Below are 108,123 nucleotides of genomic sequence, written 5' to 3' on the forward strand. Positions count from 1 at the left end.
CCGCTGTAAAAATTTATAACTCATCAAGCGATGATAAAGATTTTAAAAAGCTAAAAGAGATATTTTTACTAGCTTGCGAAAATGATATAAAAGAGGGTTGTTACAGCGCTGCGCTCATCTATCTAAATGGCTACAACGACGTTGATAGCGAGCTTAATCAAACTATCATATTAAATAGATATGCCAGATTTTTAAACTATGCGCTTTTAGATAATGGCAAAAAAGAGGACAAAACGACTGCCAAAAGCTACTTTCAAAGATCATGCGAGCTAGGCTTTAAAAAGGGCTGTGATATGAGAAATTTATTAGATAAGCTTGGGTATTAAATTTGATATTTACTATAAATTTAAACCTTTTTATCTAAACTTATTTAAATTTTTAAAAAGGCAGGCAATGAAAAAGACTTTCTTATTTTTGACTTCTGCGGTGCTTTTGTGGGGCGCAAATTTAGAACATAAAGAGCTTGAGTCTAGGTGCGAAAACAAAGAGGCTAAAAGCTGCTTTGAGCTTGGAGGTAAATTTCAAGAGAGCAAAAACTACCAAAAAGCGGGCGAATTTTATAAAAAAGCTTGCGAGCTAAAACACGCAGGCGCTTGCAGTAGCGTAGGCGTGCTCTACGACATGGACTACATAAAAGATGTAAATAACAAAAATGCAGCCAAATTTTACCAAAAGGGCTGCGAGCTAGACGACGGCTTTGGCTGCGCAAGGCTTGGCTTTGTCTATACGCTAGATAAAAACTATCAAAAGTCAAAAGAGCTCTTTTTAAGAGCTTGCGGGCTAAAAGATGGCGACGGATACTACGGACTTGGGCTTTTATACTATGACGGAAATGGTGTAAAACAAGACGCCAAAAAGGCAAAAGAGCTCTTTGAAAAGAGTTGCGACCTAGGCCATGCTGCTGGCTGCAATAGCCTTGGCATGATGCTTCATAGCGAAAAATACGTAGAAAAAGATCAAAAAAGAGCTAGCAAACTCTTCACAAAAGCTTGCGAAATGGACTTTGGCGATGGTTGTCACAACCTTGGGGTTATCTATTTTGAAGCAAAAGGCGATAAAAATTTAGCCAAAAAGTACTTTGGCAAGTCCTGCGAGCTAGGTAACGACGAAGACTGCCAAATTTACAATGGCCTATAAATTTAATGCACCTGCCCTTTTGGACCCTTGCCCTTTGGGGTCTTATGTGAAAAGTAAAAAACATCAAGCGTAAAAGCAACGAGTATAAGTCCAACAATAGCCAAAGTCGCGTCCATATCACCTACCTTTTAAGTCCATTTACTATCTCTAACATCGAATCACTCGTAGTTATCGCCTTTGAGTTCGCCTCGTATGCGCGCTGACCAGTGATGAGATCAGTCATCTCTTCAACAAGCTGCACGTTACTCATCTCGACAAAGCCTTGTCTAATGGTGCCAAGTCCGTCAAGGCCTGCTACACCTACCACCACGTCGCCGCTAGCGCTTGTTTGAAGGTAGTTGTTATCGCCCATCGAGTGAAGACCGGCTGGGTTTATGAAATTTGCTAGCTCGATCTGACCTATCTGAGCCATGTCGGTTTCGCCAGCTTGAAGCACTGAGACGGTACCGTCTGTGCCTATTGAAATTTGCGTCGCATTTGCAGGGACAGTGATCTGAGGGATGAGCTGGTAGCCGTCGCTATTTACGATCGTGCCGTTTGCGTCAAGCTTAAATGCACCATTTCTAGTGTAAGCTGTCGTGCCATCAGGGAGTTGAATTTGAAAAAAACCGTTGCCAGCTATTACCATATCTAGGTTGTTGCTAGTCTCTTTAAAATAGCCCTGAGAGAAAATTTTATTTATCGCTGTTGGGCGCACACCAAGGCCTACTTCGATGCCTGTCGGGCTTGTGGTAGTTTGGCTAGTAGCCGTGCCTGCGTACTCCATGACTTGATACATAAGGTCAGCAAATTCAGCTCTATTTTTCTTATATCCATAGGTATTTACGTTTGCGATGTTGTGTGAGGTTACGTCTATCTGCGTCTGCTCGGCGATCATGCCAGTGGCCGCAGTGTAAAGTGATCTCATCATAGTTTTATCCTTTTATTAAGCTTTTAGGGCTAGTTTTTGAACAGCATCTTGGTTAAGGTCAGTCATGTGGCTTGTCATAACCTTTTGATACATATCAACTAAGCGCTGGGTTTCTATTAGACCCACCATTTCTAAGACTGGATTTACATTTGACATCTGAGCGTAGCCTTGCATCACGCTGTCAGCCTCGTCAAGCTCGGTTATGTCGTCAAAATTTCTACTCTCAAAGAGATTGTCGCCGACCTTTTTTAGATCCCTTATCTCTCTTGGCTGAGCGATGTAAAATTTAGAAAATTGATTGTTATTTGAGTATAAATTTCCATTTTTATCAACAGTTAGCACCTCGCCTTGTGGCACTTGGATGCCTCTTTGACCTGGATTTTGCGCTTCATAGCCACTTGGCAGCACCCTGTAACCCTCTTTTGTGACGATGTAGCCATCGCCATCAAGGCTAAAAGAGCCATTTTTGCTTAGTTTTACACCATTTGGAGTATCGACTAAGAAAAAAGCATCCTCTCTTTTTATCGCAAAGTCAAGCGTGTTTGAGCTGTATTTAAAGCCACCAGCGCTAAAGTCGGTGTATTCTTCACTCACTTGTGGCACACGATCAAGCGTTCTATTTAGAAATTTAGCTCCGTCTTTTGTGTGATTTTTAAGCGGAAGCTCATCTTGCGTCTCTTTAAAAATTCTCGCAAAGTCGCCGATAACTACGTCGTTTCGCTTGTAGCCGATCGTATTTACATTTGCAAGATTGTTTGAGATGACATTTAGTCTGTTAAACTGCGTTACCATGCCAGCAGTGGCTTGATAATAACCATTTTGCATAAATTTTCCTAATCAAAATTTGATTTTTTAGAATTACTAAGCAATCATCGTTCCAACTTTCTTTTTATACACTTTTAAAAAATTTTGGGTATAATCCACTTTCTTTTAACCAACACTTAAATCACAATGATACGATTTGAAAGGAAATTTATGAGCGCCGCAAAAGACTCTTTTTCTCAGATAGAAGAGCTTTTTGTTGAAAATGCAAAAGGCTTTTTGACATACGAAAAATTAGTAAAATTATTAGACAAAGCTCCGACGGCTACGGTAGTAAAAAAGATAGAACAACTAGCAAAAACAAACAAAGTCCAGCTCATCACATCTGCTGAGGCTGCAAAGCTTAGAAATTTAGCCGATGCTAAAAAACGTCAAGAAAACGCTCAAAAAAGCGACCAAGATATCGACGAAGACCTCGATCTTTCAGGCGAGAGCGACCTTTTAGAGTGGTCAAGATCAGATAGTCCAGTAAGGATGTATCTACGAGAGATGGGTCAGATCGCGCTTCTTACAAAAGAAGAAGAGGTGGAGATTAGCAAGAGGATCGAACTTGGCGAAGATATCATCATCGACGCATTTTGCTCGGTGCCGTTTTTGATCGATTTTATACTTGATTACAAAGAGCCGCTTATTAATAGAGAGCGCCGTGTAAAAGAGCTTTTTAAGAGCTTTGAGGACGAGAGCGAAAATGAAAATGAAGATGGCGAAGAAGATATAGACGAAGATGATGAGGAGAACGAAGAGAACGAAACTCCTAAAAAATCAGCCAAAAACGACAAGCGTGCAGAAAAAGTCATAGAAAGCTTCAAAGCCCTTGAAAAGGCTAAAAAAGAGTGGCTAAAGACTGCAAACAAGCAAGATAAAGTTGAAAGCGACGACACAGCTTCAAAAATGACGCTTGCGTTTAAAAAGAAAATTTTAAAAGAGAAGCTGATGGACCTTGGTCCAACAAGCAAGCTAATCAGCGAGATCGTAAAATCAATGGAGACAGCTCTTAAAAGCGACGATGAATTTGATAGAGAGCTAAAACGCTTGGAGTATCGCTTGCCGATGTTTAGTGACGAGCTAAAGAAAAATCACAAAAGCATCTTAAAAGATATCATCAAACTTAGCAAAGAAGAGATCGCTGCTCGCGTGCCAGAGGCTACGATGGTCTCAACCTACGTCGAGATCAAAAAGCTTTTTACGACAAAAGAGGCTAGCAAACAGGGCTTTGACCTTGAGCCAGCAAGACTAAAAGAGATTTTAGAGCAGATCAAACGTGGAAAGAAAATTTCAGATGAAGCAAAAGCTAGAATGGCCAAGTCAAACCTCCGTCTGGTCGTAAGTATCGCAAAACGCTATACAAACAGGGGCTTGCCATTTCTTGACCTCATCCAAGAGGGCAACATCGGTCTTATGAAGGCGGTTGATAAATTTGAATATAGAAAAGGCTATAAATTTTCAACCTACGCCACATGGTGGATCCGTCAGGCTATCTCGCGCGCGATTGCTGATCAGGCAAGGACGATTAGGATACCTATCCATATGATAGAGACGATCAATCGTATCAACAAAATCAACCGCAAATACCTCCAAGAAGAGGGAAAAGAGCCTGACGTAAGCGTCATCGCAAAAGAGGTTGGACTAAGCGTCGATAAAGTAAAACAGGTGATCAAGATCACAAAAGAGCCTATCAGCCTTGAAGCTCCTATCGCAAACGAAGAAGACGGCAAATTTGGAGATTTTGTTGAAGACAAAACCTCACTATCACCGATAGATCAAATTTTAAAAAGCGACCTTAGAGAGCAGATCGACGATGTGCTTTCACAGCTAAATGAGCGCGAAAAGGCGGTTATTTCGATGAGATTTGGTCTGCTTGAAGATGAGAGCGACCGCACGCTTGAAGAGATCGGAAAGGCGCTAAACGTCACTCGTGAACGCGTCCGCCAGATAGAAAGCTCAGCTATCAAGAAACTAAAACACCCAAAAGTTGGTAGAAAACTCAAAAACTACATCGAGGGCTAACAAGCCCTGCCCTTTTGGGTATCTGCACCTAAACTCTTTAAATTTATATCCTAGTCTATAATTAAATTATTCTTGCGACCAAAGCACCAAAAGAGATAAGTAAAAATTTAATGTTTTTGTATAGCTTTTTGCTCTACTTTGGTGTATATACTACTCTTGTTTAGACAGCTTTTCTTTTGGTAAATTATTAGCGTCTATACCCTTTAAAGGGCTTTCTCTTTGAAAAATTTACAGCATCTATACCCAAAAATTGTTTTAAACATTACATATGCCTCTTATCTTAAAGAATAATTAATCTAACCTTCGTTTTGAGGGCACACTTGCTATAAAAAAAGGTACATATGCTACAAAATTTCAACGAGAAATATCAAATTTTTGATTTAAACATATATTCTAAAATCAAAAAGTAAAGCATAAAAAATAAAAAGAGAGTTTTACCGGCACAAGACCGGTAAAAATTTATTCGCCTAGAAGTTTATCTAGTTTTGCAGCTAAACTCGTAGTGTCGTGAGCTTTAGCCAAAGAGGCAGCATGTAGCTTTAAATTTGCTTGTAAATTTTCTTCCAAGCTTTTTGCTATATCGCTACTATCAAGATTTTCTACGCTATTAGCGTTTGCTACGCTTCTAGCAGCTAGAGCATTCATGCCCTTAAATACAGCATTTTGTGTCGAGCCGATCTCTGAGCGAAGTGAATTTATGTTTTTCAAGATATCGCTAGAATTTGAGCCATCCTCTTTAACATTTAAAAGAGCATTTGTGCTTAAATTTATATTTTTTGTGCCCTCACCTGTGAAAAAGCCAAGCTCGGCGTCAAAAACGTTTTTACCGTTAAATTTAGCCTCTTTTACGCTGTCGCTCATCGCATTTTTAAGCGCATTTATCTCGCCTTTTATTCCCTTTTGCTCGTTCGCTGAAAGAGCTGGGTTTGAAAGCTTGCTTGATAGCTCGCCGATCTTGTCCGCACTCTCGCTTAAATTTAAAAGCGTTGAGTCGGCGATCTGAAGCATACCGATCATATCGTTTGCATTTGCCATGCCCTCATTTAGGACATTTGTTTGCGAAAGTAAGCTCTCTGCGATTTGCAAATTTGCACCTGATGCTTTGATCTCGCTATTTGCAGAGATGGCGTTTAGCGCCTTTTTCTCGCTATTTTTAGCTTGATCTAAATAATAGTTTCCTGAAGCCTGGTTTGCAGTATAAGTTCCTAACTTCATATCAACTCCTTTTTTAGTAGTTTCGTGATGGATTTTACTATAAATTTCATAAAAAGTTGCAAAAATATTTCTTAAAGCAAAAAATATTTTTAAAAAGATTTTAGAAAATTTTAAATTTTCTAAAATCAAATTTCGTTTTTAATCCTCTAACCTCACGGCGATTGATCTTTTATGAGCCGTTAGTCCTTCGGCTTCGGCTAGCTGCATGCATGGTTTGCCAAGGTGCATGATGCCTTTTCTGCTAACTGAGATAATAGAGCTTCGCTTCATGAAATTTTCAACTCCAAGCGGTGAGTAAAATCTCGCACTTCCGCCAGTTGGCAGGGTGTGATTTGGTCCAGCTAAATAATCGCCCATCGCTTCAGGCGTGAAGTGTCCAAAAAATATCGCTCCAGCGTGTTTCACCTCGTCCATATAGCTCAAAGCGTCGTTTATAGCGATCTCTAGGTGCTCCACAGCAAGCTCATTTATCAGTTTAAAGCACTCCTGCAAGTCTTTTGCTACGATGATAGCGGCTTTATTTCTCATGCTAGCACTAGCAATAGGTTCGCGTTTTAGAGTTTTTAGCTCGTCCTCCACGTGTCTTTGCACTGCCCTTGCAAAGGCCTCCACTGGCGTTATCAAAAAGGCACTTGCGATCTCGTCATGCTCGGCTTGTGAGAGTAGATCGATCGCTATGTGGCGAGGGTCTGCACTATCATCAGCTATCACGCCTATCTCGCTTGGACCTGCGATCATATCGATATTTACGTCACCATAAACTAGCTTTTTAGCAGTCGCTACGTAGATGTTGCCAGGTCCTGTGATGACATCGACCTTTGGCACGGTTGCTGTGCCGTACGCCATCGCTGCGATCGCGCTTGCACCGCCTATTTTAAAGGCTGTTTTGATGCCACATAGATGCATAGCTGCAAGAAGCAGAGGATTTACCTTTCCACCTGGTGCTGGGGTGCAAACTACGATCTCTTTTACGCCAGCCACAATTGCTGGGATAGCATTCATGAGAAGCGAGCTAGGATATGCAGCCTTGCCGCCTGGGATATAAAGGCCAGCGCGATCAACTGGGGTGTATTTTGCGCCAAGCAAGATGTCGTGTTCGTCCTTATAGGTCCAGTCGCTTGGTTTTGTGCGCTCATGATAGCTTTTTATCCTATCATGGGCTAAATTTAGAGCCACTCTTAGGGCGTTATCTAGCGAGTTGTATGCCGCTTCCATCTCTTTTACGTCGATTATTATGTCGTTTTTGCTTGTGACACTAAATTTATCAAATTTACTTATCTGGGCAAAAAGCGCGCTATCACCATCTTTTCTTATCTCGTCTATGATGCCTGTAACCACTGGCATCACGGCACTCATGTCATTGTCACTTCGCCTAACAAGCTGTGAAAATTTACTCTCAAAGTCAGCGTCGCTGCTGTGTAAAAACTTCATTTATGATCCTTTATTTTTAGTTTTCTCTCATATCTTTGCTTTTGTGTAATGTTACCTAAAATTCCGCCCTGGTGGATATATAAAATTTCGCTCCCAAGCTTGTCTAAATTTGCAAAAAGTGTCATAAAGCCCACTGGGTCGTAAATCAACTCAAACTCCACGCCACTTTTGCAAACCTCAAGCCAAATTTCATAAAGCTCAGGGTATAAATTTCCAAAATGATACTTCTTTGGCGGATTTAAAATTTGCACTTTGCTATCTTTATCTAGCTCGTAAATTTGCTTTTTTAGATAGTCACCATCCCCTACGCAAGGGGCTGTAAAGACCCTCAGATCGGTGTGCTTTGCTAGGTAGCATGCGCTTGTGCCAGTGCCTGAGGGCAAGAATATATCAGGCCTTATGCCACTTTTTTTACTCCACTCATTTATCTCGCGTGCCTGCGTTATAAAGCCAAGCTCGGCCTCACTTTGCGCCACGCCCTCGTTTATAAATAGCGCGTTTTGGCTCTTTGCTAGCTCTTTAGCAAATTTCTCACGCTCCTCTTTTACAAAAATTTCCATGCCATTTTCAAGTGCAAATTTGAAATTTCCAACCGGATCTTGCTCTAAATTTGAGCTAAGATGAGAGACGACGTAGTAAAATTTAAGCCCTTTTAGCTTGGCAAAAAGACTTAGGCTATACATAGCATTTGACTGGCTTGAGCCGTGAGATACGATGGCTTTGATACCGCTAAGATCGGCCTTTAGAAAATACTCTAGCTTTCTTGCTTTGTTGCCGTTAAACTCACCAAGCAGATCGTCCCTTAAAAGCCAAAACTCTCGCCCCCTAAGAACAACCTGCTCAATCACCCTTAAACTCCAAAAATTTCTCTATCTCGTTGATAGCCTCTTTGTTTGAGAGTGAAAATTTGATCTCTATACGCCTTGAAGCGTCCTTATCCTCGGCTCCATCTTTAAAAACTAGCTCGTTGTAGCTTCTGCCACTTGCGACAAGCAGCTTTCTAAGGCGTGCATCGTCGCTAAATGAGTTTATAAACTCCATCACCGCGTAGGCTCTTTTTTGCGAAAGCTCTAGGTTATAAATGTAGCTTCCATCGCTATCCGTAAAGCCCTCTATGACGATCTGATCGATGTTTGAGGCGATCTCTTTATCATTTAAAAGCACGTCAAAATACTTACTAAGCGTGGCCTTTAGCTCCTCTTTGACCTCTTCTTTTAAGACCGCGCTGCCCTTGTCAAAAAGCACTGATGAGCTAAGCTTTAGCGCGCCTGAGTTTGGGTCGATCTCGATGCTTGATCCTAGCCTATCTTTTAGGGCGCTGATCACTTTTACCCTTATGCCAGTTAGGTTTTTGACCCTGTCACGAGTGACGTTTAGATCCCTTAAAAGCTCGTCATATCTAGCCTCTTTTTTGCTTACTTGCTCGAGCAAAAAGGCGATCTTGGCTAAATTTTTCTCGCTACTTGCATTTGCGTCGCTAAGCGCTCTATCTTTTGATGAAATTTCATCATTTAGCACGATCATCTTTTGGTTTAGATCAAAAATGCTGGCATTTAGCTCTTTTATGCTCGCATTTGCGTCCTTGTTTTCTTCTATGAGCTGGGCTAGCTTTTCTTTTAGAGCGTCTATTTGGATGACAAAAATTTCATTTGATTTTTTTAAATTTATGTTTTCGTCGCTTATCTTTGAAAGCTCGCTTTTTAGGGCATCATTTAGCTCTTCGAGGGTAAAATTCTTGCCCTGAGCGTCTTTTAAATTTGCTAGTGCTGCGATGATAGCTTGCTCTTTATTTTCAAGGGTGTTTTGAGTTAGGACGTATTTTACGACGACAGCACCGATTAGCAGCATAAAAACAAAGAGCAGACCCGCCATCAAGTCCGCGTACGAAACCCAAAAGCTCGATTGATCTTCGTTATTTTTGTCTATTTTCATTGCACTAGATTTTCGATTTTTTCTATTACAGAATTTGCTTCTTTATCGATCTCGTCTATGTTCTTCTTAAGCTCAGCAATGAGGCTCTCGCGCTCTTTTTCGCGCTCCAAGCTCCTGCCCTCTTGCTCATACGCTGCCTTAAATATCGTAGCACTCTCCACGAGTGAAGCTCTAAATGCCTTTAATGCTTCGTTTTGCTCTTTCATCAAAGAGAGAGAAAATTCTTTTAAAATGGCATCAAAACTCTTAATAGTCTGCTCAAATTTAAGCTGGCTCTCTTTTGTGGCGTTTAAATTTCTACTAAAAATTTCGCCAAGCTTTGCATGCTCGGTTAAAATTTTAACCTCCATATCTTTAAAGGCATTAGAAAACGCGCCAACTGCCTTTAATATATCGGAGTGGATTTTTACAAATTCATCTTGTTTTAACCCAGATTCATTTAGCATTTTTAAACTTGCGCTAAGCTCGGCTTTGCTTTGATTGATGATATTTTTCTCAACCTCGCAAAGCTCTTTTAGGCTGTTAAATTTCTCATTTACTTGCTCGTTTAAATTTCTTACAAATTTATCGTCAAGCACCATTTTAAAGGCGTCGTGACTATCTTTAAAGTAGCCTACACTTGCTTTCATGAAATTTGCATTTAGCTCATTTTCCTGCCAAAAAAACTCACGGCTTAGCTCTTTTTGCTCGCTATAAAATTTCTCAAATTTACTAATGCCGATCTTTTCAAAAAACATCCACCAAAGTGCTAAAAATATGCCGTAAATCGATACATAAAACGCTGTAGCTACGCCATTTAGCAGTATAGCGATCTCTTTTTCAAGTCCGTTTGCGGTGCTTGAGCTAAAGCTTGGCATAGAGATAGCGATACTGATAAATGTGCCCAAAATTCCAAGCATAGGAAAGACTGCTTGGCCGATGTTTGCTAGGTTGTCATTTCTAAAATTTCTTGTATAGCTCTCGAAAAAATCTTCAAATTTAGCGTTTGCCTTTTTGACGCCTGAAATTTCAAAAAGATGAGCAATGATAAATTCTTTTAGCCTTATCTTGTAGTCTTTGGCATTTGCTAAGAAATTTGAGTAAGCCACTAAGGCGCTGTGGCGTGAAAATATAAAAGCGACAAAGAGTATAATGCCCATCATCACGATGGTGTGAAGCTTCATCTGAAAATTTATAACGCCAAGATAGGCTAGTATCGCCAAGATATAGATAGCTAAAGGGATAAAGATAACTTTAAAAAAGACAAAGAAAGAGTGAGCTTGGCGCTCTTTTGGCACGCTTAGCTCACTAAAATCATTTTGATTTTGCATAGGATTAGTTCCTATTTAGGCAGTTTAAGTCGCTAAAAGCAATCTGAAGACGCTTAACCATGCTCTCCTCGCCACTTCTTAGCCATTTCCTTGGATCGTAGTATTTTTTATTTGGCTTATCATCGCCCTCTGGGTTGCCGATCTGCCCTTGCAAGTATGCTCTATTTTTGGCCTCATACTCACGCACGCCGTCCCAGAAAGCCCACTGCGTATCGGTGTCAATGTTCATCTTGATAACGCCGTAGCTCACAGCATTTTTGATATCTTTTAGCTCGCTGCCACTTCCGCCGTGAAATACAAAATTTACAGGCTTATCGCTTTTTGTGTTAAATTTCTTAGCAACATAGGCTTGTGAGTTTTTAAGAATTTCTGGTCTTAGCACGACATTACCCGGTTTATAAACGCCGTGAACGTTGCCAAAACTAGCTGCGATGCTAAATTTATCACTTATCTTGCTTAGTCTTTCATAAGCAAGCGCGACGTCCTCTGGCTGAGTGTAAAGAAGTGCGTTATCAACGCTTGTGTTATCTACGCCATCTTCTTCGCCACCAGTGACGCCTAGCTCGATCTCTAGGCTGATGCCAAGCTCGCTAAGCTCTTTTAGATACTTCTCGCACGTGCTTAAATTTTCGTTGATATTCTCTTCGCTAAGATCAAGCATGTGAGAGCTAAAAAGTGGCACGCCGTGAGTTTTTTTATACTCATGACTTGCTTTTACTAGCTCATCTATCCAAGGCAAAAGCTTTCTAGCGGCGTGGTCAGTGTGTAAAATGACTGGCACGCCATAAGCCTTGGCAAGCAGATGAACATGTTTTGCTCCAGCGATCGCACCAAGAACGGCTGCATTTTCGCAGGCTTTACCAGCGTAAAAACCTGCACCGCCATTACTAAACTGAACGATAACAGGCGAGTTAGCAACCTTTGCCGCTTCTAAAACAGCATTTACCGAGTCGCTGCCTACGACATTTACAGCAGGTATTGCAAAACCTTGCTCTTTGGCATAAGCATAAAGTTTTGTTACATCATCTCCGCTTAAAACACCAGGTTTTACGATATCTAAAACGCCCATTTTATCCTCCAAATTTTATTTGTATTCTATCTTTGCTTTTTGGCGTAGAGCTTCACTTTTTTGTCTAACAGCAGCTTGGAATTTCTCCATTTTTACAGCTTGCTCGATCTCTGGTTTTGCTTGTTCAAAGCTTACAGTGCCAGCAGCTTTGCCATCTTCTTTTAAGATAACATGGTAGCCAAACTGAGTTTTAACTGGCTTAGTTGAAACTGTGCCATTAGCCATTGAAAATGCTGCGTCTGCAAAAGGTTTTACCATTTGGCTTTGACCAAACCAGCCAAGCTCGCCACCGTGTGCTGCTGAGCCTTTGTCGATTGATTTTTGGCTTGCTAGCTCTGCAAATTTCTTAGTTAGAGCCTCGCCTTTTAAATTTTTAAGTTGAGCGATGATGTCATTTGCTGTTTTTTCATCTTCAACTAAGATATGTCTTGCTCTTGCTTGAGCTGGTTGGTTCATGCTAGCTTTGTTTTTGTTGTAAAAATCTCTTAAATCACTATCGCTTACTTTTATACCGTCAAATAATTTTCTCATATAAAGCTCAACTGCGATGCCTTCTTGTGCAGCTTTTACAGCCTTGATGTAATCAACATCTTTTTCAATGCCTGTCGCTTTTGCGTCTTTTAAAAGAAGTTTTCTGTTGATTAGATCGTCGATTATACGTTTTTTCTCATTTGGTTGAAGCTTGCTAGCGTCAAAACCTGGCATAGCTGCTGATAAAAGAGCTGAGATATCGCTATCGTTTATAGCATCGCCATCAACTGTTGCAACTACTGCTGCGTTTAGAGTGACAGCTGCAGCTAAACTTAAAACTGCTGGAAACAAAAATTTTTTCATATAAATCCTTTAAAAAATTGATTTTATGGGCAAAATTATATCAAATAATGCGGTAACTTTTCGTTTAACTTGTAATTTTAGGTAAAATAGCCAAATGAGAACAAAAAAAGATATTTTAGATATAAAAAAAAGGCTTTTAGAAGAGTTTAAAGACGCCAAAAGCGAGCTTAAATTTAGAAATTTATATGAACTTCTTGTCTGTGTCATGCTCTCAGCTCAATGCACCGACAAAAGGGTAAATTTGATCACGCCTGCCCTATTTGAGGCATATAAAGATGTTTTTGAGCTAGCTAGTGCAAATTTAGCCAGTCTAAAGCTCATGATAAACTCATGCAGCTTTTTTAACAATAAGGCCCTGAATTTGATCAAGATGGCAAACAGCGTGGTTGAGCTTTATAACGGAGAAATTCCGCTTGATGAAGAGAAGCTAAAAGCCCTTGCTGGAGTTGGGCAAAAGACCGCTCACGTCGTGCTTTTAGAGGCGACAAATGCAAACGTAATGGCTGTTGATACGCATGTTTTTAGAGTATCGCATAGACTTGGCTTAAGCAGCGCAAAGACGCCAGAAGCGACCGAAGAGGATCTAACTCTTGCCTTTAAAACTGAGCTTGGCAAGCTTCATCAAGCTATGGTGCTTTTTGGACGCTACACCTGCCAAGCTAAAAAGCCGCTTTGTTTTGAGTGTATCTTAAGTGATCTTTGTAAGAGCAAAGATAAGGTGATATAGATAAAATTTGCTAGAAATTTCTAGCAAATTTTAGTTTTTTATGAGTTATATTTTTTAACGATACCGCGAACTACTTTTTCTATAAAAAGAGTAGAAGCTACTTCGCAGTGCTCTCTTGTAGAGTGAGGTGAGTAGATATTTGGTCCAATAGAACATGCACTAAGACCTGCTTTTTTCTCCAAAAGCACTCCACACTCAAGTCCAGCATGCACAGCTGTTATCCTTGCATTTGGCTTATAAATTTTAAGCTCTTCTAAGATATCGTTTGCAAATTTATCATTTATTGGTTTCCAAGCTGGATTTCTATCTTTTGAAATGACGTTAAAGCCAACCGCTTTTGCAAGCTCTGAAATTTCAAATTCCATTCTATTTAGGCCGTCTTTGCTCATTGACCTTGCGAAAAACTCCACTTCAAGCGTGCCGTCGTCTTTGATCTTTGCAAGTGAGAGATTGACGCTATCTTGTGGTATGCCTAGCTCGCAGTTATAGGCTCTTACGCCTTGTGAAAATGAGTTAATTAAAGCTAAAATTTTCTCGCCGTTTTCTAAAATTTCATCCCCCGTGCCAAGCTTTTTCACGCTTAAATTCTCACACTCACTCTTTAGCTCTTTATCGCTTAAAACCAGTGCAGTTGCGCCGCTTGGGATAGAGTTGCTTCGCTCCCCACCTTCAAATTTAACAAGCTTACAGCCATTTTTAGTAACAAATGCCGCTAAAACCTTGATCGCATTTGGGATATTTTTATGTATCTCGTTGCCAGAGTGTCCGCCAGGAAGTCCGCTCACTTTTACCTCATAAAGCGTGCTCTCTTTTGTTTTTTTGCTATTAAGCGCTATAGTGGCAAATAAATTTATACCGCCAGCGCAGCCGATAGTTACGCGGTCGTCCTCTTCGCTGTCTAAATTTAAAAGCTTATCGGCTTTTAGATCGCCGCTAAAGCCAGCAGCTCCGACCATGCCGACCTCTTCGTTGTTTGTAAAGAGGCACTCAATGTCGTCAAATTCGCTTATCATCTGCATCATGATAGCCACGCCTATGCCGTTATCGGCACCTAAAGATGAGTTTTTAGCCCTCATGTAGCCATCATCGCCATAAACTATCTCGATCTTTGGCGCGTCACCCATGCAGACCATATCGTAGTGGCTTTGCAAACAAATTTTTGGCTTGCCTTTAAATGCATGAACGTTGCCAAAACTATCGACCACGACCTCACAGCCCTTATCTTTTGCATAGCTAGCCAGAAAATCACGCATCTTATCAGTCTCGTAACTGCAGTGCGGTATCGACGCAAGTGTCTCAAATTTCGTTAAAACTTCGCTCTTTGACATATTTGCCTCCTTTAAATTTATTTTATCTCGCCCTTATAGCCAGTCGCATCGACCGCCTTTAAAAGCTCCTTTTCATCGACCTTATCATCTGCTATGACGACAGCTTTTCGCTCTTTTAGCGATACATCTGCCTTTTTTACGCCCTCAACGCTAAGTGCAGCCTTTCTAACAATCGCGGTACAAAGCGGACAGTGCATGCTAGGCACTGAAATTTCTATCTTTTTATCAGCGTAGCTTGCAGCCACCAAAAGGGCTAAAACTAAAATTTTACGCATAAATTTCTCCTAAAAGCTCTGGGTATGTAAGGAGTAAAAGCAAAATCACTCCAAAAAGTATATATATAAGTATCCATTTTTTCTTTTTGTAGGCTAGGTTGCAGCTTTTTGGCTTGTAAAATAAAGCAATGCCAGAGATCACAAAGCAAATGACTGCCACGACGCTTAAAGGGACGCGGTACTCGTATAAATTTTGTGTCCAAGATAGAAATGAAAAAGATGTGCCAAAAAGCAGAAAAAGAAGTGCCGGCAAGCAGCACAAGGTAGCGCCGATAGCACTACCTATGGATGTTAGTATCAGCCAAAAGGCTCTCATTTTAGCTCTGTTGAGACGTAGTCGTAGCTAAATTCTTTTGGCGAATAGTAGTTTTGCGTGTTGCCATCGACTTCGGCGTATGGATAGCCAAAGTTGTTTAGCGGTGTTTGCTCTGGGGTTGGCTTTAAGATAAAGTCACGTCCGTAGTTAAAGCCTATCCAGCACATCTCCCAGTTGCCAAAGCAATAGTCTCTAACAGCTACGATCTTAGCGTCGTCGTTTGTAAGCTTTTCACCAAGTCTTACCTTTGTAACATCAGCTGGATCAACCGGTATCCAACCATAGCCTTTTAAGTAAAACTCAGCCCTGCAGTGCTGTCCGCCTGAAATTTTAGCCACGCCGTCTTTTGCGCTGCCCATTTGATCTGAAAATCTAGACTGACCAACCCTGATACCAAAAATTTCTCTTGCTGGGATGCCAACTGATCTGCAAAGTCCCACGAAAACTGAGTTTATATCGGTGCATTTGCCAACTAGTTTGCCACTTTCTAGTATGGCTTTAACGTCGCCTGTGCCACATCCAAGGATGCTGTTATCACGCTGCATAGTGTTTGCAACCCACGTATATATCGCTTTTGCGCGCTCCAAGTCGCCTTTAGTATTGCCGATAATCTCTAGCGCTTTTGCTCTTACGACGCCGTCAGTTGGGATGTGTGAAGTTGGTTTTAAAAACTCCAAAATCGCAGGATCGACCTTCTCATTTGGATCGTAATTTACCTTGCTAAAGTCGGTATTGCGCTCTGTTGTTTGAATTTTAAACTGGATATTTAAAATAGGTCTTTGCTCGTTTTCTTCAAATTCGCCATACATTGTTGGTATTAGCGTGTCTGAGATATAGACGTTTTTAGCTGTTGTGTTTATGACGTAGTCTTGGGTTAGTTGCTGATAAGTGGTGCTTAGTGGGAGCGGCAACCAAATTCTTGAGCTTTTGCCCTTTTCAAGAAGCTGGTGTTTAAAATTTACGTCGAAATTTCTAACCACTGGGTTTGCTGGCTCGTCGCTAGCTAGAGTGACACTTGGAAGCAGACTTGCTGCACCTAAAAAACTACTGAATTTAAAAAAATCTCTTCTTTGCATAAAATGCCTTTTTGCTTAATCTTAGCCAAACTTGGCTCTAAAACTGCCTGCTATTCTAGCATAAAATTTTTATTTATGATAAAATCCGCCACATGAAAAAGATTATATTTTTAGGCTTTATAGCGCTATTTTGCAATGGTTGTCTTTATATGAATGAGCGCGGAGTTTCGACGCAATATTATAATGATTGTAAAGAGTATTATGACGCGACTGGCACCTACCAAAAAGAGTGTCCGCACAACATCGTCGACTGGAAATAGCGTGGATCTTAGCAAATTTAACGAGCAGCAAAAGCAAATTTATAATAGGATAGAAAATTTAGCAAATTTTGATTGCGAATTTAGCCTTAGTGAGAGCGTAAATGTCAAATTTAAAGAGCTGAGCGCTGCAAGCAAAGATGAAATTTACAAACTCGCCCTTAGCCTAAAGCCTTGGCGAAAAGGGCCATTTTTACTTGATGATATATATATAGATAGCGAGTGGCAAAGTTTTATTAAATTTAATATCCTTGCTCCACATCTAAATTTGGCTGGCAAGTGCGTGGCTGACGTGGGCTGTAATAATGGATATTATATGTTTAAGATGCTTGAGTACGCCCCAAAAAGCATAACTGGCTTTGACCCTAGCGTGCATACATTTTTACAGTTTAAGTTTTTAAATAAATTTATCCGCTCAAATATCGCTTACGAGCTTCTTGGAGTAGAGAGCTTGCCAGAGTTTGGAGCGAAATTTGACACCATTTTTTGCCTTGGCGTGATATATCACAGAAGCGATCCTATAAAGATGCTAAAAGAGCTAAAAACCGCGCTAAATCCTGGTGGCGAGCTATTTTTAGACACGATGTATATAGATATGGATGGCGACTTTGCGCTAAGCCCAAAGGATAGGTACTCAAAAATTCCAAATATCTACTTTGTGCCAACGCTTAGCGCACTTTGCAACTGGTGCGAGAGGGCTAAATTTAAGGATTTTAGCTTGCTTGATACAAAGGCGACTGATCTAAACGAACAGCGAAAAACGCAGTGGATAGATGGCGAAAGTCTTTCAAATTTCTTAGACCCAGCCGATAATACAAAGACCATCGAGGGCTACCCAGCTCCAAAAAGAGCCTACGTGAGAGTTAAAATTTAAGGATAAATATGGCAGATGAAAATATTTTTGAAGCAAAAGACGAATCACAAATAATCCTCCCAGAGGACGAAAATCCGCTAAGAAACGAGATAAAAACAGCACCTCTAACAAAGCTAAATTTTAGTGGAACGGCATTTTTGCTTGAGAAAAATCACGCAAAAACTAGATTTTTTACCACGGCTGACATGGTGAGCGACGCAGAAGGGCTCATACATAGCGGTTTTGTCTTCATGGGGGCAAACTACGCAGCGCTTTTAGCTATAAATGAAGAATTTTGCGTCAGTATCGGAGCTAGGATAAATTTCTTTGGACCGCTCAAACTTGGCGATGTGGTCGAATTTGACGCACAAGCAAGGTTTGAAGAGAGTAGAAAAAGAGAGGTAAAAGTGATAGGCTATGTAAAAGAGATCAAGATCTTTGAGGGCGTCTTTCAGCTAGTCACTCTTGAAGAGCATATCTTTGTCACTCAGCAAAAAAATATCCAAAAAGAAGCCGCTATAAGACAAAAGAAAGAGCGCGAAGAGGCACAGGCTAAAAACAACGGCTAAATTTAACTGATGAGATATAAATTTCTCATCTTTTAGCTTCAAACAAACTCAAATTTTTAAAGACAAATCTTATCTCATTATCTTATTTTGGTAAACGATCGGTAATAATTTTTGAAATTTTTAACGAAATTTAAGCTACAAAATTAATTTTCTATGATAATATCCTTTCAAAACATTTTTATCAAAAGGAGATTTAGATGAAACTTACAAAAGTTAGCTTAGCTGCTTTGGTTGCTTTAGGTGCATTTTCAAGCGTTGCAAGTGCAACTCCACTTGAAGAAGCTATAAAAAACGTAGATCTTTCAGGATATGCTAGATATCGTTATACAAATGATCATTACAAAGTAAATCCGGACACAAAAGATAAGACAAATGATGTTGCTGGTTACGCATTTAGAATGCAAACATCATTTAAGGCTGCTATCGACGATAACTTCTTTGGTGTTTTAACTTTAAGATATGATCAAACAGATGATTCTGGTAACAAAAACCTAAAAGGTACAGATAAAACAAGCACAACCGACACTTTTGGCGTTTATGAGATGTACTTAGGCTACAAGGTAGCTAATACTACTATTACAGCTGGCAAGCAACTTATCAAAACTTTCTATGATGATGGTGATATAGCAGGTACTGGTCTAAAAGTAGTAAGTACTGATGTACCTGGTCTTACTTTAACAGCTGCAGCTTATGATGCACTACAAAGCGACGGTACTGAAATAGATGGTCCATTGCTTAATAGAATAGTAAATGGTACTGAAAATGATAAATTTAATGGTTCTGCTGGCAATCTTTACTATTTAGGTGCAGCTGGCAGTTATGATCCAGTATCTTTTAAAGCAGCTATTGCAAATCTTCAAGAGATAGCAACACTTTATGGTGCTGAAGCTGGTGTTAGCTTTAATGTAACCGATGATGTAAATCTAAACCTAAAAGGTCAATTTGTCCATAACGACTCAGATCACAAAGATGTAGCTGATGCTAACTTCTGGGCAGTTCAAGCTGGCACAAAACTATTTGGTGCTAAGCTTAACGCTGGCTATTTAGACTTTGATGCTAAAAATAAAGATAATAATAAGTGGTCATTTACTTCAATTGACGCAAGCGGACAGTTAATCAACCCAACTAAACTACTAAATAGTGTAATGGGTGGCGGCGGAAAACAATATTACAACAATATCAAAGGCAACAACGACTACTGGTTTATTAATGCTGGATATGACATAGATAAATTTGGCTTTGGTGCTGGATATACTCAAGGTAAAGGCTATAGCTATACACTTAATAAAGAGAGAGCAAAAAGAAGTGAGTGGTATACAGAAGCTAGTTACAAATACAGCAAAAAGCTTACATTCTTAACATGGTATGCAGCCGCTAAAGACAAAAAAGATGGTGCAAGCTTTAAACAAGATCGTATAAGATTTGAAGCAAAATATAGCTTCTAAAAACATTTATCCGAGCGAGCTTTCGCTCGGATCTTCTCAACTTCTCAATACTTAATCAAAATCAGCAAATATAACTAATAAAATTTATATAATGCCAAACAAAAAAGGCAAAAAATGTATCTTTTCTCTCTCATTACGCATTTAGTTTGTGCCATTATCTTTATAGGATATGTATTTTTTGATGTTTGCATATATCCATTTGCCAAAAAAACGATAAATCCCCAAACTCTTGAAGCTGTCAAAAAAGCCTATACAAAAGGCAGTGCAAAGGTTTTTGGCACGGCATTTTTACTACTTTTGATAAGTGGGGCATATATGGCAAAGGACTATCTTGGAGGCGAGCATGGCTGGTGGCAAAGCAACTTTCAAAAGCTTTTGCTAGCAAAGATCGCAGTTTTACTTCTAATGTGTCTTATCACTTTCATCTCTGTTTTTAATGTCACTATCTTAAAAAAGCCAGATCCATTTGGTAAATTTTCACATCTCATAGCTCTTGTGCTTTGTCTGATAATGGTCGTTTTAGCAAAACTTATGTGGTGGCTTTAGCAAAACTTGGCCATAAATTTAAAGCACAAAATTTACAGCCAAGCCCAAATAAATTTAGTCTATACTCTTTAGCTTATCCTTATTTAGCCCCTCTTCTATGCGCTTGATCTCCTCGCTTCCATCTCTTACGACGCTTTTGTCGTATTTTAAGTACTCATCTATCTTTTTTGGATACTCGACATGAGTTAGGATAAATTTAAAGACATTTAGCCTCGCCTCTTTTTTATTGTCACTTGAGACGATCACCCATGGCGAGATGCTGTTGTGAGAGGCAAGTAGCATCGAGTATTTGGCGATGGAGTACTGATCCCAAAGCTCTTGTGCTTTTTGATCTACTGGAGAAATTTTAAACTGCTTTAGTGGGTCATTTAGACGCTCTTTGAAGCGCTTTTTTTGCTCCTCTTTTGTGATCGAGAGGTAAATTTTAAAGAAAATGATGCCTGAGTTTATGATCATCTCTTCAAATTTTGGCACCTCACGCAAGAACTCTTTATGCTCAGCCTGCGTGCAAAAGCCCATCACTGGCTCTACACCAGCCCTATTGTACCAGCTTCTATCAAAGATCACTATCTCGCCAGCGCTTGGCAGATGTGTCACATATCTTTGAAAGTACCACTGCGTCTTCTCGACATCACTTGGTTTTGTAAGCGCCACGATACGGCAACCACGCGGATTTAGATGCTCTGTTAGGCGCTTTATCGTGCCACCCTTGCCAGCTGCGTCTCGCCCCTCCATTAGCATAAGCACCCTAAGACCCTTGTCTTTGACATGATTTTGGAATTTTAAAAGTTCTATCTGAAGTAGCCTTAGCTCTTCTTCATAGCCAAGTTTATCGCTCTTTTGGTGCTTTTTATCTTTTGACATCATCGCTCCTTTTAAAAATTTCACGCTTTTTCACGATTTTACTATAAAATAGAATAAATTTAAGAATTTAGACTAAAATCATCTCTTTTAATTTAGCAAGGATTAGCATGTTTTTTAAATTTATTTTTTCTCTCATTTTATTTGCAGGCTCGCTTTTTGCCGAGGTTTTAGACGTTAGTAAGGCATTTGTTTTAAGCCCAAGTATCGATGAACAAGGCGCGGAGATCAAGTTTAAATTTGGCGAAAATATCTATCTTTACAAAGATAGCTTTGAGGTTAAGCTTGGCGAAGAGAAGATCAACAGTCTCCTAAATATGCCAAAGAGCGAAAATACCGGCGAATATGAAATTTACCCAAAAGATTTTTCACTGTTTATCCCGCTAAATTTAGTAAAAGAGCATCTTAAAAACGGCAGTGCTAGGCTAAATTTAAGCTATCAAGGTTGTGCTAAAAATGGCATCTGTTACCGCCCACAAACTAAAATTTATGACATATTTGAGAAATTTGGCAAATTTAGCATCATAGCCTTTGAAAAAGAGCAAAAAGACGAAATAAATCCTGAATTTACCGAGCTTTCAGAAGATCAAAGCATCGCAAATGAACTAAGTAGCAAAAACTTTTTCATCTCGCTTGCGACATTTTTTGGCTACGGCCTCTTGCTCTCGCTCACACCTTGCGTCTTTCCGATGATACCGATCTTATCAAGCATCATCGTCTCAAAGGGCAGCAGCCTAAATGCCAAAAAAGGTTTCTTGCTCTCACTGGTCTATGTCGTTGCGATGAGCCTTGCCTACGCGCTTGCTGGCGTTGGGGCAAGCCTGCTTGGCTTTGGCATCGCAGGGGCTCTGCAAAACATCTACGTGCTCGGCGCGTTTGCGGCCATTTTTGTTATCTTAAGCTTTAGTATGTTTGGCTTTTACGACATCAAACTACCCTCTAAATTTGAAAACTTAATAAGCAAAAAGTCACAAAACAGCTCGGGCCTTGTCGGTGTTTTCATCATGGGCTTTGCCTCAGCGCTCATCGTCTCGCCTTGCGTGGCAGCACCGCTAGCAGGCGCACTTCTTTACATCGCGCAAAGCGGAGACGCCATTTATGGGGGCATCATGCTCTTTGTCATGGGGCTAGGCATGGGCGCACCGCTTCTTGTGATAGGGCTAAGCTCAGGCAAGCTCCTGCCAAGACCTGGCGGCTGGATGGATGAAATTAAAAAACTCTTTGGCTTTTTGATGCTCATCATGGCTGTCTGGATCCTAGCACGCGTGCTTGGAGCGTTTTTTGAGCTACTTGGTTATGGCGTCATAGGCGTCTTTGCGGCCATTTATCTTGGGGCGTTTGAGGCAGCAAATAACGGCTGGGCCAAATTTAAAAAAGCACTTTGCGTGCTAGTTTTTATCTACTCACTCATGCTAATTATCGGCGCATTTTTGGGCTCAAAAGATGCCTTTTCGCCACTTTCTGGGCTAAATTTAGCCAAAAACGAGAGCGAGCTAAATTTCAAACAAGCTAAAAATTTAAACGAGCTAAATGAGATGATAAAAAGCTCAAGCAAGCCAGTGCTAGTGGATTTTTATGCCGACTGGTGCGCGAGCTGCAAAGAGATAGAGCACATCACTTTTAAGGACGCTGGCGTGAAAAATGCTTTGGCAAATTTTACGCTTATTCGCATTGACGTGACAAGTGGCGGGGCACAAAACGATGAGATGTTAAGAAATTTTGGTCTCATCGATCCGCCTGCACTCCTGCTTTTTAAAGACGGCGAGGAGCAAAAAGCACTTAGAACGATCGGCTTTATAAATGCTAAAAATTTCATAGCAAAGCTTGAGAAAATTTAGATTACAAAGGCAAATTTGGCTGGAATTTTAAATTTATTAGCCAAATTTATCTAGGCTTTGCAGACCTTGTAACTGGCTAGAAATATAGCAAAGAAGTAAATTTAGACTATCAAATTTATATCATGCAGTGACGTGAGTAAAATCACAAAGCCAAAACTTGCAATAATCTTAAATTTATCAAATTTTAGAATATGCCAACAAATAAAAATATAAGCCAAATTTAGCTTAGCACCAAGGCAGCAACGTAATTAAAACTTAATCATTTTTTGCCAAACAACGTGCGGATAAGACCACGATGCAAAAACAAAACTCAGTAAAATTTGCGATTGTCTTAGTTTTAAAATATCTCAGCAAATAGGCAAGATTATTCAAATAGATTTAAAAATATAAAACTCGCAGTAAATTTAAACCAATAAACATGGCTAAATTGAGCAAGAGCACAAAATCAAAGGTAAAAAAAATCAGCCAAACCATTAGCCAAATTTATAAAAATTTAGAACTTGCTCTGCCGTAGCAAAGACGCCAAAGCAGAGCAAATTTAGGCTCATTTGCCAAATTTAGCAAGCGCTCTTTGGTAGTCCTCTTCGCTATCGATGCCGATACTTTGACTTTCAACCTCTAACATCGCTATCTTTTTGCCATTTTCTAGGGCGCGCAGCTGCTCGAGTTTCTCGGTGTTTTCAAGGCTTGAAGGCAAGAGGCCGCAAAACTCTTTTAGGCTCTTTACGCTGTATCCGTAGATGCCAAGGTGCGCCTTGTAGCTTTTGCACTCGCTTCTGTTAAATGGTATCCTCGATCTTGAAAAATAAAGCGCGTAGCCTTCAAAATCAGTCACCACTTTGACTAAATTTTTATCATCTGCAAACTCATCGTCCATCTTTTTATAGCAAGAAAACATAAAGGCATTTTGCCTGTTTTGCTCGCAAAATGCCCTAAATTTAGCGATATTTTCAGGCTCGATAAATGGCTCATCAGCCTGAACATTTATGATGATCTCGCTCTCACTTAGCCCCAAAATTTGTGCCGCTTCATTTATCCTGTCGGTGCCACTTTGATGATCTTTACTAGTTAGCACCGCTTTTATGCCGTGAGCCTTGGCGATATCAAGCACGCTTGGCTCGTCCACCGCAACCGCCACATCGTCCACGCCGCTTACTCTAAGAGCCGTCGCCACAAACATCGGCACGCCATTTATCTCTTTTAAAATTTTATTACTAAACCTTGTTGAAGCAAGGCGGGCTGGGATGATTATCATCGCTCGATCCATTCTAGGACGCACTTCTCGATCTCGTCCTCTTTTATGATATTTTTATGCAAAATTTTTGCGCTAAATAGCGAGTTTATCGAGCTTGGCACGCTGTCATTTAAGATTTTAGCAGTCTTTGCGAGCGCATCTTTTTCATCTTTTGTATCTTTGATCTGGCACGCTTTGATCATGCTTGGCGTAAATTTCACCCAGTGCGCAGTCGATGTGATGACATTTATGCGGCCAGCATCCACCATTTTAAAGCAAGTAGCCGTATGCGGATCGATCGCGTAGCCGCCCTTTGCGAGCTTTGCGATGTATGCCTCGCACTCTTTATCGTCGCACCAGCTAGCCTCAAAGTCCTCTTTTAGCGCTTCAAGCTCTTGTTTGCTAAGCTTATAAAATTTATTTTTAGCTAGGCTTTGCATGAGTTCATTGCTTCTTTCGCTGCCAAATTTATCAAACAGCAAGCGCTCGACGTTTGAGCTTATTAAAATGTCCATGGCTGGGCTTATCGTCTTAACCAGCTTTTTATCTCTTAGGTCGTAAACGCCGGTGGTAAAAAACTGCGTCAAGATATTGTTTGCGTTTGAGGCGATCTTGATCTTGCCGATCTTTGCGCCCATTTTTTTAGCGTAATACGCCCCAAGTGCGTTGCCGAAATTTCCACTTGGCACGATGATGTCAAAGCTCTCGTTTGCCTTAAGTGCCTTTTGTTTTAACAAATTTGCATAGGCGTAGGCGTGGTAGATGATTTGAAAGAGAATTCTGCCAAAATTTACCGAGTTTGCCGCGCTTAGCTTAAGGCGCTTTTTCTTAAGCTCGGCCTTAAATTTATCATTTACAAGCAGCGTTTTTAGTGCTCTTTGAGCGTCATCAAAGTCGCCTTTTATGCCAAAAACTTTTAAATTTTCACCCTGCATGGTCTGCATTTGTAGTTTTTGTACCTCGCTCGTGCCGCCATCTGGATAGAGGCAAACGACCTTTATATTTTCGTCATTTGCAAAGGTTTGAAGTGTCGCAGGACCAGTGTCACCGCTAGTTGCGCACATGATAAGGTATCTTTCGCCCCTTTCCTTTGCTAGCTGGCTAAGCAGCGAGCCAAAAGGCTGAAGCGCCATATCCTTAAATGCCCTTGTTGGACCGTGATAGAGCTCATTTACGTATAAATTTTTATCTATTTTTTTAAAAATGACTGGGTGCTTTGGATCATCAAAGCTTGCATATCTCTTGACCGCCTTTTTGAAAAACGCCTCTGGCACGTCAAATTTAAATAGCGAGATGATGTGAAGTGCGAGCTTTTCGTAGCTTAGGCTTGAGAGCTCTTGCCACTTTGCCTTTGTGATCTTTGGTAGCTTCTTTGGCGCGTAAAGTCCGCCGTGAGCGGAGCTTGGGCTAAGCATAGCTGTGCTTAAATTTACATTTTTTACCTTTTCATCTTTTACGCTTCTAGTTGGTGTTAGTCTCATTTTTTGCCTTTTTTGGTTGATTTTTTATCCAATTTTCATATTTTTTAAATATCTCTTTTGGCTTAAGTGCCAAAATTTCTGGGGTTTCGTAGCTGTGGTGCTTTCTTATAAATTTAGCTACTTTTTTAAATTTCACGTCCGTTTTTATGAGTAAAATTTGCTCTTTTTCATCACAAAGCTTCTCTTGCCAAAGATAAATGCTCTTTGCGCTAAAGCTACTCACACAAGCTGCAAATCCCTTTTTCACGAGCTTTTTGCTTAGTTTTTTTGCCTCTTTTTTCTTTGCGACTGAGGTGATTAAAATTCTCATTTTGATCTAAATTTTCCTTTTAAAAAGTGGCTCATTATAACAAAATGGGCTTAAATTTGCTTCGCCAAAACCTTTTTAAATTCCTCGCTTAGCGTAACTTCAAGCGTGATAAGCGATACTCTCAGCCCAAAATCCTTTGCCTTTACATAGTCCTTTTGTGTCATCAAAAGCGAGGTCGCGCCGTAACTTTGCAAAATTTCGCTTAGCTCTTCTTTTGAAAAGTCGTAGTGATCAGGAAAAAAGACCTGTCCCACGCACTCGCTAAAAAATGCCTCAAGGCGCGCTGGGTTTGCTATGGCGGTGACTAGCACCATTTTTTCGCTTTTATTTAAAATTTCACTCTTTCTAAAGTGAGTTTGCCCCTCACGTGCTATGAAATCACCAAATTTATAAAAGCTAAACGGATATCTATAAGCCCCGCTTGGCAGGCAAAGCTTTAGCTTTGGCTCTGGGTTTGGACGCACCAAGATGTCAAATTTAGCTATGTCAAATTTAGAAAATCCATCATCCAGCAAGATATACTTTGCGCCCTGAGTTTTGGCGTAGTTTATGGCTATTTTTCTATCTTCGCTTACGATCACATTTGCGTTTTTAATGCTTGTGGCATATATCATCGCCTCATCGCCACTTGCCGCCACGTCAAGTAAAATTTCGCCATCCCTTGCGACAACTTGCATGCCTTTGCTCTTTCTTTTATAGCCTCTAAGAATGATAAAAGCGCCTTCGAAATTCTTAGCGATAGCGACGCAAAGTGGGGTCTTGCCGCTTCCTCCAAGGGTTAAGTTTCCAACGCTTATTATCTTTATACCTAGATCTTTTTTTTGTGCGCTAAATTTCTTGCAAACAACGACTAAAGCGTAGATAAGACTTAGTGGCAAAAGTAAAAAAGCTAGTAAAATTTGAAAGAAATTTGGGCGAAAGAAGTAGTCATTCGCCCAAGAGTGTAAAAGGATGTTAAATTTCTTAAACACGAGATTTAGAAATTTCTTTTACCGTGTTGCAGATGTATTGCACCTCTTCGTCGCTCAAACTATGATATATAGGTAGCGACAAGACTTGTTGATACGCTTTTAGAGCATTTGGGAAGTCATTTACTTTAAGCGAATATTTATTTTTATAATAGCTTAGCAAATGTATCGGTATGTAGTGCAGCGAAGTGTGAATTCCACGCTCCAAAAGCTCTCTAGCAAAGCTGTCGCGGTTTTTATTTATCTTGATGATGTATTGAGTGTAGATGTGCTCGCGTTTTTTGACTGGAGTTGTGATGTTGTGACACTCTTTAAGCTCTTTATCGTAAATTTCAGCGATCTTTTTTCTACGTTTTATAAGCTCGTCTGTCTTTTCAAGCTGAGCGATAGAAAATGCCGCATTTATCGAGTTTATGTCATATTTTAAACCGATATCAACGACGTCGTAGATGTAGCTTAAACTACCAAATTTATCTATACCATTTACAAGGGCGTAGTTACGAAGAAGTTTTGCTTTTTTATAAACCTCTTCGTCATTTGTCGTGAAAAATCCAACTGTTGAGATAGGATTTTGCACCCGTGAGTTTGTCTGAAAGCATGATAAAAACGAGTCTGAACCAACCTTTTTGCCATTGTATGTTAGTCCTATGCCTCGGTTTGCATCATCTAAAACGACGATGCCGTATTTTTCGCAGATAGCCTTTATCTCATCAAGCCTAGCGCTTTGTCCAGCGATGTGTGAGATAAAAGCGCATTTTAGTTTTTTGTGATTTTGCTCTTTTAGCACCTTTTCAAGGGCTTCTGGGCTGATGTTAAAGTCCTCTTCATCGATATCAACAAAGATAGGCTCGGCATCAAAATGTCTAACAGCCTGAGCCACGCTAGGGAAGGCATTTACTGAGCAGATAACCTTGTCACCGCGCTTTGTATCCATCGCACTTAGAGCCAGATGATGCGCTGCTGCGATGTTATTTGTAGTGACAACAAATTTAGCACCAAAGTACTCTTTTAGCTTTTCTTCAAATTTAGCAACCGTATCGGTGGTATTTTCAGAATGCAAAGCCTCTTCGATAAGCTCACTCTCACGCTCAGTGATAGTTGGTTTGTAAAACGGAATTTCTCTCATCTTTAATCCTTTAAATTTTCACTATCAACGGCATTTGTCGTTTAAACCTGTTTGACACAACTCTATTTTCTATATCCAAGACCGCTTTTAATCCAAACTTTTTGATGGCTTGCTCCTTGTTATTTTCTAAATTTTGTAAAATTTCATCAATGACAGCGTAGCTGTAACCTATGTCGCCCTCGTCACTTTGCCCATCCCAAAGATCGGCCGAAGGTGCTTTTTTGATAAAATTTTCATCAACACCAAGATGTTTTGCAAATTCAAAAATTTCACTCTTATAAAGCTCTCCGATAGGATTTATCGCGCACGCCAAATCCCCAAATATCGTGCCATAGCCAAGCATAAGCTCACTTTTGTTGCTTGTGCCGATGACTAGAGCGTTTATACTAGATGAATAATCATAAAGCAAGCTCATTCTAACTCTAGCTGCTAAATTCCCTTTTCTTAAATTGCTTAAATTTACATCTATCGTTTCGTAAAAGGCATTTAAAATACCCTCTATGGATAAAACCTTATATTTTATGTTTAGTTTTTCGCATAAATTTAAGGCGTCGTCCATATTTTCTTTGTTTGATGATGCTGTTGGCATGATGAGTGCGTGAGTTTCATCTGGCTTTGCTCTCGCACAAAGCGTCGCAACCACAGCAGAATCAATACCGCCACTTACACCTAATAGTAGTTTTTTACCTTTAGTTTTATCTTTTAAGCTAAAAACTAAGGTTTCTTCTATTTTTTGATACCCCTTCATTGTCCCTTTGCCTAAATTTGCTTCCTTTTGCAAAAATTATACTAATTAAATTTAAAATTTTTCTTTAAGTTTAAGTAAAAAGATGTAAATATTTAAGAAATGATAAATTTAAGGTAAGAAATGAGAGTAATGCATAAAAGTTTTGGCGATTTTGGGACAAATTGCTACATCGTCACCAAAAATGGCTCAAGTTTAGTGATAGATCCAGGTGATGGGGCAAAAGAGTGGGTTTTGCAAAATGCACAAAATTTAAAGGCGATACTTTGCACTCATGGGCATTTTGACCATATTTACGACGTGAGCGAGCTAAAAAATGAGCTAAAAATCCCAGTTTATATCAATAAATTTGATGCTTTTATGTGTGAGAGTGACATTTTTGGTTATATGAAAAACACCTTTGTGCCAGATGTTTTGGTTCAAGGCGATGAGAGCTTTGTAGTAGGTGACTTTTCTTTTAAATTTCGCCACTTCCCAGGGCACACTCCAGGATGCTCGATGATAGAGATAGATGACGCGATATTTAGTGGAGATTTTTTATTTAAAGGTAGCATCGGACGCTGGGACTTTCCATATTCGGATAAAAATGAGATGCTAGAAAGCTTAGAAAAATGCAAAAATTTAAAGGGCGACTTCGCACTTTATCCAGGACACGGCGAAAGTAGCACGCTAAAAGCCGAGCAACAAGAGCTTGATAGATGGGTGGAGATCGTTAAAAGATCTTGATTTTTGGGGTGTGGCTAAATTTTTGCATTTTAGAAATTTATACTTTTTATCTTATAAGATGATGTCGCGAGTGTGCGCTAAGAAGTGTTTAGAAGTTTAAATTTATAGGTTAAATTTAAAGAGCAAGGCTGATGCCCTGCTCTAGGAGTTTTACTCGACTTCAGCGTCTATGACGTCGTCGTCTTTTTTGTTATTTCCGCCGTTTGCACCAGCATTTTCATCTTTTTTATACATAGCTTCTGCTAGTTTGTGGCTAGCTTTGCTTAGAGCTTCTACTTTTGCATCGATTTGCTCTTTTGAAGAGTTTTCATCTTTTAAGACCTCTTTTAGGTCATTTAGCGCAGCTTCGATGTTGCTTCTATCTTCAGCTGGGACTTTCTCGCCAAGCTCGCTCATGCTCTTTTCAGTTTGATGAACAAGCGCGTCTGCTTGGTTTCTAGCTTCAACTGCGTCTTTGCGTTTTTTATCCTCTTCTTTGTGAAGCTCAGCATCTTTTACCATGCTATTTATCTCATCTTCGCTAAGACCGCTTGATCCCGAGATAGTGATGTTTTGGGCTTTGCCAGTCGCTTTATCTTTTGCTGAAACGGTTAAAATTCCGTTTGCGTCGATGTCAAATTCAACTTCTATTTGAGGCACGCCTCTTGGAGCTGCTGGGATGCCCTCTAAGTTGAAGTTTCCAAGTGATTTATTATCCCTTGCAAACTCACGCTCACCTTGTAAAACCATGATAGTAACGGCACTTTGGTTATCTTCAGCAGTTGAGAAGACTTGGCTTTTCTTAGTTGGTATGGTTGTGCCTTTTTCGATGATCTTAGTCATCACACCGCCAAGTGTCTCGATACCAAGGCTAAGTGGAGTAACGTCAAGAAGTAGAACATCTTTAACATCGCCTTTTATAACTGCGCCTTGGATCGCAGCACCGATAGCTACGACTTCATCTGGGTTCACGCTCTTATTTAGCTCTTTGCCAAATGCCTTTTTAACCTCTTCTTGAACAAGTGGCACACGAGTTGAACCACCGACCATTACGACCTCTTTGATGTCACTTTTGCTTAGGCCTGCATCTTTGATGACTTCATTTATCTTAGTGATAGTCTCGCCCACAAGTGAGTCGATCATGCCTTCAAATTTAGCGCGAGTTAGCTTTTTGACAAGGTGTTTTGGACCAGTCGCATCAGCTGTGATAAATGGTAAATTTATCTCAGTCTCTTGAGCTGAGCTTAGCTCTTTTTTAGCATTTTCAGCTGCTTCTTTCAAGCGTTGAAGCGCCATGATATCGCCTTTTAGATCGATACCAGTTTCGTTTTTAAACTCACTTACCAACCAGTCGATGATCTTGTTATCAAAGTCATCACCACCTAAGAATGCATTACCGCCAGTTGCCAAAACTTCAACGATGTTATCGCCAGTTTCAAGCACTGTAACGTCAAATGTACCACCACCTAGGTCATAAACTAAAATTTTCTCAGCCTCTTTTTTATCAAGACCATAAGCAAGTGCCGCAGCTGTTGGCTCGTTGATGATACGAAGCACATTTAGTCCTGCGATCGTTCCAGCCTCTTTTGTAGCCTTTCTTTGGCTATCGTTAAAGTATGCAGGCACAGTGATAACCGCGTCTGTCACACTCTCGCCAAGATATGCTTCAGCGTCTTCTTTTAGTTTGATAAGAATTTTTGCTGAAATTTCTTGCGGAGTATAGACCTTACCAGCGATCTCAACCGCGCAAGCGCCATTTCTATCTACAACGTGATATGGCAAGCGAGCCTTTGCCTCTTCAGCATTTTTTTCATTGCTCATCAAACCCATGATACGTTTGATAGAATATATCGTTTTTTCAGGGTTTGTAACTGCTTGACGTTTTGCGACGTCACCTACTAGAATTTCGCCTTTGTCTGTAAAAGCAACAACAGATGGAGTTGTGTTTTTGCCCTCTTTATTTGGGATAACCTTGCTCTCGCCGCGCTCAAAAACGCTCACACAAGAGTTTGTTGTACCTAAGTCTATACCTATAACTTTTGACATATTTTTCCTTTATTAGATTTATTTTTTAAATTTAGTTTGCCACACTGACCATAGCTGGGCGCAAAACCCTACCATTTATCATATAGCCTTTTTGTAAAGCTTGCACGATCTGACCGCTTTGTTTCTCCTCGCTATCGACCCTTAAAACGGCATTATGCACATTTGGATCAAACTCGGCATCAGTTGCGATCTCGCTCACGCCATGCTTTTCAAAACATTTCTTGAACTGATTTATCGTTATCAAAATGCCCTCTTTGATCTTTTTAGCAAATTCATCATCCTCTGGGTCAAAATTTGCAGCGATCTCGAGCGCATCGATGACTGGTAGCAAGTCCCTTGCAAATTTCTCATTTGCATAGCTTGCAACGTCTGCCTTCTCTTTTTCATAACGCTTTTTGATATTTTCAAACTCAGCGTTTGCTCTGTAATATTTATCAGTGATCTCGCCAAGCTCTTTTTCGAGCTTCTCCACTTTTGAGATATCGCCAAGTGCGTCTAAATTTACGCTATCGCTAGCTGCCTCTTGCATAGGCTCAACCTCAGGTAGATTTTGCTCTTTTACCTCTTCGCTCACGCGGCCTCCTTTATTAGATTTATAAATTTCACATAATCAGTATAAACACTGCCAGCACAGATCATCTGCGCCTCGCTACCAAGGTAGTTTGCTTTAAATTTAAGCCCCATGTAATTTTCGTCAAACATAGGAGAAAATGTAAGCTTTTCGTCCATCTGCAAGCTAAAACTTGGGTCAAAAACCATCTTAAAGCGTCTATCCTTAAACATATCAAAGGCTAAAATTTCGTTTTCTTGGAAGTAAATTTTAGTCCTTTTAAGCTCCCTTATCTTGTTTTTTAGTTCGCTTAAGCCAACTTGAGAACAGATAAGCTCAAGCTTGTCTAAACTAACTCCGATAAGGTTGTTTAAAAATTTATACATCCTAGCCTCAAATTTAACGACGATCTCATCACCGCTAAAATTTAAAACCAGATATCTATCATTTAAATTTAAAATTTCTAGCAACTCCTTATCGATCGTGCCAAAAATCATACAATAAAGCTCGAACTCATCACAGAGCATCTTTAAGCTTCTTGGGTCATTTATCTCTAAATTTATGTCGTTTTCGCCAAAGATTTCGCTCCAATATCTTCTCATCGCAGCGACAGTTGGGATCCTGCCGCCACTGATGTGAAGCTTTGTGATCTCGCCATCGTCTGAAAGCTTTTTAAAATAAACACGTATCGTCGATGCTGGTATCACCACGCTCATGCGAGAGCCAAGCTCGTTTGAGCCAATAGGCGCATTGTCCTGCAAATAGGCTTCAATGATAGAATTTAGTATCAAATCGCGTTTATTTGTTTTACTCACTTTTAGCACTCTTTCTTTTTAATTGCTAAGCGGATTATACAACTTTAGTTTATCAATGTCAAGTATATAAGTTAAAAAAATTTATTTATATATATTTAGCCTATACAACTAAACTTTTCTAATGCCTATATTATAAGCTTTGCGTAAAAACAAATAAAATTTAAAACAAAATAAAAAATTTAACTTCAACATAAAACCCAAAATTTCTAATTTTATTCAAGAATTTAAAAGATTTTTATACGTTTTAACGTATATTATAAATAATTTTTAGTATAATTAATACTTAATATTGATATTTATATACTATTTTACATTATTTATATAATATTTTAGGTATATTTAATGATAAATAACGTATAATTATTCAATGATTGAAACAAGTGATATATTTAATTTGCTTCACAATGCAGTTGAGGCAAAAAATATCGGTAAGAAAATTTCACAAGCAAAAATGGCAGAAGATCTTGGCGTGCCTATGAGGACATATCAGGACTGGAGACTTGGAAACTCAAAGCCACAAGCTGCTGCTGCTATTTGCAAACTGCTATGTGAGCTTGACGATGATGAAATATTATTTGTTGTCAATAAGATGAGAAAATTGCTAGGAAAATAGATGGAAAATTTAACACAAAAAGAGAGAATCGACCTTGAGAGCGTTTTTGCAGCCATTTGTACTAAAAAAGAGTCAAAAATTTTGGTTACTTATAAGGATCTATGCTCGGCTGCGGCTTCAAAATTTCATGTAGTTAAAAATAAGATCAAAAAAGCAAGAGAAAAAAGAGCCAAAATTTAGTATTTTTGGCTTGAAATTTAATTATTTTATAAATTTCGTAGCCAAAAATGCCGTCAAATAAATTTCATCCTACCTATTTATATAGGGTTTTGCTCCGCTTATCTTAACGAGCATCTATCTTAGCTACCAAAATATCTATAAATGGTGGCTCCAGTAGCCAAACGCAAATTTATCAAATTCAATGTCACTATCCTATCTTCTCTGCTTCTTTATTGCGTATATTTCTTATCTATAAATTTTTGGGAGTTTTTTGCAAGATCAATGAGTAAAGATGGGCTAAATAGAATGGAATTTGAAATTTAAGAGCTTGCAAAAGCGGTTGGTTTTAATGTCATTTCAAAAGATAGAAACCCAGCTTGGAAACCTATAAATGATAAATTTGCAAACGATATCTTAGAAGAGCTTAAAATTTATAAGCCAAATGCAAGGATAACAGCTGTGCATGCAGGTCTTGAGTGCGGAGTGCTTTTGGAGAAAAAAGCAGGTCTTAGTGCATGTTCTATTGGACCAAACATCTACTCACCGCACTCTACAAGAGAGCACTGCGAAGTAGCTTCTGCGCTTTTTATCGAAAAAGTAGTTCGCGGTATCGTTAAAAAATATAACTCATAAAAAAAGTAAAATTTGCTAGAAATTTCTAGCAAATTTTATATCTCAAAGCAACTAAAGCAAATTCGCCCGCAAACGCGAGCAAATTTAGACTATTTTCCAAACTCATAAACGATCTTGCCACTTTTTATCGTAGTAGTCGCTGCGCCTTTTAGCTTTTTGCCAAAGAGTGGAGAATTTACCGATTTTGAGCGGTTTATCTTTTCATCATAAATATACTCGATCTCAGGGTCTATCACCGCGATGTCAGCAAGCATGCCCTCAGCAAGCCTGCCCTTATCTTTTAAATTTAGCATCTTAGCTGCATTTGTAGAAGTTAGCTCCACCATGCGCTCTAAGCTTATAACGCCCTCATTTACGAGCTTAAGAGTGAGCGGCACAAGGGTTTGAAGTCCGATGATGCCAAATGGCGCCTTGTCAAATTCCACTATCTTTTCGTCTGTATGGTGTGGGGCATGATCGGTGGCGATAACGTCTATAAGACCGCTTTTTAGCGCCTCTCTTACCGCTTTTACGTCGCTTATCTCACGAAGTGGCGGCGACATTTTGAAATTTGTATCATAGGCATTTTTCAAAATTTCATCGTCGCTAAAGCTAAAGTGGTGAGGTGTGGCCTCGCAAGTGATGTTTATGCCCTCTTTTTTGCCCATTTCGATGATCTTTAGCGAGTATTCCGAGCTTACGTGAGCGATGTGGATGTGCGCTTTAGTGAGCTTTGCGAGCAGCATATCACGGCTCACTGCGATCTCCTCTTTCTCCCTCGCCATGCCACGAAGTCCAAGTATGGCTGAGACCTTGCCCTCGTGCATGACGCCCTGCCTGCAAAGCGAGCAGTCCTCTGAGTGGCTTATACAAAAGCTACCAAACATACTTGAGTACTCAAGTGCCGCTCTCATCACGCTTGAGCTAGTCACTGGTAGGCCGTCATCACTAAATGCAACTGCGCCAGCTTCTATAAGATCGCCCATTTCGACAATCTCGTTGCCACCAAGCCCTTTGCTGATAGCAGCGATTGGTAAAAGATCGATCAGCCCGCAGTTTCTAGCCTTTTCTATCATTGCCCTTGTGATTGAGGCATTGTCATTTACTGGGTTTGTGTTTGCCATGCAAAGGCAGGTGGTCACTCCTCCAGCCACGGCCGCTTGCGAGCCTGAGATGATGTCGTCTTTATACTCTTGACCCGGATCGCGAAAATGCACGTGCATGTCGATAAGTCCTGGCATTACGAGCTTATTTGTAGCGTCTATGACCTTATCAGCCTCAAATCTCTCACTTCCGATTTTGGCTATTTTGCCGTTTTCTATTAGGATATTTGCCTTAAATTTCTCGTCGCTATTTACGATAGTGCCGTTAATTATTGCTATTTTCATCGTTAGCCCCTATTTTTTGCAAGCGTATTTAGTATCGCCATTCTTATCGCAACGCCGTTTTCAACTTGATTTAGTATGACTGAGTGCGTGCCATCAGCCACGTCTGAGTTTAACTCCACGCCCCTATTTATCGGTCCTGGGTGCAGCACGATCGCGTCAGGCTTTGCTAGCTTTATCCTATTTTTATTTAGTCCAAAAAATTTCGAGTACTCTCTCGAGCTTGGAAACGCCACGTCCGCACCGCCACGCTCTAGTTGGATGCGAAGCATGATGATGACGTCGCTGCCCTCGCAGGCCTCCTCCATATTTTTGCAAATTTGAGACTCAAAGACCTCAGCGTCTTTTGGCATCATCATCCTTGGCGCAAATAGCTTTAAATTTATGCCAAATTTCTTCATTGCCCAGATGTCAGACCTCGCCACGCGGCTTCTAGCGATGTCACCGATGATCGCCACGTTTAGGTTTTTATCTAAAATTTTGCCGTGCTCTCTTAGTGTGAAAAGATCAAGCAGAGCTTGGCTTGGGTGCTCATTTGTGCCGTCTCCTGCATTTACGACGCTAGCTTCTGTTCTATCAGCTGCAAATTTAGCCGCTCCAGAGCTTGGGTGACGAAGCACGATGATATCAGTTCTCATAGCAGCCATGTTATTCATCGTGTCATTTAGGCTCTCGCCTTTTGTCACGCTAGAGCTTGATGAGCTGAAATTTATCGTATCAGCTCCAAGCCTCTTTGCTGCGATCTCAAAGGATGTTCTAGTTCTTGTCGAGTTTTCATAAAATGCGTTGATCGTGGTCTTTCCACGAAGGTAGTCATTTTTTTTCACTTGGCTTAAATTTAGCTCCTTAAACTCTTTTGCCGCCTCTAGAAAATATAAAATTTCTTCCTTGCTAAGCTCTCTAGTTCCTATCAAATCTTTATGTTTGTAGCCCATTTTAAGCCCTTTTTGATCTATTTTGTTACAAAGTCACAAGCTGGTTTGTAGCCGTTGTCGCAAGCTTTTTTAAACAAAGCTTTTGCCTTCTCTTCGCTTTTTGCTTCATTATCATCTTTATCTTTTATAAGGCCATAAGCTGTCATTTCGCCTAGCTTTTCGCAGGCCATGCCCTCATTTTCGTCGCACATTTTTGTAAAAATTTTCTCAGCCTGAGCTTTATCTTTCGCCACGCCATCGCCGTTAAATAGCATGATCGCATTCATCGTGCAGGCTTTTTTCTCGCCCTCGCCGCAAGCTTTGTTAAAAGCAAGATAGGCCTCGTTAAAATTTTTCTTTGCATAAAGCTCATTTGCCTTGTCTAAATTTTCATTTGCCATAGCATTTAACGCAAAAAGTGCCGCCGCTAAAACTAAAATTTTCTTCATATTTTCTCCTTATTTAAATAACTTTGGATGGTGTTTTTTCATATATTCAACTATCTCTATGACCTCGTCGCTACCGCTAGCATCAGAGTTTTCTAGCGCATCATCGATGCACTCTACATAGAGATTTGCCGCCTCTTCAAGCTTATCTTTTTTCACTCCAGCATAGTAAAACATCGCTTCAAGCACCATGCTAAGCTCGTAGCTAAGCTCCTCTACGCTTACCTCTTCTTCTTTCATATCTCCTCCTGTGTTTTTTTAGTTATTAGATCAACTATCTGCGCTTTGATCGGCTCGTAGCTAAAGCCATCTTTGAAATTTGCAAACAGCCCGCCGCTTGCATTGACGTGTCCGCCGCCGCCAACTAGGTGTTTTGCCATGGCGCTAACATCAAGCTTGCCATTTGCGCGAAAGCTTAGCGTTTTTTTGTTTGTCACGTCGATAAAGAAGTCAAATTCAGGATTTGCCACCAAAAAGTCGTTGCCGATAACAGAAACATTGCCAACATTGTAGGTCAAAATTCCTTTATGATCTTTATAGCTTATGCTAAATTTCTCTTTATTTTCACTAAGTTTTTTTACGACGTAGTTTGAGATCAGGTTGCTTAGCGTATCGTCTTTATCCTCTTTGAAAAATGACTTTTTAATGGCATGCACCTGCATGTCAAGGCCTATGTAGTCGTTTTTTTCGTTAAAAAATTTGCTCGCTTCTTTTAAGATGTGATCCATATAAAGGTTGTTTTCAGCTTCAAACATCACTTTATTTATCTCTTTGGCGTTTGCCACAAGCCCCAAGCAGACCTTGCCCATCTCGAAATTTTTATCATCTTTTAGCCAGATATCCACGGCATTTACGACGTCACTAAAAATTTCAAGCTCTTTGTTTTTGCCAAAAATGCCCGCAAAAAAGTCATAAGTGATCTTTGTAGCACACCTTGAACTATCCAAAAAATACCATGAGTAAGCGCTCGCGCACTCGGCACCACTTTGGTGATGATCTAGCAAAAATAGCCTGATATTTTTACCATCTATCATCTCCTCAAAGCTCTCGCACTGAGCTAGGCTTAAATTTAGATCAGTGATCAAGATCACGTTTTTATCATCGTTTGAGGCATCTATCTCAGATAAAATTTGAGCAAATTTATCATCTATCTCTCTGCCGTAGTTTGAGTTTAGAAATTTCACATCTTTGAAGTAAAAATTTGTTATGTATTGTGCGCCGTATCCGTCAAGATCGGTGTGTGAGAGGTGATAAATTTTCATCGTTTTCCTTTATAAATTTTCTATTTCTATGACGCCAACTGTTTCAAATGGCGTATTTGCCGAGATCTCAGCAAAGCTTAGCACCACCATGTCGATGGCGAAATTTGCGCAGATATTTGCTATAAATTTGCGCAAGCTTGGCTCCACGCAAAGCACCATCTCTCCGTGCTGGCTCATCGGTCGCTTCTCTTTTTCACGCCTTAGCGCCTGCACGATAGATGATGTCTGCGCTACATTTATCATCAGATGATAGGCTCCGTCTTTATACTGCACCGCGTCCATGAGCTTTTGCTGTGCGGCTGTGTCTAGGATATAAAAATTTAGCTGACCCTTTTCATCTACATAAAGCGAAGTGATGACACGCGAAAGCGCTGCACGCACGTGCTCGATGATCATGTCTAAATTTTTACTAACCTCGGCAATGTCGCTTATGGCTTCAAGTATGCTAAGTAGGTCTTTGATCGGGATATTGTCTTTAAGCAGCGTTTTTAAGACCTTTTGGATCAAATTTATAGGTGCGATCCTTAGCGTATCCTCGACCACGACTGGGTAGTCGATCTTTAGTTTGTCTAGTAAATTTTGTGTCTCTTGGCGAGTTAGAAGCTCGGCTGCATTTTGCTTGATGAGCTCACTCATGTGCGTTGAGATGACGCTTGCAGGATCAACTATCGTATAGCCACTAAGTATGGCGTCCTCTTTGACGCTAGCATCGATCCAAAGAGCGTCTAGCCCAAAAGCTGGCTCTTTTGTCGGAATACCCTCGATATCCTCGCTCACTAGTCCGCTATCCATCGCTAGAAATTTATCCGCATAAATTTCACCCTGACCGATGATGATACCTTTTAGCTTGAAGCGGTACTCGTTTGGTGGAAGCTGAAGGTTGTCGCGGATCCTTATCTTTGGCATCAAAAAGCCAAGACTTGAAGCGATATTTCGCCTCATAGCGCGAATTCTCTCGATTAGATCAACATCAGCTAGCTTTAGCAGGCCATATCCTAGGTCAAGCTCTAAAATTTCAAGCTTTAATATGTCATTTATCTTTGTCTCTTCTTCTCTTGCGATCTCTTCGTCGCTCTTCTTTGGAGCCTTAGCAGCCCCGCCACTTGCAGTTGCTGCCCCTGCCCCACTTGGCGTAGCGCCGCCAGCCTTTTTAGAAGCCGTTTTTTCTTTTGGCGCAAGGTTTAAATTTAGCCCACCATCTTTGGTCTGCTTGATGATGTAGCCAAGCCCCAAAAATAGCAGCGCTATAAAGCCAAGAGATAGGGTTGGCAGACCTGGTACAAGGGCAAACATAAATAGTATAAAACCCACTATCAGCAAGGTTTTATAATCCCCTAATAGTTGATTTAGCGTGCCTTCTGCAAAGTCCTCGTCGTCTTTGCTAGCTCTTGTGATGATGATAGCAGTCGCTGTTGAAGTGATAAGTCCTGGGATCTGGCTCACAAGGCCATCACCGATAGTTAGGATCGTATAGTACTGAGCCGATGTCGCCATATCAAGGCCGTGCTGAAACGAGCCGATAGCAAAGCCGCCGATGATAGCCTGACGTCTTTCACGCGCCGTTTTTTCGTCTATTAAACCTGCGTTTAGATCCGCATCTATCGCCATTTGCTTACCAGGCATCGCATCAAGTGTAAAACGCGCTTGCACCTCACTCACGCGGGTTGAACCCTTTGTTACGACCATGAAATTTATGAGTACCAAGATACAAAATACGATGGTGCCGATGACGAAGTTGCCACCAACGACGAAATTTCCAAAGCTTGAGATGATCTCACTGACCGCTTCTGGGCCGTTGTGACCCTCGCTTAAGATCATACGCGTAGTTGCGATGTTTAGCGAGAGGCGAAAAAGCGTGATGATGAGAATGAGTGTCGGAAACGTGCTAAGGTCAGTCGGCTTTGGCACGTAAATAGAGATCAAAATAATAAGCACTGAAATCGAGATCGAAAGTGCCAAGAAAAAGTCAAGCACCGCACTTGGAAGCGGCACGATGATGATAGCAAGGATGGCAACGATGATGCCAACGATGCTAAGACTTTTAAATTTGACAATCGGCGCAAGAAAAGGTGCGACAAGAGTCAAAATATTATTTTTTTGCTTTGCCAACTTTACTTCTTAACGATGTCACTTAGTTTTATCGCGTCAAGCATCTCGTCGATCTTGCCTTGAAGGCCGCTAAACATCGACCAAATTTGACAGCTTGAGGCTTTGTTTGACGGGCAGCCAAGCGCTGAAGACGAGCACTCAAAGACGCTTAGCTCGCGCTTTTCGGCACATTCGATTATCTTTTTTATACTTAAATTTTCAGGTTCGCCGTTTAATGCAAAACCGCCATTTGCTCCTTTAAATGACTTTAAAACCCCATCTTTTGCTAAATTTTGTAAAATTTTTGCCAGAAAACTTTTTGAAATTTTAAGCTCATTTGAGATTGTATCAACATCAACTGGAGATGATTTTTGAGATATTAAAATAAGCGAAAGTAGAGCGTATTCGCTTGCCTTTGTAAAAAGCATTTATCTTCCTTAACTCTTTAAATAGCCCTAATTTTATTAAATTTTTACTGCATTTTTCATTAATTTTTAAAAAGCATAATTTTATCTAACTTTATGTTTTAAATGCTATAATCGCTCTTCCAAAATTCACCAATCAGGAGGTCATCATGGCTTTGGATTCGGCTAAAAAAGCTCAAATAGTTGCGAAATTCGCTAGAAAAGAGGGAGATACAGGCTCTCCAGAAGTTCAAATAGCTCTTTTAACAGCTAGAATAACTGAACTTACAGAACACCTTAAAATTTTCAAAAAAGACTTTTCATCACGTTTAGGTCTTTTGAAACTAGTTGGTCAAAGAAAAAGACTTTTAAAGTATCTTAAAAACAAAGACTACACTACATATTCAAAACTAATCTCTGAGCTTGGCTTAAGAGATAAATAATCCCACGGAGAGCGACCTGCTCTCCCTTTAAATTTCACTTTTTATTTTCAAAATTTATCTTTATTTTTATAGTTGAAACAGCTAGCCTCAAACTAAATTTAAATTTAATTTTTCATCTTTCAGCTTCTGTGTCAAATTTACACAATTTATTTCTTATTTGATAAATTTTAGAAATTCCTGCAAATTTAGCATATTTTTTGAATTCCTATATATTCGGCTTTTTAAATTTTATATAAAATATAACTTAAAATTAAAATTTATTTTTTAAATAAAGAATTTTTCATAAAAGATTAAGTTTCGCGCTAGTAATATTACTCAAAATAAATATGCAGAAAATGCATAATTAGAAGGAGAAAGTGATGAAAGAAGGCAAAGTCATCTGTCCTTATTGCGGGACAGGCTGTCAAGTAACCTTGCACGTGGAAAACAACGTCGTTCGTGCCGCTACTGGCGTCGAAGACAATCCAGTCAATCAAGGAAATTTATGTTTAAAGGGCTTTTATGGCTGGGACTACGTTGCAAGTCCAGACAGACTTACAAAGCCGCTTATTAGAAAGAAAAATGGGGTCTTTTCAAAGGATGGTGAATTTGAAGAGGCCAGCTGGGACGAGGCGCTTGATCTTGTCGTAGAAAAGATGAAAGAGGCAAAAGAGAAATACGGCCCTGACTCACTAGCAGGAAACTTCTCAGCACGCTGTACACTTGAGGACAACTATGTCGCTCAAAAGCTAATGCGCGCTGTAATTGGTACAAACAACGTCGATCACTGCGCTAGAATTTGACACGCTCCGACAGTAGCAGGACTTGCTAAAACAATCGGAAACGGAGCTGCCACAAATAGCTTTACAGAGATTGGCACTTATAGTAACTGTATATTAATGATAGGCTCAAACCCAGAAAATGGTCACCCAATCGCAGCTATGCACATCCAAAGAGCGCTAAACCGCGGTGCAAAACTGATCGTTATTGACCCTATCAAGACTGAGTTTGCAAGCAGAGCAGACATCCACTTGCAGCTAGAGCCTGAGCACAACATCCCAGTTATCAACGCACTTCTTTACACTATCATCGAAGAAGGCCTTGTAAATGAGGAGTTTGTAAGAGATCACACAATAGGCATCGAGTACGTTAAAGAAGCTGTAAAAGACTATGCTCCAGAGGTCGTAGCTAAATACACAAGGCTAAATCCAGAGGATATCAGAGCAGCTGCTAGAATGTATGCCACCACAAAACCAGCCGTCATCACTCACGGCATGGGCGTAACTCACTTCAACCACGGCGTTGGCGGAGTTTGCGATGTATCAAATTTATTCTTGATCACTGGAAACATCTGCGAGCTTGGCACAGGCGACTTGCCTCTTAGAGGTCAAGAGAACGTTCAAGGCTGCTGCGATATGGGCGTTTTACCAAACATATTCCCAAATCTTGGCTCAGTAACTGACCCAGAGCAAAGAGCTTGGTTTGAGAAAATGTGGCACCTAGAACCTGGATTTTTAAACTCAAAGATAGGTATCCATAAAACTGAAGTACCTGATGCAATCCTTGATGGCAGAGTGCATTTCTTCTGGACTATCGGCGAAAACCCAGTCATCTCTGAGCCAAATACAAACCACTTCTTAAAAGGCATCGCAAATGTCGATTTCTACGTGGTTCAAGATTTATTTTTAACTGAGACTTCGCTAAAAGCTGACGTGGTACTCCCTGGCGTTGCAAGTAGTGAAAAAGAGGGTCTTTACACAAACGCAGAGCGCCGTGTCCAGCACAACGAAGCTGTTATCACACCTCCAGGTGATGCTAGACAAGACTGGTGGATCGTTTGCGAGATCGCACGTCGTTTGGGCGCAACAGAGGGCTTTAACTTTAACTCACCAGAAGAGATTTGGGAAGAAGTTAGAAAATGTGACCCTAGACGCTACGGCGGTATGAGCTACTATAGACTTAAAAAATATCACGGACTTCACTGGCCATGCCCAACTGAAGATGATATGGGCGGTCAAAGCCTCTATCTTGATAAGAAATTCTTTACACCTGATGGCAAAGGTCGCTTTGTACCTTGCTTATTTGTGGATAAGGCTGATGAGATCGAGAGCGCAAAACTTGAGTTTGCTAAGAAGATGAATATGTCGCCAGAATATCCTATCATGGCTGGTTCAGTCGATGAGAAGACTGACGCTGAGTATCCGATACAGCTTTTAACTACAAGAAAAGTTTATCAATACACAGTTGGCACCATGACAAGACGCTCACGTGCCATCGAAGAGGGCGGAGATAGCATCGGACCTATCGCTGAGATGAGTCCAGCGCTTGCAGAGAGATACGGACTAAAACAAGGCGACTTTATCAAAGCTTGGAGTAGATACGGCTATATCGTCGTAAAAGCTGAAGTGACTGACATCGTGCCTGATGGCATCATCCAGATGACTTTCCACTACTGGGAGAGCTCTTGCAACGAGCTAACAAGCAGCGGTTGGGACTACATCAGCAAGACTCCGACATTTAAAGCAGCTATCCAGATCAAAAAGATCGATGAAGAGGAATTTTTACGAGTTCGCGAGCTAAAACGCGAGAAATTCCAAACTTCAAAGATCATCTACGATGACTTCCACCACCACGGAAACGCAGCGATAAATGAGTAAATTTAGCGGGTAACTCCCGCTAAATTTCTTTACTATTAAATTTCATTATCCAAAAATGCTGACATTGCAAAGCAAAATCTAAATTTTAAATTCAATGTTTATGATTAAATTTTATATTTAAATACAAAAGCATATATTTTTAAATTTACTTAAACGCCAAAAAACTCATAAAATTTCCCCATTTAAACGTGCTCTCAACACGCTTAAAGCCAGCATTTAGGGCTAAGTTTCTATTTTCTTCTTCAGTGTATGGCACTAGCACATTTTCAAGTGCCTCTCTTTTTTGAGCGATCTCGTAGCGTGAGTAACCTTGCGCCTGCTTGTAGTCCTCGTAAATTTCTATGACGCTTTTAGTGAGCTTTTTATCTTCAAAGATGATCTTTTCGCTAAACAAAAAGACGCCATTTTCATTTAGTCCGTTATAAATTTTTTGCACCAGATCAGCTCTTTTTGGCGGTCTGATAAACTGCAAAGTGTAGTTTGCCAAAACAGCATCAAAGCATGCTAGCTCGCACTCTAAGATATCACCCAAAATAAATTCAATATCCGCCCCATAAGCCTTTGCCTTGTTTTTTGCATTTGCAAGCATCGCCTCAGAGTTATCCACGCCGCTTAACACGAGGTCGTTTCTAAGGTTATTTAGCAAAAGCAGGCTATTTGCCGTAGAGCAGCCAAGGTCGCACACTTTTGCTGATTTTGGCAAAATTTTAGCTAGCAGTTTTGCATTTAAATTTGAGCTCACGTCATAAAATGGCACCGAGCGCGAGATCATATCATCAAAAACGCTCGCCACAAAGTCATCAAATTCAAACTGCTTGCTTATAGGTTCTTTAAAAATTTCATCTCTCATATACCAGCTCCGTATCCATCAAAGTATCTCATCGTCTCTCCAAAAAAGAGATCGCACACGCCCACGCACTGTCTAGCCTCGTTTATATCGCGTTTTATCTGCTCTTTTAGCTCGCTTAGATTATTAAATTTCTTATTATCTCTTAAGCGTTTTATGAAGCAAACGGCAACGTGCTTTGTCACCTTTGGCGCGACCTCGTCTAGGATGTGCGTCTCTACGCTAAAATTTCCATCCGTGCTAAGTCTGTTGCCTATAAAAGTGACCGAGCCGTAGGTGTATGAGCCCATCCTCGTTCTTGTCGCATAGACGCCCTCGCGCGGCAAAAGATAGCTTTTTATATCTAAATTTAGCGTGGCAACCAGCTCTTTTGCGCCGATGCCCTGCCCTTTTATCACGTTGCCCTCGATTGAGTACTCCCTGCCTATTAGCCTGTTTGCCTCTTCGATGTTGCCCTGACGTATCAGCTCCCTAATGGATGAGCTATGCACGCCCATGCCGTCATAACAAACCTCATCAACGACGACTACCTCGCCATCAAAAATTCTTTTCAAATCGTGCTTGTCCCACGCTCTGTTTCTACCAAATCTAAAATCAAACCCAACAACGATCTTTTTTAAATTTTTAAAATCCCTCTTTAAAAGTGCGATAAATTCCTCTCCGCTAAGCCCTTTAATGGCGTCAAAATCATACAAAAAGCAAGGATAGTTTGAGTACTCGGCTCGCTTTAGCTTTGGCGTTATGTTTGCCTTATTTTTGTCGATGACGACAAGTCCGCCAAACTCGCCTAGCTGCTTTAAAAGCTGCTTGTGCCCCCTATGCACGCCGTCAAAGTGCCCGATCGCAACGGCAGTGATGTTATCTTTTGTTAAAAGCGTAGAAAAACTCGGCATTTCCTTCCTTTCCCTTGACCTCGCACTCTTTGCAAGCTATCAGTTCAAATTTCAAGCTACTTGCTAGCACTTCAAAGCGCTTCATCGCTAAATTTACAGCCTTAGCGTCGGTGACAACGCCTTTTTTGTTGCGTTTTACGCCAACGCCCACTTCAAACTGCGGTTTAAAAAGCGTGATGATGAGCGAATTCTCGCTTGCAAGCTCGCAAATGGCTGGCAAAATTTCAGCCAAAGAGATAAAGCTCACGTCGCAGGTTATCAGATCAAATTTATTTAAATTCTCTTTTGCAAACTCCCTGACGTCAGTTTTTTCATAAATTTTTACTCGCTCATCGCCTCTTAGGCTAGCGTCCAGCTGATCAGTGCCCACATCGACGCCAGTCACGCTCTTTACGCCACGCTCAAGCAAAATTTGCATAAAACCGCCAGTTGAGCTGCCTATATCAAGTGCATTTTTGCCAGCTAGGTCAAATTTCATCGCCTCCAAAAAGCTTTTTAGCTTAAGTGCGCCTCGCCCAACGTAAATTTCATCAAGCAGCGAAATTTTAGCCTCGCTAACCTCGCTTGATACCTTGGTGCAAATTTCGCCATCTGCAAGCACTTTGCCAGATTTTATAAGCTCGCTCGCCTTGTTTCTACTTATGTTTAAAACGCTTGCGACGTAGTTATCAAACCTCAAGTTTTAACCTCTCATATTCGCTCTCGTCGATCACCAGCACGCCTAGCTCATTTGCTTTTTCTAGCTTACTGCCAGCCTCCTCGCCAGCTAGGACGAAGTCCGTTTTTTTAGAAACTGAGCCAGAAACCTTTGCGCCAAAGCTCTCAAGCTCGGCTTTTATCTCATCTCTTGGGCGACTTAGCGTGCCAGTTATCACCACCGTTTTGCCACTTAGCGCGTTTGAGATGCTCTGCACCTGCGTCACGCTTGGTTGCACGATCTGGCTTAGAGCTAAAATTTCGTCCCTATTTACCTCGGCAAAGTCGGTTAAACTATTTGCCATCTCCGCGCCAAAGCCCTCAAGCGAGACAAGCTCATCAAAGCTAGCATCAAGCCAGCTTAGTCCAAAGCTACTTGCTAGCTTTTTAGCAGCCACCTCGCCGATGTGCTCGCAGCCAAGACCCGTGATAAAGCGCGATAGCTCCGCACCTTTGCTAGCCTCAATGGCATTTAAAAGGTTATTTACCTTTTTCTCTTTAAAGCCCTCAAGCGCCATGAGATCATCAAATTTAAGGCCGTAGATGTCTTTTATGCAAGCGATCAGCCCCTTGTCAAATAGCAAATTTACGATCGCATCGCCAAGGCCGTCGATATTTAGGCACTTTTTCGATGCGTAGTGAATTATTGAGCCCACCACTCTTGCCCTGCAGCTTAAATTTTGGCACTTTACAAAGACCCCTTCATCAAGCAGGTGCGAGCCGCAAACTGGGCAAAATTTAGGCCTATCAATCGCTTGCTCACTACCATCTCGCCTATCTTTAAAAACCTTTGTGATCTTTGGTATCACATCTCCTGAGCGGATGATGCCGATGTAGTCGTTTTTCATGACGCCAAGGCGCTCTATCTCGTCAAAATTGTGAAGGGTGGCGGATTTTACATTGGCTCCGTCTATATTTACCTCATCAAGCACGCCAACAGGCGTTACTACGCCGCTTCTGCCAACTTGAAGTGCGACATCTCTTAGCCTAGTCACCTTTTCAATGGCTGGAAATTTAAACGCCACCATAAATTTTGGAAATTTGACCGTGTAGCCCAGCTCTTCACAGCGTGCAAGGTCATTTACTCGTATCACCATGCCATCCATCATCACGCTCTTTGCCTCACGGCTGGCTAGTAGCTCATTATACGCAGCCTCAAGCTCATCTTTTTTTAAAATTTTGAAAAATTCATCCCTCTCAAAACCAAGATCTCGCACAAATTTCATCACCTCGCTGTGATCTTTTAGTCCAAGGCTCTGTTCGCCCACGCCCCAAGGTATGAAAAGTAGCTTTCTTTTTGCAGTGACTGCACTATCAAGCTGTCTGAGACTTCCTGCAGCTGCATTTCTAGGGTTTGAAAGTGGCGCCTCGCCCTCTTTTGCGCGCTCTGCGTTTAGTAGCTCAAAGTCATCTTTTCTTATGACGACTTCGCCTCTGATTTCAATAAGCCCTTTGTAGCTAATGCTCTTTAAAACAGAATTTATCGTCCTTGCATTTTGCGTCACATCTTCGCCTATAACGCCGTCGCCTCTGGTTATCGCCCTAACTAAAACGCCATTTTCATATAGTAAATTTAGGCTCGCTCCGTCAAATTTTGGCTCAGCAACAAAGGTCAAATTCTCTTTATCGCCACGCTTTAGCCACGCATCAAGTTCGCCAAGGCTAAAGATATCCTCCATGCTCCACATGCGCTTTATGTGGCTTGCCTTGCTAAAGCCCTCTTTTACGCCACCACCCACTCGCTTAGTCGGCGAAAATAGTGAAATTTCACTGGGATTTGCCTGCTCGAAGGCTAAAACCGCGTGATATAGTGCATCATACTCCTCGTCGCTTGCAAGTGGCTCGTCCTCGTCGTAGTAGGCCTTTGCCCACGCATTTAGCGTATCTATCGCTCGTTCGTACTCTTGTTTTGTCATTTTTGCTCCAAATTTACACCGCATTTTATCTTAAACATACTTTATAAATGATCCAAATTTAGCTCTCTTGCGTCGCATAAATGGACATTTTTATAGACCTTTGCTATCTCGTCCCTCGCTCTCATCAGCGCAAAGCCAAGCAAATTTTGCCCTCGCCACTTCATAGGATTGTGCGCATTCTCATCATCAGCACTCATGCCTATGCCCCAAATTTTATCAACTGGGCTTGCCTCAACCAAAATTTTATCCTTTGTCGAGAGCAAAAACTCTCGCAGCTTGGCATTTTGGCTAAATTTTAGATAGCTCGCATTTAGCACGACGCCAAATTTGACCTCGTCCCAGACCTTAGCGTCAAAGCCTCGCACCTGCCTGCCAAGCGCCTTCATCTGCGCTGGATCTTTGGCGGATAAAATTTGCCCCAAAGCCTCTTTATCGCCGAAACACAGAGCCTTTTTCGCCATCATATATTGCTCGGCGCAAATGTATTTAGTTTCATCTTCACAAAAACTAGAGCCGTACCACTGACTAAGGCAGCTTGCGCTTAAATTTGCACTCTTTTGATGACCCCAAAATAGTAAAAATTTATCCGACTTGCCAGCGTTGTAGCGCTTTTTAAGCCATTTTAACTCATATCTAGACTCACGCTCCCAAAGGTCTATGACAAAGTCATCCTTGATAAAAAGCGTGCTTTCATCCTTGCCTAGCCTCTCATCCCAGTATCCACGCCACGTCGCAGGCTCGGCAAAGAGCTGCTTATATTGATGCTGCTCATCTTGACTTAGCGTTTTTAGCCAGCCATTAAATTTAAACTTATAATCCTCGCCGCAGCCCATCCTCCAGCCGATAGAAAATGGGCTAACATCTGGAAATTTGATCCAAGGTGGCGGCAATAAATTTCTCATCTAGCCTCTTTTTAGCCAAGCGCCCTACCAAAGCGTGGCTTGGCTCATCGCCTCGTGCATATTAAAAAGCTGCTTGTGCTCGGCCACATCGTGCGTCCTTATGATCTGCGCGCCGTTTTCGAAGGCTTTTAGATGCAGATAAAGTGAGCCTGGTAAGCGGTCCTTGACCTCGCTTGGATAATAGTGATTTATGACTGATTTGCGGCTAGCGCCGATTAGCAGCGGGCAGCCAAATTTCAAAAAATGCTCCAAATGCTTAATAAGCAGTAAATTTTGTTCAGCCGTCTTGCCAAAACCGATGCCAACATCAAGCACTATCTTTTTAGCGCCAAACTCCCTTGCAAGGGCAATCTTTTGCTCAAAAAAGTCTGAAATTTCGCCGATTAGGTCGTTATACTTTGGCGCAATCTGCATGGTAGCAGGGTCGCCTTGCATGTGCATCATGCAAAACTGGGCGTCATATCTTGCAGCAAGCGAGGCTAAATTTGCATTTGCCGTGATGTCATTTATCATCTTAAAGCCGTGATTTAGCGCAAATTCTAAGCAATACTCATCAAAGCTATCAAGGCTAAATTTCGCCTTTTCGTGTAAATTTAGCCTATAAATTTCTTCAATGATATCTTTTATGCGCCTAAACTCCTCCTCACGTCCGCAATACTCGCTCCCCGGCCTTGAGCTAACGCCACCAAGGTCGATGTATTCAGCACCTGCTTCTATCATCGCTTCGATTTTAGCTATGCCATTTTGCGTATTTATGCGGCTTTGCTCGTTAAAACTATCTCTATTTATATTTGCCACGCCCATTATAAGAGGCTTTGTGGGTTTTGTAAATTTAGTTTCTAAAAAACTTGCAAGCTTTTTAAGCCCAAAGTCTTGTAGCTTCTCTTTTTTAGCTAACTGCCTTAGCTGCGCGTTTGTCGCCATTAGCAAGGCTTTGTTTAGACTCTCTTTGCCTAAAATCGTATCATTATGCGTCACCAGCTCGGCGCCGACACTTAGTGCGTCTTGTTTTAGGATATTTGCCGCTGGGGTCTTTATCTCGTCGATAAAAATAAAATTTATCTCGCTCTTTTCGCGCATGAGCTTCGCGCCAGCAGGGCTTGGCGAGACGACCTTGCAAATTTGATCAAAGTCGCTTTTGTTATTTATCTTATAAAATTTCAACGTCGTCCTTTCTCAAAGATAGTAAGCAGTAGCGGCGTTAAAACGGCGTGAGACTTGGCGTTTAGATCGGCAAGCTTGATGAGCGAGAAAAAATACTCCATCTCCTCGCCGCTAAATTTATACCCACTATCAACCGCCTTTGTCACGATGGCTCCGACAAGCTCTTTTAGCTCGTTTTTGCCAAATTTTTGCGCCTGCTCCTCTGCTATCTTTTGATCGATAAAGCTTGTTAGCTCTTTTAGGCTGAGCGATTTTAAATTTAGCTCCACACTCATTTTTGGCTTTTTGGTGAGCTTATTTTCTATGAGCATCCTCGATCTTATCGTTGGTAGAAGCAAATTTTTACTCTGCGTTACTATTATAAATTTGATGTTTCTTGGAGGCTCTTCGATGATCTTTAAAAGTGCGTTTTGAGCCTCGGTGCGAAAAGACTTCGCCTCTATGACTAAAATTTTCTCATATTTTTCGGCGATGTAAGCTTCGGCGATGACCTCTTTTGCATTTTCTAGCAAAAAATCATCGCTTATAAAAAATCTTAGATTATTTACGCCAAACTCGGCTTCAAGCTTGGCTTTTAAATTTTCAAAATCGCTTGTAACTACGATTTTATTAAGCATTTAGAGCATCACCTTTGCAAAGAGTACGGCGTCTATGCTCTTGTCAAAAAGTTTATATAAATTTAGAAGTTTGATGTCTAAGTTTTCATCGCTCGAGCTTAGCGTGAAGCTGTTTTGCGCCTGCTCGTCAAAGAGCCACATATAGCTGTTTTCATCAGTTTTGGCTAAATTTGCGCGCTTATCTATGCTCTTGCCGATGTAAAAAAAGATGTAGCCATTTGGAAAGGCAAGACTTAGCATATCTTTTAAAAGCTGTTTTTGCTCGTTTGTCTCGATGCTGTCAAAGGCTGGATAGAGCGATCTTAGGCTAAAAAATGGCAAAAACGGACGCTCGCTTTTTGTGCGGTTGATATTTCTTAAAAGATAGTTTTCAAACCACTCTCTCTCATCGTCGCAGATGACTATAAAAGCCTTGCTATCAAGCAAAAATTTAAGCCTAGATGCGAGCAAAGGCGTCCATTCGACGCGCTTCTCCTCCATCCAGCTCATATATCTTTCGCTTCTTATAGTCTCAAGCGTCCATTGGATAAAATCTTGCATTATTTATCTAACTTATACGCATCGTGAAGCACGCGAACTGCGAGCTCGCCATATTTTTGATCGACGATCATTGAAATTTTTATCTCGCTTGTTGAGATCATTTGGATATTTATCCCCTCTTTTGCAAGCGTTTCAAATGCTAGACATGCTACGCCGCTGTGGCTCTTCATACCCACGCCGATGACTGAGACTTTCACGATCGCATCGTCATACTCGACATGTTTTGCAGCTGAGAGCTTTTGCATAGTCTCTTTTGCTAGGTCAAGCTCGTTTTGTGGCACTGTAAAGCCTAAATTTGTCGTGCCATCGTGTCCTACGTTTTGGATGATCATATCTACATTTATATTTTGATGAGCTAGAGCTGTGAAAATTTCAGCTGCGATGCCAGGCTTATCGACTACGCCTCTTAAAGTTACTCTTGCTTGATTTTTATCTAGTGCTATACCGCTTACTAAAACCGCTTCCATATTATCTTCCTTTGCTATTAATGTACCTTCGTTGTGGTTAAAACTGCTTCTTGTGATTAGTTTGACATTTAGTTTTTTTGCTAGCTCGACTGAGCGATTTTGAAGCACTTTTGCCCCAGCAGAGGCAAGCTCAAGCATCTCGTCATAGCTTATCTTTTCTAGCTTTTTTGCCTTTTTTTCTATCCTTGGATCAGTCGTATAAACGCCATCAACGTCGGTAAAAATTTCACACAGATCAGCTTCAAGCGCACCTGCTAATGCAACCGCACTAAGATCACTTCCGCCTCTGCCAAGTGTGGTGATATCGCCTTTGTCGTCTATGCCTTGAAAGCCTGCTACGACGACGATCCTGCCGGCTTTTAGCTCAGCTTTTAGCCTAGTGGTGTCTATCTTTTCTATTCTAGCTTTTGTGTGAATTTCATCTGTTATTATCCCAGCCATTGCGCCAGTTAGTCCTACGCACGCATAGCCTTTTGCATTAAGCGCAATCGTCAAAAGTGCGGTGGTTACTTGCTCTCCAGAGCTTAAAAGCATATCGGTAGCAACACCGTCTGGGTGCTTTGAGAAATACTCACTATATTCAACCAATTGATTTGTAACTCCACTCATCGCAGAAACTACCACAACCACGTCAGCGCCGCTGTTTTTAGTCTCTATGACCCTGTTTGCCACAGCTTCGATGCGCTCAAGCGTGCCTACGCTAGTTCCGCCAAATTTTTGAACGATTAACATCAAAAATATCCTTTCTCTTTAAAATAACTCAAAACTTTGTCATAAATAGGCTTTTTGAAGTGGTTTATCCCCTCTAAAGCCTTGTTGATATCTACAAATTTATACTCGCTAAACTCTGGATGCTCAGTCTTTAAATTTATGCTCGCACCATTTTTTAGCCTAACCAGAAAATACTTTTGCGTCTGCCCATCATATGGGTAAAACCTCTTTGATGCATTTGCTGGAAAGTCGTAGCTAAGCCAATCAGGATACTCTTCTAAGAAATCAAATTTATCAGTTCCGATCTCCTCTTTAAGCTCCCTTTTTAGCGCTTGTTTTGGACTTTCGCCTTCGTCTATGCCACCTTGAGGAAACTGCCAGATATCGTCCATATCAACCCTTTTTGCGACTAAAATTTCGCATTTAAAAGGGTAAGAGCTAGACAAAATGACAGCTGCTACATTTGGTCTATATTTTTTTTGCATGTTTTTTCCAAAAAAATTTTATTTGAGATGATAACGAAAAAGAGTTAAGAGATAGATAAATAAAAGCTACTTTTAAACTGCTCTAAATGCCAAATTTCTTATAATCGCCAAAATTTAAAAAAGAGAGAAATTTGCAAGTTTATATCCACGTGCCATTTTGCGAGAGCAAGTGTCCTTACTGCGCCTTTGGCTCAAGCGATGACGAATTTAAGAAGGCTAGCGCATATTTTAAAGCACTTTTCTTTGATCTAAATTTCCAGCTAAAAAGCCAAAATGTAAAAGAAATTTCCACTATTTTTTTTGGCGGCGGCACACCAAGTGCGGTAAATGCTAAGCTTTATGATGAAATTTTTAGCATTTTAGCTCCACTTTGCACGCCTAAAACTGAAATCACACTTGAAGCAAATCCAAATTCTGCGAATTTAGCTTGGCTAAAGCATGTAAAAAAATTAGGCGCAAACCGCATAAGCTTTGGCGCGCAAAGCTTTTTTGAAGATAAGCTTAAATTTCTAGGGCGCATTCACAGCAGGGAGCAAATTTTTAAAGCGGTTGAAAATGCCCATGCGGCTGGCTTTAAGAGCATAAATTTAGACCTCATCTATGACACTAAATTTGATACCAAAAAGCGCCTTTTGGCGGAGGTTGAAAATTTAAAAAGCCTTGCTATCACGCATCTAAGCGCCTACTCGCTCACGCTTGAAGAAAACACTCCATTTGCTGGCAAAAAAAGCTATAAAAAGGATAGCGACACTTTGGCTAAATTTATGATAGAGCAGACCCAGAGAGCTGGCTTTGGGCAATATGAAATTTCAAATTTCGGGCAAATTTGCAAGCACAATCTTGGCTACTGGCAGGGTAAAAACTACCTTGGCGTAGGGGCTTTTAGCGTGGGTTTTAAGGACGCCACCAGATACTACGCCAAAAATAGCATAGATGCCTACATCACGCAGCCAACGCATAGAGAAAGAGAAATTTTAAGTCCAAGCGAGCTAATAAGAGAGCATATATTTTTAGGGCTTAGAAGCATCGTTGGCGTGGATGCTGGGCGCTTAAATGAAGCTCAGAAAAAAAGAGCAAATTTGCTTGTAGAAAATGAAAAACTGCTCTTTAAAGAGGGCAAATTTTACAACCCAAATTTCTTACTAAGCGACGAGATCGCACTCTTTATCGAGGGCTAAATTTATAAAAATTTGAGCAAAGTCAAGATAAAATACAAAGCTTAAATAAAATTTAACAGAGGCAAAAATGTTTGGAATGAGTTTTTCTGAGATCTTGGTCATCGCCGTGATCGCTGTGCTAGTTTTGGGCCCTGACAAGCTGCCAAGCGCTATGGTGCAGATCGCCAAATTTCTAAAGATGTTTAAAAAAGGCATAAATGACGCAAAATCAACATTTGATCAAGAGATGAAGATAGCCGAGCTCAAAGAAGACGCTCAAAAATACAAAGAGAGCATAACTCAAAGTGCGCAAAGCGTGCGAAAAAAGCTCACTTTTGAAGAGCTTGACGAGATCAAGAAAAGCGCAAGCGACGTCACTGAGAGCATACAAAACGTCGTAAGCGACACGAAAAAAACGGTAGAAAATATACAAAATCCAACAAATTTAGTTAAAGATGCGATCTTAAACGATAAAAAAGAGGCGTGATGTTTGAAGAGCTAAGACCCCATTTGATCGAACTTAGAAAGAGACTTTTTATAAGCATAGTAAGCGTTTTTGTCTGTTTTGGCATCTGCTTTACATTTTGGAATCCACTGCTTGCATGGATGAGCGAGCCGCTAAAGCAGGTCTTGCCAGCTGGCTCAAATATCATATTTACACAGATCCAAGAGCCATTTTTCACTGCGATGAAGGTCGCCTTTTTTGCTGGCCTTGTGCTTGCTTTGCCTATCATATTTTGGCAGTTTTGGCTATTTGTCGCACCTGGACTTTATGATAATGAAAAAAAATATGTGATCCCATTTGTCCTCTCTGCTTCATTTATGTTTGCATGCGGGGCGGCATTTTGCTACTACGTGGTCATCCCGCTTGGCTTTACATTTTTGGTAAATTTTGGCGGTCAGCTCTTTACGGCACTGCCAAGTATCGGCGAGTACGTGGGCTTTTTTACAAAGCTACTAATCGGCTTTGGAATTTCATTTGAGCTACCAGTCATTACATTTTTCTTAGCAAAGATAGGCCTAGTCGATGACAAGATGTTAAAAGACTACTTCAGATACGCAGTAGTCGTCATCTTTATCTTTGCAGCCATCGTGACACCGCCAGATGTTATAAGTCAAATTTTAATGGCACTACCACTCATCGGACTTTATGGAATTTCTATCATCGTAGCCAAAAGAGCTGGCAAAAGCGATGATGATGAACAAGATAGCGACACAAACAGCGACGCGGGCGATGAGTGATATAAACGATATCTCAAGCTACGACTACTTTTTGCCTAACGAGCTCATCGCAAAAGAGCCAGTTTTGCCCAAAGAGGAGGCAAGACTGCTTGTTTATCTTAAAAAAACCAAAGAGATAAAACACTATAAATTTAAAGATCTAGCTAGCCTCATCCCAGATGATGCGGCGGTCATTTTTAACAATACAAAGGTAGTTAAGGCCCGCATTTTAGGGCATAAGCAAAGTGGCGGAGCTTGCGAAGTGATGCTAAATCAACCGCTTAATGATAATAAATTTAGCGTCTATATAAGGGGCAAAGTAAGTGTTGGTAGCGTTTTAAATTTCGCTGATAGCATAAAGGTAAATGTGCTTGAGCTAAATGATGATGGCTCAAGGGTGGTAAATTTCACCAAAGATGGCGTTATTTTAGATACGGCGCGACTTTTTAGCGAGCTTGAAAAGATCGGTCATGTCCCACTCCCGCCATATATCAAAAGGGCTGATACAAAGGACGATGAGAGCTGGTATCAAAGCATTTTTGCCAAAAATAGCGGTGCAGTCGCAGCTCCGACAGCCAGTCTGCACTTTAGCGAGCAGATGCTAGAGCAGATAAAGGCAAAGCACGAGGTCGCCTACATAACGCTTCACGTGGGCGCTGGGACATTTAAGGGCGTGGAGTGTCAAAACATAAATGATCACAAAATGCACTCTGAGTTTTATGAGCTAAGCCAAAAAGCTCAAGAGATCATAAACTCAAACAAACCTATCCTTGGCGTTGGCACGACGGTTACTAGATGCGTTGAAGAGTTTGCTAGAAGCAAGCAGCCAAGCGGCTTTTGCAAGCTATTTTTAAATTTAAATAATAGACCGATCAGGCAAAACTACCTTTTAACAAATTTTCACCTACCAAAATCAACGCTGATCATGCTAGTTACTAGCTTCATAGGGCTTGAAGAGACGATGAGGATTTACGAAACGGCAGTTAGCGAAAAGTATAGATTTTACTCTTATGGCGATGGGATGCTTGTGATATGAAAAATGTCGATTTTGTCGCACAAATGGAGCTTTTTTTAGAAGCACTCTTTAAGGATGCAACAGCTAGAAACAACGCCATCGTCTTTAACTACAACCCAAACTACCCACGCTATCTAAGCTTTGAAGCACACAAGCTAATAGGCGCGATCAAAAATTTAAGCAAATTTTACCTAAATGACGTAAGCAACTCAAAACTGCTCATATCCTTTACCCTAGTAAGCTATAGCCTAAGTTTGGTGCATTTTGACATACATATAAGATGCACTTCATGCCCGCAAAAGCCAAATGAGAGGTTAGTAAAAGAAGCTGGCGAGCTACTAAAAGAGCTAAATGCCAAGATGAGTAAAACAGAGGACGGCTTTAATATAAGCATAAGTGTGCCACTGCCAAAAAGCGGGACATTTAAGAGGCAAAGCGTAGAGATAGCCAGCCTTCTAGGCAAAAATGCGATCATAGCTTGCGATGATGAAAATTTATTTTTAACGCTAAGTCATGAGCTAAGTTTTACAGGGCTGAAGCTCAGCAAGCAAAAGAGCTTTGAGAGTTTAAATTTACACATAAAAGATGCCATTTTTAAGCCAGACATCATCTTCGTGCAAAAGGAGTATCTAAGCGACAAAACAAGGCTTGATGAGATGCTAACTTATCAAAAGCTTAAGAATTTCTACATCGTCATCATCAGCAAAGATGAAGCCAAAAGCATCAAAAGCGAGAAGATGACTACGCTTAGACAGCCATTTACTAGCGATAGCTTGCACGAGACTTTAGGGGTAGTGGCTAGAAATTTATAAAATTTTTAGATATCTCTTTAAGATGATAGTGGCTGAGACGCTATCGAGCCTGCCATCTCGCTTTGTGTTTGTGTAAATTTCACTTGCCTCGCTGCTGCTAAAGGCCTCGTCTTGATAGACGATATTAGCCTGCACGTCAAGAAGCGAGACAAAGTGCTCTATGCGCCTTCTCATCTCGTCCTCGCTACTGCCGCCGATCGGAACGCCCACTACTAGCGTGTTTGGAGCGTATTCATTTACTTTTTGACTTACATCTCTTGCGGCTTGATTTCTATTTTTTCTAAGCACTGGCTCAAGCGGTGTCACGACCTCGCCAAAGCCAAAAGCAAGCCCTATGCGCTTTAGTCCAACATCAATCGCCATAAATTTCTCTCTCATAGCACGCTTTTTACTCTTAAATTTGAAATTTCAACTAGCCCGTCAAGCTCGTACTCATAGATGATCTCGCCAAATTTAACCAATGCTTCATCAAGGCTAACGCCATTTTTGCAAAATTTCAAGATCTCATCATCAACTTTTTCTTGCTCTTTTACCTCACCAAAAAGTGAGGCAAATTTAACGTAATCATCGATAAGTTCGGCCTTTTTGCTAGCTAGCAAGGCATTTGTCCCACTACTCTCATTTATGCGCTGCGGCAGGACAAAGAGAGGGATTTTAAGCTCATTTGCAAGCCTTGCACTTTGCATCGAGCCACTTCTTAGATCAGCTTGTGCAACCACAAGAGCTTGCGCAAGCCCCACAACTATGCGGTTTCGCTCTAAAAACCTATACGCAATCGGTGGCTCACCCTCGTCATACTCGCTTAGAGCCAAGCCTTTTTCATAAATTTCTCTTATCGCTACTTTGTTTTGCGCTGGATAGATGATGTCAAGTCCATTTGCAAAAACGCCGATAGTTCGTGGCATGGCAGCCTTGTGCGCCGTGATATCCACGCCGATAGCCCCACCGCTCACCACGCAGACATTTGCACTTTTTAGCGCTGCACAAAGTGCCGTGACACACTCTTTTGTATAGACGCTTGCCTTTCTTGAGCCAACGACTGCGACTTTTGGCATGCTAAGAAGCGAGGTATCGCCTATGAAATTTAGCTCTTTTGGGGGATTTTTTAGCCTATTTAGCGCCTCTGGGATGATTTCAAGCTTCATAAAATATCTTTTAGATAAACAACTTCTACATCTTTTAAGATATTGTTTTTGCTAGCTTTTATCACCGCGATCGTGTTTTTCTTTGGGTGTCCGATGGCGATCGCGTAGCCCCTTTTTTTGGCTAAATTTACAGCAGCTATAAGCTCTCGCCTAACCGCACCGGCTGATGGATCATCATCTAAAAATATATCTCTTGAAATGTAAGGTTGATTATACTTTTTAGCAGCCCTTGCCACGGCTGTTTGAGCGATAGTTTTGCTATCAACAAAGATAAAGCCCTGCTCTATCAGCGCTCTATATGCCTTATCCATCGCGTCATAATCGCTGGTAAATCGTGATCCCGTGTGGTTGTTTGTATATTTTGCGCGCGGGAAGTCTCTTCGTATCTTTTTTATCTTTTCATGCATGCTCTCAAAGCTCTCGTTGATCGTTAGAGTGCCTATCTCTGGGCTATCAAAGTGCTTTGCCTGCATCGGCAGATGTATCATGTAAAACTCAAACGTTCTAGCGATATTTGGCGTATCTGGATGAGTTTTTGTCGCTGGGAAAATGGACGGCGTTATCTTTAGACCGATTGACTTTACCATGTTAGCGTGCTCAAATGTCGCCACATCATCGATTATTAACACCAGCTTTGCACGCCCTTTTACGCTGCTATTTGGAGTAAATGGCATAACAGCAAAGTCATCTTTTTTCGCGCTCTCTTTTTGCGGTTTTTCGCTGTAAATTTGCTTTTTGGCTTTGTTGCTAGGCTCAACCTCACTTTTTTTAGTAGGCTCTGGTTTTAAAATTTCACTATGCTTTAAATTTTCTTTTATGCTTAAATTTGCTTCAGCGCTTTTGTTTTGCTCTGTTTTTGTCTCTGTTTTTATCTCATTTTTGCCTGCATAAAATGGCTCTATTACTTGCTCGACCTTTTGCTCAGGTTTTTCTTCACCCTTTGTTTCAGAGCTTGCATCTACGCTACTTTGCATATTTTTATATAAATTTGCAAGTAAATTTTTCGTATCGTTTTGCTCTTTTTTTGGCTCTTCTTTTTTAGTTTCTACTTTTACTTCAGTTTTTATCTCAGGAGTTATCTTTTTTTGCTCTTTTAGCTCAGTTTTTGGCTTTAGAGCAAGTTCGCTTTTATGTTTAGGGTCGGTAAAAATTTTACTTAAATTTTCATCTTCATCAAATTTTAGAGGGTATTTTCTCTTCTCATACTCTTGTTTTTTATCTTTGCTAGCAACTTTTTGCTCAGTTTTTTTTGAAATTTGCTTCTCACTCTTTGGCTCATTTACTTTGCTTATCTGCTCAACATCTTTGTTTTTGATGCTAAGAGCTGCGATAAGTGCTACTATCAAAATAGCAGCAATGACGCCGATACCAAGAAAAATTTTATTATGAGAGCGACCTGCACTCTTTTTTACAGGACGCTTCTTTGTAGTCTTTTTTTCGCTCAAGGCTTAGTTTTTGCTTTGATCTATAAGTTTGCCGTTAGTTATCCAAGGCATCATTGCGCGAAGTTTTTTGCCAGTCTTATTTAGCAAGCTTCTCTCAGCTATGCCGCGCTCAGCGTTCATTCTAACGTATCCTGCTTTTCTCTCTAGGATGAAGTCTTTTGCAAATTTGCCATTTTGAATTTCTCTTAAAACTTCTTTCATAGCTTTTCTGCTCTCTTCGCCAACTACTCTTACACCACTTACGTAGTCGCCATATTCAGCTGTGTTTGAGATAGAGTAGCGCATATCAGCCATGCCGCCTTGATACATTAGATCAACGATTAGTTTTAGCTCGTGCAAGCACTCAAAATACGCCATCTCAGGCTCATATCCAGCCTCTACAAGCGTATCAAATCCAGCATTTATAAGTGCGCAAAGACCACCGCAAAGCACAGCTTGCTCGCCAAATAAATCTGTTTCAGTTTCATCTTTAAATGTTGTCTCAATGATGCCAGTTCTACCGCCACCTATACCGCAAGCATAGCTTAGAGCGATCTCTTTAGCCTTTCCACTTGCATTTTGCTCAACAGCGATAAGATCAGGTATGCCGCCACCTCTTAAAAATTCACTTCTAACTGTGTGTCCTGGAGCTTTTGGAGCGATCATGATGACGTCTATGTTTGCTGGAGCTTTGATCTGTCCAAAATGAACATTAAAACCATGTCCAAATGCGATAGCAGCGTGATCTTTTAAATTTGGCTCGATCTCATTTTTATAAATTTCAGCTTGAAGCTCATCTGGTGTTAGGATCATAACTACATCAGCGCCTTTTGTAGCTTCGCTTACAGTTTTTACTTCAAAGCCTTTTGCTTCAGCTTTTGCCCAGCTTTTGCCACCTTTTGCAAGACCGATTACGACACTTACGCCATTATCTCTTAAATTTTCAGCGTGTGCGTGACCTTGTGAGCCAAAGCCAATGATTGCTACTTTTCTACTCTGAATAAGGCTTAAATCGCAGTCTTTATCATAATAAACATTTATAGCCATTGTTTCTCCTATTGTTAAAATTTGGCGAAATTATACATTTTAGCAACAAAAACGTTGCTGAAAAAGAGCAAAAAAGTATCTTTAAGTTTTATGCTGCAGCTTTTTGCTATAATGTGACAAAATTTTTAACCTAAAGAGTCACTTTACATGAATGAATCAATTTTTAAAAAAATCAAAGCGCTTCCGCCACTAGACGACACTGTCATACAGATCCAGCGCCTACATGCTGACGAAAATAGCTCGATAAATGACCTCACAAAAGTGGTCGAAAAAGACCCTATGCTAACAGCAAATATCTTGCGTTCAGCAAACTCACCACTTTACGGATTTTCTCAAGAGATCACAACTATCGCAAGAGCCATTTCACTTTTTGGCATGGCTACTATCCGCGGTTTTGCGCTATCAAGTGCCATTAAAAAGACCTTTTCTATAAATTTAGAGCCATATGACATTACCGCACAAGATTTTTTAAATATCTCAATCATGCAAAATGCTTTGATGTACCACTGGTACTCTAAGATAAAACCTAAAAATCTAGAAATTCTCTCTCCTGCTTCATTTATGCTTGAAGTTGGCAAGATCGTTTTAGCACATGAACTCACAGAAAATAACCAAGTTGCTGAGTTTAAAACAAAGTTAAAACAAATTTCATCTACCTATGATCTTGCGCTTTTAGAGTCAGAAATTTTAGACATCACAAACGAAGAGGTCACGGCTAAAATTTTTGAGCAGTGGAATTTAGAGATCGAGCTTGGAAATTCTATCCTCTACTCAAACACTCCAGAAGAGGCACCTGATCATATAAAAGAGTACGCAAGAGCGTTAAAAGTAGTAAAAACAGCGGTTAATATCTTTAACCAGCTTGATGATGTGAGCGTAAATAACGCAACACTTCTTATAAACGAATATGGCTTTGAGAGAGATACATTTTTAATGGCTGTTAGCAAAGTCAAAGACAATTTGTGAAAGAATTTTTAACATCACTTCTCGTTGGCATCAAAGAAAAAGAGATATCAAACGAAGATAAAGAGGTCTTACGCAGTCTCCTAAACCTTGGTGCCGTAAGCTTACATAAAGATAAATTTTACCTAAACAACGGCTATGTCTGCGGCAAGCTAGACATCAGCCAAAACGCAACTGGCTTTATCATGCCATTTGACAAGCGCTTCAAGCAAGATATCATCGTCGAAAATAAAAATTTAAACAACTCTCACCTTGGCGATATCGTGTTAGCAAAGCTTTTGCCACTTAAGAAAAAACGCCAAAGCGCTAAGATAGTGATGAGCCTAAAGCTTGCAAATGAGACAAGCGTGGTCTATACAAAACGCTTTGGGGCGGCCATTTTAGGGGTAAATTTAAAAACTGGGCTAAGCACAACCCTAAAGGCAACTCAAAAAAGTCTAAAGATGCTCCCGCTTGGGACGCTACTAAAGATAAACAACCTAAACAACGAAATAGTCGAGGTTTTAGGAAATTTAGAAGATCCGCTAAGCGATGAGAAAATTTCGCTTGCTATTTATAATAAAAATGATAAATTTAGCGAGGCTTGCGAGCTTGAAGCAAAGGCATTTGGCGATGAGGTCGATGCTAGCATGTATCCAAACAGGGTTGATCTAAGAAATTTAGAGTTTTGCACGATCGACCCAGTCGATGCCAAAGACTTTGACGATGCTATATATTTTGATGAGAAAAAACGCGAAATTTACGTCGCAATCGCCGATGTAAGCGAGTATGTGACCGCGTATAGTGCCATTGATAGCGAGGCTAAAAAAAGAGGCTTTTCTATCTACTTTCCGCACATCTCAGTGCCGATGTTGCCGCGTACGCTTAGTGAAAATATCTGCTCGCTAAAGCCAGACGTGCCGCGCCTTGCATTTTGTTTTAAAATTTCACTCGATGCAAACAACGAGGTAAAAAAAGAGGAGCTTTTTGAGGCGATCATCCTTTCAAAAAGGCGCTTTAACTACGATGAGATCGATGAAATTTTAGAAGGCAAAAGAGAGTGTGAAATTTCATGGATCAAGCCACTTTTTAAACTCACCACAAAGCTTCGCAAAAAAAGGCTTTTGCACGCATTTGACTTTAGGACAAAAGAGCTTAGAATGAGCCTTGATGACGAGGGTCAAATTTCACAAACTAGGTTTGAAAGCGACTCCGACTCGCACAGACTAGTCGAAGACTGCATGCTTTTAGCAAACAAAGCCGCTGCAAAGCTCATCACAAAGGGCGTTTTTAGAAACCACGCTTCACCTGATTTTAAAAAGATAGATACGCTTCTTGAGGACTTGCAGCTTTTAGGACTTGACTTTACCTACGAGAGCGACCTTGCAAATTTAATAAGAAAGATCCAAGCAAAGGCCGATGAGATGGGCAACCGCGAAGAGATAGATAAGCTCATCATCAAGTCTCAAAAAAAGGCTGAATACTCAAGTGAAAATTTAGGCCACTTTGGGCTTGGATTTGATAGATACACGCACTTTACAAGCCCTATTAGACGCTATTCTGACCTTATCTTACACAGACTTTTAAAGGCTAAAATTTCAAAAGATGAGAAGCTTTACAACTTCTTGCTTTTAAACATCCAAAGCACATGTGCAACCTTAAGCGAGCTTGAAAGAGAGGCCGACAAGGTAGCCTACGACTTTATGGATAGGAAATTTGCACGCTGGGCAGCTGCAAACATCGGCAAAGAGGTGCGTTGCTACGTGAGCGAAAACCAAAATGTCTTGGTCGCTAAGCTTGATGATTACTTTGTTGGAGCTAGGATTTTCATCACTGGATACAGCGCAAATTTACTTCAAAAGCTTGTTGTAAAGATCACAGAGGCCGACATCGCGAGTGCTAAAATTTTTGCAAAAGTGGTAAGAAAGATCGATGTATAGAAAAGATTTGGAGCTAAATTTAGCAAATGCAAATTTAAGCAACTACTTCTTGCTTTTTGGTGCGGATGAGTTTCAGATCGAGCTTTTTGGCAAGGAAATTTTAAGTTTTTATGCAAGCGAAGATGCAAATTTATTAAGCCTTTATTTTGACGAGTACAACTACACACAAGCAAGCTCTCACCTAAGCGAGCAGTCGCTTTTTGGCGGCAAAAATATCCTCTATGTAAAAAGTGACAAAAAGATCCCAGCAAAAGAGCTAAAAGAGCTCATCTCGCTTTGTTTAAAAAGCCATGACAACTACTTTTTGTTTGAGCTTTACGAGGCTGATATGAAGCTAGTTTTTGATACGCAAAAGGCTTTTGGGGCAAATTTTGCTAGATTTTTCAAGCCCTCAAACCCAGATGAAGCGATAAATTTACTAGCTAAAAGCTCAGCTAAAATAGGTCTAAATATAACCAAAAATGCACTTTATGAGCTTTATTTTACGCATAATGAAAATTTATACCTTGCAGCAAGCGAGCTAACAAAACTAAAGAGCCTAAACACCCACATCGAACAAGACGATGTAAAAAGGCTTGTTTTTGGACTTGGCGGGATAAATTTTGATGATTTTTTCAATAAATTTATGGCTCTAAAAGATATAAAAAACGACTTTTTTACCTACTTGGAAGATCCAAATTTTAATGAAATTTTACTTCTAAACTCACTTTATAAAGCGTTTTTTAGGCTGTTTAAAATTTACTCTTACATCAAGATAAATGGCCGCTTAAATTTAGACGAAGCGATCGGCTATCAGCCGCCTGTAAATGTGGCAAATTTACTAAAAGCAAATAGCTTAAAGCTAAGTTTAAATGCCTATTTAGAGATATTTAAAACACTAAATTTAGCCGAGCTAGAGCTAAAAACAAATACAAAAATGGATAAAGAAATTTTCGTCTTATCGACCATTTTAAATCTACAGCACCTCATATCAAAAGCAAATATTAAGTAAATTTAAGCTAAAATCCACCCTTGCTTAATGCAAAATCCTTGCTCACAAAGTGAGCTAAATATCCATAAGGAGAAAAAATGAAACATTACGAGCTTTTATTTATTCTTAAGCCGACATTGACGGAAGAGGAAGTTAAAGCTAAGGTTGATTTCGTAAAAGAAGTCATAACAAAAAACGGCGGCGAGATCGCTACTGTCGTTGAGATGGGCACTAGAAAACTAGCTTATACCATCAAAAAATATGAGCGTGGAACATATTTTGTTATCTACTACAAAGCTCCACCAGCACTTCTTGCAGAGCTTACAAGAAACGTAAGGATCACTGAAGATATTATAAGATTTTTAAGCGTTAAATATGAAAACAAACGCGAAATCGCGGCTTGGGAAAGACTTTGCAAAGGTATCAAGCAAACTATAAAAAAAGAACCTCGCGAGCCAAGAGCACCACGCGAGCCAAGAGCTGAAAAAGTAGACGAGCAAACATTTACAGAAGAATAATCAAGGATAAAAAATGTTCAATAAAGTAGTATTAGTTGGAAATTTAACCAGAGATATAGAGCTTAGATATACTACTAGCGGCGTTGCCATAGGAAATTCTAGTATAGCTGTGACACGCAAAATCACCTCAAATGGGGAAAGAAGAGATGAGACTTGCTTTATTGATATATCATTTTTTGGCAAGAGTGCAGAGATAGCAAACCAATATCTCAACAAGGGATCGAAGCTGCTTATCGAAGGAAGACTCAAATTTGATCAGTGGACCGACAATAACGGACAAAATCGTTCAAAACACTCTATCGCCGTTGAGAGCATGGAGATGCTTGGCTCAAATAACCAAACGCAACAAGGCGGATACTCTATGAATAGCCAAAATAGCGGTCTCTACGGACAGCAAGGCGGATATCAAAGCAACCAATATAACCGCCAACAAGAAACTAGACCACAAGCTGCACCGCAAAGAAAGCAAGAGAGTTATTCAGAAGTTCCTGATATAGACGTTGATGCTGATAGTTTCAACAACGAAGAAATACCGTTTTAATTTTAAAGGATAAAAAATGGCAGAAAAAAGAAAATATTCACGCAAATATTGCAAATTTACAGAAGCAAAGATTGATTTTATAGACTACAAAGACACTTCACTTTTAAAGTATTGCTTGTCAGAGAGATTTAAAATCATGCCAAGACGCCTAACTGGCACATCAAAAAGATACCAAGAGATGGTAGAAAAAGCAATCAAGAGAGCTCGCCACGCAGCTATCATACCTTATATAGTTGATCGTAAAGACGTAGTTTCAAACCCTTTTGAAGGTCTATAATCCATAAATTTTAGCCCTATTTTGGGCTAAAATTTTAAAAACTATTTTTAATCACTTCATTACAAATTTAAATATTCATTTTAATTAATATCAAAATTAAGAATACATGTCACCCATAAGGTAGCTAATCATTAATTATATTTTTATCTTATAAGAACTATTTTGTAAGGTGGTCACGTTTTGAGAGCAAACAAATACACACAGGCATATTTAGTAATTTTTTTTAGAGATAGAATTTATTGTTTTTTATCTTTCTCAGTCTGGACTTTATCTAGTTTTATATATCCCATTTCAACTAGCTTGTTATAAATTTGAGAGATTTTTGGTCCAGCAGCGCTACCACCGTGACCGCCGTGCTCGACAACCATTGTGATTACGTATTGTGGATCCTCAAAAGGCGCATAGGTCGTCATCCACGCGTGAGATCTTTGCAAATACGCCATATCCTCCTCTTTCATACGTTTCTTTTCAGTTTGCGAGATGCCAACGACCTGAGCGGTTCCGGTCTTTGCCGCAACCTTTACAAGACTTCCTACAAAGTGCCTATTTGCCGTACCTCTTGGGTGATTTGCCACCTCATACATCGCATGCCTAATGGCGGGTAGCTGTGACTTCTCAAACGGCGTAAAAGCATCATCTGTTGGCGTAAAATCAACATCCTTACCATCGATGCTCTTTAAAAAATGTGGCGTCACATTTAGCCCAGTTGCAAGGCCTGCTGTGTATTTAGCCACCTGCATAGGCGTAACTAGAAAATTTCCCTGTCCGATAGAGGTGATGAGCGTCTCGCCTTGAAACCAAGCCTTGCCATACTTCCTCATCTTCCACTCCCTGCTTGGCAGCGTCCCAACAAATTCATTTGGCAAATCAACCTCTGTTTTTCTACCAAAGCCCATGCGCTCAAGTATCGGCACAATGGCGTCTATGCCGATCTTTTGACTACCCTTGTAAAAATAGTCATCGCAACTCTCTCTAATGGCCGTGTTCATATTAACTGTGCCATGACCATGCGAGTTCCAGCAGCGAAATTTACGCCCTCCAAGCTCATACGAGCCACTGCAAAAAAAGCTATCATATTTGCTCATGCCATTGTCTAAAAAGGCAAGAGCCATACCCATTTTTACGACAGATCCTGGCGGATAGAGGCCGTTTATCAGCTTATTTGTAAATGGGTGATCGACGTTTTTTACAAGTTCTTCCCACTCAGCCTGAGAAATTCCAAGCACAAAAGGATTTAGATCATACTCAGGAAAGCTTCCTGCTGCGATGATAGCGCCATCTTTTAGGCTCATAACTATGACGCTTCCTGCATCTTTGCCAAAGACGTCAGCGACAAACTGCTGAAGCTCAAGATCGACGGCAAGCTTTATGTTTTGACTTTGTGGCGCTTGATAGCTCACCTGCTCGATCTCCTCATTTAGTGCATTTACCTTGATCTTTTTAAAGCCCTGAATTCCTTGCAAGATAGGGTTATAAAAGCGCTCTACACCGCTTCTTCCGATGTAGTTTGTAAGCTTTGTCAAAGGGTCGTTTTCCATATCTTTTTGGTTTGCCCTGCCGACATAGCCGATGATGTGAGAAGCTAGGTCATTGTATGGATAGTGGCGCTTTGAAGCGGGTCTTATCTCTAAATTTTCACGCAGAGAAAGAGGCGCAAAAAATGGCAAAAATTTATCATAATCAACAAATTCGACCACGTTTATAAAGTCTTGGTTGTAGGCTGAGTCGTTTTTGATATATTCATTTTTAAGCTTAGTGACGTTTAGATCGCCAAATAGCGAGCCAATATAGGCTAGTTCATCGTCTAAAATTTTTACCTTTTTGTTTGCGCTAAGGTGCGGCTTTACATAGATAGAAAAACCTAAGCGATTGACTGCCATAGGCTTGTCGTGCGCATCAAAGATGATGCCTCTAACTGGCGGGATGTAGATAGTTTTTATCGCATTTTGCTCGGCGATCTCGTTATAGTAGGTGTTAGAATTTACACTTAGGTGGTAAATCCGCCCCAAAAGCATGATCCAAAAAAGAGCGATCACGCCAAAAACGATACGCATCCTCATAGTACTTTGTCCCTAAAAAGCACGATAGCAAGCACACTTTCAAGCGCTATGAAAAATAGATACTCTGTGCTAAAAGTCAAATTTGGCTCGTTTAAGACGTAGGCAAAAAGATTATTTACAAGAAAGGTTAGCACATAGCCAGAGGCGACAAAGATGATGAGCAGGCAGTTTCGCCACTTCATCGTCGTATAGAGCCAATCTAGCACGAAGTTGTAAAATAGCAAAAATGCAATGATCGTTGAAAAGAGATAAAAGCCATGAATTTGCTCAGCAAAGACCAAGAAAACGAGTGAAAAATACCATGAGAGCTTAAACTCATCATACTGCTTTTGCTTTCTTGAATACTCCAAAATCATATATGTAAAAAAGATGCCAATAAGTGGTGGCAAGAAGCCAAACTGCGTAGTTGCGATCTCATAAGAGAGCAAAAAAATGGCCCACCAAAAGCCTTTAAAAATTTTAATATCTAAGCTGCTTATGGTTTGCATTTTACCTACCAAGAGCGTGGTTTATGATAGCTTCCCGTGCCTTGTCGATGCCGCTTTTGCTGAGTGTCGAGACCAAAATGCCACTTGGGTCAAATTTCATTATCGCACTCTTTTGGCTTTGATTTAGCTTGTCGCTTTTTGTGTATAAATTTAAGATTTTCTGATCAGCTCTTAAAAAGCTTTTTAGGTAAGAATCCACATTTACATCGATGTCTAAGTCAAAATGTCTAGCATCGATTAGATGTATAAAAAGTCTGATGTCGCTTCTAAATTTCAAAAACTCATCTAAATTTTTGCGCCACTCATCGTGTTTTGACTTTGCCACTTTTGCGTAGCCAAAGCCTGGTAGATCGACCAAGATGAGCTTAAATTTCTCTTTTTCGCTCTCTTCTTTTTCCTCACAAAACTCAGCCTCAAAGAAATTTATAAGCTGCGTTTTGCCAGGAGTTGATGAGCTTTTGGCTAAATTTTTTTGATTTACAAGTGCATTTATGAGGCTGCTTTTACCCACATTTGACCTGCCCAAAAAGACCACCTCGCTTGTCACAAAGCTTGGAGCCTCTTTTATGCTTGGGCTTGAAGTGATAAATTTAGCGCCAAGAGCCCTTATCACTTGGTTTTATCCTCGATCTGAAAGATAAATTTAACCGGCTTTTTCTCGTCGCTATTTACGCTATATGTGCCATCTTTTTGATTAACCACGATCTTATCGCCGTAGACATTTTTATCAGTCTCTACCTCATGCAAGTAGCCGTTGCCAGTTACTGTGTATGTCTGCTTTGCAGGCTCGTATGTAAGCGTATCGCCCTTGCCTTCATAGTGCTTATCTTTCATGAAAATTTTAGCTCTAGCGTTGCCTGTGGCTACATATTTTACTGGCTGGCGCTTTTTATCAAAATGCACAACGACTTTGTTAGCCTTTAGCTCATCGTATGAGCCTTTTTTGATATTTACATTGCCTACAAATTCGCTGATCTGCTTGTTTTCATCAGCAAAAAAATCGTTTGATGTGATCTCAACCTGCTCTGCATTTAAAAATGTAAAGCCCAAAATCATCGCTAAAATCGCTGCTTTTCTTCTACCCATGCCCTTAACCCTTTTATCTGCGTTTGTTTTTTACCAAGATCGTAGCTTCCGCTATCGCCTAGTGCTTTGTCTCCATTTCTAGTGATGGTGAAATTTGCCTCTGATCTTACTATTTTTGTCTTTGTGTTATATATAACTTCATCGCTTTTAAATTTCAAACTATCATTATTTTCATAGTTTGCATTTTTTTGAAAGATTATCTCATCGTTTTGCGAGATAGCCTTGTCTGAGCTTAGAAAATGTCTTAAATTTCCCCTTAAAATTCTCGCTTTAAAGTCTAAAAATTCATCCCTGTCACTATATCTGTTTAGCTCATCACTCTCATAAACTCCGCTTATCTTAGTTGAGTTTATCTCGTAATCAACCACATCATTTACCTGCATATTTGATATCTTTGTATCAACCTTTAGCACGTTTGCTAAGTATGGATCTTGAGCCGCTAAAAATATCATCACAGCACTAAAAATAGCCACGACAAAGTAGAAAATTTTTACAACCAACGCTTAGACCACTCGTCATATAAATTTTCTGATCTTATGATCATCTCGATCATCTCTCTAACAGCGCCATTGCCGCCTTTGTGCTTTAGCTTTGTTTTTACATCAAGCTCTTTAATGGCATCTTTTGGCTTAAAGCTCCAAGCAACTGCGTCTAAAATTTTATAGTCATTGTAGTCATCGCCGATAGCCGCTGCATTTTTAAAGTTAAGCCCTTCAAATTTTAATATCTCGCTTGCTACTTCAAATTTATCGCCAACGCCTTGATAGACGTGGTTTATCTTTAGATCCTCAGCTCTTCGCTCAACGATAGCCGACTTTCTGCCAGTGATGATAGCCACTTTCTTGCCAAGCTTTAGCCAGCTCTCTATCGCGTAGCCATCTTTTACATCAAAAAATTTAAGCTCTTCGCCGTTTGCATTGTAGATGATCTTGCCATCAGTGAGGCACCCATCAACGTCTAAAAATATAATTTCTATCATAAAACGCCTTTTGTGCTTGGAGTGCCGATCCTTGCGTTTTTGGCAAGCGCTCTGCGGAGTGCTACGGCAAATGATTTAAACGTTGCTTCGATGATGTGATGAGTATTTTTGCCACGAATTTGATTTAGATGAAGAGTTATGGCTGAATTTATAGCAACTGCTCTAAAAAACTCCTCCACAAGCTCAGTGTCAAACTCACCAACTTTGGCATTTTCATTAAAATTTTCATACACAAGATAAGCTCTGTTGCTAAGATCTAGCGCGCAAAAAACAGCCGCCTCATCCATAACAACACTCGCCTCGCCAAACCTCTCAACACCGCTTAATGGATATAAAGCCTCTTTTAAAAGCTGTCCCAAAACTATGCCTACATCCTCGACGCTGTGATGAAAATCCACATGCGTGTCGCCCTTGCATGAAATTTCAAGATCGAGCAAAGAGTGCTTTGTAAATGCCTCAAGCATATGGTCGAAAAAGCCTATGCCTGTACTTATCTTTGCAACCCCAGAGCCGTAAATTTTGAGCTTCATTGAGATTTGCGTCTCTTTTGTGTTTCTAGTTAGTTCTAAAATTTCCTCTCTCACGCCCTAACCTCTTACTATAAATGCGCCTTGGAATTTACCGCTTCTTGCGTAATCCCTAGCCTCGTCCTCGCTTCTAAAGCCATTTAAAAATACCCTATAAATGGTTGAGCCATCTATCGTAAATGTCTTAACGACTGATCTATAACCATCTATGCTTTTGTGCTCTCTTTGGTATCTGTTTGCGCCTTCAAGGTTTTTAAACGAGCCAATTTGTACCATAAAATCTCCACCCACAACGCGTTGCTCTGATGAGATCACGATGCCGCCAACTGGGGCCGTTGGAGAGACTGGATTTGGCACTTTTATGCCAGTGCTTGTTGGTTTTGTTGGTTGCGCGCTAGCAGTTGTAACAGCGTTAATGTCTTCATTAAAGCCGATAACCTCCATACTAACTGGAGCTGTGCCAGTGCCGATGACATCAAGCTTCATCGCAGCTGCTTTTGAAAGGTCAAGCACCCTGTCAGCCACAAAAGGTCCTCTGTCATTTACACGCACGATGACACTTTTTTGATTTCTTAAATTTGTTACTTTAAGTATTGTATTCATCGGCAAAGTCTTATGCGCTGCGGTCATATTATACATATTATAAACTTCGCCATTTGAGGTTGTTTTGCCGTGAAAATTTGGACCATACCAGCTTGCCGTACCGCTCGCCTTGTCGCCAACGCTTACGACGGTCGGATAGTATGTTTTGCCATTTATCGTGTATGGTCTCATTGTTGCTTTTTGAACTGAGGCGGAGTTGTTGCCTCTTACATTAGTTGGGCCACTTGGAGTAAATGGAGCCCCGCTCCAAGAACAACCAGTGATTAGAAGTGTAAAACTTAGTCCTAAGTAGAAATTTAGGCTCTTACGGTATGACAATATTTGCTCCGACATTTAAATTTGAACTAGCCAAAGAATTTGCATCTTTTATATCTTTTTCGCTTACATTAAATTTCTTTGATAAAGATGCGATTGTATCGCCTGTTTGAACTACGTAGTTGTGAGATTTGTTTTGAGTAGAAAAAGGGATTATTAGTTTTTGATTATAGCTTACTGCGTTTGTGCTAAGCTCGTTGTAGTCCTTGATCGCTCTGTGGCTAACGCCTGTTTTTTTAGAGATAGAGAGCAAGGTCTCGCCTTTTTTTACAGTGTATGCGTAGAAGTTATTTTTGCCATTAAATGGCTTGAAATTATCTGAGAAAAGTTGCTTTTTATTTTCAGGGATATAAACGTAATAATCTTTTAAAGTTGGCGGAGTAAATACAAATTTTAAATGTGGGTTATTGCTTTTCATCTTTTTTGTGCTAAGACCGATGCTGTCGCCTATCTGAGCCAAATTTGTACCACCTGGTACTTTTACTTTCGTAAGTCTTAATCCGCCATTTATGTTTAGCAAAGATGACTCTTTAGATATCAAAAAGTCCGCATCTTTTGCTATATATGCCGCTCTTAAAATTTTAATGATGAAATTTCTAGTTTCAGCTGGGAGGTATTTTTTCTCAGCATCAAGAAGTGTTACAAGATCGTCTGTACCGGCTTTTTGTATAGCTTTTTTTAATGCACCATCGCCGCAGTTATATGCCATTGCTGCCAAGTACCATTTGCCAAATTGATTTTTAAGTGATCTTAGATAGTTTGTAGCTGCAACAGTTGATTCGACCGGATCTTTTCTCTCGTCAGTGTATTGCCCTACTTTTAGGCCATGAATTTTTGCTGTTTGCTCCATAAACTGCCACATACCAGTAGCTTTAGCGTTTGAGACAGTGTGATTTGAAAAGCCTGACTCTATCATCGCTAGATAGAAAAACGACTCAGGCACGCCTGATTTTTTGATCTGATCTTTTATCATTGGTATATACATATAGCCATTTTTCAAGGCATCTGTAAATGTTCTTACCTGTGAGTTTTGTATGCCTTGTCTCATCTTTGCATAGTGAGAAGTTTTCATAAAGCTAGCATCGATGTCTAGCTCCTTTAAAATTTTAACCTGAGTGTCATAAGAGCTCTTCTCAGGGGCGTTTGCTAGTAGCAAGGTGCTACATGCAAATAGTAAAAATATCTTAAGCATTGCTTTCATTTCTATCCTTTTTCGTGTCAAAGCTTAATGATGCTAGCATCTTAAGCAAGCACAATGCCCAAAATTTAGGCAAAGCACTTAAATAACCTTTTGGCATTATCTGAAGTCGTTTTACAAACTACTTCAAATTCAAGGTTTAAAATTTCAGCTATCTTTTTAGCAACAAATGTCGTAAACGCCGGCTCGTTTCTCTTGCCACGATTTGGTTCTGGCGTGAGATAAGGGGCGTCAGTCTCTATCAATACCCTATCAAAAGGAATTTTTGGCAGAATTTCAACTAAATTCTTAGCGTTTTTAAATGTCAAAACGCCACCTATGCCAAAGTAAAAATTCCCAAATTTGCAAAGCTCCAAAAGAAGTGGCGAGGCATTATAACAATGCAAAACCGCTCCAGCTTCAAGCTTTGGCGCATACTCTTTTAAGATGTTAAAAGAGTCCTCATTAGCCTCTCTGATGTGGAGGATAACGGGTTTTTTTAACTCAACTGCCAAATCAAGTTGAGCTAGAAAAACACGTTTTTGATCAGCTTTTTCTCTTAGCTTTTCATCTTCATCTTTTGGCAAGCGGTAGTAGTCAAGCCCACATTCGCCGATAGCCACGCACTTTTTGTCTTTGGCAAATTCTCTTAAAGTCTCTATATTAAAATTTTCTTTATCATAGGGATGAACCCCAACGGCAAAGAAAATATCATTTTTTTCGTGCGCTATTTTAGCCGCTTTTGGTAAATCATTAATATCAGCTCCAGGGATAATAAAGCCTTTTAGCCCTAAATTTCTAGCTTCAGATAAAATTTGTTCTAGGTCAAAATCATAAACTTTACTATCCAAATGACAATGCGTATCTATAATCATAAAGCTATTTCTACCCTATTTCTACCATTTTCTTTTGCGACATAAAGTGCTGAGTCGCAAGCTTCAAGCATATCATCTATCTCGCAGTGACCTTTTCCAAAAGATATGCCGATAGAGACGGTCACTCTTACGATCTTATCTTTTATGATTACCTCATTTTCAGCCACTTTTGCTCTTAAATTTACAAAAAATTTAATCGCTTCTTCTCTTTCTATCTTTTTAAGAACGACACAAAATTCCTCGCCACCAAACCTAGCTACCACATCTCTTCCTTTTGTGTTGTCAGTTAGTATCTTTGCGAGTGATTTTAGTATCTTGTCACCACCATCATGTCCGTATGTGTCATTTATCTTTTTAAAGTGATCTATATCAAGCATAGCAAATGCATAAGGCTCATCAAGCTCTTCAGCTGCTTGGACGTACTCTTCTATATCTTGATAGAAAAATCTTCTATTGTAAGCGCCAGTTAAAAAGTCGCGATTAGCAAAATTTGCTATCTTATTTATATTTTCCATCGCCTCAATGGTGTTATTTACACGGCAAATGAGCTCTTCTTTTGAAAATGGCTTTGCTATAAAGTCGCTAGCTCCATTTTTTAAAAATATCGAAGCATCAGTCTTTTCACTAGGCGAGGTCATCACGATCACGCCAAGGTGGTTTTTATCTTTCTCTTTTCTAACCTCTTTTAAGACTTCTAAGCCATCTTTAACAGGCATTCTATAGTCAGTTATGATTAAATTTATATCAGGATTATCTGCAAAATAGCTCATCGCTTCTTCGCCGTGAGCCGCTGCTAAAACCTTAAACTGAAGGCTGGTTAAGATTTTTTTTATCATATTTCTAAAAGGCAGTGAGTCCTCAACGACTAGGACTTTGTATTGTCTATTTTTGCTTAGTCTATTTATCATTTGAAAGATGTAGTTGATATCGTCCATGTTGCCCTTATAGACGTAATCAACTATGTCTTTGTTTATAAAAAATTCTTTCGTCTTATCATCGATGCTACCAGTTAAAACGATAGCACAGAGCCCTTGAGCAAGGACATAATCAACGATCTCACCATTTGGTGCGTCAGGTAAATTTAGATCCAAGATAGTCATAAAATAATCTTTGCCGTGCTCGCTAATAAGCATCTGGGCTTCGGCAAAATCGTACGCAACGTCGATAGCCATATCCTCAATGCTCTTTTCCATCTGCATGACGATTAGCTTCGCAAGTGCCTTATTATCATCAACTACTAGAATTCTTTCCATATTATTCCTGTGGTTTTTTATTAAACTAGCTCGGATTTTAACAAATAAACCTAATCACAAAGCTTAAATTTAAAACTTAAATTTCAAGCTATTTTAAAAGTCCTTTTGCGAAATTTATCGCCTCTTCGCTGATATGCTCACCGCTTATCATACGCGCAAGCTCATTTACACGCTCCTCTTTGTCAAGCTCTCTTACGACCGAGCTCTCGCCGTGACGCTCTACTAAAAAGTGCGAATTTGCCTTTGAACTAAGCTGCGGCTGGTGCGAAATGGCAAAAATTTGATAAAAATTTGCAAGCTTAAGCAAGACATTTGCGATACTCATCGCCTCTTTTCCGCTTAAATTTGCATCTATTTCATCTAAAATTATGACGTCTCCGCCCGTTTTTGTGATCTCGCTAGAAGCAGCTATGAAAGCCAGCCTTAAGCGGTTTAGCTCGCCTGAGCTTAAATTTTTAAGCGAGGTCTCGTTTAAATTTAGACAAATTTCATCAACTCCCAAGATATCAAGCTTTTTAGCCTCGATATTTAGCGTAATATCTGGCATATAAAGCTCTTTTAGGTATAAATTTATCATCGCCTCAAGCTCTTTTAAATTTACGCTCCTTGCCTTGCTTAAAGTGCCAGCCAGCTCATTTGCCTTTTTGCTTAAAATTTCAAATTTCTTCTCAAGCTCGCTCTTTTCAAAGCTTAAATTTTCATATCTGGCAAGCTCTTTTTCTTTTTTAGCAAGCGCTTCTAGCGCCTCCTCCTCGCTGCCGTAGCGCCTAATGATGGCATTAAGAGCTTCTATCCTATCAAGCACGCTCTCCACGTCGATATCGTCAAGCTCCTCCATATTTAGGCTATCTCTTGCGATCCTTAGCTCGTTCATCGCATCTTCAAAAAAGCCGTTGTCAAGGTCGCTGATACTTAGCGCCTCATTTACGCTGTGCTCTAGCTCAAATATCCGCTCAGCTCTAGCCCACGCCTCATTTATCTTATCTTTTTTACTAAGCCTTTTTTTAGTCTCCATAAGCTCTTCAAACTCGCCTTTTTTAGGCCCGACGCTTCTTATCTTCTCGATCTCAAAGCTAGCAAGCTCCTTTAGCTCCTCGACCTTTTTCTCTTCCTCTTTTATAGTGGCTAGCTCTTTTGAAATTTTAGAAAATTCCAAAAATGCCTCTTCAAATTCCTGCTTTATCTCTTTAAATTTCTCATTTTTTGAAATTTCAAGCCTATCAAGCAAATTTAGAAATTTCTCATTTTCAAATTCATTTGCCTCTTTTGCCGAGAGATATTTGATGTGCTCGCGCGCCACTTGGGCTAAATTTTTCTTTGAGATGGCTTGTTGATTTATAAAATACCTCGTGCTCTTATCTTTTAAAAGCTTAAAAATATTGACCTCTTCGTTTTCTATGCCAAACTCATCAAGCTCAAATTTATGCTCCACGTCAGCCTCAATTAGCCTTGCCTCGCTGTCTTTTAGCCCAAAAACAGCCATTATGGCACTCATCAGTACCGACTTACCAGCGCCGCTAACGCCAGTAAATACGCTAAGACCCTCTTTGAAATTTAGCTCGACATTTTTAAAATTTAGATAATCCTTAATCAAAATTCGATCAATCATTATAACCCCAGTGAAGTTTCTCTTTTAAAATTTGAAAATAATCCCTGCCAATATGGCGTATCAGCCTCGCTTTTTTCTCGCTCAGACTCATGCTGACGGCTGAAATTTTACTCATATCAAAGCGGTCTTGTCCGTCTATAACTAAAATGGCGTCGCTATTTGTTCTAAATTTGACCGTGTGGTTTTTCGTAAGCACGACTGGACGCTGCGTGAGCGAGTGCGAGCAGATGGGAGTTAGCGCAAAGACCTCGCTTAATGGATATATGATAGGGCCATTTGCGCTCATGTTATATGCCGTAGTTCCTGCTGGTGTCGCCACTATGACGCCGTCCCCGTAATATGAGTTAAAATACTTTTCATTTAAAAGTGCCTCGATATGCGTCATCGAGCCGCCATTTTTACTAACGATGACCGCGTCGTTAAATGCTATCTTTTTCTCAGTTTTGCCATCATTTTTGTGAAGCGTAACATCAAGCATAAAAGGCGTTTCTACCTCAAATTTATCATCAAAAAAGTCTTTAAAAAACTTCTCACTCTCATTTATCGTGATATCCGTTAAAAAGCCTAGCCTACCAGCGTGTATGCCTAGGATTAGCGGCGAGATGTGAGCTAGCTTTCTGCAAGTTGAGATGATCGTGCCGTCACCGCCAAGCGTGATAAGAAATTCGCACTCTTTGGCTAGTTTTATCAGCTCAAAGCCACTTTTTTCTACCTGCTTTGCACAGCTTTTTTCAAGCAAAATTTCAGCGTTATACTTTTTTAAAATTTTTTCTAGCTTTGCTAAATCCTGCTTAAATAATGGATAATCTTTCGCGATAAGTCCCACTTTTTTGGCGTTTGTGGTATTAAATTTTTGTTCATTTTTCATAGAAATGATTGTAACATATTTTATTTTAACAAAGCTTTTCAAAAGAAAAAAGCGATTATAATTGCCTAAAAAACATTGCAAAGGAGCATTTTATGCGAAGTCATTATTGCACCGATCTTAGCAAAGCTGATATCGGCAAAGAAGTAATACTTTGTGGCTGGGCAAACACATATAGAGACCACGGTGGCGTCGTTTTCATCGACTTAAGAGACGTTAGCGGGCTTATACAATTAGTTTGCGATCCTGCTGACAGCAAAGAAGCACACGACGTGGCTGCAAAAGTAAGAGATGAATATGTCTTAAAAGCAAAAGGAAAAGTAAGAGCTAGGGGCGAAGGACTAACCAATCCAAAGCTAAAAACTGGCGAGATAGAGGTGATAGTAAGCGAGCTCATCATCGAAAATCCAAGCGAGCCACTACCATTTATGATAGGCGATGAGAGCGTAAATGAGGACATCAGGCTAAAATACCGCTTTTTAGACCTTAGAAGCGAACGCTTGCAAAATATCTTTAAAATGCGTTCTCGTGCGGCAATCGCAGCTAGAAACAGCCTAGATAAAATGGGCTTTATCGAGTTTGAAACTCCAGTTTTAACACGCGCAACTCCAGAAGGTGCGAGAGACTACCTAGTGCCAAGCCGCGTATATCCAGGTCAGTTTTACGCGCTTCCGCAAAGCCCACAGCTATTTAAACAACTTTTAATGTGCTCTGGCTTTGATAAATATTTTCAGATAGCAAAATGCTTCCGCGACGAGGACTTAAGGGCTGATCGCCAACCAGAATTTACTCAAATAGATATCGAAATGAGCTTTGTCGAGCAAGAAGATATCATAAATATGGCTGAGACAATGCTAAAAGATATCTTTAAAGCTTGCGGACACGACATCAAAACGCCATTTAGACGCATGAGCTACAAAGAGGCGACTGAGACTTACGGCTCAGACAAGCCTGATCTTAGATATGATCTAAAAATGATCGATGTGATCGATATTTTCGAGCGCTCAAGCAATGAAATTTTTAGCTCTATCGCAAAAGATAAGAAGAAAAACCGCATAAAAGCGCTAAAAGTGCCAAATGGCGACAACATCTTTAGTAAGCGCGAGATGAATAGATTTGAAGAATTTGTACGTAAATTTGGCGCACAAGGCCTTGGATACTTCCAGATGAAAGAAGATGGTTTAAAAGGCCCACTTTGCAAATTTTTCGAGCAAAGCGATCTTGACGAGATCGTCTCAAGATGTGAGCTAAAAGTTGGCGACGTCGTATTCTTTGGTGCTGGTAAGAAAAAAATCGTGCTTGATTATATGGGACGATTTAGAATTTTCCTAGCTGAGCAAATGGGCATCATCGATCAAGATAGACTTGAGTTCTTATGGGTGCTTGACTTCCCAATGTTTGAGCAAAATGACGATGGCAGCTACTCTGCGATGCACCATCCATTTACAATGCCAAAAAATATAGATGAGCCTGATCTTGAAGACATCCTCTCTATCGCTCACGACGTCGTGCTAAACGGCTTTGAGCTTGGCGGCGGAAGTATAAGAATTCACAAAAACGACATCCAACAAAAAGTCTTTAAGCTTCTTGGCATAGATGAAGCCGAGCAGCGTGAGAAATTTGGCTTCTTGCTTGATGCCTTGACATTTGGTGCGCCTCCACATGGTGGTATCGCGATCGGCTTTGACAGATTAAACATGCTTGTAAATAAAGCAAGCTCGATCCGCGACGTCATAGCCTTCCCTAAAACACAGCGCGCTCAGTGCCCACTCACAAAGGCGCCAAGCTACGCTAGCAACGAACAACTTAGGGAGCTAGGACTAAGGATAAGAGAAAAAGAGCAAAAGGCTTAAAATTTGCCTTTAAAAAGAGATGGGATTTTGTCTTTAAACATTTTTCTTAGACAAAATTCCATCCTAAATTTAAATTTATAAAAAGATTCCTCCAACTTGGTGGCTAATTAAATCAAAACTTGCCTAAGTAGTTTGAGATGATTTTTGTGGTTGCGACGTAAAATTTTGCGCAGATAGAACACTTAGTTCATCAAGCTAAATTTTACTAGCTCCGCAAAAAGCGCTCAAAAGACAAAGGCAATAAAAGGGAAAAAATGAAGAATTTATTTTTAATCATAGGCGCTCCAGGCAGCGGCAAAACAACAGACGCATCGATCATCGCACAGCAAGATGAGAAATTTGCACACTTCTCAACTGGCGATCTTTTAAGAGCTGAGGTTGCTAGCGGTAGCGAGCTTGGTAAGCTGATAGATGGCTTTATCTCAAAAGGAAATTTGGTTCCGCTTGACGTTGTCGTAAATGCGATCGTATCAGCCATTAAAGGCTCAGAAAAATCAAACATCATAATAGACGGCTACCCAAGAAGCGTTGAACAAATGACAGAGCTTGACAAGGTATTAAGCGAACAAAAAGAAATTTCTCTTAAAGGTGTCATCGAAGTAGACGTTAGCGAAGATGTGGCAAGAGCAAGAGTGCTCGGCCGTGCAAGAGGTGCTGATGACAATAACGAAGTCTTTAACAACCGCATGAAAGTCTATCTTGATCCGATCAAACCTATCCGCAAATTTTACAGCGAAAAAGAGCTACTTCACGTGGTAAATGGTGAGCGTGGCATCGACGAAATCGTAGCTGACATCAAAAATTTACTAGCTAAACTTCTATAATTCACAGACCTTGCATCAAAAGGTGCAAGGTTTTAAAACTTACCATCTATTAACACCAAAAATGCAATATCCTTTAAATTTAACAACCAACCAAAAAGGATAAAAATGAAAAAAATCTTCATCGCTTCACTGGCTGCTAGCATCGCAATGGCTGGAGGCTTTGTCTCAAATCACAAAAGCGAAAATGTTATAAGCGCAAAAGAGGCATTAAAGCTAAATGACGATGCTAAAGTCGTGCTTGAGGGCAAGATAAAGTCACAAATAAAATCAGACAAATATGAATTTATTGATAAAAATGGCGATACTATCGTTGTTGAGATTGACAATAACAAGTGGGGCAATGTGACAGCCAACGAAGACACGCTTTTAAGAATAAGAGGCGAGGTGGATAAAGAGCTTACAAAAACAGAAATCGACATAGATGGCGTAGAGCGTAGAGGTTGTAAAGTAGTTAAATTTACGAGTATTTAATGCAAAAAATACTAAAATCACGAAAATTTCTAACACAAAGGACGAATATATGGACGTTTCAAAGATTAAATTTGGCTCAAACCCAGACAAAATCAATGCCGTAATCGAAATACCTTATGGCTCAAATATCAAATACGAGATTGACAAAGATAGCGGTGCAGTCGTAGTTGATCGCGTGCTTTACTCAGCTATGTTCTACCCAGCAAACTACGGCTTTGTGCCAAACACACTTGCAGCTGACGGCGATCCAGCTGATATTTTAGTGCTAAACGAGTATCCACTCCAAGCTGGTAGCGTCATCCGTTGCCGTTTAATAGGCGTTTTGGTGATGGAGGATGAAGCAGGTATGGATGAGAAGCTTTTGGCTGTGCCAGTTACAAAGATCGATCCAAGATATGAGGCGATAAAAAGCTACGAAGATTTGCCAACTGCGACACTAAATAAGATCAAAAATTTCTTTGAAACTTATAAAATTCTTGAGCCAAACAAATGGGTAAAGGTGAAAGAATTTAAAGATGCAAACGCTGCAAAAGAGATTTTAGACGCTGCGATAAAAAATTATAAATAATTTATAAGCCCTATTTTAGGGCTTTTTCTTTTTAAATTTGTTCGTTTTATACGCCATATTAAAAAGCCTATTTTTATATTTAGATAAGCTTTTTCTTGTATAATACGATTTTCTTTCAACTGTGGGTTCATAGCTCAGTTGGTTAGAGCATCCGGCTCATAACCGGATGGTCCCAGGTTCGAGTCCTGGTGAACCCACCACCTACTTTCAAGTTTTAAATTTCACTATTTTTCATTAGATTTCAAAATTACCAATTTTTACCAATGTCAAAGTGAAATTCAAATCCGCTTTGACATAAATTTAAAATTTATACTCGATCTTCAAACCACCACTTATGCCGTAGTTTTTATCATTATCAAGCATGCCGCTTAGCTGAGAAGAGAGGACTAAATTTTCGCTAAATTTGGTGTCTGAGTTTAAAGTAAGCTTATAGCTTAGTTTATTGTTATCAAGTTTGTAATCAACATACTCATTTGAATTATTAAGCGAAACATAAGATTTATCTTCTGAGTTATATACACTTTGTTTTACTAAAAATTGCACGCTAAATGCGTTTTTCTCGCTGTTTAAAGCGTATTCTACTCCCGCTGCTACAGCCACATTAAAGTCATTTACGCTCTTTTGATCATATCGGTCATTTTTAAATCCATCAATGCCGTTAGCGCCAAGCTCTAGTGCGAGTAGTGGCTTTATGCTTTGCTCAAACTCACCACTTTTAGAAAGTGAAATTTTATATTTATAGTAGTTGCTTGAGAGGATGCCTCTGCCTTTTACGCTAGCTTTTTGCGCCTCATCTAGGCTGCGTTTTGAGTTTATAAAGGCAAAATTTAAGTTACTTTGTATCTCGTGAGCTCCTCTTTCAAAAAGCCCATACGCACCAAAACTATAAATTTTGGCATCGTCTTTTAATATATCTGAGCTAAATTTAGCCTTGCTTACTCCAGTACTTACCCCTAGGATAAACTCGTCGTAACCTCTGTCATAACCGACATTTGTACCATAAAATTTAAGGTCGCCATCGCTTTTTTTATCTTTAAAATAAGCACCATTTACATTTGCCCAGAAGTTGTTTCTCTCCCTGCTAGCTTCTGCTGCTTCGTAAGCCATCTTCGCGCTTGGCATGATGTCACTTTCAAGTCCAGCTAGCTTAAACTGCGAGATATCAGCCTTTGCTCTTAGCTGCGTGACCTGAAATAACCTAGAGTTCATCAGCTCATTGCTGTTTTGCAAGGCTTTTATGCTCACTTTAAGAGCTGAAGTAGAAATTTCTTTCATATCTTTATCTGCTTTTTGAGCTAGTTTTCTTAGTGCCTCATCGTCACCGCTTGAGATTGCTTGCACAAATTCAGGCGTGCCTTTTAGCATGCTTAGGATTTTATTTTCTCTTTGGCTAAATTTAGAAACCCTCTCTTGCACTACATTGGACGAAACGGCCGGATTTTCTCCATTTTTATCACTTAGCTTCATCACGATCTTGCCGTCACTTATGGCGTAGGTCATAAACAAATCCCCAAGTTTTTGCTCGTTGTTAAAGATAGCGCCCTCATTTATGATATTTTGCGCGCTTACTAAGGTATATGTTTTATCAAGTGCCATGCCGCCTTTAAGTGCTGCTGTAAAATCAACATCAAATTTCATCCCAGCGCCAAGGGTTAGGACCTTTTTAAAGTCAAGTATCGGCTCATTTTCACTGCCAAAGCTCTTTATCTTTAGGCTCTTTTTTATGAGGCTATCAGGCTCAAAGCCAAGCTTTTGCGCGCCACTAACCTCTAAATTTTCTACCTCAAATTTACCATCTCCTAAGAGCACATCTTTAGCTAAAGGCGTATCTTTACCGTTTATAACTAGCTCTTTTAGCTTAGTTGCGCCTCCTCCTACTCTTAGCAGACTATCGCTATCCATGACGATTTTATTGTCAAATTTAACGTCTTTAACAAGTAAATTTTTACTCTCAATATCCTGGCGATACTTTAAGCCGTCATCATAGGTATTTGAGCCATCAAATTTATCGATATAGTGAGTTAGCTCGCCACTTAAATTTATGACCGAGTTTTTAGCCGTGATGTCGCCATTTAGCTTAGCATCTTTGCCTATGGTAAGCTCTGATGAGTTAAGCTTTATGCCATCTTTTGCACTAAATTTTCTCTCGTCCCAGTCAGGCTGAGAGAGTGTGGATGGGCGAGTTAGATCCATATAGGCTGGCTCGCTTAGACCAGCTGCGGCTATCTTGCTCTTTGCTAGGGGAGTTAAAACGCTAGCATCGCCAATGGCGTGCGTCTTTGGATGTCCTTGGAGCGTAACCTTGGCATTTTCTAGGCTCAAAGCACCATCAATGTCAAATCCTCCGTCAAAAACAAGCTCCTTGCCCTGCCCGCTATGTTTTAGCTCTATATTTTTATCGATACTTGCGTGAAATATCGTATCTTTGCCACTCTCACCGTTTATAGCAAGCGTTGCTCTTTGTGAGTTTTCATTTGTTATCTTCGCGTCGCTTGAGTTGGCTGATATGTTGTTAAAAGTCTGATCAAAGCCATTTAGATCAAGCGCTCCACCGCCATTGCCAAAGAAAATTTTGTCATTTAAATTTTCATTCACGCCAAGCCTTAAGAGCCCTCTGCCACTTGTTAGATAAATTTTATCAAAGGCATTTAAAGCTCTTAGCTCAACCACGCCCTCGCCTAGCCTTAGTGGTTTGTTGCCACTTGAGCTTACTATCAAGCTGCCTTTGCCTAGCTTATGCACGCTTGTGTCTGAAACGACGTTTAAATTTAAACTTGCACCCCCAGCTATGTCAAAACCTGCAAATTTTGCTATCTTGCTACCATTTGTGCTATTTAGCGTAAGATCTCCGCTATTTACGACGATACCGCCATGTCCTAAGTCTAGATTAGAGTTTAGCGTGATGTTTGAGCCATTTGCGCTGCTAAATATATTATCTTTATTTTGCACTAGCGCGCTGCCTAGGACATTTACGCCACTTACTAAATTTTCATACTCTTTTTTATAGTCGTTAAAATCTCTTGCAGTAACGATAGAAGCGTAGTTTTTATTATCCTCAACTCCGGTTAAAACGCCTACTAAGACCCATTTTTGAGCTACCGTGTCATAGACAAAAAACCCAGAGCCACTATCTCCTGGCAAAAGCCTATTTCTAAAGCCCCTATTCGAAGTCATAAATAGATAAACCCCGGGTTTGCTTACACTTGAGTAATGGCTCTTATAAACCGCAGAATACGCCACTCCTATCTCATTCACGCTTGCGCCAAGTGCGTTATTTACTATATTTTGGTTCTCAAACTCAGTAGCGCTCATCACCTCAGCAAAGCCATCTGAATCGCTCTTTGGCTTTTCAAGGGCAAGTGAGCCTGTGCCAGCCTCGTATGCAAGGATGTTCTCGCCGCTAGCTCCGCCGCTATTTTTTATATCTCTAAAACGATCTTCTATCTTTTTTGCATTAGCCTCATCTTTTGTTTGATCTTGACTAGAGATCTCCAAATTTGGCACATCCAGAGGGTCGATCTGCCCTTCGACTATGTATTTTGAAGTTCGCAGATATGTTGTGTCTGCGCCATAAAGCTTTTGCGTAGAATTTGTTGCGTATTCATAAAGTGTGTTGCCAAACCAGCCTCTGTTTTCATTAAAATTTGTAGCAGCTGAGGCAAGAAGTGTGTGATTTGCCGTAACTACAAAATTTCGTCCAAGGGAGGTAAAGTTGCCTTTATTGTTTCTTGCGTTGTTGTTTGGGATCTTATCAAACGTAAATTTAGTGCCGTTTCTTTGCGTAAATTCTAGTGGAGCGTCTGAGGCTTTAAAGATGCCTTTGTTTTGCGCAAGATCAAGGTAATCTCTATAAAAATTTGTCCCTATATCCATGACCTGAGCGTCTAAGCAGCTACATAAAATGCTAGATAAAACAAGAGAAATGCTAAGATTATTTTTCAAGATAAACCTCCATTTTTAAGATAAATTCCATTTAAATCGCAAAAAGGCATTATATACCTTTTTAAGTCTTTTGATGATTAAAATCTTAATTATTTTTTAAACGATAAATTTACTTTAGCAAATTTACCCCTGCGCTTTTTAAATTTATCTCGATTTTTAAGCTAGCATTTGGCTATAATCACTCAAATTTAGATTGCGGTCGCAATTTACATTTGCATAAATTTATCTTCAACTACCATTTTTGCAAATTACAAAAGTCAAATTTCACAAGTTTCGCGTGCCGAAAATATCAAATTTACATTTCTTAAATCCCAAAAGGAGATTTCGTGGAATTAAAACAAACCGGTATATCACGCCGTGGCTTTTTAAAAGGTGCTTTAGCCACAGCTGCTGCTGCCACGCCACAAACGATACTGGCTGGCTTTACGCCATTTAAGTCTGACTCGCTTCAGGTTTGGTCGTGTGGAGGCTTGTCTGAAGCATTTAACGAGCTAAACGCCATTTACGAGTCAAGAACAGGGCACAACATCCAATACACCGGCGCCTTTGCTGGCGCTCTTGGCAAGTCGCTTTTAGCACTTCAAAGCACGACCGAGCTCTTTGGAGCAAGGGTTTTAGAGCTTTCTAAAAAACTTCGCAAAGCTGGTCTTAGCCTCCATTTTAGGCCTCTATGCTTTACTGACTACGTCCTAGTCGTGCCAAAAGGCAACCCAGCAGGCATTCGCGACTTAAAGGACCTTGCAGAACCAGGAGTTAGAGTGATGCTGCCTCTTAGATCATCGCCCCCTGGCAGTGGTCCAGTCAAAGGGATCTTAAAAAACTCAAACCTAACTGATGCGGTGATGAAAAACATGGTCGCAAACGGATCATGCGTCATAAATATGATGTGCGAGCTAGTTGATGGCAAGGGCGACGCCTCGATCATCGAAAAGCGCCTAACAACGCATGATAGGTTTAAAGATAAGATCGAGTATATGCCCATTGACGAAAAGCTCATCCCGCCTGGACCGCTCACTTTTACGCTAAATATAATGAAATATGTAAAAGATGAAAGGCTCGCAAATGACTTTGCAGACTTTGTTTGCAGCACTGAGGGGCAAGAAATTTTTGAAAAACATGGCTTTACCTCCATTTATTCAGCGCGTGGGCTAGAGCTTATAGAAAGGTTTGGTGTAAAAGATGTGTAGTAGCTGTGATAGCGCATGCTCTAATAGCAGTGCATGCGGCAACGTAAATTTAAAAAAGAAAAGCAAAAACTCTCCCACAACAAAGATAAGACGCCTAGTGCAGCTCATCTTTATAGCTAGCATCGGACAATGGGCGTATTACGGCATTTTTAGATGCCCTTTTGTAGTGCCTTTTGTAAATTGCCAAAACTGTCCTATCATCACCTGTTGGGGGCGGATCACGTCGCTGTTTTTTGGATTTTGGCTATTTATCCCAGCGCTTGTCATCCTCTTTGGCAGGGCATTTTGTGGCTGGGTCTGTCCAGCTGGCTTTGTCAATCAAATGCTTGGTAAATTTGCCTTTTTCAAGCTAAAAATCCGCAGCAAAAAGCTGATAATCGCTCAAATAGGCATGCTAGCTACCATAGCAATCAGCCTTTGGGTCTATTTCGTCTGGGGCAATCCTCGCATGATGATACCTATAAGAACGAGCGATGAGTACCTAACTGCCGTTACTTTGTCACTTCGCTTTGGCGAATGGGAGTGGGTCACTCGCACGGCAGTCATCATCTCAGTCATGCTAGCCTCGCTAATCGTAGCTAACCTTTGGTGCCGCTTCGTCTGTCCATCAGGTGGCGTGCTTGAAATTTTGCGTAAATTTTCGATATTTCGTGTATATAAAACGAGTGCTTGTGACGACTGCGACGCATGCTTGCGCAAGTGCGAGATGGGGACAAGGCCTGATGAGATAAACTGCACAAACTGCGGAGACTGCCTAAATGTCTGCCATGCAAATGCCATTAAATTTGGAAGGAAAAAGAGCTAATGATCTTTCGCACTAAGGCTGATTTAGACAACCACCCATGCTTTAACAAAAAGGCCTCCGCTAACTACGGACGCGTGCATCTGCCAGTAGCACCTCACTGCAACATCCAGTGCAACTTCTGCAACCGCATATATGACTGCGCTAATGAAAATCGCCCTGGCGTAACAGCAAAGGTGCAAACACCAGATGAATCGGTGAAATTTTTAGAAAAGCTCTTTAAATTTAGACAAGACATATCTGTCATCGGCATCGCTGGACCTGGCGATCCGATGTGCGATGCTGACAAGACGCTAGCGACCTTTGAAAAGTGCAAGTCTCACTTCCCAAACGCCCTGCTTTGCCTCTCGACTAATGGCTTAGCGCTGCCTGAGCATGTGGATGAGATCGTGCGTCTTGGCGTGAGCCACGTGACAGTGACGGTCAATGCCGTGACGCCAGATGTTGGCTCAAAGGTCTATTCGTGGGTGAGGTATGAAGGTAAAAACTACTACGGCGAGGAGGCTGCTAGGATACTGCTAGCGCGCCAGGACGAGGGCATCCGCAAGCTAAAAGAGGCTGGCATGCTAGTAAAGATAAACACCGTAGTCATCCCTGGGGTCAATATGGACCACGTCCAAAGCATCTCGGCAAAGGCAAAGCAGTGGGGAGCTGACATAATGAACTGCATGGCGATGATACCGGTGCATGATACCCCTTTTGAAAATTTAAAGTCCCCTTCAACCGAGGAGATCCACCGCATAAGAAGATCGATAGGCGGCGATATAGACCAGATGACGCACTGCAGTAGGTGCCGCGCTGATGCATGCGGGAAGCTTGGCGAAAGATAACGATAAAAGACACTAAATTTAGTGTCTTTTTGGTTTTTGCTTTTTAGTTTGTAGCTTGCGTGGTTCGTGGCTTACGGCATGCGTGTCTTGCAGCTCTTGGTTAAATTTTGTAAAGTTATGTTGGATAGCAAAGTTATAAAAAGGCATAGAAAAGTGTGGTTAATTCGTAATTGAAGTGAGTTTTGCTCAAAAACAAGGTAGCGAAATTTTCTTTACATTATTTTACAAACTCTTTTAAAAGCCATTTAAATGGACATTAAATTACACATCTTAATGCTTTAGCTTAATCTATCTTGTATCTTTGATAGTCTTATGCTTATGAATAGACGCCGTTTTGTATGAAATTTAAATTCGCTCTTATATTAGTTTTGCTCTTGCATAAATTTTGTCTTAGCAAACCACCTAAATTTATGCTTGCTTTAAATTTACAAGCTCAAATTCTGCCCAAAATTCGCTTCCAGCTCCTGCTTCGCTTTTTACGCCTAGCTTTGCGCCGTGAATTTTAGCTATATTTGCAGCGATGGCAAGCCCCAGTCCGCTACCTGCGTTTTGGCTTTTGTTTCTTGAGCTATCAGCTTGGTAAAATTTATTCCAGATTAGCTCGATATCTTTTTTAGAAATGCCTAAGCCATCGTCTTTTACAGACAGAAGTGCGTGCGTTTTTGTGAGGGTTAAATTTAGCTCGATCTTAGCTTCTGCAAATTTTAGTGCATTGCTTAAAAAGTTATCCACCAGCCTTGATATCATCAGCTCGTTGCCAAGTATTTGGACATTTGGCGCTACCACGCAGCTAAATTTTAGCCCCCTAGCGCTTGCTAGCTTCTCATAGTCGCTGGCTAAATTTTGTAAGATAGAGCTTAAATTTATGCGCTTTAGCTCCAAATTTCTGCCAGCTTCTAGCCTTGAGAGCTCTAAAATTTGATCTATCAGCGAGGTTATCTTTCTTGACTGCCTAGAGATGACCTCCAGCGACTCCTTGGCCTCGTCTAAATTTTGTGAGTAATTTTTAGCGTAGTCGCTCTCAGCCATGATGACAGATAGCGGCGTTCGCAGCTCGTGCGAGACGTCTGATGTAAGCTGCTTCTCGCTTTGATAGACTTTTTCTAGGGAGTCGAGCATCTGGTTAAAAACGCTTGCAAGTGCGTGCAGCTCGTCTTTGCCAGCAGGTAGGTCTATGCGCTTTGAAAAGTCCCTGCTGCTGCCTATCTCAAGGGCAGTTTTTGACATCGTAGCGACTGGCTTCATCGCGTTTTTTATCGTTTTATAGCCACCGTAAAGCACAAAAATAAACAAAACTGGCACAAAAACGCCAAGAGCCAGTAAGAATAGCCCCTCTTTTTTAAAAAATTTCTCCGCATTTATCACGCCTCTGACCCAGACCCCTTTGCCTCTAGCTGCAATGTCGTAGTAGTAAAAGCGGTTTTCGCCGTTTTCAAAAAGGCGCACTGCACCGCTGTTCATTTTAAGTGAAATTTGAAAGTGTTTTGGCGCCAAACCACCGATCACATCGCCTTTTGCGTTATATTTTATAAAAAATATCCCATCATCGTATGGCTCAAACTCATCCATATCATTGGCTATTTTGGTGGCTGATTTGGCTAGCTTTTTTTGGCTCACATCCTCAAAAACCTCATCCGCCACGACCGCCGAGATGGCAATGAGAGCCGCCACGATAACGATGATAAAAAACGAGTACCAAAGCGTTACGCGCGCCGTTATCGGGATGTTTGCGAGAACTTGCTTAATCCTTAACAACATAACCAAGCCCTCTTTTAGTCTGGATCACCTCGCACTCGCCAAGCTTTTTTCTTATGTTTTTTATAAGCACGTCAATGACGTTTGAGCCGCCCGTGTAGTCAAAGTCCCAGACGTGCTCTTTGATCTGGTCGCGAGTTAGAATTCTGCCCTTATTTAGTATCAAAAACTCTAAAATTTCATACTCTTTGCCAGTTAGTTCGATCTGCTCGCCGCTAAATTCGACTGACTTTTTAGAAAGGTCGATCTTGAGCTCACCTGCGCAAATTTCACTAGCCACGTTGCCGCTGTTTCGGCGAATGAGCGTGCGCACCCTAGCTAGCAGCTCCTTAAAGTCAAATGGCTTGACCAAGTAGTCATCCCCGCCCGCGTCAAGCCCCTTTACAACGTCATCCACATCGTCCTTTGCCGTTAGTATCAGCACAGGGGTCGCTAGCTTTGCGGCGCGCGATCTTTGCAAAAATGTAAGTCCGTCCATCACCGGCATCATCAGATCAAGCACGATAAGATCGTAGTGCGCGACGGCGGTAAAGTCCATCGCCTCCTCGCCGTTAAACGCGCTATCTACGCTATATCCGTTTTTCTTTAAGTGCCTTGTAATGACGCTATTTAGGTCCATTTCGTCCTCGACGACTAAAATTTTCATCCCTGCCTTACCTGCCTCACTTGGTTTTGCCAGCTATTTTATCAAATTTGGCTTTTTATTTTTAGATTTAAAATTTCGCCATTTGCTGCGCCTATCTTAAAATCATATAAAAAGCCATTAAATTTAGCCCTTGCCTCATAAAAATACTCCGCTCCAAGCGAGCCAAAACTTTGTTTTTTAGCTAGATAGATCGGCGCGAATTCCACCTCGTTTGGCTCTACTTTTAGGCGCTCTGTGACGATCTCTTTAACTTTTTCTGGCAAGATGCAAGCCACTCTTTCAAATTTGGCCTGCTCTTCATTTATCTTTGATAGCTCCGCCCTTTGCGCCTCGTCTTTTAGGCGGTTTGAAGCATTTGATAGCCATACTCCAGCCTTACCAGCGTAGATGAGCAAATCCGCTGCACCTTGAAGCGAAAGCTCAAGCGTTTTTTTAAAGAAATTTTGAGCTTTGTATTTTGAAAAAGCTTGGCTTAAATTTTTATCTAAATTTTCAGGGTTTTGCTCACTCTTGCCTAAATTTTCGCAACTATTTTTATAAACGCCAGACTTGGCTTTTTTACTTAAATTTTCTCTCGCACTTTGGCTAAAATTTTCATTCAAATTTTTCTCTAAAACCTGCTCATCAACGTTATCGTTTAAATTTTGCTCTAAATTTTCACTCATCTTTTTCACCTTTATAAATTTTAACGCCCAAAAAGGGCGCTAGATCACTTTGTGAAGTTACCAATTATCTCGCCATTTTGAGCGTTTATGATCACTTTTTTCTCGCTCCTATCGCGCTTAAGCTCTACTTTGTATATCCAAGCACCATTTTTATTATCAAGCTCTGCCTCATCAAGGCTCCAGCCAGCCTCAAGCGCTTGAGCTTTAGCCACAGCCTCGTCGATGCCAAGAGCAAATTTTGAAAAATCTACCGCTTCGATCGGCAAGATATGTTTTTTATTTTTATTCTCTACTTTAACGATCTGACCGCTGTTAGCATCGATCTTGATCTCTTGTTTGACACCATCTTTAAATGACTCTATCTTGTAAAAAGTCACGCCCTTTTTGACGTTCATCTCGATATCTTTGACGCTTGAGCCTGGAAAGTTTTTCTCAGCTATGTTTAAAGCCTCTTTTGATGTGATGGCTGCTTGCAAGCCTGTCACTCCCAAAACTACTGCTAAAACTGCTGCGCCTAATGCCTTTTTCATTTTTGATCCTTTTATTTTTGATTTCCAACTTTTGTTTAGATGAGCGCATTATAAAAGCCTAAAATGAAGCTAGGATGAATGAAAAAATTATTTTAACTTCGCCAAAAGCCGAACATATAATCATGTTTTGACATCAAAACAGAACAATATACTTTGAAATAGCAATAAAGCTGAAGGGAAATAAGGGGGAAAAATACAAAAAATAAGAAAAATTAAAGTTTTTAAAACATCGTTAAAATCGGGGTTTTAAAATGATTTTTTAAGAAGAATGGCTCCGGATGCTGGGTTCGAACCAGCGACCAAGTGATTAACAGTCACCTACTCTACCGCTGAGCTAATCCGGAACACTTAAAAGAAGTCGTATTATAGTTAGCAATCATTTAAAAATAGCTTAAATAACTAAAGAATAGAGAATTTATATTAAAAATAATTTAGGGGCAAAGCGCCCCTAAATTTAGTATAGACCAAAAGTTCCGTCTGTTCTTTTGTAGATGACGCGCATTTTGGCATCGACATCGTTAAATACGTAAAATTGTTTATCGCTTGATTTTAGTTTATCAAGCGCTTCTTCTACCTCAAGAGGTTTGTAAATTTCAAGCTCCATAGGCACGATCTCCTCGACACCTTCGATCTTTTCTTCGCCTATTCTAGAGCGAAATTCTTTATCATCAGCCTTGCCTTTTACTGTAAATTTCTTATCGTGCTCTCTTCTTAAAACTTTTGAAGCCTTTTCGATAGCAAGATCTATCGCCGCATAGAGATCTTTATCTTTTTGGCGGACGACTATCGTGTCTTTATGTGCCATATTTAGAGAAAATTCTGCATTAAAGCCCTTTTTACCTTGCTTTTCATCCGCTCCTACTACGCATCTTGCTGAGATGATGTCAAGGTTGTACTTGCCAAGGGTGTCAAAAGCGTCTTGGATGTAGTTTTTGATGGGCTCTGTTAGCTCAAATTGTTTTCCTACAATGCTTATGTTCATCGCAATCTCCTTTATAGAAAGTAAGATGATTATAACACGACGAAACTAAAAGCAAATTAAAGTAAAATCTTTATAAAATTTTAAAGTTTCTGAAGAGTTCGTTTGTGAAAATTTATAGGATTTGAGGCTTTTCCTGGTTTTGAGCTGACAAAGACGTCAAGCATTATTGTGCCTTGATTTGCTCCAGTAGCAGCCACTGCGTCACCAGAACAAATGCCCATATCGCCAAAGTATTTTACATATACTTTAAAGGTAAAAAGATCGCCAAATTCGCCAGCTATCGGATTATGCTCGTCGCCAAGGCAAACTGCTCCAGTTTTATAAAAGTCATTGCTTATGATAGCTAGCATGGCGTATTCTGTCGCTGCGCGAGCTACTAGCTCACTTTGCTCTCTTAGATAAATTTCGCTATTTTGCTTAACTGAAGTGCTAGCGATCGAAAGAGCTAGCATACAAATAGAGCTTGCGATCACCACAAAAAATATCGCTGCAATTAGCGTAAATCCTCGCCTCATCAATAAACCGCCTTTGACTTGCAGATGGTTATCTCTGAGTTTTTTGCCCTCATGCAAAGCTTTAGCACGATGACGCCATTTTTTTCAGTAAAAACAAACCTCGTAACGTTTTTGGCAAGGGTTGCCTTTTCGCCATTTTGTTTATATTTTTCTCCCATCCATGGACGATAGTCGTAGTATAAATTTAGATCAAAGACGCCGTTATTTTTGTCTGCTTGGCTCTGGCTCTGCTCTGGTACTATGGCGTTTGCAGTGTAGGCTAGATGGTACTGCTCTGAAATTTGCTTGTTAGCAAATCCTGAAATTTCTAGCGTGTCGCCGTCTATGCTTTTTACACCAACTTTTGCTATGTCTAAATTTGAAACACCTTTATACCCAAAAGAGTTTTGCACATCATAATAAACATCAGAAAATATCGCTGCAACGCCACCATCTTTATTTTTAAAATCAACACAAGTGGCATTTGTATCTTCCCTGCAAGTTAGATCTTTTATGGTCTCGACAACTCCAGTAGTAAAATTACTTCCAGGACTTATAAGACCAGTTGCTGGTGAGCTATTAGCAAGATCTGCGTAGCCACTATATCTGCCTGCTTTATTATCAGAAGGCACGTCATTAAAAATTTCATACGCATAGGGGATAAATTCTAAAATTTCATACTCGGCATTTAAATTTACCCCGCTATCATTTAGTGCCAAAAAAGCTCCATCAGTTTTTCTAGCGATCACGCTTGGCTTTATGCGGTGCTCTAGCCTCTTTGAAATTTGCTCCAGTGCGATCTCCGTTTGCGTCTCGAGCTCATTTACTGTCCTTGTTTGAAAGTAGTTTGAGTAGATGTTCATTATGGCATTAAAGCTCATCATAGCGATGATACCAAGTACGACGATGACGACTACAAGCTCAAGAAGAGTAAAGGCTCTTTTCATTTCCACGCTTTCGTATTTAGCGAGCCGCCCTCGCCTAGGTTAAAAGCGTAAGCTCTTAGCACTGATGTCGTCTCTTGTTTTGTGTCATTTTTATATGCAGTAGCAGTTACTACTATCTCTTTTACGTCGCTGTTATCTAGCCCTAAATTTGGCTTAAACCAGCCATTGCTCTCATTCACAATTACATTATAGTCTGAGCCAACTATATAGTCTCTATTTTGATTTGTTGTGTTTAAATTTTTATCCAATATTCTGCCATAGTAATCCACAGATCTCACTGCCGTATCAGGTGCTAGATCTGGTGAATTTTCGTAGGCAAAAACTCTATGCCCATCGCCTGTTATTTTGTTTATCTTATAAAATTCATTTCTATGATCACCTGGCTTTAGGATGATGGGAAAAAAGTAAGCCGTCTCAGCACTACTGCCGCCGATGTTTGTTGAAACCTTGATGACCTTGTCGCTAAAGGGAGCTTTTAAGATAAGCCCCATATAGGTCTTAGCATTCATCAAGCTCTCTTGTGTAACCGCCTTTTGATTTAGCTCAGATGTGGTCTTTAGCACAAGCGGTATCGATGTGCTGATGATCGCCACAACGACTATCGAGAGGATAAGCTCTATAAGAGAAAAGCCTCTTTTTACCAAGAAATTCTCCTATTTGTCTTATCGCTTAGATCGTTAAAGTTGTTTTCGCCGCCTATGACATTTCCTACGTCACCTTTGCTAGAGCCACTTTTTAGGGTCTTGCCAGCCCAGTCGCCATTTGGCACGAGAAATCTCACTGTGAAATCATTTGTCGCTGCATCTTTATCAAATTCATTATATATGAGCCAGTTTTTCGTATGCATCTTGGCTATATCTGTAACTGCTCGGTCATTTTTTACATAAATGTAGCTGATGCCGTCACTAAGTGCTGTCTCTTTTGCTGTATCTCGCGTAGTGTGATTTGAAAAGCTGTAACTATCGACATTACCATAACTAGCATCGTGAAAAGGATTTACATACCATGAGTGCGTACCTGCAAACTCCTCCCAGCGAGCGCTTGATCCTGGTTTTTGCAACATAAATTTACTCTCGTCGCAACCATTGCAATACACTCCGTAGTAAATTTTTGCCTTAAAGCCAGTATTTGGTCCCTCATAGTAAGGTGCATATGTCCTAGCGTAGTAAAATTTCGCCGATGTTTTCCTAGATGGTTTTAAGTATTGGCTACCTTTTGTTTTATTTATGCTATTTTCATCTTCGGCTAATTTTGTAAAAGTAAATATATCACTTGTCACCTCAAAAGGATTTTTAGCTACATTTTTTTCGCGCTTGAAGTTAAATTTGAGATATACCTCAGCTGTGCCATCACTTCTAAAAGCCTCTTTTTTTACCATATAGCCGCCGTCATGAGGCGATGCTTTTAGCTTTTGAACAATCGCATTTTGATCAGTAGTACCGAAAAATAGTATCTCACTATTTAGCTTTTTAACACCATCTTCATCATTGCTTAATTTTGAACCATTATTGTCTATGTAGTTAGGTATTATATTCCCTACTTTTATATTAAAGACAGCATTACTTGCATAGCAGCCACTTTTATAAAGATGTGCTGTATTGTCGCCAGAAGCTCTTGGATTTTCATTAGACAACATTGCTTTTACTTTAAATTTTAATGTCGGTGACCACAAAGTTTCCTCATTTGAGATATATGAAAAGTCACTTGATATGATCTCAAAATCACTCACATCAAGATATTCTGGGATAAAATTTAGTTGATTGTGTTGTTCTTCAAACACTATGTTACAACCTATCCTACCCATGCCATCTGGATCGTGACTTGGATTATTTGGATCTATTGATAAATCATTATTGTATAGATCCAGTGGATTATTTCGGTTTTTCCTAGAGTCTCTACTATACGATTTTACGCAGTCATCTCCATGATTTGTATCTTGATCCACGCTTGTATAGACTGAGTCCATAGCGTAAAAATTTGTATCTCCTATGTCTGAAAAAGAAAGTCCCACTTTGTTAGTGCTAATATTTGTAATAACTCCGATAGCCTTATTTGGGTTATTAAAGCTTATCTCAAATTTATTTTCTCTACTATCTTTGTCTGATAGATCTGCTGGTAGAGTGCAGCCAGCAAATACCTTAGGCAGTATTTGCGCTCCATCACCAGCCTTCATATCACTACTTGCAGTACTTATAAATCCTTTTGTAAGGTCCCCTTTAGCATCATAAGCACCGATTATAAAATCAGTATGGCTTTTACCACCTATCATAGGGCCATTAGGCGAATCATAAATATCAAATTTGGCTGGTCTAACAGCAAAAGTATCAAAGTCTTCGCATTTTTCATCGGTTAAATTTGTAAGCTTATTAAGATAGCTAAGCTTTACGTGCAGAGATGGATATGGTATCGGCACTGTTACACTTTTTGTAAGAGTGTGTGTCGCGGTAGTAAAATTATAAGTTTTTTCAGATATGACCGAATTATTTGAGCTACAATCAGTCACTAGCTTTAACGTCACGTCGGTATTTGAGTCAGGTGCTTTTAAAGCCCCGCTAGTCTTATCATAGTTTGATATCGTGATATCAAAAGGCTTGTTTGCTATCTTTGTAAAAAGTCTATTTTTAAAATTTGGACCTGCGTCATCTGCTTTACTTCGCGGATAGAAGTTATTTTCCCCTTCATTAGTTACCGTTAAGTTGTAGTTTTTAGGCACACATTCATTTATCTTGCCTTTATATTTTATGGTCTTACCAGCGATAGTACTTTCATATTCAGCTTCATAGCCTATCTTACGATATTCAGAATTTGCACCTACAGTCCCTACAAATCTAATATCTGTTGGATATCGATATGATCTTTCTATTGTACCACCTTGGGACCTATTAGCGTCTTGGCCGACGTAATACCTTAGATTATAATCACTTAATTTCTTAAAATAATGCGCTCCATTATCATCCATAGGGCATGCTACGGTTGATCCGCCAGGTTTAAAAATTTCCGTACAACCAGATTTATCCACATAACTCATAAATTTAGGATCAATATTGACTTTTACTTGAACCTTGTTTGCATCTTCATTGCCTCTATTTTTTATAGTAGTTAAAACTTTTATCAAGGTTCCAGGTTTTACTGAAGTAGTACCCTCTCCTCCCTTTTTTACTTCTATATCATCAATATATATAGTTCTGCCTTCTGCATTTATACTTTGTTTGGTAGTAGAGATTGTTTCTTCATAGCAAACATCAGGGTCATAAAGTATCGTTGAAAAACCAGCCATTCCGAGATTTATCCTATCACCTTGGATATTGTCACCTATCTTTTCAGCCTTTACGTTAAACTTAATATCAACCTCACTTTGCCTATGTGACATGAAATTTGATATATCAAATATATCTAGATCCATCATTGCATTATATTTTTTATTTACATTGGCAAGTTTGCCAAATCTCGTTATAGATGAGTCAAACTGATTGTGTTGTAAATTTAATCCTGACGGAGATGCGGCAGTAAAAAGACTCTCGAATGGACCATCTTTCTTTTTTATCATTATATCTTCACCTGTGATCTCTTTGCGTCCACCAAAACCCATAAATGCCAAACTAGAATCTATAGTTCCAGCAGATGGAGTAAAAAAGTCTTCAAATTTTAAATTTATCTCTGTTTTTTGTGCACTTTGCAATACTTTATTTCTTTCAACATTAGGCGAGATATTTGCCATACCACTATAGATATTAACATCCCTTGGTTTTATGTGCTCTGTCTCTCCGACCTTGTCGCCGAAGTCATATACTATAACTAAGCTCCAACCACCAAACTGAGATGGTACATAGCTATATATCCAGCCTCCATCACCATATAAAACCGCACCATAAGATAAGGTTAAAGTCCTTGTTTCATTACTTATCGTTACATTATAGTTGTAGTTCCTAGATAATTTAAAGATGGTTGATGCGATGTTGCCAACAGCAAATGTCCTGCCAGCCTCAGTTGTGCCAAGGCTATCTTGTACTAGTTTAGTTACATCAGCACTTGCTTGATAGACAAAGTATGATGCACCACTTCTTGCACCTAAATTTGATCTTTGGGCTATGTTAGGGTCTTCGTAGCTATGGTGAACTGGAGTTTTGTAATTACCACTTGGATCACCGCACCAATTTGCATATGTTTTATCATTTGGGTGATCTTTATGATAGCAGTATGGGTAGTAAGTATCTCTTGGCACTGAGTTTTTATTATAAGAAGTAAATGAACTCTCCCACTTGATATCATCATAATCAGCTTTTACAGTATATATTCCTTTTGGTGTTTTAAATTTAACGCTAGAGTAGCCAAAAATATCTTCAAACAAATTCTTTAGCAGCTGGTATTCTGCGGTTCGTTCACCATATATAGCACCGCCCCAGTAGAGCCTTGCATATTTTATCTTTTTACCATCTATATTATTTCGTTCAAATTCACTTTTATTTTCAAATTTAAAAGTCGCGCGAGATGAGTTTTTAAATCTCCTACCAGCCAGGCTCGACTCTTCATTGACATATGCCTTTTCTATAATCTGTGAGGTTTCAACCAAAGGATCACCTCCAGCAGCACTTGACTTTGGATCAAAGTTATAGCCAAGCACTCTTGGCATGATGACACTAGCTCCTATAACGTCCATATCGCCAAAAATTCTTGTAAATTTATCTTGCTTACTAAGGGTATTGTCTGGATTGTTATTATCAAGATATCCGTCTAGTGTTACTGATTGGCTATTATTTGAAGTTGGATCTGATGGATATACCACCCATGTATTTTGAGCACCAGTAACACAATGCTTCATGCCATCAAAGTCGATCTTGCAAACTTTTCCGTTACAGCTTGCAGTTTGCTCTGCGGAGCACTCACCGACACTAGCTGGCAATACAAGAGCATCAGGATCAGCATCACCAAAAACATAGATAAAAGATAAAAGAATAAAAAAAAGAATTTTCAAATTACAATCTCCATAATGTAACTAACATATTGGCATCTTGCCATAGTGGGCAAGTATATCTTTTTGGTTCTAAATGTATGCTTATTTTTTGAAATCTAAAATCTACAAAAAAATGGCTAGAATCTACCAAGAAATTCTCCTATTTGTCTTCTTGCTTAGGTCTTTGAAATTTCCCTCTGCACCCACTACATTTCCTACATCGCCCTTTTCTGAACCTTCTTTTAGTGTCTTACCAGCCCAGTTACCATCTGGCACTAGAAATTTTAATGTAAAATCATTTGTTGTAGCATCTTTATTAAATTCATTATATATTAGCCACATATTAGCATGCATCTTTGCTATGTCTTTAACTGGCTTTTGGTTACTTACAAAAATGAGTTGCTCGCCATTATTTACAGCACTTACATTATTTCCCAAAACCGTATTATTAGAAAAGCTAAAATCATCAAATTTAAGCACCCCTGCCTTATGTGAAGGATTTACATACCATGAAGTAGCCGCTGGAAAAGCTTGCCATGCACCCGTACCGCTTGTTAAGTATGTAGCTTTGTCGCAATCATCACAATATATACCATAATAAATTTTGGCAAAAAATCCATCTGCTGGACCTTCGTAATAAGGCGCATAGACCCTGCCATAGTAGAAATTTGCCGATGTTTTTTTGGCTGGAGATTCATATTTATAAGACTTAGAATTTATGATCGTATCTAAGTTATCAAGACTAAAATCATCGCTAAATACCGTAAAAGGATTTTTAGCGTGATTTACTTTTCTAGCGAAGTTAAAATAGACTTCTGCACTGGCCTTACCTTCTTCAAATGCACTTTTTTTAATATAAAACATACCTTTTTTAGCGTTAGAACCAGTTAATTTTTTAGTATTTGATCCAAGAACTTCAAAAAATAAAATTTCTTCATTTGCCTTTTCAAGTGTGCCAACATTGCCGTTGTTGTCTGTAAAATTTAAAGGGACTCTATGCAGTTTTAGCTCAAAATTAGCCTCATTTGCATAGCAAGCATCGACATAAAACTTTGCAGGTAGATATTTTTCATCTGAGTATCTATAGTCGCCATAAAGCTCTGGATGCAGATTTTTTAATGTATCAGATAGTTTTGCAGTCACATCAAAACAAAGTTTTACTTTTTGCATACCGTCATTGTCAAGATAAGTCACGTCGTCGTCTTTTATGATTTTTAAATTGCTTATTTGCATATCTTCTGGGATAAATTGGAACGTAACATTACCCTCTTTTTTGAGCTCGATATCACAGCTAACCCTACCGATACCATCTGGATCATCTGCTGGGTTGTTTGGATCAAACACTGGTTTTCTATATTTTTTCACACAGTCATCGCCTCTTGGAGAAGCGTGCTGATCTGTTGAAGTATAACTGCTATCTACTACATAAAAAGTTGTATCACCTATATCTGAGTATGAAAAGCCATCATTGCTATTTGCACTACGTGTGATCTTGCCAAGTCCTCCACTTGCCTCTGTAAATTTTACATTTAGCCTGTTTTTGCTATCTAAAATAGCATTACAGACGTTACCATTTTTAGCTACAAGGCTTGCAAGTAGGCTATTTGCATAGCCTCTTGCTAGATCACTATCGTTTGGCCTCATAGCAGCAAGCGAAATGGCGTCATTATATGTCTCGCCGCCAGTAAAAGACTTTGTTGAAGTACTCATAATAGTACCTGCCTCGTTGTCCCAGAGTCTAAAGTGGCTTGGTCTAACAGCAAAGTCATCTAAATTTTCACATGCTGTGATTTTATCTGGTGCTGTAGGATCTGTTTTTTTCTTAGGGTTAGGATGAGAAATTCTAAATTTAAGAGTGCTATAAGCCCTATCTACTTTGATGTCTTTTAGTAAGATCTCACTTATTTTATTTGTAATCATATCCTGATTAAAATTTATATTTTTTTCATATAAATTTGATGTGGCGTCACATGATGTAACTAACTCCACTTTTACATCCACTGGGGAGTCTGGTGCTCTTTTTTTACCATCTTCTCCGTAGTTTGTAATATAGATATCAAATGGCTTTGAGACTATCTGAGTTAAAAGTCTATTTTTAAAAGCTCCTGTGCCATCATCTGGTTTGCTACTTGGGACAAAACTATTTGGCTCTTCTTGCTTTTCTAATGTTATATTAAAATCATAAGGTTGGCATTTTTTAATATATGTATCATAAGGATCTAAATTTATAGCAGGATTTGTACTTGTAATGGTTGTTTTGTAACTATTTTCTTTAAATTCATGCTTAAGTTCAGTGTTGTATACAACATAGGCAAAGTCGCCTTCATTTCTCTTTATTGTTCCACCTTTATTTGATATAGCACCTTTCCCTAAAAAAAAGGTCAGATTATTACCACTACTTCGTTGCAAGCCAGTGTTGTCGTTGTAGTGCTCAAGCCCTGACATACTATCAGAATAGTCAGGCATTGTCGTTGTCTTAACCATATTCGTTGAGTTTGGCTCATATTTTTGGCTCGGATCTATAATGGTTTTTAGCACAAAATTTTCAGCATCTTCATTTGTTGAACTATTCATTATCTTTACAATAAATTTTAATATAGTCTCTTTTTTTATGCCTTTTGCTTCTATTATCTTTTTTTTTAACACTCCTTTGTCCATTATCTTAATTTTATCTGCTTTTACGAACCCACTTTTACCAGGCTCTTTATAATACAAATCCTCTACATAGCAAACTTCTGGTCTATACATACGACTAGAAAAACCAACTAATGCTAAATTTGGACGATCAGCATTTACTATTTTAATTCCACCCTTATTTAACAAGGTCGATGCAACTGTAAAACGCATCTGGACTGCTGGATCTTTATTTTCTATAAAATTTGAGATATCAAATATATCTAGATCAATTTGGTTATTAAAAAACTTATCGGGATTTATAAGCTTTCCAAATTTTGTCATAGTTGAGTTAAACTGATTGCCTTTTTCATTGTATTTGCTAGTTACACTCTTAAAAACACCTTTATGTTTTATCTCTATATCATCACCTACAACCTCCCTTTTAGCACCAAAAGAAAGCATCGTAAGTGTTGCATTTATATCCCCATGTTTTGGATTATTAAGATTGTTAAATTTAATTTCTACTATAGATGTTTTTGGTTTAGAAGCCCCATGCTCAAGTTCATAATTTGTAAGCCACTCTGGAGCAAGCTTTTCAAGACCGTCAAATATACTAACCATCTTTGGCTCTATATTATTTTCTCTGGCAGTTTCATCGTCAAAATTATAGATGATTACCAAGCTCCAGCCAGCATATTGAGCTGGATTTGTCTGCATCCAATATCCGCTATTTTTATTTTTATTAACTGGCGAAAACAATAATGAACCCCATACACCTCCTAAATCAACTTGTTCACCATTGCTTCTTTGAAAATACCTATCACTATCTTCCAGCAAATCGTATTTAATAGGAGTGGTTGTAGCTCTGATATTTCCAGCAGAAAAAGTTCTCTCTTCTTTTGTTGTTCCAAGACTCTTTTGAACGATCTTTGTTACATCAGCACTTGCAACATACATGTAGCTTATGCCAGCTTTTATAGCCGTTTGGTGGTCTCCAGATCCTTGATACGCTTCAAAAGTCATCGACTTTGGTCGATACTCACTGAACGAACCTGTCCAAAAGATATCCTCTGGTTTGGCGTCTATCGTTATGGCTTGTTCTTTACCGGGAACCTTAAAGTCTATCCTGCTATATCCTTTTATAAAGTTCAATGCATTTGATATAAAATCTGCCGCTACATCATTTTTAAATTTCCAGTTTTGATAGACAGAACTACCCCAGTATAGTCTGGCGTAGACCACGTTTTTCCCAGTTAAATATTTTTGTATATGATCGTTTTTTTCACTAAAGTCGAATGTAGATGATGCCGAGTTTTGGCAACAACTAAGTTTATTTGGATTATAAACAAAATCACTTTGACACTGCGTATAGTTACTAACACTAAAGCCACCATCATTTTTAAAAATTTTTTCAGAATAAACCGATGATTTGTTGTTATCTGGGATAGGATCAAAGTCATATTCACCATCTCGTTGGATCATGACGGTAGCACCGATGGTTGCCATATCGCCATTTACTCTTGTATTTAGCTTGCCATTTATAACTCTTTGTTTTAGCCCTAATGAAGAATGGTCATCAACAGCAGTTTTTAATGACTTAAATCCGTTTGAAATATAACCATGAAAGTGATCTTGCGCTAGCGAAGAAAAAAGAGGGAAAGGTTTTGTATCTACTGTCCAAGTTCTAGGATAGGTCGTTATGCAGTGAGGGATATTTTTAGAAGAACCATCAACATACTCTTCGGCATCTATAAAGCATAAATACTGTACCTTCGTGTCATTTTCAATATAAGGTTTAGTAACTTTACAACCGATAGACTTTGCTTCGTCTGATGTGCATTCCCTAGGCGCACACCAGCTAAATGTAATAATAAAGAGAAGAAGACATATAGTTTTCATTGTAATCTCCTTGATACGAAAGAAAACCAAGGATTGTTTTTAAAAAGCTTCCCTGCGACTTACTTTTGTATGAAATTTTCTATCATTTCAGCTTGTCCGTATTGTGGATATTTTGTAACGTCAAGCACTACTTGAGATAAAGTCATATTGTCCATATTGCAAACGATAGGAGCCACGAAATTTACGGTTGATTTCTCAAGAGGGAGTGCAACTACGATGATGTTGTAAATTCTAAGTTGCGAACTCTCTTTAATGTCCATAAGCTCTTCATAGTAGCTTGGGATGTCAAATTCATAACTTCTTAACGCGAAAGGATTTATCATTGTAAAAGATGTTTCATCATCTTTGCTTGCTAGCTTAACAAAAAATTTATCGAGCTCAATAAGTTCCATCGTCTTGATATGCTCGAAGCCTAAAATAGGGCTTTTAACACTAAAAATCATACTAACTCCTATTTTGTAAAATTGCCTTATTTTAGCATAGTTTTAAAAAATTTATACAAAAATAATGCCAAAAAATGTAAAATAAGCGAATTTAAAATTTTTAAGGAAAAGCATGAAAAGATTTTCTAAATTTCTAGCAGTCGTAGCTCTTTTAGGGCTTTTTAGTGGTTGTGCTGAAAAATACACCGAACTTTACAATCTAACTCCAGACGAGTGGTACGCTCAGGTCATCGCTGACATAAAAGATGGCGATCTGGAGTCAGCTGATAAACACTACGTTTCAATGGCTAGTGAGCACGTTGCAAGCCCACTTTTGGAGCAAATTTTACTCATCCTTGCCCAAGCTCACGCAAATGACGAAGAGTATCTAATGGCAAATCACTATCTTGATGAATACATCAAAAGATACGGCGATAACGGCCCAAAAACAGAATTTGCCCAATATCTAAAGATAAAAGCAAATTTTGACTCATTTACCCAGCCAAACCGCAACCAAAAGCTAATGGAGGATAGCGTAACTGAGATCGAGAAATTTCTTTATATGTATCCAAATACCGAGTATAAGCCGCTTATCGAGACCATGCTCATCAAATTTAAACTTGCTCTTTACTTCTTAGACATGCAAATAGCAGATCTTTACAAGAGAACTGGCCGTGACGTTTCGGCTAAAATTTACGAGCAAAAGCTAGAAGAGTCGCCGTTTAAAAACTCAGACCTTATCAAACCTGACGTGGCATGGTATAGAAAACTGTTTGAATAGGAGAAATTTTGCAAATAAACGAAAACAAAGGCTTCCCAACTGAGATCCCTATCATAGTTGAGGACGAGCTATTTTTATATCCATTTATGATAACACCGCTTTTTTTGAGCGACGAAGAAAATTTAAAAGCGCTTGAGCTTGCCATACAAGGAGAGACGCCGATCCTTGTCGTGCCTACAAAACCCCAGCAAGACGGCGCTAGAGACTTTGACGGCATCTATGACGCAGGCGTTATCGGCACGATAATGCGCCGTGTGCCACTACCTGATGGCCGTGTGAAAGTGCTATTTCAGGGCATCGACAAGGGCAGAATTTTAAGACAATCAGGCATAAATCCGCTCCGTGGTATCGTCGATATGCTCCACGTCAAGCGCCCATCACAGGTCAAAACTGACGCTCTCATCGTGGTTTTAAGAGAAAAAGTAAGAGAGCTTTCGCAGTTTAGCCACTTTTTCCCACCTGATCTTTTAAAAACGATCGAAGAGAGCGCTGAGGCGATCAGAGTTTGCGACCTAGTTTCAAGCGCACTTCGCCTAAAAAAACAGATCGCTTATAGCTTTTTTGTCGAAGAAAATTTAGAGCAGCGCCTACTAAAGCTCATCGACTACGTCATCGAAGAGATCGAGGCAAACAAGCTTCAAAAAGAGATCAAAAATAAGGTTCATTCAAAGATAGATAAGACGAACAAAGAGTACTTCTTAAAAGAGCAGCTAAAGCAAATTCAAGCTGAGCTTGGAGCGGATACGAGCCGTGAAGAGGAGCTTGAGGAGTACCGCAAAAAGCTTGATGCGAAGAAGAAATTTATGGCTGAGGACGCCTACAAAGAGATCAAAAAACAAATAGATAAGCTTTCTCGCATGCACCCAGACTCAGCAGACGCGAACACCTTGCAAAGCTATCTTGACTGGGTACTTGAAATTCCATTTGAAAATGTAGCTAAGAAAAAGTCCTCTATCGCCGAAGTGAGCAAGCACCTAAATGCCGATCACTACAGCTTAGAGAAGCCAAAAGAGCGCATAGAGGAGTATTTTGCCTTGCGCGAGCTTTTGGAGCTTAGAGGTGTTAGCGAAAAGGTAAATAACGGCGCCATTTTATGCTTTGCAGGACCTCCAGGCGTGGGCAAAACAAGCCTTGCAAACTCGATCGCAAAGGCGCTAAAGCGTGAGCTAGTTAGGATCGCACTTGGCGGACTTGAAGACGTAAACGAGCTAAGAGGCCACCGCCGCACCTACATAGGCGCTATGCCAGGCCGCATCGTGCAAGGGCTCATAGAAGCTAAGCAGATGAACCCAGTGGTTGTTTTAGATGAGATCGACAAGGTTGGCAGAAGCTACAGAGGCGATCCGACCGCAGTTTTACTTGAAATTTTAGACCCAGAGCAAAATAATAAATTTAGAGACTACTATTTAAATTTCAACATCGATCTTAGCAAGATCATCTTCATCGCCACAGCAAATGACGTGAGCATGATACCAGCCGCACTTCGCGACAGGATGGAGTTTATCGAGCTTAGCTCATACACTCCACAAGAGAAATTTGAGATCGCTAAAAAATATCTCTTACCTCAAGAGCTTAAAAAGCACGGCCTAAAACCAAGCGATGTAAGCATTAGCAAAGAGGCGCTTGAGCTAATAATTAGCGACTACACAAGAGAGAGTGGCGTGCGAAATTTACGCCGCAGGATCGCTGACATACTAAGAAAAGTCGCCAAAAATATCCTCACCAAAAAGAACGAAGGCAAGATCAGCGTCACGGCTAAAAATTTAAAAGAGTTTTTAGAGAAAAAGGTCTATGAGATCGAGCCAGCGGATAAAAAAGATCAGATCGGCTTGGTAAATGGCCTTGCGTGGACGAGTGTCGGTGGCGACGTGCTAAGGATCGAGGCTATCAGGATCCAAGGCAAAGGCAATATGCAGATCACCGGTCAGCTAGGCGACGTGATGAAAGAGAGCGCCCAGATCGCATTTAGCGTGGTAAAAGTGCTGATAGATAACAAAAAACTAAAAGTGCCAATGGCTATCGTGCCAAAATTTGATGATGACAAGCACAAGCTAGAAGCCAGCGATGTTTATAGACGCTACGATCTTCACTTGCACGTACCAGAGGGCGCGGTGCCAAAAGACGGCCCAAGCGCTGGCATCACGATGACAACTGCGATCGCATCGATACTTACTGATACAAAAGTAAGACACGATGTGGCGATGACTGGCGAGATCACGCTAAGTGGCAGAGTTTTACCTATCGGCGGACTAAAAGAGAAGCTCATCGCCGCTCACAAAGCTGGCATCAAAACAGCTCTAATACCTCGTAAAAACTATGACCGCGACCTTGTCGATATCCCAGCCGAAGTAAAAGCTGATATGAAGATCATCGCCGTAGATACGATCGATGATGTGCTAAAAAATGCTCTTGTAGCTAAAAAATAATCCCTACTCTAGCCCCATTTGGTCTCACTAGGGGCTAGGAAAATTTATAAATTTTGACGATCCTAAAATCCAAACAAAAAACCATATAGCGCATAGATGTAGTTAATAATTTAAATAACATAACACATGCGACACACTAAAAAACAAATTTTAAAATTTATGAGTGAGCATATCTAAAATTTATTAGAGCTTTTGAAACGCATGCGGCACGATAGTGCTACCGCATGCACCTTGAACGTCGTAGGGTTTAGGGGATTTAAAAAGGGGGATAAGGGGACGGCTTCGTAATTCAAGTCCCCTTGTCCCCCTTTGGATAAAAAAAGCTAGAATTTCTTCTTCCTAACCTCTTCAACTATAGCTTTAGCCATCTCATCTACTTCAGATGTTACTTCGTTTGCTTGGTTTGCAATTGCTACATTTTCTTTTGTTAGGTGATCTATTTGAGCAACTGACTCATTTATCATATTGATACCTTCACTTTGCTCTTTGATTGATTCACTCATCTCATTTATTGATTGAGCTAATACATTTGTATTTGCTTCTATCTCACCTAGAGATTTTTGAGTACGTTCAGCTAGTTTTCTAACTTCATCAGCAACAACGGCAAATCCTCTACCATGCTCTCCTGCACGTGCTGCTTCAATTGCTGCATTAAGAGCAAGTAAATTTGTTTGATCTGCTATATCTCTAATGATAGTTATGATGTTTTTAATTTCATCACTTTGTCTTATAACATCAGCCGTCTTTT

106 protein-coding genes and 2 tRNA genes (1 of these 108 running past the window's edge) are annotated in these 108,123 nt (G+C 40.0%); 37 read left to right on the forward strand and 71 right to left on the reverse strand.

What is annotated here, in order from left to right; all coding sequences use genetic code 11:
- Nucleotides 1–326: the 3' portion of a sel1 repeat family protein gene (locus CVS81_RS03705; RefSeq protein ID WP_107965131.1), read on the forward strand. Its footprint begins 115 nt before the window's first position; 326 of the gene's 441 nt are visible here — the last part of the coding sequence; the start codon falls outside the window, past its left edge; it ends in the stop codon at nt 324–326.
- 67 nt (nt 327–393) lie between these two features.
- Nucleotides 394–1,137 carry a tetratricopeptide repeat protein gene (locus tag CVS81_RS03710; protein ID WP_103620490.1) on the forward strand — a complete coding sequence of 248 codons (744 nt, stop codon included), beginning with the start codon at nt 394–396 and terminating at the stop codon, nt 1,135–1,137.
- Nucleotides 1,138–1,258: 121 nt separating this feature from the next.
- On the opposite strand, the gene flgG is transcribed toward CVS81_RS03710, so the two are convergent.
- Both flgG and CVS81_RS03725 read right to left on the reverse strand, forming a co-directional pair.
- Nucleotides 1,259–2,047 carry a flagellar basal-body rod protein FlgG gene (gene flgG / locus CVS81_RS03720; protein ID WP_002942100.1) on the reverse strand — a complete coding sequence of 263 codons (789 nt, stop codon included), beginning with the start codon at nt 2,045–2,047 and terminating at the stop codon, nt 1,259–1,261.
- Between the two features lie 15 nt (nt 2,048–2,062).
- The gene (locus tag CVS81_RS03725; RefSeq protein WP_103570058.1) at nt 2,063–2,872 is read right to left on the reverse strand and encodes a flagellar hook-basal body protein; all 810 of its coding nucleotides are present in this window, start codon (nt 2,870–2,872) and stop codon (nt 2,063–2,065) included.
- Nucleotides 2,873–3,022: 150 nt separating this feature from the next.
- On the opposite strand from CVS81_RS03725, the gene rpoD reads away from it, so the two are divergent.
- Nucleotides 3,023–4,876 (forward strand): RNA polymerase sigma factor RpoD, encoded by a 1,854-nt coding sequence (rpoD, locus tag CVS81_RS03730; protein ID WP_107805630.1) that lies wholly within the window; start codon nt 3,023–3,025, stop codon nt 4,874–4,876.
- A gap of 459 nt (nt 4,877–5,335) precedes the next feature.
- Here rpoD and CVS81_RS03735 read toward each other — a convergent pair whose 3' ends face one another.
- From CVS81_RS03735 to CVS81_RS03765, 7 genes are all read right to left on the reverse strand, one after another.
- Nucleotides 5,336–6,091, reverse strand: coding sequence for a flagellin (locus CVS81_RS03735; protein ID WP_199907145.1), 756 nt, complete (start codon nt 6,089–6,091; stop codon nt 5,336–5,338).
- 138 nt (nt 6,092–6,229) lie between these two features.
- A complete protein-coding gene (gene hisD / locus CVS81_RS03740) occupies nt 6,230–7,522 on the reverse strand; it encodes a histidinol dehydrogenase (RefSeq protein ID WP_107965133.1) in 1,293 nt (430 codons plus the stop codon).
- Nucleotides 7,519–8,370 (reverse strand): pyridoxal-phosphate dependent enzyme, encoded by an 852-nt coding sequence (locus CVS81_RS03745; RefSeq protein ID WP_107965134.1) that lies wholly within the window; start codon nt 8,368–8,370, stop codon nt 7,519–7,521. Before CVS81_RS03745 ends, hisD begins: the two co-directional genes overlap by 4 nt.
- The gene (locus CVS81_RS03750) at nt 8,363–9,454 is read right to left on the reverse strand and encodes an OmpA family protein (protein ID WP_107965135.1); all 1,092 of its coding nucleotides are present in this window, start codon (nt 9,452–9,454) and stop codon (nt 8,363–8,365) included. The genes CVS81_RS03745 and CVS81_RS03750 overlap by 8 nt, the downstream gene beginning before the upstream one ends.
- Nucleotides 9,451–10,764, reverse strand: coding sequence for a MotA/TolQ/ExbB proton channel family protein (locus CVS81_RS03755; protein WP_107965136.1), 1,314 nt, complete (start codon nt 10,762–10,764; stop codon nt 9,451–9,453). The genes CVS81_RS03750 and CVS81_RS03755 overlap by 4 nt, the downstream gene beginning before the upstream one ends.
- A gap of 4 nt (nt 10,765–10,768) precedes the next feature.
- Nucleotides 10,769–11,833, reverse strand: coding sequence for a class II fructose-bisphosphate aldolase (gene fbaA, locus CVS81_RS03760; protein ID WP_087582505.1), 1,065 nt, complete (start codon nt 11,831–11,833; stop codon nt 10,769–10,771).
- 15 nt (nt 11,834–11,848) lie between these two features.
- Nucleotides 11,849–12,667, reverse strand: coding sequence for a peptidylprolyl isomerase (locus tag CVS81_RS03765; RefSeq protein ID WP_009294116.1), 819 nt, complete (start codon nt 12,665–12,667; stop codon nt 11,849–11,851).
- Between the two features lie 94 nt (nt 12,668–12,761).
- Here CVS81_RS03765 and nth point away from each other — a divergent pair, with 94 nt between their 5' ends.
- Nucleotides 12,762–13,394, forward strand: a complete 633-nt coding sequence (gene nth, locus CVS81_RS03770; RefSeq protein WP_107965137.1) for an endonuclease III — start codon at nt 12,762–12,764, stop codon at nt 13,392–13,394.
- 38 nt (nt 13,395–13,432) lie between these two features.
- Here the strand turns inward: nth and CVS81_RS03775 are convergent, their stop codons facing one another.
- From CVS81_RS03775 to CVS81_RS03790, 4 genes are read right to left on the reverse strand one after another with little or no spacing between them, the layout of a single operon-like run.
- Nucleotides 13,433–14,722: a M28 family peptidase gene (locus CVS81_RS03775; RefSeq protein WP_107965138.1), complete on the reverse strand. Its 1,290-nt coding sequence runs from the start codon at nt 14,720–14,722 to the stop codon at nt 13,433–13,435.
- A gap of 17 nt (nt 14,723–14,739) precedes the next feature.
- Nucleotides 14,740–14,997, reverse strand: coding sequence for a heavy-metal-associated domain-containing protein (locus CVS81_RS03780; RefSeq protein ID WP_009294141.1), 258 nt, complete (start codon nt 14,995–14,997; stop codon nt 14,740–14,742).
- Nucleotides 14,990–15,313: a hypothetical protein gene (locus tag CVS81_RS03785; protein WP_021092272.1), complete on the reverse strand. Its 324-nt coding sequence runs from the start codon at nt 15,311–15,313 to the stop codon at nt 14,990–14,992. Before CVS81_RS03785 ends, CVS81_RS03780 begins: the two co-directional genes overlap by 8 nt.
- Nucleotides 15,310–16,389 (reverse strand): transglutaminase-like domain-containing protein, encoded by a 1,080-nt coding sequence (locus CVS81_RS03790; RefSeq protein WP_103557917.1) that lies wholly within the window; start codon nt 16,387–16,389, stop codon nt 15,310–15,312. The genes CVS81_RS03785 and CVS81_RS03790 overlap by 4 nt, the downstream gene beginning before the upstream one ends.
- Nucleotides 16,390–16,481: 92 nt before the next feature.
- Between CVS81_RS03790 and CVS81_RS09840 the strand changes: the two genes are divergently transcribed.
- The 5 genes from CVS81_RS09840 (at nt 16,482) to CVS81_RS03810 (ending at nt 20,059) form a co-directional block, all read left to right on the forward strand.
- Nucleotides 16,482–16,649: a hypothetical protein gene (locus CVS81_RS09840; protein WP_002942642.1), complete on the forward strand. Its 168-nt coding sequence runs from the start codon at nt 16,482–16,484 to the stop codon at nt 16,647–16,649.
- A 1-nt stretch (nt 16,650) separates the two neighbouring features.
- Complete coding sequence (cmoB, locus tag CVS81_RS03795) at nt 16,651–17,520, forward strand: tRNA 5-methoxyuridine(34)/uridine 5-oxyacetic acid(34) synthase CmoB (RefSeq protein WP_234399519.1); 870 nt, start codon at nt 16,651–16,653, stop codon at nt 17,518–17,520.
- 8 nt (nt 17,521–17,528) lie between these two features.
- Complete coding sequence (locus CVS81_RS03800; RefSeq protein WP_087580924.1) at nt 17,529–18,068, forward strand: thioesterase; 540 nt, start codon at nt 17,529–17,531, stop codon at nt 18,066–18,068.
- A 197-nt stretch (nt 18,069–18,265) separates the two neighbouring features.
- The gene (locus CVS81_RS03805) at nt 18,266–19,513 is read left to right on the forward strand and encodes a major outer membrane protein (RefSeq protein WP_107965140.1); all 1,248 of its coding nucleotides are present in this window, start codon (nt 18,266–18,268) and stop codon (nt 19,511–19,513) included.
- A gap of 114 nt (nt 19,514–19,627) precedes the next feature.
- Nucleotides 19,628–20,059: a trehalose-6-phosphate synthase gene (locus CVS81_RS03810; RefSeq protein WP_107965141.1), complete on the forward strand. Its 432-nt coding sequence runs from the start codon at nt 19,628–19,630 to the stop codon at nt 20,057–20,059.
- Between the two features lie 54 nt (nt 20,060–20,113).
- Here CVS81_RS03810 and ppk2 read toward each other — a convergent pair whose 3' ends face one another.
- Nucleotides 20,114–20,923 carry a polyphosphate kinase 2 gene (gene ppk2, locus CVS81_RS03815; RefSeq protein WP_002942696.1) on the reverse strand — a complete coding sequence of 270 codons (810 nt, stop codon included), beginning with the start codon at nt 20,921–20,923 and terminating at the stop codon, nt 20,114–20,116.
- A gap of 107 nt (nt 20,924–21,030) precedes the next feature.
- On the opposite strand from ppk2, the gene dsbD reads away from it, so the two are divergent.
- Nucleotides 21,031–22,758 (forward strand): protein-disulfide reductase DsbD, encoded by a 1,728-nt coding sequence (dsbD, locus tag CVS81_RS03820; RefSeq protein WP_107965142.1) that lies wholly within the window; start codon nt 21,031–21,033, stop codon nt 22,756–22,758.
- Nucleotides 22,759–23,302: 544 nt separating this feature from the next.
- Here the strand turns inward: dsbD and kdsB are convergent.
- Genes kdsB through CVS81_RS03850 form a run of 6 tightly spaced genes read right to left on the reverse strand, consistent with a single transcriptional unit; the run spans nt 23,303 to nt 28,625 of the window.
- Entirely contained in the window at nt 23,303–24,013 is a 711-nt protein-coding gene (gene kdsB / locus CVS81_RS03825; RefSeq protein ID WP_103596722.1) for a 3-deoxy-manno-octulosonate cytidylyltransferase, read from the reverse strand.
- Entirely contained in the window at nt 24,010–25,473 is a 1,464-nt protein-coding gene (gene thrC, locus CVS81_RS03830) for a threonine synthase (protein WP_107965143.1), read from the reverse strand. The genes kdsB and thrC overlap by 4 nt, the downstream gene beginning before the upstream one ends.
- Nucleotides 25,454–25,783: a divalent cation tolerance protein CutA gene (gene cutA / locus CVS81_RS10190; protein ID WP_107965144.1), complete on the reverse strand. Its 330-nt coding sequence runs from the start codon at nt 25,781–25,783 to the stop codon at nt 25,454–25,456. The genes thrC and cutA overlap by 20 nt, the downstream gene beginning before the upstream one ends.
- Nucleotides 25,784–25,833: 50 nt before the next feature.
- Complete coding sequence (locus CVS81_RS03840; protein WP_107965145.1) at nt 25,834–26,754, reverse strand: tetraacyldisaccharide 4'-kinase; 921 nt, start codon at nt 26,752–26,754, stop codon at nt 25,834–25,836.
- Complete coding sequence (locus CVS81_RS03845; protein ID WP_009294131.1) at nt 26,747–27,877, reverse strand: DegT/DnrJ/EryC1/StrS family aminotransferase; 1,131 nt, start codon at nt 27,875–27,877, stop codon at nt 26,747–26,749. The genes CVS81_RS03840 and CVS81_RS03845 overlap by 8 nt, the downstream gene beginning before the upstream one ends.
- A gap of 10 nt (nt 27,878–27,887) precedes the next feature.
- Nucleotides 27,888–28,625, reverse strand: coding sequence for an NAD+ synthase (locus CVS81_RS03850; RefSeq protein ID WP_009294132.1), 738 nt, complete (start codon nt 28,623–28,625; stop codon nt 27,888–27,890).
- A 120-nt stretch (nt 28,626–28,745) separates the two neighbouring features.
- Between CVS81_RS03850 and CVS81_RS03855 the strand changes: the two genes are divergently transcribed.
- Nucleotides 28,746–29,348, forward strand: a complete 603-nt coding sequence (locus tag CVS81_RS03855; RefSeq protein ID WP_107965146.1) for an MBL fold metallo-hydrolase — start codon at nt 28,746–28,748, stop codon at nt 29,346–29,348.
- Between the two features lie 150 nt (nt 29,349–29,498).
- Here CVS81_RS03855 and dnaK read toward each other — a convergent pair whose 3' ends face one another.
- Genes dnaK through CVS81_RS03870 form a run of 3 tightly spaced genes read right to left on the reverse strand, consistent with a single transcriptional unit; the run spans nt 29,499 to nt 32,738 of the window.
- Complete coding sequence (gene dnaK / locus CVS81_RS03860; protein ID WP_103558619.1) at nt 29,499–31,373, reverse strand: molecular chaperone DnaK; 1,875 nt, start codon at nt 31,371–31,373, stop codon at nt 29,499–29,501.
- Between the two features lie 31 nt (nt 31,374–31,404).
- Complete coding sequence (grpE, locus tag CVS81_RS03865) at nt 31,405–31,947, reverse strand: nucleotide exchange factor GrpE (RefSeq protein WP_103640103.1); 543 nt, start codon at nt 31,945–31,947, stop codon at nt 31,405–31,407.
- The gene (locus tag CVS81_RS03870) at nt 31,944–32,738 is read right to left on the reverse strand and encodes an HrcA family transcriptional regulator (protein WP_107965190.1); all 795 of its coding nucleotides are present in this window, start codon (nt 32,736–32,738) and stop codon (nt 31,944–31,946) included. Before CVS81_RS03870 ends, grpE begins: the two co-directional genes overlap by 4 nt.
- 367 nt (nt 32,739–33,105) lie before the next feature.
- Here CVS81_RS03870 and CVS81_RS03875 point away from each other — a divergent pair, with 367 nt between their 5' ends.
- The 3 genes from CVS81_RS03875 (at nt 33,106) to CVS81_RS10005 (ending at nt 34,143) form a co-directional block, all read left to right on the forward strand.
- A complete protein-coding gene (locus tag CVS81_RS03875; RefSeq protein WP_103606946.1) occupies nt 33,106–33,351 on the forward strand; it encodes a DNA-binding protein in 246 nt (81 codons plus the stop codon).
- A complete protein-coding gene (locus CVS81_RS03880; protein WP_012140041.1) occupies nt 33,352–33,531 on the forward strand; it encodes a hypothetical protein in 180 nt (59 codons plus the stop codon).
- Nucleotides 33,532–33,969: 438 nt separating this feature from the next.
- Entirely contained in the window at nt 33,970–34,143 is a 174-nt protein-coding gene (locus CVS81_RS10005; RefSeq protein ID WP_234399517.1) for a hypothetical protein, read from the forward strand.
- A gap of 89 nt (nt 34,144–34,232) precedes the next feature.
- Here CVS81_RS10005 and CVS81_RS03890 read toward each other — a convergent pair whose 3' ends face one another.
- From CVS81_RS03890 to CVS81_RS03920, 7 genes are read right to left on the reverse strand one after another with little or no spacing between them, the layout of a single operon-like run.
- A complete protein-coding gene (locus CVS81_RS03890) occupies nt 34,233–35,510 on the reverse strand; it encodes a dihydroorotase (protein WP_107965147.1) in 1,278 nt (425 codons plus the stop codon).
- Between the two features lie 2 nt (nt 35,511–35,512).
- Nucleotides 35,513–36,442, reverse strand: a complete 930-nt coding sequence (locus CVS81_RS03895) for an aspartate carbamoyltransferase catalytic subunit (RefSeq protein WP_002942659.1) — start codon at nt 36,440–36,442, stop codon at nt 35,513–35,515.
- 17 nt (nt 36,443–36,459) lie between these two features.
- The gene (locus CVS81_RS03900) at nt 36,460–36,870 is read right to left on the reverse strand and encodes a tetratricopeptide repeat protein (protein ID WP_002942627.1); all 411 of its coding nucleotides are present in this window, start codon (nt 36,868–36,870) and stop codon (nt 36,460–36,462) included.
- A gap of 9 nt (nt 36,871–36,879) precedes the next feature.
- The gene (locus CVS81_RS03905; RefSeq protein WP_002942640.1) at nt 36,880–37,107 is read right to left on the reverse strand and encodes a hypothetical protein; all 228 of its coding nucleotides are present in this window, start codon (nt 37,105–37,107) and stop codon (nt 36,880–36,882) included.
- Complete coding sequence (locus CVS81_RS03910) at nt 37,104–38,129, reverse strand: DHH family phosphoesterase (protein ID WP_107965148.1); 1,026 nt, start codon at nt 38,127–38,129, stop codon at nt 37,104–37,106. The genes CVS81_RS03905 and CVS81_RS03910 overlap by 4 nt, the downstream gene beginning before the upstream one ends.
- Before the next feature lie 9 nt (nt 38,130–38,138).
- Nucleotides 38,139–40,238 carry a flagellar biosynthesis protein FlhA gene (locus tag CVS81_RS03915; RefSeq protein ID WP_107965149.1) on the reverse strand — a complete coding sequence of 700 codons (2,100 nt, stop codon included), beginning with the start codon at nt 40,236–40,238 and terminating at the stop codon, nt 38,139–38,141.
- Between the two features lie 2 nt (nt 40,239–40,240).
- The gene (locus tag CVS81_RS03920) at nt 40,241–40,645 is read right to left on the reverse strand and encodes an Rrf2 family transcriptional regulator (RefSeq protein WP_004317794.1); all 405 of its coding nucleotides are present in this window, start codon (nt 40,643–40,645) and stop codon (nt 40,241–40,243) included.
- Between the two features lie 146 nt (nt 40,646–40,791).
- On the opposite strand from CVS81_RS03920, the gene rpsO reads away from it, so the two are divergent.
- Entirely contained in the window at nt 40,792–41,064 is a 273-nt protein-coding gene (gene rpsO, locus CVS81_RS03925) for a 30S ribosomal protein S15 (RefSeq protein ID WP_004317763.1), read from the forward strand.
- Nucleotides 41,065–41,423: 359 nt separating this feature from the next.
- Nucleotides 41,424–43,700, forward strand: a complete 2,277-nt coding sequence (gene fdhF / locus CVS81_RS10195; RefSeq protein WP_080655749.1) for a formate dehydrogenase subunit alpha — start codon at nt 41,424–41,426, stop codon at nt 43,698–43,700.
- A 145-nt stretch (nt 43,701–43,845) separates the two neighbouring features.
- On the opposite strand, the gene cmoA is transcribed toward fdhF, so the two are convergent.
- The 10 genes from cmoA to CVS81_RS03985 are packed head-to-tail and all read right to left on the reverse strand — an operon-like array spanning nt 43,846 to nt 52,938.
- Nucleotides 43,846–44,550, reverse strand: coding sequence for a carboxy-S-adenosyl-L-methionine synthase CmoA (cmoA, locus tag CVS81_RS03940; RefSeq protein WP_107965150.1), 705 nt, complete (start codon nt 44,548–44,550; stop codon nt 43,846–43,848).
- Nucleotides 44,547–45,440: a bifunctional riboflavin kinase/FAD synthetase gene (locus CVS81_RS03945; protein WP_107965151.1), complete on the reverse strand. Its 894-nt coding sequence runs from the start codon at nt 45,438–45,440 to the stop codon at nt 44,547–44,549. The genes cmoA and CVS81_RS03945 overlap by 4 nt, the downstream gene beginning before the upstream one ends.
- Nucleotides 45,406–46,119, reverse strand: a complete 714-nt coding sequence (locus CVS81_RS03950; RefSeq protein WP_107965152.1) for a TlyA family RNA methyltransferase — start codon at nt 46,117–46,119, stop codon at nt 45,406–45,408. Before CVS81_RS03950 ends, CVS81_RS03945 begins: the two co-directional genes overlap by 35 nt.
- On the reverse strand, nt 46,109–48,052 hold the full coding sequence (gene ligA / locus CVS81_RS03955) for an NAD-dependent DNA ligase LigA (RefSeq protein WP_107965153.1): 1,944 nt from the start codon (nt 48,050–48,052) through the stop codon (nt 46,109–46,111). Before ligA ends, CVS81_RS03950 begins: the two co-directional genes overlap by 11 nt.
- A gap of 41 nt (nt 48,053–48,093) precedes the next feature.
- Nucleotides 48,094–48,954: an NADAR family protein gene (locus CVS81_RS03960; RefSeq protein WP_107965154.1), complete on the reverse strand. Its 861-nt coding sequence runs from the start codon at nt 48,952–48,954 to the stop codon at nt 48,094–48,096.
- Nucleotides 48,955–48,978: 24 nt separating this feature from the next.
- Nucleotides 48,979–50,118 carry a dihydropteroate synthase gene (gene folP, locus CVS81_RS03965; protein WP_107965155.1) on the reverse strand — a complete coding sequence of 380 codons (1,140 nt, stop codon included), beginning with the start codon at nt 50,116–50,118 and terminating at the stop codon, nt 48,979–48,981.
- The gene (locus tag CVS81_RS03970) at nt 50,115–50,735 is read right to left on the reverse strand and encodes a DNA polymerase III subunit delta' (protein ID WP_107965156.1); all 621 of its coding nucleotides are present in this window, start codon (nt 50,733–50,735) and stop codon (nt 50,115–50,117) included. The genes folP and CVS81_RS03970 overlap by 4 nt, the downstream gene beginning before the upstream one ends.
- Nucleotides 50,736–51,275 carry a HobA family DNA replication regulator gene (locus CVS81_RS03975; RefSeq protein ID WP_009294158.1) on the reverse strand — a complete coding sequence of 180 codons (540 nt, stop codon included), beginning with the start codon at nt 51,273–51,275 and terminating at the stop codon, nt 50,736–50,738.
- Nucleotides 51,275–52,474 carry an aspartate kinase gene (locus tag CVS81_RS03980; RefSeq protein WP_002939482.1) on the reverse strand — a complete coding sequence of 400 codons (1,200 nt, stop codon included), beginning with the start codon at nt 52,472–52,474 and terminating at the stop codon, nt 51,275–51,277. Before CVS81_RS03980 ends, CVS81_RS03975 begins: the two co-directional genes overlap by 1 nt.
- A complete protein-coding gene (locus CVS81_RS03985; RefSeq protein ID WP_012140061.1) occupies nt 52,474–52,938 on the reverse strand; it encodes an RNA pyrophosphohydrolase in 465 nt (154 codons plus the stop codon). The genes CVS81_RS03980 and CVS81_RS03985 overlap by 1 nt, the downstream gene beginning before the upstream one ends.
- 131 nt (nt 52,939–53,069) lie before the next feature.
- Between CVS81_RS03985 and hemW the strand changes: the two genes are divergently transcribed.
- From hemW to CVS81_RS04015, 5 genes are all read left to right on the forward strand, one after another.
- The gene (hemW, locus tag CVS81_RS03990) at nt 53,070–54,116 is read left to right on the forward strand and encodes a radical SAM family heme chaperone HemW (protein ID WP_107965157.1); all 1,047 of its coding nucleotides are present in this window, start codon (nt 53,070–53,072) and stop codon (nt 54,114–54,116) included.
- Between the two features lie 67 nt (nt 54,117–54,183).
- Nucleotides 54,184–54,582, forward strand: a complete 399-nt coding sequence (gene tatB, locus CVS81_RS04000) for a Sec-independent protein translocase protein TatB (RefSeq protein WP_012140063.1) — start codon at nt 54,184–54,186, stop codon at nt 54,580–54,582.
- A complete protein-coding gene (gene tatC / locus CVS81_RS04005) occupies nt 54,582–55,337 on the forward strand; it encodes a twin-arginine translocase subunit TatC (protein ID WP_103634270.1) in 756 nt (251 codons plus the stop codon). The genes tatB and tatC overlap by 1 nt, the downstream gene beginning before the upstream one ends.
- Complete coding sequence (queA, locus tag CVS81_RS04010; protein ID WP_107965158.1) at nt 55,330–56,352, forward strand: tRNA preQ1(34) S-adenosylmethionine ribosyltransferase-isomerase QueA; 1,023 nt, start codon at nt 55,330–55,332, stop codon at nt 56,350–56,352. The genes tatC and queA overlap by 8 nt, the downstream gene beginning before the upstream one ends.
- Entirely contained in the window at nt 56,349–57,143 is a 795-nt protein-coding gene (locus CVS81_RS04015; RefSeq protein WP_107965159.1) for a hypothetical protein, read from the forward strand. The genes queA and CVS81_RS04015 overlap by 4 nt, the downstream gene beginning before the upstream one ends.
- On the opposite strand, the gene ruvX is transcribed toward CVS81_RS04015, so the two are convergent.
- Genes ruvX through ilvC form a run of 4 tightly spaced genes read right to left on the reverse strand, consistent with a single transcriptional unit; the run spans nt 57,138 to nt 60,759 of the window.
- Complete coding sequence (gene ruvX, locus CVS81_RS04020; RefSeq protein ID WP_004317765.1) at nt 57,138–57,521, reverse strand: Holliday junction resolvase RuvX; 384 nt, start codon at nt 57,519–57,521, stop codon at nt 57,138–57,140. The two genes, CVS81_RS04015 and ruvX, sit on opposite strands and share 6 nt — an antisense overlap.
- A complete protein-coding gene (locus CVS81_RS04025) occupies nt 57,518–58,288 on the reverse strand; it encodes a DNA-processing protein DprA (protein ID WP_107965160.1) in 771 nt (256 codons plus the stop codon). The genes ruvX and CVS81_RS04025 overlap by 4 nt, the downstream gene beginning before the upstream one ends.
- Nucleotides 58,285–59,733: a divergent polysaccharide deacetylase family protein gene (locus CVS81_RS04030; protein WP_107965161.1), complete on the reverse strand. Its 1,449-nt coding sequence runs from the start codon at nt 59,731–59,733 to the stop codon at nt 58,285–58,287. The genes CVS81_RS04025 and CVS81_RS04030 overlap by 4 nt, the downstream gene beginning before the upstream one ends.
- A gap of 3 nt (nt 59,734–59,736) precedes the next feature.
- Nucleotides 59,737–60,759 carry a ketol-acid reductoisomerase gene (gene ilvC, locus CVS81_RS04035; protein WP_107965162.1) on the reverse strand — a complete coding sequence of 341 codons (1,023 nt, stop codon included), beginning with the start codon at nt 60,757–60,759 and terminating at the stop codon, nt 59,737–59,739.
- Between the two features lie 147 nt (nt 60,760–60,906).
- On the opposite strand from ilvC, the gene CVS81_RS04040 reads away from it, so the two are divergent.
- The 6 genes from CVS81_RS04040 (at nt 60,907) to rpsR (ending at nt 65,947) form a co-directional block, all read left to right on the forward strand.
- Nucleotides 60,907–61,725, forward strand: coding sequence for an HDOD domain-containing protein (locus CVS81_RS04040; RefSeq protein ID WP_012140069.1), 819 nt, complete (start codon nt 60,907–60,909; stop codon nt 61,723–61,725).
- Nucleotides 61,722–63,641 carry an RNB domain-containing ribonuclease gene (locus CVS81_RS04045; RefSeq protein ID WP_107965163.1) on the forward strand — a complete coding sequence of 640 codons (1,920 nt, stop codon included), beginning with the start codon at nt 61,722–61,724 and terminating at the stop codon, nt 63,639–63,641. The genes CVS81_RS04040 and CVS81_RS04045 overlap by 4 nt, the downstream gene beginning before the upstream one ends.
- A complete protein-coding gene (gene holA / locus CVS81_RS04050) occupies nt 63,634–64,632 on the forward strand; it encodes a DNA polymerase III subunit delta (protein WP_107965164.1) in 999 nt (332 codons plus the stop codon). The genes CVS81_RS04045 and holA overlap by 8 nt, the downstream gene beginning before the upstream one ends.
- Nucleotides 64,633–64,709: 77 nt before the next feature.
- On the forward strand, nt 64,710–65,129 hold the full coding sequence (gene rpsF / locus CVS81_RS04055) for a 30S ribosomal protein S6 (RefSeq protein ID WP_004317779.1): 420 nt from the start codon (nt 64,710–64,712) through the stop codon (nt 65,127–65,129).
- Between the two features lie 13 nt (nt 65,130–65,142).
- Entirely contained in the window at nt 65,143–65,670 is a 528-nt protein-coding gene (locus CVS81_RS04060) for a single-stranded DNA-binding protein (RefSeq protein ID WP_107965165.1), read from the forward strand.
- Between the two features lie 16 nt (nt 65,671–65,686).
- A complete protein-coding gene (gene rpsR, locus CVS81_RS04065; RefSeq protein WP_004317775.1) occupies nt 65,687–65,947 on the forward strand; it encodes a 30S ribosomal protein S18 in 261 nt (86 codons plus the stop codon).
- Between the two features lie 236 nt (nt 65,948–66,183).
- Here rpsR and mrdA read toward each other — a convergent pair whose 3' ends face one another.
- The 13 genes from mrdA to CVS81_RS04130 all read right to left on the reverse strand — a co-directional run bounded on the left by mrdA (nt 66,184) and on the right by CVS81_RS04130 (nt 77,787).
- Nucleotides 66,184–68,007: a penicillin-binding protein 2 gene (mrdA, locus tag CVS81_RS04070; protein WP_087580959.1), complete on the reverse strand. Its 1,824-nt coding sequence runs from the start codon at nt 68,005–68,007 to the stop codon at nt 66,184–66,186.
- Nucleotides 68,004–68,495 (reverse strand): hypothetical protein, encoded by a 492-nt coding sequence (locus CVS81_RS04075; RefSeq protein ID WP_107965166.1) that lies wholly within the window; start codon nt 68,493–68,495, stop codon nt 68,004–68,006. The genes mrdA and CVS81_RS04075 overlap by 4 nt, the downstream gene beginning before the upstream one ends.
- A gap of 1 nt (nt 68,496) precedes the next feature.
- Nucleotides 68,497–69,108, reverse strand: coding sequence for a ribosome biogenesis GTP-binding protein YihA/YsxC (gene yihA, locus CVS81_RS04080; protein WP_087582548.1), 612 nt, complete (start codon nt 69,106–69,108; stop codon nt 68,497–68,499).
- Nucleotides 69,105–69,581, reverse strand: a complete 477-nt coding sequence (gene lptA / locus CVS81_RS04085; RefSeq protein WP_103615407.1) for a lipopolysaccharide transport periplasmic protein LptA — start codon at nt 69,579–69,581, stop codon at nt 69,105–69,107. The genes yihA and lptA overlap by 4 nt, the downstream gene beginning before the upstream one ends.
- Entirely contained in the window at nt 69,554–70,081 is a 528-nt protein-coding gene (lptC, locus tag CVS81_RS04090) for an LPS export ABC transporter periplasmic protein LptC (RefSeq protein WP_021086384.1), read from the reverse strand. The genes lptA and lptC overlap by 28 nt, the downstream gene beginning before the upstream one ends.
- Nucleotides 70,072–70,560, reverse strand: coding sequence for a KdsC family phosphatase (locus tag CVS81_RS04095; protein ID WP_107965167.1), 489 nt, complete (start codon nt 70,558–70,560; stop codon nt 70,072–70,074). Before CVS81_RS04095 ends, lptC begins: the two co-directional genes overlap by 10 nt.
- Nucleotides 70,557–71,132: an imidazoleglycerol-phosphate dehydratase HisB gene (gene hisB / locus CVS81_RS04100; RefSeq protein ID WP_035142991.1), complete on the reverse strand. Its 576-nt coding sequence runs from the start codon at nt 71,130–71,132 to the stop codon at nt 70,557–70,559. Before hisB ends, CVS81_RS04095 begins: the two co-directional genes overlap by 4 nt.
- A gap of 15 nt (nt 71,133–71,147) precedes the next feature.
- Entirely contained in the window at nt 71,148–72,008 is an 861-nt protein-coding gene (locus CVS81_RS04105) for a septal ring lytic transglycosylase RlpA family protein (RefSeq protein WP_009294185.1), read from the reverse strand.
- Nucleotides 71,995–73,206: a lytic transglycosylase domain-containing protein gene (locus CVS81_RS04110; RefSeq protein ID WP_107965168.1), complete on the reverse strand. Its 1,212-nt coding sequence runs from the start codon at nt 73,204–73,206 to the stop codon at nt 71,995–71,997. The genes CVS81_RS04105 and CVS81_RS04110 overlap by 14 nt, the downstream gene beginning before the upstream one ends.
- A gap of 65 nt (nt 73,207–73,271) precedes the next feature.
- Nucleotides 73,272–74,057, reverse strand: a complete 786-nt coding sequence (locus tag CVS81_RS04115; RefSeq protein ID WP_107965169.1) for a TatD family hydrolase — start codon at nt 74,055–74,057, stop codon at nt 73,272–73,274.
- The gene (locus tag CVS81_RS04120) at nt 74,054–75,310 is read right to left on the reverse strand and encodes a diguanylate cyclase (protein ID WP_107831468.1); all 1,257 of its coding nucleotides are present in this window, start codon (nt 75,308–75,310) and stop codon (nt 74,054–74,056) included. Before CVS81_RS04120 ends, CVS81_RS04115 begins: the two co-directional genes overlap by 4 nt.
- An 88-nt stretch (nt 75,311–75,398) precedes the next feature.
- Nucleotides 75,399–76,919, reverse strand: a complete 1,521-nt coding sequence (locus CVS81_RS04125) for an AAA family ATPase (RefSeq protein WP_199907146.1) — start codon at nt 76,917–76,919, stop codon at nt 75,399–75,401.
- Nucleotides 76,912–77,787: an NAD(+) kinase gene (locus CVS81_RS04130; RefSeq protein WP_107965170.1), complete on the reverse strand. Its 876-nt coding sequence runs from the start codon at nt 77,785–77,787 to the stop codon at nt 76,912–76,914. Before CVS81_RS04130 ends, CVS81_RS04125 begins: the two co-directional genes overlap by 8 nt.
- A 92-nt stretch (nt 77,788–77,879) precedes the next feature.
- Between CVS81_RS04130 and aspS the strand changes: the two genes are divergently transcribed.
- The 5 genes from aspS to CVS81_RS04155 all read left to right on the forward strand — a co-directional run bounded on the left by aspS (nt 77,880) and on the right by CVS81_RS04155 (nt 81,700).
- Nucleotides 77,880–79,637, forward strand: a complete 1,758-nt coding sequence (gene aspS / locus CVS81_RS04135) for an aspartate--tRNA ligase (RefSeq protein ID WP_012140086.1) — start codon at nt 77,880–77,882, stop codon at nt 79,635–79,637.
- Between the two features lie 254 nt (nt 79,638–79,891).
- On the forward strand, nt 79,892–80,461 hold the full coding sequence (locus CVS81_RS04140) for an adenylate kinase (protein ID WP_107965171.1): 570 nt from the start codon (nt 79,892–79,894) through the stop codon (nt 80,459–80,461).
- Nucleotides 80,462–80,566: 105 nt separating this feature from the next.
- Complete coding sequence (locus CVS81_RS04145) at nt 80,567–80,932, forward strand: NirD/YgiW/YdeI family stress tolerance protein (RefSeq protein ID WP_107965172.1); 366 nt, start codon at nt 80,567–80,569, stop codon at nt 80,930–80,932.
- Between the two features lie 49 nt (nt 80,933–80,981).
- Nucleotides 80,982–81,500, forward strand: coding sequence for an inorganic diphosphatase (ppa, locus tag CVS81_RS04150; protein ID WP_107965173.1), 519 nt, complete (start codon nt 80,982–80,984; stop codon nt 81,498–81,500).
- Between the two features lie 123 nt (nt 81,501–81,623).
- A tRNA-Ile gene (locus CVS81_RS04155) sits at nt 81,624–81,700 on the forward strand.
- A 100-nt stretch (nt 81,701–81,800) separates the two neighbouring features.
- On the opposite strand, the gene CVS81_RS04160 is transcribed toward CVS81_RS04155, so the two are convergent.
- Nucleotides 81,801–85,442 carry a S6 family peptidase gene (locus tag CVS81_RS04160; protein WP_107965174.1) on the reverse strand — a complete coding sequence of 1,214 codons (3,642 nt, stop codon included), beginning with the start codon at nt 85,440–85,442 and terminating at the stop codon, nt 81,801–81,803.
- A 326-nt stretch (nt 85,443–85,768) separates the two neighbouring features.
- Here CVS81_RS04160 and CVS81_RS04165 point away from each other — a divergent pair, with 326 nt between their 5' ends.
- From CVS81_RS04165 to nifB, 3 genes are read left to right on the forward strand one after another with little or no spacing between them, the layout of a single operon-like run.
- Nucleotides 85,769–86,629, forward strand: coding sequence for a substrate-binding domain-containing protein (locus CVS81_RS04165; RefSeq protein WP_107965175.1), 861 nt, complete (start codon nt 85,769–85,771; stop codon nt 86,627–86,629).
- Nucleotides 86,622–87,434 carry a 4Fe-4S binding protein gene (locus tag CVS81_RS04170; RefSeq protein WP_107965176.1) on the forward strand — a complete coding sequence of 271 codons (813 nt, stop codon included), beginning with the start codon at nt 86,622–86,624 and terminating at the stop codon, nt 87,432–87,434. Before CVS81_RS04165 ends, CVS81_RS04170 begins: the two co-directional genes overlap by 8 nt.
- Nucleotides 87,434–88,261, forward strand: a complete 828-nt coding sequence (gene nifB, locus CVS81_RS04175) for a nitrogenase cofactor biosynthesis protein NifB (RefSeq protein WP_107965177.1) — start codon at nt 87,434–87,436, stop codon at nt 88,259–88,261. Before CVS81_RS04170 ends, nifB begins: the two co-directional genes overlap by 1 nt.
- A 408-nt stretch (nt 88,262–88,669) precedes the next feature.
- On the opposite strand, the gene CVS81_RS04180 is transcribed toward nifB, so the two are convergent.
- The 12 genes from CVS81_RS04180 to fliW all read right to left on the reverse strand — a co-directional run bounded on the left by CVS81_RS04180 (nt 88,670) and on the right by fliW (nt 104,189).
- Nucleotides 88,670–90,019, reverse strand: a complete 1,350-nt coding sequence (locus CVS81_RS04180) for a sensor histidine kinase (protein WP_107965178.1) — start codon at nt 90,017–90,019, stop codon at nt 88,670–88,672.
- Nucleotides 90,003–90,662, reverse strand: coding sequence for a response regulator transcription factor (locus tag CVS81_RS04185; protein WP_107965179.1), 660 nt, complete (start codon nt 90,660–90,662; stop codon nt 90,003–90,005). Before CVS81_RS04185 ends, CVS81_RS04180 begins: the two co-directional genes overlap by 17 nt.
- A 41-nt stretch (nt 90,663–90,703) precedes the next feature.
- Nucleotides 90,704–91,327, reverse strand: a complete 624-nt coding sequence (locus CVS81_RS04190) for a hypothetical protein (protein ID WP_107965180.1) — start codon at nt 91,325–91,327, stop codon at nt 90,704–90,706.
- A 44-nt stretch (nt 91,328–91,371) separates the two neighbouring features.
- Nucleotides 91,372–91,857: a PepSY domain-containing protein gene (locus tag CVS81_RS04195; protein ID WP_107965181.1), complete on the reverse strand. Its 486-nt coding sequence runs from the start codon at nt 91,855–91,857 to the stop codon at nt 91,372–91,374.
- A gap of 269 nt (nt 91,858–92,126) precedes the next feature.
- Nucleotides 92,127–92,201, reverse strand: a tRNA-Asn gene (locus tag CVS81_RS04200).
- Nucleotides 92,202–92,311: 110 nt separating this feature from the next.
- Entirely contained in the window at nt 92,312–92,839 is a 528-nt protein-coding gene (hpf, locus tag CVS81_RS04205; RefSeq protein ID WP_004317788.1) for a ribosome hibernation-promoting factor, HPF/YfiA family, read from the reverse strand.
- An 80-nt stretch (nt 92,840–92,919) separates the two neighbouring features.
- On the reverse strand, nt 92,920–93,354 hold the full coding sequence (locus CVS81_RS04210) for a hypothetical protein (RefSeq protein ID WP_021084452.1): 435 nt from the start codon (nt 93,352–93,354) through the stop codon (nt 92,920–92,922).
- A complete protein-coding gene (locus CVS81_RS04215) occupies nt 93,354–94,280 on the reverse strand; it encodes a prepilin-type N-terminal cleavage/methylation domain-containing protein (protein ID WP_107965182.1) in 927 nt (308 codons plus the stop codon). The genes CVS81_RS04210 and CVS81_RS04215 overlap by 1 nt, the downstream gene beginning before the upstream one ends.
- Entirely contained in the window at nt 94,277–94,924 is a 648-nt protein-coding gene (locus CVS81_RS04220) for a type II secretion system protein (RefSeq protein ID WP_107965183.1), read from the reverse strand. Before CVS81_RS04220 ends, CVS81_RS04215 begins: the two co-directional genes overlap by 4 nt.
- Nucleotides 94,918–99,252, reverse strand: coding sequence for a hypothetical protein (locus CVS81_RS04225; protein WP_107965184.1), 4,335 nt, complete (start codon nt 99,250–99,252; stop codon nt 94,918–94,920). Before CVS81_RS04225 ends, CVS81_RS04220 begins: the two co-directional genes overlap by 7 nt.
- Before the next feature lie 123 nt (nt 99,253–99,375).
- Complete coding sequence (locus CVS81_RS04230) at nt 99,376–103,353, reverse strand: hypothetical protein (protein WP_159070959.1); 3,978 nt, start codon at nt 103,351–103,353, stop codon at nt 99,376–99,378.
- A gap of 452 nt (nt 103,354–103,805) precedes the next feature.
- Entirely contained in the window at nt 103,806–104,189 is a 384-nt protein-coding gene (gene fliW / locus CVS81_RS04235; RefSeq protein ID WP_012140104.1) for a flagellar assembly protein FliW, read from the reverse strand.
- Between the two features lie 112 nt (nt 104,190–104,301).
- Between fliW and CVS81_RS04240 the strand changes: the two genes are divergently transcribed.
- The gene (locus CVS81_RS04240) at nt 104,302–104,949 is read left to right on the forward strand and encodes an outer membrane protein assembly factor BamD (protein WP_009294177.1); all 648 of its coding nucleotides are present in this window, start codon (nt 104,302–104,304) and stop codon (nt 104,947–104,949) included.
- A gap of 8 nt (nt 104,950–104,957) precedes the next feature.
- Nucleotides 104,958–107,375 carry an endopeptidase La gene (lon, locus tag CVS81_RS04245; RefSeq protein ID WP_107965186.1) on the forward strand — a complete coding sequence of 806 codons (2,418 nt, stop codon included), beginning with the start codon at nt 104,958–104,960 and terminating at the stop codon, nt 107,373–107,375.
- 323 nt (nt 107,376–107,698) lie between these two features.
- On the opposite strand, the gene CVS81_RS04250 is transcribed toward lon, so the two are convergent.
- Nucleotides 107,699–108,123 (reverse strand): methyl-accepting chemotaxis protein (locus tag CVS81_RS04250; RefSeq protein ID WP_234399518.1); only part of this gene is annotated, 425 nt, incomplete at its 5' end.

Origin of the sequence: Campylobacter concisus (assembly GCF_003049065.1) — a bacterium.
GTDB lineage: Bacteria > Campylobacterota > Campylobacteria > Campylobacterales > Campylobacteraceae > Campylobacter_A > Campylobacter_A concisus_BE.

What these genes read in the sequence shown, in the direction of transcription:
- ligA (WP_107965153.1), bottom strand. Translation starts at nt 48,052, where the DNA reads ATGACAAAACAAGAGTACGAACGAGCGATAGATACGCTAAATGCGTGG.
- aspS (WP_012140086.1), top strand. Translation starts at nt 77,880, where the DNA reads ATGCGAAGTCATTATTGCACCGATCTTAGCAAAGCTGATATCGGCAAA.
- rpsO (WP_004317763.1), top strand. Translation starts at nt 40,792, where the DNA reads ATGGCTTTGGATTCGGCTAAAAAAGCTCAAATAGTTGCGAAATTCGCT.
- ilvC (WP_107965162.1), bottom strand. Translation starts at nt 60,759, where the DNA reads ATGGCTATAAATGTTTATTATGATAAAGACTGCGATTTAAGCCTTATT.
- mrdA (WP_087580959.1), bottom strand. Translation starts at nt 68,007, where the DNA reads ATGAGGATGCGTATCGTTTTTGGCGTGATCGCTCTTTTTTGGATCATG.
- rpoD (WP_107805630.1), top strand. Translation starts at nt 3,023, where the DNA reads ATGAGCGCCGCAAAAGACTCTTTTTCTCAGATAGAAGAGCTTTTTGTT.
- CVS81_RS03850 (WP_009294132.1), bottom strand. Translation starts at nt 28,625, where the DNA reads ATGAAGGGGTATCAAAAAATAGAAGAAACCTTAGTTTTTAGCTTAAAA.
- flgG (WP_002942100.1), bottom strand. Translation starts at nt 2,047, where the DNA reads ATGATGAGATCACTTTACACTGCGGCCACTGGCATGATCGCCGAGCAG.
- CVS81_RS03735 (WP_199907145.1), bottom strand. Translation starts at nt 6,091, where the DNA reads ATGAAGTTAGGAACTTATACTGCAAACCAGGCTTCAGGAAACTATTAT.
- CVS81_RS03765 (WP_009294116.1), bottom strand. Translation starts at nt 12,667, where the DNA reads ATGAAAAAATTTTTGTTTCCAGCAGTTTTAAGTTTAGCTGCAGCTGTC.
- CVS81_RS09840 (WP_002942642.1), top strand. Translation starts at nt 16,482, where the DNA reads ATGAAAAAGATTATATTTTTAGGCTTTATAGCGCTATTTTGCAATGGT.
- CVS81_RS04120 (WP_107831468.1), bottom strand. Translation starts at nt 75,310, where the DNA reads ATGGAAAGAATTCTAGTAGTTGATGATAATAAGGCACTTGCGAAGCTA.
- CVS81_RS04190 (WP_107965180.1), bottom strand. Translation starts at nt 91,327, where the DNA reads ATGAGTGAAAATTTAGAGCAAAATTTAAACGATAACGTTGATGAGCAG.
- nth (WP_107965137.1), top strand. Translation starts at nt 12,762, where the DNA reads ATGAGAACAAAAAAAGATATTTTAGATATAAAAAAAAGGCTTTTAGAA.
- CVS81_RS03880 (WP_012140041.1), top strand. Translation starts at nt 33,352, where the DNA reads ATGGAAAATTTAACACAAAAAGAGAGAATCGACCTTGAGAGCGTTTTT.
- CVS81_RS03975 (WP_009294158.1), bottom strand. Translation starts at nt 51,275, where the DNA reads ATGCAAGATTTTATCCAATGGACGCTTGAGACTATAAGAAGCGAAAGA.
- tatB (WP_012140063.1), top strand. Translation starts at nt 54,184, where the DNA reads ATGTTTGGAATGAGTTTTTCTGAGATCTTGGTCATCGCCGTGATCGCT.
- CVS81_RS03970 (WP_107965156.1), bottom strand. Translation starts at nt 50,735, where the DNA reads ATGCTTAATAAAATCGTAGTTACAAGCGATTTTGAAAATTTAAAAGCC.
- CVS81_RS04140 (WP_107965171.1), top strand. Translation starts at nt 79,892, where the DNA reads ATGAAGAATTTATTTTTAATCATAGGCGCTCCAGGCAGCGGCAAAACA.
- CVS81_RS04170 (WP_107965176.1), top strand. Translation starts at nt 86,622, where the DNA reads ATGTGTAGTAGCTGTGATAGCGCATGCTCTAATAGCAGTGCATGCGGC.
- CVS81_RS04180 (WP_107965178.1), bottom strand. Translation starts at nt 90,019, where the DNA reads ATGTTGTTAAGGATTAAGCAAGTTCTCGCAAACATCCCGATAACGGCG.
- ppa (WP_107965173.1), top strand. Translation starts at nt 80,982, where the DNA reads ATGGACGTTTCAAAGATTAAATTTGGCTCAAACCCAGACAAAATCAAT.
- CVS81_RS03755 (WP_107965136.1), bottom strand. Translation starts at nt 10,764, where the DNA reads ATGCAAAATCAAAATGATTTTAGTGAGCTAAGCGTGCCAAAAGAGCGC.
- dsbD (WP_107965142.1), top strand. Translation starts at nt 21,031, where the DNA reads ATGTTTTTTAAATTTATTTTTTCTCTCATTTTATTTGCAGGCTCGCTT.
- CVS81_RS03725 (WP_103570058.1), bottom strand. Translation starts at nt 2,872, where the DNA reads ATGCAAAATGGTTATTATCAAGCCACTGCTGGCATGGTAACGCAGTTT.
- CVS81_RS04195 (WP_107965181.1), bottom strand. Translation starts at nt 91,857, where the DNA reads ATGAAAAAGGCATTAGGCGCAGCAGTTTTAGCAGTAGTTTTGGGAGTG.
- holA (WP_107965164.1), top strand. Translation starts at nt 63,634, where the DNA reads ATGTATAGAAAAGATTTGGAGCTAAATTTAGCAAATGCAAATTTAAGC.
- CVS81_RS04240 (WP_009294177.1), top strand. Translation starts at nt 104,302, where the DNA reads ATGAAAAGATTTTCTAAATTTCTAGCAGTCGTAGCTCTTTTAGGGCTT.
- CVS81_RS04230 (WP_159070959.1), bottom strand. Translation starts at nt 103,353, where the DNA reads ATGGCAACCATCGGTGCTACCGTCATGATCCAACGAGATGGTGAATAT.
- CVS81_RS03845 (WP_009294131.1), bottom strand. Translation starts at nt 27,877, where the DNA reads ATGAGAGAAATTCCGTTTTACAAACCAACTATCACTGAGCGTGAGAGT.
- CVS81_RS03920 (WP_004317794.1), bottom strand. Translation starts at nt 40,645, where the DNA reads ATGCTTTTTACAAAGGCAAGCGAATACGCTCTACTTTCGCTTATTTTA.
- CVS81_RS03810 (WP_107965141.1), top strand. Translation starts at nt 19,628, where the DNA reads ATGTATCTTTTCTCTCTCATTACGCATTTAGTTTGTGCCATTATCTTT.
- CVS81_RS03775 (WP_107965138.1), bottom strand. Translation starts at nt 14,722, where the DNA reads ATGTCAAAGAGCGAAGTTTTAACGAAATTTGAGACACTTGCGTCGATA.
- CVS81_RS03785 (WP_021092272.1), bottom strand. Translation starts at nt 15,313, where the DNA reads ATGAGAGCCTTTTGGCTGATACTAACATCCATAGGTAGTGCTATCGGC.
- CVS81_RS03855 (WP_107965146.1), top strand. Translation starts at nt 28,746, where the DNA reads ATGAGAGTAATGCATAAAAGTTTTGGCGATTTTGGGACAAATTGCTAC.
- queA (WP_107965158.1), top strand. Translation starts at nt 55,330, where the DNA reads ATGAGTGATATAAACGATATCTCAAGCTACGACTACTTTTTGCCTAAC.
- fliW (WP_012140104.1), bottom strand. Translation starts at nt 104,189, where the DNA reads ATGATTTTTAGTGTTAAAAGCCCTATTTTAGGCTTCGAGCATATCAAG.
- CVS81_RS03985 (WP_012140061.1), bottom strand. Translation starts at nt 52,938, where the DNA reads ATGCAAAAAAAATATAGACCAAATGTAGCAGCTGTCATTTTGTCTAGC.
- CVS81_RS03875 (WP_103606946.1), top strand. Translation starts at nt 33,106, where the DNA reads ATGATTGAAACAAGTGATATATTTAATTTGCTTCACAATGCAGTTGAG.
- CVS81_RS04125 (WP_199907146.1), bottom strand. Translation starts at nt 76,919, where the DNA reads ATGATTGATCGAATTTTGATTAAGGATTATCTAAATTTTAAAAATGTC.
- hisD (WP_107965133.1), bottom strand. Translation starts at nt 7,522, where the DNA reads ATGAAGTTTTTACACAGCAGCGACGCTGACTTTGAGAGTAAATTTTCA.
- CVS81_RS04095 (WP_107965167.1), bottom strand. Translation starts at nt 70,560, where the DNA reads ATGATAGAAATTATATTTTTAGACGTTGATGGGTGCCTCACTGATGGC.
- CVS81_RS04110 (WP_107965168.1), bottom strand. Translation starts at nt 73,206, where the DNA reads ATGAAAGCAATGCTTAAGATATTTTTACTATTTGCATGTAGCACCTTG.
- dnaK (WP_103558619.1), bottom strand. Translation starts at nt 31,373, where the DNA reads ATGTCAAAAGTTATAGGTATAGACTTAGGTACAACAAACTCTTGTGTG.
- CVS81_RS03980 (WP_002939482.1), bottom strand. Translation starts at nt 52,474, where the DNA reads ATGTTAATCGTTCAAAAATTTGGCGGAACTAGCGTAGGCACGCTTGAG.
- CVS81_RS03945 (WP_107965151.1), bottom strand. Translation starts at nt 45,440, where the DNA reads ATGCCGAGTTTTTCTACGCTTTTAACAAAAGATAACATCACTGCCGTT.
- CVS81_RS04115 (WP_107965169.1), bottom strand. Translation starts at nt 74,057, where the DNA reads ATGATTATAGATACGCATTGTCATTTGGATAGTAAAGTTTATGATTTT.
- cmoA (WP_107965150.1), bottom strand. Translation starts at nt 44,550, where the DNA reads ATGAGAGATGAAATTTTTAAAGAACCTATAAGCAAGCAGTTTGAATTT.
- CVS81_RS04015 (WP_107965159.1), top strand. Translation starts at nt 56,349, where the DNA reads ATGAAAAATGTCGATTTTGTCGCACAAATGGAGCTTTTTTTAGAAGCA.
- CVS81_RS03890 (WP_107965147.1), bottom strand. Translation starts at nt 35,510, where the DNA reads ATGAAAATAGCAATAATTAACGGCACTATCGTAAATAGCGACGAGAAA.
- rpsF (WP_004317779.1), top strand. Translation starts at nt 64,710, where the DNA reads ATGAAACATTACGAGCTTTTATTTATTCTTAAGCCGACATTGACGGAA.
- CVS81_RS04210 (WP_021084452.1), bottom strand. Translation starts at nt 93,354, where the DNA reads ATGAGGCGAGGATTTACGCTAATTGCAGCGATATTTTTTGTGGTGATC.
- CVS81_RS04060 (WP_107965165.1), top strand. Translation starts at nt 65,143, where the DNA reads ATGTTCAATAAAGTAGTATTAGTTGGAAATTTAACCAGAGATATAGAG.
- CVS81_RS03805 (WP_107965140.1), top strand. Translation starts at nt 18,266, where the DNA reads ATGAAACTTACAAAAGTTAGCTTAGCTGCTTTGGTTGCTTTAGGTGCA.
- cutA (WP_107965144.1), bottom strand. Translation starts at nt 25,783, where the DNA reads ATGAGAATTTTAATCACCTCAGTCGCAAAGAAAAAAGAGGCAAAAAAA.
- CVS81_RS04185 (WP_107965179.1), bottom strand. Translation starts at nt 90,662, where the DNA reads ATGAAAATTTTAGTCGTCGAGGACGAAATGGACCTAAATAGCGTCATT.
- CVS81_RS04040 (WP_012140069.1), top strand. Translation starts at nt 60,907, where the DNA reads ATGAATGAATCAATTTTTAAAAAAATCAAAGCGCTTCCGCCACTAGAC.
- lptA (WP_103615407.1), bottom strand. Translation starts at nt 69,581, where the DNA reads ATGGGTAGAAGAAAAGCAGCGATTTTAGCGATGATTTTGGGCTTTACA.
- CVS81_RS03900 (WP_002942627.1), bottom strand. Translation starts at nt 36,870, where the DNA reads ATGAAGAAAATTTTAGTTTTAGCGGCGGCACTTTTTGCGTTAAATGCT.
- CVS81_RS03710 (WP_103620490.1), top strand. Translation starts at nt 394, where the DNA reads ATGAAAAAGACTTTCTTATTTTTGACTTCTGCGGTGCTTTTGTGGGGC.
- CVS81_RS04025 (WP_107965160.1), bottom strand. Translation starts at nt 58,288, where the DNA reads ATGAAGCTTGAAATCATCCCAGAGGCGCTAAATAGGCTAAAAAATCCC.
- CVS81_RS04075 (WP_107965166.1), bottom strand. Translation starts at nt 68,495, where the DNA reads ATGCAAACCATAAGCAGCTTAGATATTAAAATTTTTAAAGGCTTTTGG.
- CVS81_RS03790 (WP_103557917.1), bottom strand. Translation starts at nt 16,389, where the DNA reads ATGCAAAGAAGAGATTTTTTTAAATTCAGTAGTTTTTTAGGTGCAGCA.
- hpf (WP_004317788.1), bottom strand. Translation starts at nt 92,839, where the DNA reads ATGAACATAAGCATTGTAGGAAAACAATTTGAGCTAACAGAGCCCATC.
- CVS81_RS03960 (WP_107965154.1), bottom strand. Translation starts at nt 48,954, where the DNA reads ATGAGAAATTTATTGCCGCCACCTTGGATCAAATTTCCAGATGTTAGC.
- CVS81_RS04130 (WP_107965170.1), bottom strand. Translation starts at nt 77,787, where the DNA reads ATGAAAAATGAACAAAAATTTAATACCACAAACGCCAAAAAAGTGGGA.
- rpsR (WP_004317775.1), top strand. Translation starts at nt 65,687, where the DNA reads ATGGCAGAAAAAAGAAAATATTCACGCAAATATTGCAAATTTACAGAA.
- thrC (WP_107965143.1), bottom strand. Translation starts at nt 25,473, where the DNA reads ATGAGACTAACACCAACTAGAAGCGTAAAAGATGAAAAGGTAAAAAAT.
- CVS81_RS03780 (WP_009294141.1), bottom strand. Translation starts at nt 14,997, where the DNA reads ATGCGTAAAATTTTAGTTTTAGCCCTTTTGGTGGCTGCAAGCTACGCT.
- ppk2 (WP_002942696.1), bottom strand. Translation starts at nt 20,923, where the DNA reads ATGTCAAAAGATAAAAAGCACCAAAAGAGCGATAAACTTGGCTATGAA.
- CVS81_RS03905 (WP_002942640.1), bottom strand. Translation starts at nt 37,107, where the DNA reads ATGAAAGAAGAAGAGGTAAGCGTAGAGGAGCTTAGCTACGAGCTTAGC.
- tatC (WP_103634270.1), top strand. Translation starts at nt 54,582, where the DNA reads ATGTTTGAAGAGCTAAGACCCCATTTGATCGAACTTAGAAAGAGACTT.
- fbaA (WP_087582505.1), bottom strand. Translation starts at nt 11,833, where the DNA reads ATGGGCGTTTTAGATATCGTAAAACCTGGTGTTTTAAGCGGAGATGAT.
- CVS81_RS03750 (WP_107965135.1), bottom strand. Translation starts at nt 9,454, where the DNA reads ATGAAAATAGACAAAAATAACGAAGATCAATCGAGCTTTTGGGTTTCG.
- ruvX (WP_004317765.1), bottom strand. Translation starts at nt 57,521, where the DNA reads ATGAGAGAGAAATTTATGGCGATTGATGTTGGACTAAAGCGCATAGGG.
- CVS81_RS03895 (WP_002942659.1), bottom strand. Translation starts at nt 36,442, where the DNA reads ATGGGCTACAAACATAAAGATTTGATAGGAACTAGAGAGCTTAGCAAG.
- CVS81_RS04145 (WP_107965172.1), top strand. Translation starts at nt 80,567, where the DNA reads ATGAAAAAAATCTTCATCGCTTCACTGGCTGCTAGCATCGCAATGGCT.
- CVS81_RS04215 (WP_107965182.1), bottom strand. Translation starts at nt 94,280, where the DNA reads ATGAAAAGAGCCTTTACTCTTCTTGAGCTTGTAGTCGTCATCGTCGTA.
- nifB (WP_107965177.1), top strand. Translation starts at nt 87,434, where the DNA reads ATGATCTTTCGCACTAAGGCTGATTTAGACAACCACCCATGCTTTAAC.
- CVS81_RS03910 (WP_107965148.1), bottom strand. Translation starts at nt 38,129, where the DNA reads ATGAAAATTTATCACCTCTCACACACCGATCTTGACGGATACGGCGCA.
- CVS81_RS03800 (WP_087580924.1), top strand. Translation starts at nt 17,529, where the DNA reads ATGGCAGATGAAAATATTTTTGAAGCAAAAGACGAATCACAAATAATC.
- kdsB (WP_103596722.1), bottom strand. Translation starts at nt 24,013, where the DNA reads ATGATAATCATCCCAGCCCGCCTTGCTTCAACAAGGTTTAGTAATAAA.